We start from the raw sequence: 113,528 nt of genomic DNA, 5'->3' as shown, positions 1-113,528 counted from the left end.
GTGTACCTGCTCGGCTTCGTTCACCTGCTGGCGCGTCACATCGGTGATGCCCGTCGCGATGCGTGCCGACTGCCCGGCGAGCGTCTCGATTTCGCGCAGCAGCTCTCCGGCGCGCTGCGCGACCTGGTAACCGGCGTTCACACCCTGCGCGCCCGACTGCACGCGCGAAGCGAGGCTGGAGATGTCGCCCTGCAGCAGTTTCACGATGCTCTCCACTCGGTACGCGGCGTTCGCGGAATCCTCGGCGAGCTGACGCACACCCTCGGCCACCACCATGAAGCGTTTGCCCGACTCACCGGCACCGGCAGCCTCCAGCGAGGCACCGAGCGCGAGCAGGGTCGTCTGCGACGCGAAGTTCGTGATGGTTTCGGCGATTTCGCTGATTTCTCCCGAACGCGCGGCGAGGGCCGTCATGCTTGCAGAGATGTCCTGCATTTCGCCGCGCAGCTCTTCCAGACCGCGCCGGGTATCCTGCACGGCGGTCTGACCGGCTTGCGAGGCTTCCAGCGTGCGTTCGGCGGCCTGGGCGGTTTCTTCGACCTGCTCGGCCATGGAGCGGAACACGCGGGTAAATTCCTGGGTCTGGACCTGCATGCGCTCGGTGCGTGACGTCTGGTCCTGTGCGGAGCGCGTCAGCACGTTCGACGTGCTGGCCACCTCGTCGGCGCTGGCGTTGACCTGCTGTGCCACCTCGTGTACGTCGATCAGCACGCTCGCCACCTCGTCGAGCGCCAGGTTGATGGCGTCGACGACGTTTCCAAGCACGTCGTCGGTAACCCGTCCGCGGCGGCTGAGGTCACCCTCGGCCACGCTCATGGTCACGTCCAGGAATTCGTTGATGTTCTTTTGCAGCTGCAGCGCATTCTCGCGTTCTTCTGCGTTCTTGAGTTCTGCCTGACGCAGCTGAGCGGCAGCTTCGTTGAACGACGAGGCCACCACGCCAATTTCGTCCTTGCCGCGTGCCTCGACGTGGATGTCGAGTTCACCACGACCAAGCGCCTGTGCGGCATTGGCGAGCCTCGACAGGGGTTGGGTGATCGAACGGGCGATCAGTCCCAGCAGGGTCAGGGCCAGCGCGATGACGGCGCCTATTCCCAGCAGGGTGGTCACACGGCTGACGTTCAGCTGCGTGGCGCGCGCATTCAGGCTGTCGGTGAGGGCGGTGGTCGTGACCTTGGTCATGTCGTCCGACGCGCTGAGGGCTTCCAGGGCCAATCCGTCGAGGTAGCTGACCGTTTCTTTGCTAAATTCGCCGGTTTGCATCGCCGATTCCACGGCGCTCAGGTACGAGGTGACCTTGCCGGACAGGAAGTCGCTGGCCGAGCCCAGGGTTTCGCGAAGCTGAGGACTGGCTTCCAGCACGTAGCCGCTTGTCAGTTCCGTGCGCGCATTGTAGGTGTTCAGGAGCGACATGTTGCCCTTGAGGCGCTCCTGGTACTCGTCAAGCTTGTTCTTGCCTTGCGAGGCGCTCACCAGCATGCGCAGCTCACCCAGTTCCGTCTGCAGGCTGGGCAGGGCGTTGATCAGCAGATCCTGCATTCGGTTGGATGCCAGGTCGGCGTCGAGAATCAGGCCGGAGTTCTGTCCGATGAGGTTGTAAAGCTCGGCGAGGTTGGTGCTGATCAGGCTGGTATACGACTCGATACTGTCGTCGATATCTCCGGCGGTTTCACCACTGCTGCTGAGCGCCCAGAGCTCTTCGAAATCCGAGAGCGGCCCGTCGAGGGCCAACTCCGGATGCCGCTGGGAAGCAGCACGCAGTTCCACCAGGAGCGCTGCGACCTGTGAAGACAGCGCAGCGCCCGCTGCTTTGGCGCTTTTGTCACCCGACGCGAGACGCACACTGACGTTTCCGTGCTGCAGCACCAGCGGTGCCAGCGGGCTGAGCTTTTGCAGTGCGTCCATGCCATGCTGTTCTTCACTCAGCACGTTGATGCTCTTCTGCTGCTGCACGACCAGAAAGGACAGGGGGACGGCCACGGGCACCGCGAAAGCCAGGGCGATCAGGCCGAGTTTCTGGCCGACGCGCAGGTTCGCGAGGTCAATCTTCTGGGGCAGCTGCCGCAGACGACGAGCAAGCTTTTTGGAAGGAGGGGCGGAAGGTGTGATGAGCTGGTCGGCGTTTGATTCCATGGAAGTCGTCCTCCGGGTCGGACTGGTGCGTTGCGCCTGAGGGTCGCACTCTCGGGTGGTCGGTCTGCACCGTGAGACGGTGGCCGACCATCCGAAGGTGTTCAGTTGGACAGACGGAAGCGCGTGAGTTGCTCGGTCAGGCTGTCCGACATGAGGCGCAGCCGCTCGGCGGCTTCGCGTCCGGCCTGCACACTCTGCTGCGAACGCTCGGCGACGCTGGCAATCGAGTTGACGGCTTGACCCACCTGCTCCACGCCCTGCACCTGGGCGCGCGTGGCATCCGAGATCGAGACGGCCAGTTCGGCCGAGCGCTGTGCCAGCTGCGCGATTTCGACGAGGCGTTCACCGGCGGTGCTGGCCACGCGGTATCCCGCTTCCACTTCGCGCGTTCCGTCCTCGACCGAGACGACCACTTCGCCGATTTCGGCCTGCACGCTCTTGATGAGGGTGGCAATGCGGCCCGTCGCCTGGGCAGAGCTGTCGGCCAGCTTGCGTACTTCGTCGGCGACCACCGCGAAGCGGCTTCCGGCTTCACCGGCACCTGCCGCTTCAATCGCGGCGTTCAGTGCCAGAAGGTTGGTCTGGCGCGAAATGCGGGTGATGGTGTCGACGATTTCCTGAATTTCCAGCGAGCGGTCGCCCAGGCCTTTGATGCGCTTGGCGATGCCCTGCACTTCACGGCGGATGTTCTGCATGCCGCTGAGGGTGCCGTCCACGGCTTCCTGACCCTGCTGCGAAGCGCTCAGCGCCAGCTGTGCAGTCTGCGCGGACGCCTCGGCGTTTTCGGCCATGCCGCGAATCGAGGCGGTCACACCTTGCACTTCGCCCGCGACCTCCTGAGCGACGGCGGCGGTCGTGGCGGCACCCTGCACGATCTCGTCGGTGGTGGCGAGCATCGATTCGGCGCCGTGGTTCACGAGGGCCGAGGTATTCTGCACGCTTTTGAGTACCGACTCCAGCTCCTCGACCATCACGTTGATCGAATCGACCACGTTCCCCAGCACGTCTTCGGTGACGCGGCCACGTCGGGTGAAGTCACCTTCGGCGATGTCCATGGTGATGTCGAGGAAGTCGCTGATGTTCTGCTGCAGCAATTCGGCGTTTTCGCGCGCCTCGGCATTCTTGCGGTCGATTTCACGCAGCTGCAGTGCCGCGTCGTTGAAGGACTGTGCCACCACGCCGATTTCGTCGTTGTTTCGCACGTCGACGCGCACGTCCAGCTCACCGCGTCCCAGGGCCCGGGCGGCGCTCGCCAATTGGCTGAGGGGCTTGGTGATCGAGCGGATGGTCAGCAACAGCAGGCCGAGCGCGAGGCCGAGCACGATGGTCACGACCAGCAGCCCGGCGTTACGTTCGCGCTTCAGGCCAGCGACGCGCTGATCGAGCATCCGGTTGAGTTCGCCCAGGGCGATGGTGCTCAGGTTGACTACCGCGGTGTTGGCACTGATGGCCAGGTCATTGATGCCGGTCGCCGCGTCGACGCTCATGGTGCTCGTGCCGGTTCCGGAGTTGGCGATGGTGCGCAGGCCCTGCAGGTAAGGCTGGCTGGTGTTCTTGACTTCACTGGCCGCCGCCACGAGGGACTTCTCCAGGCGGGGAGAGACGCTGGCTGCGTATTGGGCGCCGCTCAGCAGATCCTGCACGGTGGCTTCCGCCGCTGCCGCCTGTACGGCGAAGCTGGTGCGCTCGGTCAGGGTGGCCGATCCGCGCGCGGCGGCCAGGGCCACCTGCAGGCGCATCTGCTCGAGGCTCCACATCAGGCTGGGCAGCTGGTTGACGACGGCCGTCATGGCGTAATAGGAGTCCAGGTTCGAATCGAGGATCAGGTTGGAGTTGTTGGCCACCGCCGTGATGAACGGTCGGATGTGCTGCGTGCTGAAATCGGTGTAGGCCTTCAGCGCTTCCTGCGGGGGCAGGACTTCAACGGTGTCCTTGAGGGCGCTCCAGTTGACCTTCAGTACTTCGAACTGGTCCTTGACGGGAATCGAGGGGTACTTGTTGACGACGGTTTCCAGCACCGCCAGGTCGGATACGACAGCGTTCGCGGCTTCTCCGAGCGCTTTGTCAAACGCGTCCAGGTCCGTCGAAGGCAGGGTGACGACGGCGGCGTGGCGTGCCACATTGACCTGCAGGCTGGAAAGTGGGACGAGGTACTCCGCGCCCCGACGTTCCAGTTCCGCGAAGTTCACCCCGCGTTGCACCTGCACGGTCAGCAGGGCCAGCAGGCTGACGATGGGCAGCGCGAAGAGCGCGGCGATCAACGCCAGCTTCTGCCCGACTCGCAAATTCTTCAGCGATTGCCCGAGCTTGAGCGGCGGTTGGCCCTTGCCGAATTTATTGAGCAGTTTGATGCGGTTAGGGGCGTGGTCGGCCTGTGTCTGCATGTGTCACGTCCTTTGGAAAGGTCAGGAATTGAGGTGCTGCGCGAGCGTGTGCATCACGCGAACCGGGTTGAGGGCTTCGACGTCGTGGCCAAGTTGCTGTACGGGTGGAGCGCTCATTTCGTGAGGCTGCGCCTCGGTGACGATCTCTCCGAAACCCAGTACGTCGTCAACCGGAAACGCAAAGGTGTTGCCTTCGACGTCGGCCACGACGGCCCGGGCATCGGGGCGGCGCACATCGTGGGTGCTGCCGGCTCCCAGCAGCGTGTGGAGATCGACGAGGGGGACGATGCCGCCGCGAACCGGAATCAGGCCGAGCAGCAGCTCGCTGGCGCGTGGTACGGTCGTGATCCGTTCAAGCGCCACAACACCGCGCGCCGAGCTGGCGCTCAGCGCGAAGGTCCGCTCACCCAGGCGCACGAGCAACGCGCGCGCGGTGTCGCCCACGGTCTCAGCCCACCACCTTTCGGACCGCGGCCAGAACCTGCTCGGCCGTGTAGGGCTTGGTGATGTACTCACTGGCGCCCTGACGCAGGCCCCAGCGCACGTCGGTGTCAGCCGCCTTCGAGCTGACCAGCACCACCGGCAGGTCCTTGGTGACCGGATTGCGCTTCAGTCCACGCAGCACTTCGTAGCCGTTCTTGGCGGGCATCACCACGTCGAGCATCACCAGATCGGGTTTCTCGCTGGCAATGCGCTCTTCGGCCAACGTGGGGTCGTTGAGTGCGGTGACCGTGTGGCTGCCGGAGGTCAGAATGCTCTCCATCAGCTTGAGGTCTGCGTTCGAGTCGTCGACAATTACGATTTTGGCCATGTGACTGCTCCTTGTGGAAAGAAATGATGTTTGGGCGAAATGGACGAAAGCGGCAGCCGCTCAGCCGCCGTGTTCCTGAAAGACTTCGCTGCCGTCACTGTTCATGACGATGCTCAGCACCGTCACACCCAGCATCAGCAGCGTGGCAAAAGCCACGACCGTCACCATGGTGGTGGCGTCGATGAGGCCCGAGACGCCGGATCCGAGGATGCCGAGCCAGCCATCTCCTGTCCCCGTAAAGCTTCCCGTGCTCAGGCTGGAGTAATGGGACACGGTCACGGCAACGCTCAGTCCGAGAGCGACCAGCGTGCGGGTACGCACGCTGGCCGTTGGCCGCCAGGCGTCACGCTGTCCATTGACGAGCGTGAACAGCCAGAGCGCAATGCTGCACGAAACCGCGCTTACACCCAGCCCCCAGCTTCCTGGCGCAGCCTCACCTGAGGGACCTGACACCACCGAGGCCATCCCGACCAGCGAGGTGGCATACGCTCCAAGGCCGAACAGCACGATTCCGCCGCAGCGGACTGGCCAGATTTCGGTCTGACCCATCCTGAGTGCAGCCATCGTGCAGCCGACTGCCACGACACCGCTCGCCAGGACCAGGTTGAGGTCATACGCCGCCCCAGTGCTGCGACCAACGATCAGGAGATCAACCGCCTGAATGGCCCACACGCCGTATCCAAGAATGAAACCCTGAACGGTCCACCACAAACCCCACCGGGCACCGTTGGCTTTGTGCGCCCGATCTCCCAGATCCAGTGCCAGCAGCGAGGCACTCCAGGCAAGCAGGCACGAAAGCGCCAGGAACATTCCGTTCCAGCTTGATGCAATGTGTGGTGTCTCCATTTTCAGTTCCTTGATAAAGCGCGGGGTGGGCGGCCGGAGTTCAAAGCAACAGGCGAGCACGAGTGGACGAAAGTAGGAGCCTCCTTTCCGGGTACTGCGGGACGTCGGATGTCCATTTACTAGAACCTCATGAACCTCAAGGCAAATTAACATCGGCCTTCTGACAAGAGCCTTACAGGCCAGTCAGAAAGCGGGAACTGCTCACACGGCAAAAAACGCGCCATCACGCTTTCTCCCTGCCACAGAAAGCGCCGACCTTTCAGGCGTCGGCGAAGGCTCAGAAGAAGTCTTTTCAGACCATACTCATGAGTCGAATCTGAATGCACGCGTGGGCGCGGACAGCGCCAAACACTCTCCAGGAAATCTGCGGTTTCACGGGATGGCTCGGGCGATGGGGTCAGGCTGACCGGGTGCTCAGCACTTGCCGGGCGTTATTCGGTGTGAGGGGCTTTCCTGGGTCAGCGGGTTTGGATCATCTCTTCACTGACCTGCCAGAGCCGGAGGGCGGCCGCGTCGTCGAGCGCGAACGGCGCGGGCTGGGCTACGCGCTCGCGGGCAAAGTAGCGCCCGGTCAGTCCATCAACTGCCGGGCTGGACGCGACATAGACGCTGGTGCGGGCGCCCTGTTCCTGAGTGCGTGCAAAAGGGGAGAGCACGGTCCACAGCAGTCCCGTCATGCCCCGGTTGTTTTTGCCGAAGCCAGAGGCCACCACACCCGGATGTACGGCGTTGGCGCTGACGCCGAAAGGACGCAGCCGACGCGCCAGTTCACGGGTGAACAGTATGTTGGCCAGCTTGCTCTGCGCGTACGCCCGAAAACCGTGGTAGCCACGGCGACCTTCCAGGTCACCCCAATTCATCGTGCCGGCACGGTGGGCTTCGGACGCGACATTGACGATGCGCGCACCTGGTGACCGTGTCAGCAGACTCAACAGCTCGGTCGTCAGGAGAAAATAGCCCAGATGGTTGACTGCCCAAGTCTGCTCGATGCCCTCGGGCGTCTCACCACGCTCGGCATGGAGCGCTCCGGCATTGTTCACCAGGATGTCGAGGTGTTCATGGCGTGCCTGGAAACGGGTGGCCAGCGCGCGCACCTGAGACTGCACTCCGAGGTCGGCCAGCAGCCCTTCGATCTGGTGATTGCCGGTGGCAAGACGCAGTTCGTCCACGGTAGCCCGAGTTCTGACGGGGTCGCGACCCACCACGGTGACCCGCGCACCCTGCCGCGCCAGCTCGCGCGCCGTGACCTTGCCGATGCCGCCGGTTGCTCCGGTGATCAGAGCGTTTTTGCCTGAAAGGGTCAAGTCCGCCATGGGGCCAGTGTAGGGCCAATGTAAGCGTGCGGCGCTGGGCAGACGAGACTGCAAAAAGGGAGAGGCCGGGGCGTCTGCCTGTCCGACCTCTCGCTGCGCGCGGATCTACTTGCCCGCTCAAAGCTGCGCTTATGACTCACAGTCTGTCAGTTCACTCGTGGCAAACATGTCACTGCGCGGGGAGCAGTTTTGGTCGGACGTTGAACGAGTGCTGAACCGACATTTACCTGCGGCTGAGCGGCAGGCTCGCGGTGTCAATTCAGGGCTCAGATCACCTCACGGTATGCCACCTGCGCTGCCCGTTCCTGCAACTCGCTTTTGAGTGCGTTCAGGCGGGGATGCGCGAGTTGCGGATCACTTTTCAGCATCGCTTTGGCAAGTTCGCGGGCGCGCTCGATGACTTCCACGTCGCTGATGATGTCACCGAGCTTGAGGTCGGGCAGGCCAGACTGGCGGGTGCCGCGAATCTCGCCGGGACCACGCAGTTTCAGGTCAGCCTCAGCGATCACGAAGCCGTCCGTATTGCCCTCGATGACCTTGAGACGCTGCCGCGTCTTCTTGCTGTGGTCTCCGGCAATCAGGATGCAGTAGCTCTTGAGGCTGCCCCGACCGACCCGACCGCGCAACTGGTGCAGCTGGGCGAGGCCGAAGCGTTCGGCGTTCTCGATCACCATCACGGTCGAGTTCGGCACGTCCACGCCCACCTCAATGACGGTGGTGGACACCAGCAGATCGAATTCGCGTGCGCGGAAACGTGCCATCACGTCCTCTTTCTCGGCGGCGCTCATCTTGCCATGCAGCAGCGCGATGCGCGCCTCCGGCAGCAGGCCACGCAGATTCTCCGCGAGCGCGGAAGCGGCCATCAGCTCGGTGAGCGTCTCGGATTCGTCGATCAAGGAGGCCACCACATACGCCTGACGGCCCTCGCGAATCTGGGTCATCACAAAACCGTACGCCTGCGCCCGGTGGGTATCGGCGAGCAGCTTCGTTTCGATGGGCGTGCGGCCCGGGGGCAATTCGTCGATGATGGACAGTTCCAGGTCGCCGTAAGCGGTCAGCGCCAACGAACGCGGAATGGGAGTGGCGCTCATCACCAGCACGTCGGGGCGGCTTTGCAGCAGCTTGCGCCGTTGCATCACCCCGAAGCGGTGTTCCTCGTCCACCACGGCCAAACCGAGGTTGTTGAAAGTCACGCTTTCCTGAATCAGGGCCTGCGTACCGATCACCACGTCGATTTCGCCGCTTGCGATGGCGCGCTGCATTTCGGCCTTCTGTTTGCCGGTCATCGCCCCGATCAGCAGGCCCAGCCGCACGCCAAGCGGATACAGGTAGCCCTGCAGATTGGCGAAGTGCTGCCGGGCCAGAATCTCGGTGGGCGCCATCAAGGCGCCCTGGTAGCCGTCGCGCGCGGCGAGGTACAGCGCGCAGGCGGCCACGGCGGTTTTTCCGCTGCCCACGTCCCCCTGCACCAGCCGGGCCATCTGCCGTTCCGAGCGCATATCATCGGCAATTTCCAGCAGCACGCGCTTCTGCGCGCCCGTAAAGCGAAATGGCAGTGACGCCTCGAACGTCGACATGTCCTGTTCGCTCGCCGAGAACCGCTTGCCGAGCAGCACCCCTTCCTCGCCTTGCAGCAGCACCCGCAGCTCCAGAAACAGGTACTCGTCGAAGCGCAGTCGCGCCATGGCGCGTGTCAGGTGATCCTCGTCAGTGGGAAAATGAATGCCGGACAGGGCGTCGGCGAGGTCGGTCAGCGCGTAGCGCGCACGCGACGGCGCGGTCAGGTAATCACCGAGGTCGGTGCGCGCGAGGCACTGCTGCACTGCCCGGCGCAAGAACGCCTGGCTGATGCCGTCCTTGCTGTCGTACACCCCCACGATGCGGTTGATCGAGAGGCTGTCCTTACCCTCGTCCTCAGTTTCGAAGTATTCCACGCCCAGTTGCAGGGTACGTCCGAAGCGCTTGGCGCGGCCGGAGACGATCAGACGTGCACCTTCCCTGAGCTGCTTTTCCACCCATGGCTGTGAAAACCAGGTGCAGCGAACCTTCTGCCCCCAGGCGTCCTGCAATACGGCCTCCAGAATCAACATGCCCGGTTTGGGTGTGCGGCGGGTCTTGGACACCACCACGCCTTGTACCGTCAGCTTCTCGCCGTCCTGAACGTCTTGCAAGTTGGGCAGGGCGCGGCGGTCCTCGTGCTTGCGGGGATAATGGTGCAGCACGTCGCGCACCGTCCGGAGCCCCAGGGCGTGGAGCTTCTTCACGCTGCCCGGTCCCAGGTCGAGTTTGGAGACTTCATCGCCGGGTTGCAGCCGCGCAGTGGGATCGAGCGTCACGGGCGGAGCGCTGCGTGCCCCAGTACTGCGCTCAGTGCTCGGGCGGGGCGCGTCACTGAGCAACGCCAGCGCTGCACGCAAGCGCTCGCCACGTTCGTCTTCGTCCATTGCCGCATAGCCGCGGAGGGCCTCGCGCACCTGCGGAAAGGGTTTGCCCAGATGCTCCAGCAGCTTTTCCACGCCGCCTGCCACCACACGGTTGCTGCAGCCGGTCAGCAGTTCACGCTCCAGCGGTTTGCGAAGTTTGTCGCGCAGCTCCTGCACGGTGGCCATCGCCCGGAAGTATACCCGCTCGGACCGAACGGCAACCGGGACGCCGCCCACGCGTGCCCAGTACGCGCACGAGAAGGGGTTCAGGCCGTGCGGCCTGAACCCCTTCTCCGAAGCGCCGAGCCTACTCTATTCACCCAGACGAAAGCCGTGAGGCAACAGCTCCTTGACCTGCAGGGAAAGGACTTCTCCCAGGTGATTGACGCAGGTGACCTGCGCTTCTGGGGCGAACTCGAACAGGACCTGCCGGCACGCGCCGCACGGGCTGGCCGGTGGGCTCGCCTCGCTGTACACCACGACCTCGGTAAAGGTGCGCTGCCCCGTGGTGGCCATGGCCTGCACAGCACTCTGCTCTGCGCAGCGCCCCAGACCGTAACTGGCGTTCTCGACGTTCGCACCCGCGAACACCTCACCGGTCGGGGTGCGCAGGGCCGCTCCCACGCCGAATTTCGAGTAAGGCGCGTAGGCGTTGTGGTAAGCCTGTTGTGCGGCGCTCAGGAGTTCGGCATCGGCGGTCTGTTGATCAACTGTCATATGCGGCGTCTCCACCGCTCTCGAGGAGCGGAACGGGTTGAATTTTGCTGGCCACCACCTGAATCACGCGGCGTTGATCGGCACCCTCCACCAGAAACTCCCAGCCTTCGGACTGAAACCGCTCGCCAACCGTGGGAATGTAGCCGAAGTGCTGGGTGACAAAGCCCGCGAGCGTATCGAACTCCCCGGCTTCTTCCTGCCCGTCGAGTTCCACGCCGAGCACTTCTTCCACCTCATCGATGTTGAGCGAGGCGTCCAGCCGGTAGACGCCCTCGCCCAGATGCTCGACCTGCACTTCCGCTTCCTCGTCGGTTTCGTCGTAGATTTCGCCGACGATCTCTTCGAGTACGTCTTCCAGCGTCACGAGTCCTGCCGTTCCACCGAACTCGTCCACCACGATGGCCATGTGCGATTTGCGTTCGCGCATGGTCCTCAGCAGGTCGCTCACCCGCATCGATTCGGGAGCGTAATAGGTGGGCCGCACGATATCGCCGATGGTGACGTGATCGAGCTCTTGCAGGTGCTTCAGCACATCCGAGGTGTGCACGATGCCGATGACGTTGTCAGGTGTGTCGCGGTAGGCGGGCACCCGTGAGTACCCGTGCTCCTCGTTGAGTTCCAGCACCCGCCGCAGGGTGGCGCTGGCGTCGGCCAGCACCATGTCGACCCGCGGCGTCATGATCGAACGCAGCATGGTGTCCGAGAGGTCGAAGACGTTGTAGACGAGTTCCTTCTCATCGTCCTCCAGCACACCTTCCTGACTGGAGGCGCTGACGATCATGCGGATTTCCTCTTCGGAGTGGGCGGTGTGGTGACCTGACACCGGCTTCAGTCCGATCAGACTCACTACCCCGTTCCCGAGGGCGTTGAGCAGATAGATCGCCGGACGAAACACGAACGCGAAGGCCATCAGGGGACGCACGACCCACAGCGAGGTCTCCTCGGAGCGCTGAAGCGCAATGGATTTGGGCGCCAGCTCTCCGAAGACGATGTGCAGAATCGTGGAGATCGAGAAGGCGATCGCGAAGGACGCGGTGTTGACGCTGCCTTCAGCCAGACCGGCGCGGCTGAGCGGGCCTTCCACGAGGTGGTGAATGGCAGGCTCGGCGATGAAGCCGATGCCCAGTGAGGCCATGGTGATGCCCAGCTGCGTGGCGGCGATGTACAGATCGAGATTGCGCACCGCGCGCTGTGCGATGCGCGCGGCACCGATGCCTTCCTCGGCAAGCTGGTCGATGCGGGTGCGCCGTACGCTGACAAGCGCGAACTCGGCCGCCACAAAAAATCCGTTCAGCAGGACCAGAAAAAACAGGGCCGCGAGGCCGAAAATATCACTCATCGAAAAGGCGCGCTCCTACGCGCCGCGAGGCCGCGGACTTCGGTGTGGTTATGCGCGGCCTGCAGAAGAAGCGCCTCCAAGGCGCTCTCCGGGTGGTTATCGCCCAAATATTTACAGCCGAGACACTTCCACTTACAGCAAAGGGCCGCCCCGTGTTGGCGCAAGTCGCGTGCGAGCGCAAGTCCGTGGGCGGCGTGGGCCTCGGAGCCAGAACTGGGAGGCTCGTCCATAAGATCAGCAGATTGTAGCACGGAGGCTCCGTGCCGTTCGTGATGAACGAACCCTGTCGAGTGGTCCGCGAGAGCCGGGGCGTCCGGCCAGGCCACATCAAGGGTGACCCGCGCTACATGCCAGCGGCGCTCCACAGACGCGGCAGGAATTCGGAAGCGCCCACCAGCAGCGCGAACACTGAAGCGAGCAGCACCGCGCCCGCCCCGGCGTCCTTGGCAATTTTTGCCAGTGGGTGAAACTCGGGTGATACGAGATCGACCACCGCCTCGATCGCCGTGTTCACCAGTTCGAGGCTCAGCACCAGGGCACACGAAAGCAGGATGGGCGTCAACGGTACGCGCAGGAGCACGGCGAGGATGATGGCCAGCGCGGCGCAACCCACTTCGGTACGAAAATTGGGCTGGGTGCGCCAGGCATGGGCCAGCCCGCTCAGCGCGAAACGCGCGGCAGTGCACCAGGTGTGAATGCCGGCGTGCGGACTTCGGGCGCCAAACGAAGCGGCAGGACCGGGCCTGGAAGAGCGAGGCGGCCTCATGGCCCTGTTTTAGCGCACCGGGTCGGCCAGCGAAGCCAGTTCAGCCTGGGCAGCCTGCCACGCTGCATGAAAGGGTTGCCATCCTTCACCCGTCGCACCTTCCTCGAAACCCAGCCCTTCGGCGTGGGGGTGATCGAAGCCCACGAGGTGCGTCAGGCCATGCGACGCGAGCAACGACATTTCACGCGACAGCGTATGACCGCGCGCCCCGGCCTGCCGCGCCGCCGTGTCGAGGCTGATCACGATATCACCCAGGTGCGGCGGCACGAACGGATCGCCCGGCACAAAGGTCGGAAACGACAGCACGTCGGTGACCGCGTCCTCGCCCCAGGTTTCGCGCTTGAGCTGCCGAATCGTCCGGTCGCCCACCAGCACCACGGTGACCGATTTATCCTCCACCCCGAAGTGCCGCATGACGCCCCTCAGGGCCACCCGGAGCGCACGCCGCACGCCGGGTGGGGGAGACTTGCGCACCACCAGATCGATCATGTCCGGCGGAGAGCCTTCACTCGGCGCCGTTGGTCGGAGTCGGGAGATCACGTTCGTCCTCGGGAATCGAGGGCAAATCGCCACGGCGGGCCGCACGGCGGTTTTCCTCGGCGTTTTCGGCCGTCTCGTAAGCTTTGATGATCCGGCCGACCAGCGGGTGGCGCACGACGTCCACTTCGGTGAACTCGTGGAAGTGAATGCCGTCGATGCCTCCCAGGATGCGCTTGGAGATCGCCAGGCCGCTCGTGACATGCCGTGGCAAATCGATCTGGGTGACGTCGCCAGTCACCACCACCTTGCTCGAGAAACCCATGCGCGTCAGAAACATCTTCATCTGCTCGCCCGTGGTGTTCTGCGCTTCGTCGAGAATCACAAAGGCGTCGTTCAGGGTCCGGCCACGCATAAAGGCCAGTGGAGCAACTTCGATGATGCCGCTCGTGAGATAGCTTTCGAAGCGTTCGGCTTCCAGCATGTCGTACAGCGCGTCGTAGAGCGGACGCAGGTACGGATCGATCTTGGCCTGCAGATCGCCGGGCAAAAAGCCCAGGCGCTCGCCCGCTTCGACGGCCGGGCGGGTCAGGATGATGCGTTTGACCTTGCGGGCTTTGAGGGCCGCGACTGCCATCGCGACTGCCAGGTAGGTTTTGCCGGTTCCGGCAGGGCCAATGCCGAACGTGATGTCACTTTTCTCGATGGCTTCGAGGTAGACCTTCTGACCAGGCGTCTTGGCCCGCAGGCCGCGCGGCAACTGAACGGTCGTGCTGGTCTCCGCACTGAGGCTGCGCCCTTCGGCGCCCAGCCGTGCCGAACGTTCCAGCGTTTCCGGGCTGACCTCACCACCTGAACGAACCGTGCCCAGAGCGTCATGTACCAGTTTCTCGGCGACCTCGACCTGCCGGGCATCGCCGCTGATCGTGACGGTGTCGCCACGGGCGATCAGTTTCGCGTCGCAAAGTTCTCGCATCTTGCGGAGGTTGACATCCCCCGTGCCCAGCAGGGCCAGGGCTTCCTCGGGCGTGTCGAGGAGGATGTTGACCGTCGTCATCGTGTCTTTCAAGCAGTCTCCTGGTTTGGAACGCGGTATGAGAGGGCGGGCAGAAAGCGGTATGGGTTTTCTGGCGGAGCAATGCCTGAGACCACACAAGCTACCCCTGCTTGGTGCGAGGGGAAAGGGTCGAAAACCAGGCTCATGTGGTGCCTCCATTCTCCGCGTGAGGTCAGGTGCAGGAGGTGCCCTGCCCCACACTTGGGCGCTGCCCGTGCGGGAGTCAAGAAGAGGTGGGCGATACCTCAAGCAAGTCTTAACGCAACGCGGCACTTGCCCGCTACACTGAGCGCCGATGGCTTCACAGCAGGCGTTTTCGACCGCGGGCGTGCGAGCGTACCTGTACGCGGATCCGGCAGGCCACTCGCTGTCTCCTTTCATGCATGCCGCCGCCTTCGCGCGGGCGGACATTCAGGGCACCTACGAAGCGATGCAGGTCGCGGCGACAGAATTGCCAGGAGCGCTCGCGCTGCTGCGCCAGGCAGGGGTGCTGGGTGCCAACCTCAGCCTGCCCCACAAGGAGGCGGCCGTGCCTTTGCTGGACGGCTTAAGCGACGGTGCTCGGCGCATTGGCGCCGTGAACACGGTGATTCACCGCGACGGCAAGCTTTATGGAGACAACACCGACGCGCCCGGCCTGCTCGCGGCGCTGGTAGACGCCAAGGTGCCCGACGGACCCGCAATGGTACTCGGTGCCGGGGGCGCGGCGCGGGCAGCCGTCTATGCCCTGTCGCGCAGTGGGCGAAGCGTGTTCATCTGGAACCGCTCTCCCGAAAAGGCAAGCCGGCTCGCGCTCGATTTTTGTGGTGAGGGCGCGTCCGTGACCGCTGGAGAGTTTGCCGCGCTGCCCTGGGGTGACATCAGCCTGCTCGTCAATGCCACTTCGGCAGGACTCAACGCGCCCGGACAGTCGCCGCTGCCTGACTTTCCTGCGCTGCCGGCTCACGCGCTCGTCTATGACATGGTGTACAAGCCACTGGAAACGCGCCTGTTGCGGGACGCCCGTCAGCGTGGATTGCGCGCTCAGCACGGCCTGGGCATGCTGGCGCATCAGGCGCGCCTCAGCTTTCGGGCCTGGACAGGCGCCGATGTGCCGGTGAAGGTCTTTCTCGACGCGGCGGCCGGCGCGCTACACTAAAGTCCGTCATGGCTGAGCCTTTGCCTTCCATGAGCACGGTGCCGGCGTCGAGACGACCGCTCAATCTGGCATTTTTCGTGCTTGCCCTGGTACTGCTGCTCACCACTGTCAGCACCTGGTCGGTCAATCAGCTGGCTGCCCAGCAGCAACGCACCCGCTTTCTCAGGGAAGCGGACACCGTCACGCAGTCTGTCGAGCAACGCCTCGACATCTACATCGAGGCCATGCGCTCCGCACGTGGGCTGTGGAGCGTGAACTCTGAGGTGAGCCGAGACGACTTTGCGCGCTACATCGATTCGCTGGAGCTGATCCGAAACTATCCCGGCATTCAGGGCATCGGGTACGCCGAGTATGTCCGCCCGGGGCAACTGGGTGCCTTCGAAGCCCGTCTGCGCCGGCAGGGCCTGCCGTCCTTCCGCGTCCGGCCCGTGCCGGCGCAAGACGCTTACGTGCCCGTCACCTATCTCGAACCCCGCAACGAGGCCAATGCCTACGCGATGGGCTTTGACATGCACTCCGAAGCGCTCCGGCGGGCGGCCATCGAGCGCGCCCTCACGAACGGTGAGGCAGCCGCGACCGCGCCCGTGACGCTGGTACAGGAAAAACGCAAGGAATCTTCGCAGAGCGGATTTCTGATTTACCTGCCGATCTACGAAAACGGCGTCGGCCTGCGTACTGTCGAGGAGCGCCGCGCCGCCCTGCGCGGCTTTCTGTACGCGGCTTTCCGCACCGGAGACTTCCTGTCGGGTGTGGACAGGCGCACCCGGTACGGTGAAATCGATTTGCGGGTATCCGACGACGCAGCCACCATGTACGGTGAAATCAAACAGGGAGCGCAGTTTTTCGACAGCCATGAACTCAACGTGGCAGGGCGAACCTGGAAGCTGGAGTTCAGCGCGCCTCCTGAGTTTGGCCAGAATGTTTTTTCCCTGACCCCCTGGGTGGTGCTGGTGGTCGGTCTGAGCATCGCTCTTGCCGCCTTCTGGACCACCAATTCGCAGGTGCGCGCGCGCGAGCGGGCCGAGGAGATGTCCTCGCGACTGGCCCGCTCGCGCGCTTCGCTGACCGAATCACGCGCAGAATTCGCGGCAATTTTTCAGGCGATGCAGGACACCGCGCTGTTTGCCGGTCCGACGGGCGAGGTGCGGCTGAGCAACGCGGCCCTGAACCGCACGTTCGGATATGCCACAGACGAACTGCAAGGACGAAACCTGTCCTCATTGCGGGTTTCCGCGGAAATGCCTTCTCAAAACGACTTCAATTCGTCTGTGGCGCGTTACCGCCGCAAGGACGGCAGTGAGTTCACGGGCGAGGTGCAGCGCTCGTTCGTGCGCAACGAGGCAGGCGAGGTGATTGGTCAGCTCGAGGTCGTGCGGGATATGACCGAACGTCTGGAAGCCGAGCGTGCGCTGCGTGAAAGCGAATTACGCTATCAGGGTGTGCTGGAGGCCATGCCGCAACTGGTGTGGGTGACCGATCCACAGGGAAGGCACCGTTACTTCAACAGCGGGTGGTACGCCTTTACCGGCCTGAGCCCTGACGAGTCAGTCGATTTCGGTTTTGCCAAGGCGCTCCATCCGGACGACGTCGAGCGCAGCCTGCTCACCTGGGAACGCTCCTGGCGCTACGGCGAACCATACGAGATCGAATACCGTTTCCGCCGCTTCGACGGTGAGTACCACTGGTTTGTGGGGCGCGCCAGCCCGATTCACAATGCCGAAGGTCAGGTCATCGAGTGGGTTGGTACCTGCACCGACATTCATGAACGGATCGAATTCGAAGGGCAGCTTCGCCGCTCTGAAGCGCGCTACCGTGGCCTGATCGAGGGAATGCCCCAGATCGTGTGGCTCTCGGATCCGCGGGGTGAAACGACCTACTTCAACCGCCGCTGGGCCGAATACGTAGGCGAGCAGCGCGCGGGCGGCGGACTGAGTGAAGAGGTGGTGCATCCTCATGAACGTGCCACCTTCACGGAGCAGTGGGGTCGTTCGCTGCACGGCAAGGTGCCATTCGAGGGAGAATACCGCCTGGTTCGCGCTGATGGCGAGTACCGGACGTTTATGGTGCGCAGCCTGCCCATTCTGGGTGAGGATGGCGCGGTCATCGAGTGGGTTGGCACCCTCACTGACGTGGAGGATCAGGTATATTCCGAGGCCTCTTCGCGTCTGCTGGCCGAAATCAGCCGGGTCTTGGCCGTTCCGCTGGGTGAAACGCGCGACATTCCCCGGGTGCTGCGACTGTTGACCGAGCGCTTTGCGGACAGTGCGGCCCTGTGGTTGCGCGACGGCGTGGAGCTGCACGAAACCATCGAATCGCGGCCGCACGTGAATTTTGATGTCCTCGAGGGGCGCCAGGAAGATATCGAACAGTACGTTCGTGGAATCATTGAGCGTGGAGAGAGCGACCTGGTGGCGTCGAACGACACCCTGTACGCGATGGGCCTTTCCAGTGTGCTGGCCATACCGCTCATCGCCCGTGGCGAGCAGCCTCTTGGCGCACTGTTTCTGGGCTACCGGCATGTCGCGGACGATCGGGACCAGGAACTCGCGCACGAGGTGGCAGCGCGCCTTGCCACGGCCATCGACAACCAGCGCCTGTTTCGTCAGGCGAGCGAAGCGGAACGTGAGGTCAAGGAGCTCAACCAGACGCTCGAACTCCGGGTCGAAATGCGGACCCAGGAGCTGCTGGAGGCCAACCGCGAACTGGAGGCATTCAGCTACTCGGTGTCACACGACCTGCGCACCCCGCTGCGCCACATCGTGGGCTTCGGCGACCTGCTGGGTAAGGAAGCCGGGGAAGTGCTGGGTGACAAGGGACAGCGCTACCTGAACATCATCACGGGTGCCGCGACACGCATGAGCGCCCTGATCGACGATTTGCTGAACTTCTCGCGTATGGGACGTCAGGAGATGCGTTTTGCCGAGGTCGACCTGAACACATTGCTTCACGAGGCGATCGAAGAACTCGACGTCGGGGGCGCTGCGGTGAAATGGGAGCTTGGCCCACTTCCGCACGTGCCCGGCGATCCGGGGCTGCTCAAACTGGTCTTCACGAACCTCCTTTCCAACGCCCTTAAATACAGCCGTACCCGTGCCGAGCGGACCGTTTCGGTGACCGCACGCCTCGGGGCGGATGAAACCATCGTCGCGGTACGCGACAATGGGGTGGGCTTCGACAGCCGTTTCGCCGACAAGCTTTTTGGAGTCTTTCAGCGTCTGCACCGCGCCGAGGAGTTCGAAGGAACGGGCATCGGGCTCGCGAATGTCCGGCGCATCGTGACCCGGCACGGCGGCCGCGTGTGGGCTGAAAGTACACTCGGTGAAGGCGCCACCTTCTACATTGCCCTGCCCCTTCAATCCCCTCACGCCGCTGAGCAGGGACTTCATGTTCACGTCAAGGACACCGCATGAACGATCATTACGACCTTTCCAATCTGCCCAGCACTCTGCGGGTGCTGCACCTCGAAGACAATCTGCTTGACCACGAGCTGGTCAAGGCCATGCTCGAAGAGGGCGAACTGCCCTGGGCCTGCGTAGTGAAGCAGGTGGACGTCGAAGAAGACTTTCGTCGCGAGCTGAGCGACTTCGCTCCGCACCTCGTGCTTTCCGATTATTCGCTGCCCAGCTATGACGGCCTGAGTGCCTACGATTATGTCCGTCGCTATTACCGCCACATGCCGTTCGTGATCGTCACGGGCGCGATGGGGGAGGAAGTTGCCGTGGAAACCCTGCGGCGCGGCGTGACCGACTACGTGCTCAAGCAGCGCCTGGAGCGCCTCGTACCGGCGGTGGTGCGCGCGCTTTCGGAGGCCGCCGAGCGCGCCCGCCGTGAACGCGCCGAGGCCGAGATTCGTGAACTCAACATGACGCTGCAGTCGCGCCTGGAGGAGGTGGAGCGACTGAACAAGATCGCCGAGGAGCAGCGCCTGAAGCTCGAAGAAACCGCGCAGCAGCTCGAAGAAGCTTTGAAGCTCCAGAAGACCTTTCTGGCCGAGAGCAGCCACGAATTGCGAACCCCGCTGACTGCCCTGCTGGGTTACCTGAGACGGGCCGAGCGCGAGCTGGGTCACTCGCAGACCGTGTCGGACTCGATTCGTGTGGCCGAGAACATGACGCGTCTCGTGAATGACCTCCTTCAGCTGTCGCGCGGAGAACTGGTACAGTCCATCGAACCCCACTTCATCAACCTCTCCGAACTGCTGCAGCAGGTCGGGCGCGACTACGGGGTGCGCGTCGAGGTTCCGCCGGTCCTGGACGCGGTGGGAGATCCCATCCGCCTGACGCAGGTGTTCGTGAACCTCGTGACGAACGCCACACGGGTATGTGGGGACGCCAACCTCGTTCATATTGCCGCCCGACAGGAAAACAACGAACTGATCGTGGACGTGATCGATCATGGGCCGGGCGTTCCCGACCGCGTCAAGAAACGCATTTTCGACAAGTTCTACCGGGGCAAGGAAGCCGGCAGCGCCGGTCTGGGGCTCACCATCTCACAGCAGGTCGTGCAGGCCCATAAAGGCGACCTGTACGTCGTGGATACCCCGGGCGGCGGCGCGACCTTTCGGGTGGTGCTCAGCGCGCTCGAAGAGGAAGACGACGATGTGGTCGACCTCGCGGAGCTGCCGCGGGACGTCGGGCAGGAAGCGCAGCAGGCCGAAACCTGACGTGAAGACCCTTTGCGCCGTGCCCGCTTCGTACAATGGGGCATGGGCACCAAGATGACGATGCATTACCTGGGTGAGCAACGGTATGTCGGCTTGAACGAGCGTGGACAGCAACTCCTGATCGACGCTTCTCCGGTCAGCGTGGGAGTGCGTCCGATGGAAGCGCTGCTGGGAGCACTCGCGACCTGCTCGGCGTACGATGTGGTGGGCATCCTGGCCAAACGCAAGACGCCCCTCAGCAGCTACCGGATCGAGGTGGAAGGGGAGCGTGCCGAAGAGCACCCCCGGCGCTACACCACCATCACGGTCCGGCACATCGCCGGCGGCGAAGGCGTTACCCTGGAAGCGTTGCAAAAGGCCGTGCAGCTGTCACACGACAAGTACTGCTCGGTGGTCGCGTCTCTCAACGCCGAGATCCACACGGACGTGCAGCTCGAACAGGCAGGCGTCCCCGTCTGAGGGCGGGCGGAGACACCCCTCCGCTTTCGGCCCTCAGATGCTCCAGCCGCCGTCGACCAGAATTTCCTGGCCGGTGATGTACGCCGCGCCCGCCGTCGAAAGGTACGCCACCGCCGAAGCGACCTCGTCGGCGCTGCCGAAACGCGCGGCGGGGATACGGCTCATGACCCGCTCGGCGTCCTCGGGTGACTTGAAGACTTCCTGCAGGCGTTCGGTGGCGGTATAGCCGGGCGCAACCGTGTTGACCGTCACCCCATCGCGCGCCACTTCCAGGGCGAGCGAGCGAGCGAAGTTGGTCACACCGGCGCGCAGCGCGTTCGACACCGGCAGGCCCAGGCTGGGCCTGCCGACCGTCAGGCTGGTAATGGTGATGACGCGTCCCCAGCCACGCGCGCGCATCCCACCCACCAGCGCGCGCGAAAGCCGCACCGTGGACATGAACGTCAGCTCGAAGCCGCGCTGCCAGCCTTCGTCGTCGACGAGGCTTGGCAGGCCGGTGGGCGGGCCTCCAGCGTTGCTGACCAGAATGTCGATTTCGCCTGCTTCCTGCACGAGGCGTTCGATCTCGGCGGCGTGACTGACATCGGCCACGATGGCGCGTGCGCCGATTTCGCTCGCGGCCCGCACCAGATCGGCTTCACCGCGCGCGGAAACAGTAACCTGAGCACCCAGCTGCGACAGCAGCCGGGCGCTGGCGAGACCGATGCCCTTGCTCGCGCCCGTCACGAGGGCCCGCTTGCCTGACAGATCGAAAAGTGAGGTCATGCCTTGTTATACCGATTTCCGGGCGCGACGCGCGTGACGTCCACCGGCAAGCCGGGGCGCCGGGGAGCAGCGGCGAGTTCGACGTGGGCTCAAGGCACCTTGCGGACCTTTGCGGACGTGCAGAATGAGGGCATGTACTGGCAACGCCTTTTCCTTTCGCTGGTTGCGGGCCTGGGAGCTGCCCTGGTCGCTTACGGCATGGTCTACACGCACGGCAATCCCCGGCCAGCTGAAGGCGACCCGCTGCTGGCTTTTCGCCTGATTCCGCTGGAGCTGCTTGCCGGCGTGCTGGTGGGATGGCTCGTGTACCGCTCGGTCGGCGCGCGTATCGGGATGAGCCCACGCGACGACATTGCCGAGCGCATGGTGCTGCGTCTGGCCATGCGACGCGGAGGCCGCTTCACGCTCGAAGATCTCGTGCAGGCCTCACCCTTGACCGAGTCTCAGGCCCGGGAAGTACTGGCGCGGCTTCAGTCGCACGGGCGCCTCAGCGAGGATGGCGGGCGCTACCAGCTGCATTCATGACCGCCGACGCGTTGTACCTGACCTTGCACGAGGCGAACTACGATTCCTGGGAGTCGGTACAGCAAGCCATGTCGCTGGCGCAGGGTCAGGTGCCGCCGCGCGTCGCCTGGCTGCTGGAGCACATCCACGACACCAAACGGGGGTACTGGGCGGTGATCTCCGGCGCGCTGGGCACTTCCCGGCCTCCGGATCACCTCGGCCTGAGCGCCCTGATGGCCTGGGAACTGACGCAGCTGGCCGCCCTGAGCGCCGAGCAGCGGCAGGTGACCCTGGCTTATGGCGGGCGCCTGCTCGACGTTGCGGCCCTCATTCGTCTCAACGCGCGGCACGCGGTGTGGCACGCCGGCCAGATCGCGGCGCTCGCCGCCCGCCGCACCGCGTGAGCGTACTGCGGGACGGAGCCTCGTGAGCGCGCCGGACGCCCTGTTCGATCTGGCGATGAATCGCGCGGCCGCGTTCCTGCGGAGCGCCCGACCCGTCGAGCCAGGCGCCGCTCTGGCCGAGTGGCACGCCCGCACGCGTTTCGCCCGGCGCGTTCCCCTCGAAGAAGTCATGCTCCGTCTTCAGCACAAGCCGCAGGGCGAGTGGTACTGGACCGGCGGCCCGGCGGGCAAGTGGCAACCGGGAAAGGCAAAGTTTCCCTAAAGCGGTTGTCAAAGACATGGATCGGTTTTTGATCAATGTCTTTGACCGAGCGGAGAGCGCGCAGTGCCCGAAACCGCTTTTGGGTACGCTGTCAGCGCGGGGAGCGAGTGACCTTGACCAGGAGCGTTTGGAAGCGGGCAGGCGTCCTTAAGGGCGCCCGTTCTGGCCAAGAAGACGCGGGCAGGCGTCCTTCAGGGCGTCTTGCGCAGGACAGCCCTTAAAGCGGTTTGAGGGCTTGCGCGCGTCCGTTCTGCCCAAGTCAATGGCATTGATGGCGTGTCTTCCTTCATCAATGAAATGGACAACCGCTTTAGGCCGGCGCGTCAGAGGCCCGTGACGCCTTCGGTTTCCGTGGCGGTGCGCGCTCGCAAGCGAGCTGCGACTGTTTCCACCACGACCTGTACCCCGCGGTTCAGTTCCTGTTGCGGTAAGTATGGCAGTTCACGCGGTGCGCCCAGGGCCACCTCCGGATTGGCAGGCAGGTGCAGAAATCCGCACGGCACCTCCGCGCCCAGGGCGTGACGGGCAACGTACATTACCTGATTGCACAGGTACAGTCCCGCCGTGTCGGAAACGTAGCCCGGAATTCCTGCTGCTTTCCAGGCCCGCAGAATGTCACCCAGCGGCAGGCTGCTGAGGTACGCGTCAGGGCCGGCGGGCTCGATGCGTTCGTCGTGCTTCTGTACGCCCGCGTTGTCGGGAATACGGAAATCCAGCACGTTCACCGCGACGCGCTCCAGCGTGAGCTGTGGGCGTCCGGCGGCCAGCCCTGTCAGTACCACGGCGTCGGGTTGGTGGCGTTCCAGGGCTGCACGCAGAACCTGGGGTGCCCGTCCCGTATCCACGGGCAGCAGCTCGCCTCGCACCTGCACACCGGATACGACCTGATTTCCCAGCGCTTCCACGACCTGCTCAGAGGGATTGACCGTGTCACCCCCGAAAGGCTCGAACCCAGTGAGCAACAACTTCATCATGGGGACAGCTTAAAGGATCGCCCACGCCATGAGCCCTCGTCACCTGGGCCACCGACGCCGGGCCGGGGGCGCACTAGACTGGGCAGGTGAATGCAGAATTGCCGTGCGCGGCTTTCGGCGGGCGTGTCTGCGTGTGTCACGGCGGCGTAAATTTCCCACCGTGTTTTCCGAATGTACGCTCTGCGGAGACCTCCCGTGCCTGAACTGCCCGAAGTCGAAACGACCCGACGTCAACTTGCTCCGCTGCTGGTGGGACGCACCATCGTGCGGATCGAGCATGACGGACGCCACCGCTACCGCGACACGCACCTTGCCGAAGGTCGCCGGGTCACTCGTCTCGACCGCCGGGGCAAGTACCTGATCGCGCAGTTCGAGGACGACCCACATGAATCCCTGGAATTGATCGTGCACCTGGGCATGACAGGCGGCTTTCGTTCGGCGACGGGCCGACACACCCGCGTGACCGTGCACCTCGATGACGGCAGCGCCCTCTACTTTCAGGATTCGCGACGCTTTGGCAAGTGGGCGGTCGTCCGCACGGGCGAGTACGGCAGCATGCCCACCCTGCAGAACATAGGCCCCGAACCGCTTTCAGAAGATTTCGACGAAGAAGCCTTCGTCACACAGGCCCTGAACGCGCCAGTCGTCAAGACCTGGCTGCTTTCGCAAGGTCCGGTGGCGGGACTGGGGAACATCTACGTCGACGAAGCACTGTGGCGCGCGGGCATTCACCCGGCCCGAACGCGGCTGGCGCCCGAGGAGGCGCGGCGGCTGTACACCGCGATTCGTGAAGTGCTGACCGAGGCCGTCGAAGCCGGAGGCTCGACCCTGGCCGATCACACGTACGCGCAGCCGAACGGTGAAAGCGGCTGGTTTCAGTTTCGCCACAACGTCTATGCACGCAAAGGCAAAGCTTGCGCCCGCTGTGGCGGCACCATCGAGAAAATAGTGTTGGGCCAGCGCGGCACGCATTTCTGTCCCGAATGTCAGCCGCACGCTCAGCCTGAGCCGGGCAGCGACGCCGGGGCGCGGGCGCGCAAAGGCCGGACGACATGAGCGACCTGGCAGAGCTGCGCAAGACCTACGCGCGCTCAGAATTGCGTCGAAGTGACCTGCACGCCGAACCCCTGGAACAGTTCCGGGCCTGGTTCGCACAGGCCCTGTCCGAAGCCGGACACGAACCTTACGCGGTGACCGTCGCCACCGCCGACGAACGAGGTCGCCCAAGCGCCCGAACGGTGCTGCTGCGCGCTTTCGATTCGCGTGGCTTCGTGTTCTACACCAATTTCTTCAGCCGCAAAGGACATGACCTGTCGGTCAATCCTCAGGCGAGCCTGCTGTTTTACTGGCCGAGCCTGGAGCGGCAGGTTCGCGTGGAAGGCGCCGTGGAGCGTGTTCGGAACGAGGAAGCCGATGCCTACTTCGCGCGGCGTCCCCGTGAGAGCCAGCTTGCCGCACACGCCAGCACACCGCAAAGTGCGCCGATTGCACATCGGGCCGCGCTGGAACTGCGCTACCAGGAGCTCGCCGGACGCTTTCCCGGCGAGGTGCCCCGACCCGAGGACTGGGGAGGCTTTCGTGTCATTCCTGACACCTACGAATTCTGGCAGGGCAGACCGGGTCGTTTGCACGACCGCTTCCTTTACACCCGCGAGGGCGCGATCTGGCACACCTCGCGACTGATGCCCTAACCTGGGCAGCTTCCGCGTCGTAGTCTGATGCGGGGGCGACATGCTGTACTGGATCTGCCTCGCGGTCGGCGGCACATTCCTGCTTGTTTCGCTCTTCGGCGGCCATGAGAACGATTTCGACCACCCCGCCTGGGGAGAGACGCTGGGCCTGCTGAATCTGCGCGCCCTGGTATCCGCGCTGGCCTTCTTCGGCCTGGGCGGGGTGGCGGGCCTGATCGGTCTGGGTGGTGGGGGACGCCTGCTCTTCGCTTCTGCGGCGGGAGTCAGCGTGGGGGCCTTCACAGGCTGGTTTTTCGCTTTTGCGCGGCGGTGTGAACTGGATACCCGTGAGGGAAACCTCGTCGGACGTACGGCCAAAGCCGAAGCGTTTCGCATGATGGTTCAGGTGTTTCAGCAGGTGGGCAGCGACGCCGAGCGGGCGTTCGTACTGAACATGCTGCCCGACATCGTGTCGCAGTTTGCCGAAAGCGTGAAGGGCGTGCAGATCGACAAGCTCAGCGTGATCGACTCGGGCAGCGGTAACGGGTACCGAAGTGCGCTCACCCACATACCCTGCGGCATCATCGGTCTGGTAGAGCAGGTCGAGAACGCGACGGGCGTCAATCTGCTGCAGGCCCTGTCACAGCGCAGCCCCTGTCACAGCGCAGCCCCGCGGTGGCTGCCAGTACTGCCGGGGTGTCTTCGAACGACTGCATGCGTCTTACGGGCAGAGGCGAGAACGGCGGCAAACTTCAAATCTGCTGAGCCTTGGCACATCCGTCGTTCAATGGTAGGCAGCCTGACCGTCTGGGATCAGGCTGCCCCGCTACCTTGGGCAGATGAGCAACGCGATCTTTCACACCCAGGCCACCGCGCACGGTGGACGCGCCGGCCACATCGAGACTCCCGACCACCACCTCGACGTGAAACTCAGCGTTCCGGGCCAGCTTGGTGGCAAAGGGGGCGGCGGCACCAATCCCGAGCAGCTGTTCGCAGCCGGATACGCGTCATGCTTTCAGAGCGCCATCGGGGTGATCGCCCGCCAGGAAAACATCGAATTCGGTGACTCGACCGTGACGGCGTTGGTCGGTCTGCTGCGCGACGAGCAGGGTTATGGTCTGGACGTCGAGCTGCAGATCACCCTGCCGGGCCTGTCGCGCGAGCAGGCCGAGGATCTGGTGCACAAGGCGCATCAGGTGTGTCCGTACAGCCGGATCACCCGGGGCAACCTGGATGTCCGTCTGACCGTTGTCGAAAGTTAAGAGGAGGAACGCGCCGACGTGCCCCTGCCCGCGTGGAAATCAGTCGATTTGTGGGCCCTGCGGCGTCTGTGCCACAGGGCCCGCCGGTTGTGGCGCCCCGGCCAGGCCGTGGCACTCATAGCTGAGGCGCAGCAGCGCCAGGGCACCCGGCAGCTCTTTTTCTCCGCTCACCTGGTAAGAGACCCAGCCCGAGGCAGGCATGACATGGTGCGGGCGGGCCTGGCCTTTTGAGACCAGACGGTCACGCAACTCGCGCGGAAAGGGCACGTCCAGCAGCCCGCCACGGTGCAGGTGCCCGACTTCTCCGTGGGGCGATCGGAACTGCGTGCAGCCGGTCCGGTGGTGTCTGACCTCGACTCCAGGCCAGGCGGACACTTCGCGCTCCAGGCGCCTGAGGGACTCTGCGACCGTCGATCTTGACGTCGTCATGGCAACCTCCACCGCGCGGCAGAAAGCGGCGCCACGCTGATTGATTTTCAGTGTGGCGGCCACGATCGCCTGCGCCCAGCACCTGGATCACGTTTTGGCAGGCCGGAGACGCGAACCGTATCAGGCGCCCAATTTCAGGATGCTGTGGTTGCCCCGCAGAACGTATACCAGCACGCCCGACTGCGCCAGAATGCCGGCGCGGCGCTCCAGTTCACGCACCTGGTCGGGCGGGGCCGACCGCATGGACCGACCTTTTTCACCGGGTTCGAGGTAAAAGCCCTCGGGCAGAACCACGATCACCACCCGGCTTGCACCTGCGCGGGCATGCAGTGCGGCGGTCACGAGGGCGTCTCCCGCTTCCTGGGTCAGCACGATCAGGTTGGCCCCAGGCCTAGGAACAGGAATCGGCGCGTTTTGTTCACGCCGTTCCAGCTGGGCGAGGCGACGCAGGGCCAGTCGCAGCGCTTCCGGGCTGGTTCCAGTTTCTGTCGCTCCCTCCGCACTGCTGACCGACACGGGCAGTGCCAATTCCAGTGCCTCCTGCACGAGACTCGCCGCCAGTCGTACGGCGCTCTCAAGATAATCCGCGCTGCCACGCTGGTCGACATGAACCTGCAGCGTGCTGTTGGCGGTACGTTCCAGCTCGCGGACCATCAGCTCGCCCGTGCGCGCGCTGAGCTTCCACGCGACCCGCTGCGGTGGGTCGCCCAGCACGTAGGGCCGGGCACCCCGCAGGCTCAGCGGATCTTCAAGCCCGATGGTGCGTGACAGTGCACCTTCGGAGAGCAGCGGGCGCAGCAGCGTGGGCAATTCAAGACCGTGGGTGCCCGGGTACACTTCCAGGCTGTCGACAAGCGGGAGCGTCGCGGTGTGCCAGAACACACCAAAGGGATCTGCCCAGCGCACGGTGATCCCGGACCACGTGTACACGCCTCGCCGGTTGGCGTTCAGCGTCGAACGCAGTTCGTGCCGGCTTTCACTCCACAGCAGGCCGCCCAGATCAATGGTCGAACTCGGCACCACCGTCCGTGGCGGCGGGTCTTCGAGCAAAATCCGCACGGGCAGGCGCGATCGCACTCGGATCTGCAGCGTCAGCGTCACGCTGCCTCCCGCGAAGACAGCCGCCGGCAGATCACGTCGGACGTCAACCTGCGGTGGCGTTCGGTAAAGCAGCCACGTCAGCAGAACCAGCACGGCGAGCAGCCCGAGCCAAGGCAGGAAGCTCAGCATGTCACGAGCGGGCCGGTTCGACCGGTACGCTCGCAGCGTGCAGCACATCACGGACCACCTCGCGTGCCTGCAGGCCCCGCAGGCGAGCTTCGGTCCGCAGGACCAGCCGGTGTGCGAGTACCCCGGGCGCAGCAGCTTTCACATCGTCGGGCAGCACGAAGGAGCGCCCATCGGCCCAGGCCAGCGCCTGCGCCACGCTCTGCAGCGCCAGGCTGGCGCGTGGGCCAGCACCCAGCACCAGATCGGGATGGTCCCGGGTGCTGGCGACCAGTCCGGCGATGTACCTTCGCAGCTCCGGGGAGACCAGTACGTTCCGGACAGCCTGTCGGGCCTGCAGCAGCTCGTCCGCCGCGGTCACGGAGCGCACGTCATCGATAGGATGACGCTGCTGCAAGAGACTCAGCATCTGCGCTTCTTGCTCGGGCGTCGGGTAGCCCACCGAGAGCTTGAGCAAGAAGCGATCGAGCTGCGCTTCGGGCAGCCGAAAAGTGCCCTCGTGTTCGATGGGATTTTGCGTGGCGATGACCACGAAGGGTTGCGTGAGCGGGTGGGTCACGCCGTTCTCGGTGACCTGACCTTCGCCCATGGCTTCGAGCAGCGCCGACTGGGTTTTCGGAGTGGCCCGGTTGATTTCGTCGGCCAGCAGAATTCCGGTGAAAATTGGGCCCCGCATGAACTCGAAGCGGCCTTCACGGTAGATACTCACGCCGGTGACGTCGCTGGGAAGCAGGTCGGGTGTGAACTGCACCCGTTTGAAATCCAGCCCAAGGCTGCGCGCCAGAGCCCGCGCCAGCATCGTCTTGCCAGTTCCAGGAGCGTCTTCGAGCAGCAGGTGCCCTCCTGCGAGCACGCCGGCAATCGCCATACGGGCGACTTCTTCCTTGCCAACCAGCACGAGGGCGACATTCTCCAGAATGCGCCGGGTGAATTCATTCATGAAAGCTCCTGTGAGTGAATAGAGGGCGCAGTGGTTGTCAGACCGGCCAGCAGGCGGCTCAGCGCTTCCTCCGCTTCATCCGCATGTTCGTCGGTCACCTCTCTGCCATAGCGTACCGGCTGATAGAGCCGGGTAAGGTCCTCGATGTTGCCGCGCTGCCCGGGAAACAGCGCGGCAACACGTTCGGCAAACTCGCGGGGAGTTTCGTGCGGACCGCGCAGCGCGCCCGCGTCCTCCAGCGCTGACAACATCGCCCGGTAAGCCAGCCGGACGCGGTGAAGGGCCGTCTCCGGGTCATTGACGCGTGACTCTTCTTCGGCAGGAGAAGGAGGCCGGTCTTGACCGCTTTCCACTCTCAAGCGCCACAGGGCGAAGATCACTCCCATCAGCAACAGGCACATGCCGATCAACCCGAACCAGCCGACCCAGCTGAGCGTGGTGAAGAGCCACGTTACCCCCTGGGCTCCCGCTGCACCTTCCTCTCCAGTTGCTGGCAGGCCTGCCGATCTGCCGGAAAGCGGCCCTCCCGTTCCCGCAGACGTACGCAGCAGGGCGTAGAGCATCAGCATGACAGCTCCTGACAACAGGGCGAGGATGGGCAGTACGTCGCTCCAGTGCCAATCACCCTGCTCGCGTGACCGGACCTGCCACATCCGGTAGCCGACCAGCGCGAAGGTCACGGCCAGCAAGCCCAGCAGCAGCGAAATCAGGCCTTCGGCCGAGCGGGCGATCAGGGGCGGGGTACTTTCGCCCTGGATGCTGCGGGACACGGCGGGCGGCGAGCGGAATGGCCGGGTCTCACGTGCGACGCCCGTATCCTCCTGCGCGGGGGAAGACGCCACCGTCGGCGCGCTGTTCCAGGCAAGCGGTGTGGGAAGGGGGAGCGTCAGGGACACGGCGCAGGCAGCAAGGATGAAACCTGCCACGAGTCCCAGTGCCGGGCGGCTCAGCACCGTCCGGGTGGCGCGCTGTGCAAGGTGGCCGAACAAGGTCGCGCCCAGCCCCAGACCGAGCAATCCGACAGCGCCGGGGGCCGCGCACCACACCAGCACCAGCCACAGCAGGCCACGTGCATGACGTTCTTCCAGCGCATCGAGCGCCACGTGAAGTGCCAGACCGACCAGCAGGAGGCGCAGGTACAGACCGGTCACGGCGAGCAGGTCCGGCCAGGCACTCAGTGCGCCCACCAGGGCCAGCACGATGGGCATGGTAACCGAACTCCGGCGCGCCGTTTCCGACGAGCGTGCTGCCCAGAGACCCAGGGTCCAGACCGCCACCATCCACCATGGCCCATGACCGGCCGCCACCAGCCCGGCGGCAAATGGAAGCAGCGACGTGACCCCCCTTGTCGGGGCCCTCATGCCCGCACCTTTGGGTCAAGGGGGGAAACGCACTCGCGAATGACAGCCGCCAGAGCGACCCTGGCGCCGGGGACCGATGTCTGGGGAGAGTGAACAAGGTGCGGTGCGGACATCAGCAAGCTCAGCCTAGCGCCCCCGCACGCTTCCATTCTCAGTTCACGTCACCGAGGTAGCGCCGCGCCCCGCCCGTCAGCAGCCACCGTCCGAGCGCAGCCGGATAGAACGCCAACCCCGGAAGGTCGTTCAGGTCAAGCCAGGCCAATCCTTCCTGCCCGTCGTCGGGAACGCTTCCCTGACCCAGTGCGGTGACGTCCGGCAGATCGCAGGCGAACATGAATTCCACCGCGTGAAAGTCGGGATTCTCGGCTGCGAACTCATGATGGGCAGCGACATAGTCACGCACGCACAGCAGGTCGCGCACGACGACGTCTGCCCCCAGTTCCTCACGGCACTCTCGGCGCACGGTGTCACCCAACGTTTCGCCACGTTCCTGCCCGCCGCCCGGCAGGATGTAGAACAGGTTTCCGCGGGCGTCCCGCTTGACGATCACCAAGAGTTGCCCGCCCTGAACGATGACTGCCTTGGCCGAATTTCGAATAGGGCGCATGCCGCACCCTAGAGTCCCAGGGCGTACCGGCGCATCCGGCATCTGGCTGAGGCGGGCGTCTGGTGAGGTTTCGGGTTTAGCGTTTGACGGCCCGCAAGATCTTGAAGCCCCCTTCGCGCGCCAGCGTCTCGACCTTGCCCCACCGTCCCAGTTGGGCTTCGTACGGCAGGAAGTCGTTGGCGACCAGACGCATCTCACCGCCCGTGGGCAGGCGTTCTCCCGCTTCACGTACGAATTCCAGCGCCACGTCGAGCACCACCCGGCGGCCCACGTGAAAAGGAGGATTGGACAGTACCAGGTCGAAGCGCTCATCTGTGGGCAGGGCCTGACCGACATCCGAGTGCAGGACCTCTCCGTTCAGACCGTTGTGCGAGAGCGTGCTGCGGGCACTCTTCACCGCCGCGAGATCGTCGTCGAGCAGCGTCACGTGCGCCGCCCCCCGCCGCGCGGCCACGGCACCCAGCACTCCGGCGCCGCATCCGAGGTCAAGCACCCGTCGGCCCTGCACTTCACCCAGAAAACGCAGCAGCAGCGCACTGGCCTTGTCGAGCCCGGCGGAACTGAACACGCCGGGCAATGCGGTCACGTTCAGGTCTTCCACGGTGTAGGTCTGCAGGTCGGGTTGCGGCAACACGTCGTCCTTGATCCTGTCGAGCCGGGCGACGCGCATGCCGCCGTCACGCGCGATGACCTCGCCGTGACCGAAGGCCACCCCCACCCGTTTCATGTAACGCTCGAAGCCCTTCTGCTTATCGCCGGCGAGGTAGAGCGTTCCGCCGGGCGCGGTGAGGGCGCTCGCCCAGGCCGTCATGGCTTCCACGTGAGCGTTGCCACGGTCGCCCGACAGCACCAGGGCCACCACCGGAGAGGGTTCCAGGGTCGCGCCGGGCAGGGCCGCCCGCACCTCGTCGAACTGCTCGTGCAGGACCTCAAGCGCGGCGGCCGAGCGCTCCACGAGCGTCACGTGGCTGTCTTCCAGCGCCAGGCCCAGCAGCCCGCTCATGGCCTGCAAGTCCAGCACCCGGCCTGAAACGCCTTCCTTGCGCATCGCCAGTGCCAGGAGCGCCTGAGCGTCGTCCACGCCCGGTGCACCGCGCACGCCTGCTTTGGTGAGCAGGGCGCCGCCCGCCTCGACGAAGCGCAGTTTGGGAGGCAGTTCGGCGGGGAACAGGTCGCTGTACATGCCGCACAGTGTAAAACGTGGAAGCAGTCCGGCGCTGGCTTCAGGGCGGGGTGCGGTCACTGGGGCCGCTTTCGGAAAGTTCACGGCGAGCCTCCCTCTTCGCCAGGTGGCGCGGGTTGCCGTAAGGTAGACAGTCGTGAACACTGAAGCAGGCAAAGGTCAGGCCCCCGACTTCGCGTACGAATCGGCGTTCTGGGCACGTGGCCTTCTGCACGTCGCCGGCGTGGACGAGGCCGGTCGGGGCGCCTGGGCAGGCCCCGTCGTGGTGGCCGCCGTGATCCTGCCGTCCGAGGTCCGTGACTGGCCTTTCCGGGATTCCAAATCGGTGTCGGGTGGACGCCGTGAAGTGCTCGCGCAGGAAGTGCGCGCCAGCGCGCTGGCGTGGTCAGTCGAGTTCGCGCCTGCCGCCGAAGTCGACCGTTACAACGTGCTGCAGGCAACCCGGCGAGCGGCCGTGCGTGCGCTGCAGCAGCTCGACCTGCCGGCAGGGGCACTGGTCACGGATTACCTGCACCTCGACGTTGATCTCCCTTACGTCGCGCCTGCCAAGGGCGATCGGGTGTCCCTGAGCGTGGCGGCGGCCAGCCTGCTCGCCAAGACGGCGCGCGACGCCTACATGCGCCAGTTGCATGAACGTTTCCCCCAGTACGGTTTCGCCGCGCACAAGGGGTACGGAGCCCGCACCCACCGCGAGGCGCTGGACCGGTACGGCCCCTGCCCCGAGCACCGCCGGACGTTCGCCCCGGTAGCGCAGGCACGCCTGATGCCGGGGTCTTGAAAGAAGTGCGTGAAATCGCACAACCTGCACTATTTCGCACTTGTCTTGTCCTGTATTGCATACCCTCGGGGAGTGCAACTCACCCCCAATGGAACCCTGTATGACCGCATTGGTCCAGAACATCTACACGCCTTGCTGACGCGTTTTTACAGGTGTGTCGGGCATGATCCGCTTCTTGCTCCGCTCTTTCCCGACGACCTTGGCCACACCCTGGAAAAGCAGTTCGCATTCATGAGCGGTTTCCTGGGAGGCCCGCCGCTGTACCATCAGCGCTTCGGTCATCCGCGTCTGCGGGCCCGCCACCTGCCGTTTCCGATTACCCCCGAGCACGCCCGGGCGTGGCTTTCGTGCATGAAAACCGCGCTCGACGAAACGCCGCAGATCGAGCGGGCCGATGCGGCCGAGTACTACGCAGCCCTCACGAAGGTGGCGCTGCACATGGTCAACAGTCCTTCGGCTGCCCAGGAACCAACTTCAGGCGAAGGTCAGGCGCGCTGAATTGAACCTCAAGTTTCGTGTGTCAGCTCGGGTGTGCCCGGCGTGGCGCGCTGATTCAGCGGGTAACGGGCCAGCTCCACGATCTCGCCCCGATTTTCCAGCGTTAGTGCGAACGCGTCGACCGTCCAGGACAGGACCGGCGGAACGAGAGAACGAATGGCCTCCCAGGCGCTCTCTTCGGCCCAGGGACACAAGCCCAGCGCCAGGGTCAGGTGCGGCAGGTAGCCGCTTGCGTCCCGCTCGCTGCCGGGAACGGGAAGCTCGCTCAGCACCCGCGCGTGCGCTTCCATCAGCAGGCGCGTGGAGTTCAGCTCCAGAAAGATGGTGTGGGGAAAACGCCGCCACGCCCGAAACTCGACCTCGAATGGCGTCAGTCCCGTCACGGCCAGCGCAACGGCGTCGATCAGGAGACCTTCGTCTCCTGAGTATTCGAACGGCGTGCGCAAGTTGAGGTGCGGCGCGCCGTAGGACGCGAAGGCATGCTCGCGCTGCACATCGGTCACCCAGCGCGCGAGGCGTTCGGGTGGCCAGGCCACCAGGCTGTAGAGTCCCACGTCAACCGATCCGGTAGCGGCAGGAAGGTGCGCCGCAGGCGATACGCGTCTCACGCCGGACCGGCACGGCCAGAAGCTCGCGGTAGAGTTCGAGTTCCGAGTGGCACAGCTGGTCGTACTTCTTGGCGACCTCGAGACCAGGGCAGTTGCCCTGTTCCAGATACCAGACTCCTCTTTCCTGATAGGCGCGGGCGTCATACCCGGCGCCGTTCAGAAAGGCCACCAGCTGCTCCACGCGTTCGGCTGTGTTCCCGTGCATCTGCTGCGCCAGCCGTTCTGCGAACTGGGCACGCCGGGCGTCCATGACTTTCAGCACGGCGCCAGAGCCGAACAGGCTTTCCACGTGGGCCAGCACGTCGACGCACAGGGTGGCGTAACTTTTCGGAAAGCGCGCTTCACCACTCTCCGTGAGGCGGTAGACCAACTGCGGACGTCCCCGACCACCCGGCTTGTGGGTGGTGGACTCGATCAGCCCGGCCTCCTCCAGGTCGAGCAGATGCTTGCGTGCCGCGGGCACACTGATCTGCAGGGCCTGCGCGACGTGCCCGGCGGTGCTGCACTCCTGCCCTTTGAGCAGGGTCAGCACCCGTGTCTTGGTGCGGTCACCCTGTTGGGGCAGCGGGGCTGCGCGGGTCATGGTGTCACTCCGGCGCGCGCCGCGCACGCACTGCTCCGGGCGTCACGGCCACGCCCGGACTCCCGGAGCATGCTCCGGTCACGTTGAGTGGTGCGCGCGCCTGATCGGTTCATTGGACCATCGGTAATTCGGTGAGCGCCTGTACGCTGAGACGCCCCGCGAGATTCTCGGCGATCTGCGTCAGTGCCCGCGAGGCGGCACTTTGCGGATGTGCCAGCACGCTGGGCATGCCCGCATCGGCATCCTGGCGGACTTCGACGTCCAGTGGCACTTCACCCAGCACCGACAGCCCGCCCAGCCTGCTCGCGCCGCCCCGCCCGAAAATATCGTAGGTGACGCCGGTGTCCGGCGCCACGAAGTAACTCATGTTCTCCACGACACCCAGAATGGGCACGCTGGCTTTGCGGAACATGTCCACCGCGCGCGCCGCGTCGATCAGGGCGACGTCCTGTGGGGTGGTGACAATCACCGCTCCCGTCAGGGTGACCGTCTGCGCGAGCGAGAGCTGAACGTCTCCTGTGCCCGGTGGCAGATCCACGATCAGGTAATCGAGTTCACCCCAGGCGGCGTCACGCAGAAACTGCTGGATGGCCGAGTGCAGCATCGGGCCACGCCACACCAGCGCCTGACCGGCGGGCATCAGGTTGCCCATCGACAGAAAGCGCAGGCCGTGCCGCTCGATAGGGTTCATCTTGCGCTGCTCGTTGGCCGAGACACGCTCGCTGCCCGCCCCCATCATGTGCGCGATCGAAGGGCCGTACACATCCGCGTCCAGCAGACCGACGCGCGCGCCGCTTTTCGCGAGGGCCGCGGCGATGTTGGCCGCCACTGACGACTTGCCGACGCCTCCCTTGCCCGAACCGATGGCGACGACGTGTTTGACGCCTGGCAGCGGGGGAGAGCTTGGCGCGCGCACCGTCGCACCGAATTCAATGTGGACCTCGTTCACGCCAGGCACCGCTAGCACGGCAGCGCGAACGTCCGCTTCGATGGTCGCTTTGAGCGGGCAGGCGGGCGTGGTGAGGTTCACCTTGACAAAAGCGGCGTTCTGCGTCCGGTCGGCCCGTTCCACCATGCCCAGCGACACGAGGTCGCGGTGCAGTTCTGGGTCGTTCACCGTGCGCAGCGCGGCGAGCACGTCAGCGTCGGGCATATGGGCGGAGGTTAGCTCACAGGGCTCATGCCCGGCAAGGAGAGCTGTTACAAAAGGCAGCGCTCATGACGGTACCGTCCACCCCCGCTCCCGAACGTGGGCCGTCTTGCCTCGCCTTATACTGGCCGAGTGAAGACTTTCGGCCCGTATGTGGCCGCCCGTGCACTCCAGCAGGGCGTGGTGAGCACGGTGCGCGGTGTGGACCGGGTGACCGGCATGCCGGTGCTGCTGTTTGTCTTTCCCCATTCGCTGCAGCCCGTCGAGCCGTTGCCTGCCCTGGACGATCATTTTTTTGTGCCTTACAGCGACTTCGGAACTCAGGGTGAAGACGCGTATGCGGTCGCGGCGCTGCCGCTGTCGGCGCACCCTGCCACTGACCGGCTGCTCACGATGCGAGGTGCCCTGAGCGCCCTGGCCTGGCTGCACGAGCGCGGTCTCACGCACGGCGCGCCGCTTCCCGCGAACTTGTGGTCGACCGACGCCGGGGTACGCCTCGCGGGAGCCGCCCTGCCCTGGGCAAAACTGGGGGGCGGCTTCGACCCGCCGGAAGGCGGACGCACACCCCAAACGGACCTATTCATTCTGGGCCGTACCCTCGAGCGTCTGGGTGGGCTTCCGGCTGAACTGTCGCACCTGCTCAGCGACGATCCCGTTCACCGTGGGACGGCCCGGTCGGCCCTGGAGCGACTGGACGCGAATGGCGGTGACGCACGCGTCAGCGTCGGCGTTCGCGTCGTTCCTGGAGGTGCAGACGGCCAGCCGGCCTTGCCGGATGAAACGAAGGGAGCGCACGCCCCGACGACGGGGCCGGAAATTCCCACCCAAGAAGCGGCAGCCTTGCCAGCGGCCACGGTCATCGTCGAAGCCCAGGACCTCGTGGTAGACCGGCGTGAAAGCGCGTTGATCAAAGGTCCCGCACTCTTGATCGACGACTCCTTTGATGACCCCGCCCGGCCAGAGGTGGTGGTCATCCATCCGCGACCGAGCGGTGTGGAATCGGGCGCTCCAGCAGTCGCGCGCGCGGCTCAGGCTGGGCCCGAAGAAACTGACGCTCCGCCCGGTCCTCTGGGAGCCTCGGTCATCATCGAAGGGCTGAGCTCCCCCGAGGAAGCGCTCCGACGACCGGCACCGAGCGAGCGGGGTCCCTCGCCCCAGGCTGTTTCACCACGCGGACAGCCGATCCGCATTGGCTGGGATGAAGACGATTCATGGCGTGTCGTGAAGAGCGGCCCCGGTACCGACAGAGCGCGTGAGGTCCCGTGGCTGGAATGGATCGCTTCCCACTGGCGCTACCTGGCCGTCGTGCTGCTGCCCCTTTTCGTCGTCTCGTATTTCATGACGGCTGGTCCTCGCGAAGTGCCCGCAGAGTGCTGCCGCGTGCAGTTCGAGGTGCGGGGCGCGCAGAACGTCCGGGGACGGCTCGAAGTGATCCAGGCACCAGCCGGGAGTGGACTCAAGGCAGGCGCGCTGCTCAGCACGGTTCCTGGCACCGTCCAGTTTCCCAACGCCCCCGGACGCTACACGCTGCGCCTGCTGGCCGAGGGGTACCGTGCTCAGACGCTGCAGTTGCAGCTTCCCACCCGCCAGCCGGTCATCATCGAAGTGGCCCGCTGACAATCGGCCTGCACGGGCCTCGGCTGGCGTGCAGGATCAGCCAGACAAAGCCCGGTGACCTTCCCGCATTGTGGTGATCGGTGCGCCGTGAAACTTTCCCGGTGATCGCCGTACTTCGGGTGATTTCACGTGAAAGGCCACCGAGAAAAACGTCCTGAACAGCCGGGCATGGAACGCGATGCGGTAAATCGGCAGCCTGAGAATCACGCGGCCCGAGTCCACCCCCTGACGGCCCGGCAGTGCTCAGGGTCGACGAAGCTGGCGTCCCGCACCGCTCGAATGCCCGCCAGGGAGGATGCTGAACGCAATCTTTGGCCGCTTTTTTGACTGAAGCGCAACGTTACAGGAGGCGTCACGCCGCGCGCCGTGTCAAAATGCCCCCGTGAGTCTTGTCATCCTCGATTTCGGCAGCCAGTACACCCGCCTGATTGCCCGTCGCTTTCGGGAGCTGGGCGCCTACAGCGTCATTCTGCCCGGTAACGCCCCACTCGAGCGCATTCAGCAGGAAAACCCGGTCGGACTGGTGCTCTCGGGCGGTCCCAGCAGTGTCTACGATCCGGGCGCACCCCGACCTGCCGACGGCGTGCTCGACCTCGACGTGCCGGTGCTGGGCATCTGCTACGGCATGCAGTACCTGGCCATGGCCGCCGGGGGCACCGTTGAGCGCGCCGGAAAGCGCGAGTACGGCAAGGCCGAGCTGGCCGAGTACCACGGCGACCTCTTTGATGGCGTGGCCGGTGAGTTCGTGGCCTGGATGAGCCACAGCGACTCGGTGACCCGCCTTCCGTCCGGTTACGAGGTCGTGGCGACGACGAGCGATACCCCGGTCACCGCCATCGAGAACCGTGCGGCGCGCCGTTATGGAGTGCAGTTTCACCCGGAAGTCGTGCACACCCCCAAGGGCGGCGCGCTGCTGAGCAACTTTCTCGATTCCTGCGCGGCCGCGCGTGACTGGACGGCCGCGCACATCGTCGATGAGCTCGTCGCGCAGGTGCAGGAGCAGGTCGGTGAGGGCCGTGTGCTGCTGGGCATTTCGGGCGGGGTAGACTCCAGCACGCTGGCACTGTTGCTGGCGCGCGCCGTCGGAGAGCGCCTGACCGCCGTGTTCATCGACCACGGCCTGCTGCGCCTGGGCGAGCGTGAACAGGTGGAACACGCCCTGCGGCCGCTGGGCGTCAACCTCGTCACGGTGGACGCCTCCGAGGTGTTTCTGTCGGCTCTGGCCGGCGTCGGCGATCCCGAGGAGAAACGCAAGATCATCGGCCGCGAGTTCATCCGGGCCTTCGAGCGCGAAGCGCGCATTCACGGTCCCTTCGACTTTCTGGCGCAGGGCACCCTGTACCCGGACGTGATTGAGTCGGCCGGCGGCGAGGGAGCGGCCAACATCAAGAGCCACCACAACGTGGGCGGTCTGCCTGCCGACCTGCAGTTCAAGCTGGTCGAGCCCTTCCGCACGCTCTTCAAGGACGAGGTGCGCGAGATTGCCCTGCTGCTCGGCCTGCCCGAGGAGATCCGCACCCGCCACCCCTTTCCGGGCCCCGGCCTGGCGATCCGCATCCTGGGCGACATCACCCGCGAGAAGATCGACATCCTGCAGCGCGTCGACGATATCTTCATCTCGGCGCTGCGTGAGTTTGGCCTCTACGACCAGGCCTGGCAGGCGCTGGCGGTGCTGACCCCCATTCAGAGCGTCGGCGTGATGGGTGACGAGCGCACCTACCGCCACCTGGTGGCCCTGCGCGCCGTGACCAGCGTGGACGGCATGACCGCCGAGTGGGCGCGCCTGCCCTATGAATTTTTGGACACCGTGAGCCTCAGGATCGTGAACCACGTGCACGAGGTGAGCCGGGTGGTATACGACATCACCGGCAAGCCGCCCGCGACCATCGAGTGGGAGTAAGTGCCAGGCACGGAAGGGGAGTCCCCTTTCCGTGCCTGGTCCGGTGTTCTCCTGATTCTCAGCTCTGTACGTCAGATTCGTTCTGAATCTCGGTCAGGTTGCTTTCGGCGTCATCGACGCTCTCTTCAAGCACGCCGAAGGCTTCCTCGCCCGTGATCACGCCCTTGTCCTGCAGGACTTTCAGAAGCTTCTTGACGGCGTCATAGGCGGCTACCGCTCGCAGACTGCTGGGATCATCCATGCTTCTCACGGTAAATCCTTTGCCTGAGCGTCGGGCGCCAAAAGGCGCAGCAAAGCATGAATTGGTCAGGGGGCCATCATGCCTGATATACATGAGGTACCGGAGACCCCTGATCAGCCGGCCTCCGGTGGGAGGTGTCGCCTTGCAAATCTACAAGCTCATCGGCCGCGACGTTGACGTCACAGACGCACTGAAGGACTACCTCGACGAGAAACTCTCACGGCTTGAACGCTTCAGCGATCAGATTACCGATGCCAAGGTGGTTCTGCAGGTGCGTGATGTCCGCGATACCATGCGCCGCAACCGTGTGGAAGTGCAGCTGAACGTCCCCAACGGCCTCGTGCGCGCCGAGGAACACCACAGCGACATGTACGCCGCGATCGACAAGGTGTCCGACGTGCTGGAGCGCCAGCTGCGCAAAGTCAAAACGAAGTACCTCAAGCGCCGCCATGACAACAACGTCGAGGACACGGGCGGCATGGTTGCCGCGCCGCTGACCGACATCATTGCTGCCAGCGATGAAGACGATGACGCCGCGCCGGAAATCGTGCGCCAGAAGCGGGTGGATTTGCGGCCCATGTCGCCCGAGGACGCGGTGATGGAAATGGAAGCCCTGCACCACGACTTCTACGTGTTCATGAACGCTTCCACCGAGAGCTGCGCCGTGGTGTACCGTCGCCGTGACGGCAACTACGGTCTCATCGAACCCAACGCGTAAACGAACCTGTCCTGGAGGTGCGGGGTGCGGCCCCCGCACCTCAAATCTTGCGTCCCTGTGTTTCACCCGTGACGCGGTGTGGTCTGCACGATGATCGTGAGATTCCGCCGGCCTGCACTTGACGGGCCTTGTGCCGGATGTCACACTACGCCTGTCACTCGGGGTGCCTGACAAAGCGTCGGGCTGAGAGGGCCTTGGCCTAACCCGTTGAACCTGATCTGGGTCACACCAGCGGAGGGAGCGTGACGGGAATGGCGACTGACGTTGTTTCCCCCTCCTGGTTTTGGGAGGGGGAATTTTTTTGAACCGCTGACCGATCAATCCATGGATCTACCCAAGCAGCACGCCCCACCGGGCGTGACGGCCTCCTATTTCCCAAATGAGGTGTCTATGACCGATTTTCGTGTGACGACGGGCGCCCTGCCCGGCAGCCGCAAGCTCTACCTCACCCATCCAGACTATGGCGAGCTTCGCGTGCCAGTTCGCGCGATCTCGCAAAGCCCGACGATTCTGCACGCCGGCGGCCTCGCGCGCTCGGTGCCCAATCCCGACGTGCTGGTCTACGACTCCAGCGGCCCCTACACCGACGAACACGCCGACGTCGAGGTGAATGTGTCCGCCGGTCTGCCCGCCTGCCGCACGTGGCTCGCGAGCCAGCCCGACCTGGAGGAGCTGCCCCGCCCGACCTCAACTTTCAGCCGGGCTCAGCTGGATGACCCAGCGCAGGCCAAGCTGCAGTTTCCTGTGACTACCCTGCCGCGCCGCGCCCGCTCGGGGCATAAGGTCACACAGCTGCACTACGCCCGCCGGGGAATCATCACGCCCGAGATGGAGTTCGTGGCACTGCGCGAGAACCTGCGCCAGGAAGCGGCCTTCGACTTATCCCACCAGCACTTCGGCGACAGTCGGGGCGCGAGCATTCCGCGTGAAATTACGCCGGAGTTCGTGCGCTCCGAAATTGCCCGGGGGCGTGCCATCATTCCGGCCAACGTCAATCACCCGGAACTCGAGCCGATGATCATCGGGCGCAACTTCCTGGTCAAGATCAACGCCAACATCGGCAACAGCGCCGTGACCTCCTCGATCCTGCAAGAGGTCGAGAAGATGGTCTGGGCCATCCGCTGGGGCGCGGACACCGTGATGGACCTCTCGACGGGCCGGCACATCCACCAGACCCGCGAGTGGATCGTGCGGGGCAGCCCGGTCCCCATCGGCACGGTGCCGATCTATCAGGCGCTCGAGAAGGTCGGCGGCAAGGCCGAGGAGCTGAGCTGGGACATTTACCGTGACACCCTGATCGAACAGGCCGAGCAGGGCGTGGACTACTTCACCATTCATGCGGGCGTGCGGCTGGCACACATTCCGCTCACGGCGAGGCGCCGGACCGGCATCGTGTCGCGCGGCGGCTCGATTCTGGCCAAGTGGTGCCTGGCGCATCACCGGGAGAACTTCCTCTACACGCACTTCGAGGAGATCTGCGAGATCATGGCGGCCTACGACGTCAGCTTCAGCCTGGGAGACGGCCTGCGCCCTGGCAGCATCGAGGACGCCAACGACGCCGCGCAGTTCGCCGAACTGGACACCCTGGGCGAGCTCACCAGGGTTGCCTGGCAGCACGACGTGCAGACCATGATCGAAGGGCCCGGCCACGTGCCGATGCACCTGATCCAGGAAAACATGACCCGGCAACTGGCGGTGTGCGAGGAGGCACCCTTTTACACCCTGGGGCCGCTCACGACCGACATCGCGCCAGGCTACGACCACATCACCAGTGCCATCGGCGCGGCATTGATCGGCTGGTACGGCACGGCCATGCTGTGCTACGTCACCCCAAAGGAGCATCTGGGGTTGCCGAACCGCGACGATGTGCGCGAGGGCGTCATCACCTACAAGATCGCCGCGCACGCCGCCGACCTCGCCAAGGGCCACCCGGGGGCGCAGGCGCGCGACAACGCACTCAGCAAGGCCCGCTTCGAGTTTCGCTGGCAGGACCAGTTCAATCTGGCCCTCGATCCCGAGCGGGCGCGGGCCTTTCACGATGAAACGCTTCCCGCCGACGCGGCCAAGACCGCGCACTTCTGCTCGATGTGCGGTCCGCATTTTTGCAGCATGAAGCTCACGCAGGATCTGCAAAAGGACATCCTGCAGGGCATGCAGGACAAGGCCGCCGAGTTTCGCGCGCAGGGCGGCGAGCTGTACCGTGCGCCGGGCGAGGTCCTGGCGTGAGCCTCGGTCACCTGTACCTGGTCGCCACGCCCACCCCGGGCCAGGGCGAAGCGGACTTTCTCACGCGGGTCGAGGCGGCCCTGCAGGGTGGGGTGGACGTGTTGCAGTTGCGCTGCAAGGATTGGGAGGCGCTGCCGTACCTGCAGCTGGCCGAACGGATGGGGGAGCTGGCACGGCGTTACCATGTGCCGCTGTTCGTCAACGACCGTCCTGACGTGGCCTTTGCTGCGGGCGCCGACGGGGTTCACCTCGGTCAGAATGATCTTCCGCCCGTCTGGTCGCGCGCCGTCGCGCCGGGGCTGCTGATCGGGCGCAGCACCCACGCGCCGGGTCAGGCCGAGGCCGCGCTCACCGACCGGCCTGCGTACCTGGCGGTGGGCCCGGTTCACGCCACGCCGACCAAACCAGGGCGCAGCGCGGTGGGCCTTTCCTACGTGCGCTGGGCGGCGAAGCACCTGCCCCAGCCCTGGTACGCCATCGGTGGCATCGATCTCTCGAACGTCGAAGCGGTGCTGGCCGCAGGCGCCCGGCGCATCGCGGTGGTGCGCGCGATTCTTGATGCCCCCGATCCCGCGCGCGCCGCGCATGAATTCCGGCAGTGCCTACGCGCCCGGCAACCGGAGGCCTGCTGATGTGGGTCAACGGTCAGGAGCGTCCACACCGAGCCGGCCTCACCCTTCACACCTTGTTGCAGGAACTGAACGTGGCGCTGGACAAGGTGGCCGTCGCGCACAATGACGACTTCTACGCCGGATCGCGTGTTCCCGACGTGCCCCTGCAAAAAGGTGACGTCATAGAAGTCGTGCGCGTCACGGCGGGAGGTTGATATGCACCCTGAGATTGACGATCCCCTGATGATCGCCGGACAGGCCTTTTCATCGCGCCTGATGGTCGGAACCGGCAAGTACCGCGATTTCACGGTCATGCGTGAAGCCCTGGAGGCCAGCGAAGCGCAGATCGTGACGGTGGCAATTCGCCGCGTCGAGCTCGGCGCGCCCGGACACGACGGTTTGCTTGAACAGCTCGACCTTGACCGCTTTCAGCTGCTGCCCAACACCGCCGGCTGCCGCACGGCCGCCGAGGCCGTGCGGGTGGCCAAGCTGGCGCGGCTGCTCACCGGGGTGAGCTGGCTGAAACTGGAGGTCATTCCGGACGCCCGCTACCTGCTGCCCGATGGGGCCGAGACGTTGCGCGCCGCAGAAGCGCTGATAGGGGAGGGCTTTACCGTGCTGCCGTACATTCAGGCCGATCCGGTGCTGGCAAGACAGCTCGAGACGCTCGGCTGCGCCACGGTGATGCCGCTCGCGAGTCCCATCGGCTCGGGGCGTGGGCTGCAGACGACCGCGCAGATTCGCATCATGCTGGAGCACGCCCGCGTGCCGGTGGTGGTCGACGCGGGCCTCGGGGTGCCCAGCGAGGCGGGCGCCTGCCTGGAGATGGGCGCGGGTGCGGTGCTCGTCAATACTGCCATTGCCGAGGCCAGAGACCCAGTGCTGATGGCGCGCGCCTTTCGCGCCGGCGTCCAGGCCGGACGGGAGGCTTACCTGGCGGGAAGGATGCCCGTCCGTGAGGAGGCGAGCCCCAGCACGTCCCCGCTCGGCGTGGTGCGCCTGCCCGATCCCGAAGTGCCGCTGTGAACGCTCTTGCAGCGGTCGGGATCAGAAAAGGCAGCCTTGGCACCTGCGCGGCCGTATGAAGACGCGCCCCGTGGCCCTCACGGTTGCTGGATCCGATTCGGGCGCCGGGGCCGGAATTCAGGCCGATCTCAAGACCTTCGCGGCGCACGGGGTGTACGGCACGAGCGCCATTACGCTTGTCACCGCGCAGAATACCCTTGGGGTGCAGGCCGTACACCACCTGCCACCCGAGCTGGTGCGCGCGCAGCTCCGCTCGGTTCTGCACGACTTCCCGGTCGCGGTCGTCAAGACCGGCGCCCTGGGCAGTGCCGCTACCGTTCGAGTGGTCGCCGAGACCCTGCGGGCAACTGGCCTGCCGCTCGTGGTCGATCCCGTGCTGGTATCCACAAGCGGCTCGCGGCTGCTCGCGCAGGACGCGCTCACGGTGCTGCGTGAGGAACTGCTTCCCCTGGCCACCCTGGTCACGCCGAACCGGGCCGAAGCCGAGGTGCTGCTCGGCCTGCCCGAGGGCGCGCTCATGGAGGCGGCGGCCCTCCAGGCCCTGGCTTGGCGCGCCCTGCCGTTTCCGCTGCTCGTCACCGGCACTCACGCCTGCGGTGAGGTGGTGTCCGACCACCTGTATGCGCCCGATCACCGGGTGATCACGGCCCGCCAGCAGCACACCCGCCACACGCACGGCACGGGCTGCACCCTCGCGAGCGCGGTGGCCGCGAACCTCGCGCGGGGAACAGCGCTGCCCGAGGCGGTCCTGCACGCGCACGCCTATGTCCAGCGGGCGATGCGGGCGTCTCCCGGGCTCGGAGGTGGCCACGGGCCGCTGGGGCACGTTCCTGCCTGAGGCCCGGCTCGGGTCCGCGGGTCAGCGCAGGCGAGGGGGCGGACGGAACCTGATGGAGCGGCGAAGATTGTGGAGCTCGGTGCGCAGTTCGTACCACAGGGCCGTCAGCTGTGGGCTGGCAGGAGCGTCCGCCTTGCTCAGCGCACGAGCAACTCGCGCGCGCGGGCCTGGTCACGTGCCAGCTGCGCCTTGAGCTCGTCGAGCGACGCGAACTTCTGTTCCCCGCGCAGGGAATACTCGAATTTGACCTGTACCTCTTCCCCGTACAAATCCCCGTCGAAATCAAAGGCATGCACTTCGAGCCGGGTGTCGGTCCCATCGACCGTTGGGCGCATCCCGACGTTGGCCATGCCCGCGAGGCGCTGCCCGGAGACCCAGAGGGTCACGGCGAAGACACCGGAAGGCAGCAGCTTGCCATTGGGCACCTTCACGTTGGCGGTCGGAAAACCGATGGTGCGCCCCAGCTTGTCGCCGCTGACGACCACGCCGACCGCATCATAGGTGCGCCCCAGAAACTGGCCCGCCCCCTCCACGTCCCCCCGCAGCAACAACTCGCGAATACGGCTGCTCTTGATGTCCTTACCGGTCAGCTGAAACATCGGCAGTGCATCGAGTTCGGGCGTGACGGTGCGCAGATCGTCCAGCTTACCGGCGCGTCCCTTACCGAACCCGAAGTCCTCCCCGACCACGATGGCCCTGGGACGCAGCACGGCGATGTCGCCCAGAAACTCCTCTTTGGTGCGCGAGGCGAATTCCCGGGTGAACGAAACAGCGATCACCTCGTCAACTCCAAAGCGTTCGAGCAGCGCCAGTTTCTCGGGCAAGGTCGAAAGGTACAGGGCGCCCTGCGTCAGCACGCGTGTCGGTGGGTCAAAGGTATAGACCACACTGGGGACACGGTAAAACCTGGCCCGCTCGCGCAGGGTCTTGATCAGGGCCTGATGCCCGAGGTGAACGCCGTCGAACGAGCCGATGGCCACGACCGTATCGGTGTCGGGGCGCTGCTGTGGGCTCTGATAAGTCTTCATGCCCGGCGCTGCTCCTGGGATTGCTGCAAGTGCTGCACGGCGAACAGCGTCGCGGCGATGGTGGACGCCGACCCGAGCTCGCGCCCGTCCCGCAGGGCACTCAATACATCGTGCGGATCGTGCCACTCGATGGTCAGGTCTTCGTCCTCATCGGGAGTTCCCGGGGCGTCGCGCAGGTTCTCGGCCAGAAAAACGTAAAGCAGTTCGTCGCAGAAGCCCGGCGAGGAATAAAAGCGCGTGAGCAGGGTCATGTCCCCCTGCAGATTGGTCTCCTCGGAAAGCTCGCGGTTGGCGGCGTCTTCAGGCGTCTCGCCGTCGTCGATCAGCCCGGCCGGGACTTCCAGGGTATGCGCGCCTACGGCTCGGCGCAGCTGGCGTACACACAGCATTTTTCCGTTTCGCAAAGCGAGGATGGCGACGGCGTGGGCGTGACGCACGACCTCCCACTTGCCTTCCTGCACTTCCAGGGAAACGATCTTGCCCTGGTAGATGGTCTGCGTCTGGTCTTGGCTCAAGGCGGCCTCCGGGGTTATTGTGACGTTTCGCGCGGCGTTTGCAAAGCGCTTCGCGGCGCGAAACGTCACGGAAAAGGAGCGGGGGTTACCCGCTCCTGGGTTGAACAGCGATGCAGCGCTTACTCGCGGTCGCTGTAGCGCAAGAACGCCGGAATCTCGTAGTCGTGCTGATCGACCTTACCGCGCACCGGGCGCACGATGGTTTCCAGGCCGCTGCGTGCGGCGCTCGACAGGGTGGCCGGCGTTTCGTTGAAGCCGGTGGCGATGACGGTGACACGCACTTCGTCGCCTGCCGCTTCGTCGGGCGTGATGCCGAAGAGGATGTCGGGGTCCTCGAAGCCGGTCGCGTCGCGGATTTTCTCGACAATTTCGTTGGCGTCGTTCATCGAGAGGTCGTAGCCGCCCGTGACGTTCACCAGAATGCGGCGCGCGCCTTCGATCGAGCGTTCCAGCAGGGGAGAGTGAATGGCGCTCATGGCGGCTTCCTCGGCCAGCTTTTCGCCACGGCCCGCGCCGATGCCCATCAGGACGCTGCCCGAGTTGCCCAGCAGGTTGCGCACGTCGGCGAAGTCAAGGTTGATCATGCCGTCGACGTTGATGACGTCGCTGATGCCCTTGACGCCGTAATATAGCACCCGGTCGGCAATCAGAAAGGCCTCGCGGAAACTGACCTTCTTGTCGACGGCCGTCAGCAGCTTCTCGTTGTTCACGATAATCATGCCATCGACACGTTCGGCGAGTTTGGCAATGCCGTCCTCGGCCACGCGCATGCGTTTGGGGCCCTCGAACTTGAAGGGCCGCGTCACGATGGCAATCGTCAGCACCCCAGTTTCGCGCGCCACCTCGGCAACCACCGGCGCACTCCCCGTGCCAGTGCCGCCGCCCATGCCGGCGGTAATAAACAGCATGTCGGTCCCGTCAAGGTACTCCTTGATGCGCTCACGGTCCTCCAGGGCTGCCTTCTCGCCGACCTCGGGATCGGCGCCAGCACCGAGGCCGCGCGTGAGGCGGTCGCCCAGCTGGATACGAACCTCCGCGTGGCTCTTGGCGAGCACCTGCGCGTCCGTATTGCCGGCGATAAACTCCACGCCTTCCAGGCCCGACTCAATCATGCGGTTCACGGCGTTGTTGCCTGCCCCGCCCAACCCAATCACGCGAATTCTCGCCGCTTGCATCATTTCTCCTTTGATGCGGCGAGGCCCGGTGTGCTTCGCCGCGTGCAACTTTGACAAGTTTAACGCACGAATGGTCGAAATGATTGCATTTGACTGAAACGCAATGGGTTCAGCGCCCTGTCATGTCCGAACCACAAAGAAAAGGAGGCCTTGGGCCTCCGCTCTTCTCATTTTGGTTACAACCAGTCGCGGAACAGCTCCTTGACCCGATCGAACCAGGATTTTCCACCCTCGGTGGGCGGTTTGCGCGACGCGCCTTCGGCGGGCTTGCCCGCACCGACAGAAGCGGCTTCGCTGAGCCGTGGCTCGTCCACATAGGCAGGGAGCACTTCGGGAGTCACTTCCATCACCCGCTGTACCGGGTGGGCGCTGCCCTCAGACAGGCCGTAGAGCGCCAGTCCCACTGCCGTGGCGTGTGTTGGGCTCGACACGATGTCAGTCAGGCCCCCGATACCGCGCGCGCGTGCCAGGCGGACGGGCAAACGAAAACGGTCGCGAGCCAGCTCGGCCGTACCGCGCAGCAGGCTGCCACCGCCCGTGAGGACCACACTGCCCGCCACCAGCTCGACTGGGCCAAGTGCGCTGTCGATTTCATCGCGCACGAAGTTGAAGATTTCGGCGAGTCGCGGTTTGATGACGCGGGAAAGCTCGTAGGCACTGATGGCATGCACGCTGCCGTTGCCAGAGGTGATCTCGAGGCTCAGGTCGGTTTCGGCCATTTCCGGCAGGGCGGCGCCGTACTTGCGCTTCACTCGCTCAGCTTCTTCAAAGGGAATCTTGAGGATCTGCGCGAGGTCGGTCGTGACGTGATCACTGCCAAGGGGAATGCTGGCCGAGTGCGCGAGGTTGCCGCGCTTGAATACCCCGACGTCGGTCGTGCTGCCGCCAATGTCGATCAGCACGACCGTGGCATCCTGCTCATGAGGATCAAGGGTCGAGAGACCGGACGCGAGGGCCTGCAGCACAAAGCCGCGCACCTGCAGTCCCGCTTCGTTTACACAGCGGCGCAGATTGGCCAGTGGCCCCGAGGCACCCGAGACGATGTGAACGTCGACTTCCAGGCGGACCCCGTGCATACCGACCGGGTTTTTGATGCCTTCCTGTCCGTCGATGACGTACTCCTGCGGAAGGGCGTGAATCACCTCGTAGTTCGGGTCGAGCGGTACAGCGCGCGCGTTCTCAATGGCGCGCTCGACATCGGCTCGGCTGATTTCCTGCTGGCGTCGGATGGCCGCCAGACCGTGGCTCGTGAGGGCCTTGATGTGGCTTCCCGACACGCCAACGTGCGCTTCAGTTACTTTGACGCCCGCGACGCGCTCGGCGCTCAGCACGGACTGCCTGATCGCGTGGGTGGTGCGTTCCAGGTTCACCACGGCACCGCGTTTCATGCCTTCGCTCGGCACGGTGCCCTCGCCGATGATATCCACAGCGCCGTTCGCGCCGATTTCGCCAATCACAGTGGTGATCTTGGTGGTCCCGATGTCCAGACCCACGATAATCAAGTTGTCCTTCATTCCTGGACGCTCACCCCCCAAGGGTAAATGTTCACACGCTTGCTCGGGTTCATTGTGACACCGGCTGCGTACTTCTGCAAGGAAACCAGAGAGCCACTCCAGGCCGTGCCGCTCGCAGTTTTGATGGTAAGTCCGCTGGGCGTGTAGTCAACCGACTTGACATTGTACCGCGCAAGCAGCCGCGCTGCGGCAATGGCGTCGCTTGTACGCGCTGGTCCCCAGCCCGAAATGAGGGGACCGCGCGGCCGGGCACCGGGGAGCTCTACGCCGTCCCAATCGATCACGATCTCCTTTGCTCCTTGCTTGATGCGCGCAGAGGGCGTACGTTCCTCGATTTCGATGCGCACGGTGCCTGGAAAGATACGGATGAGTTTTGCCCGACGAATCCAGGGGCTTTGCTCCAGGGCGGCGGCTCGCCATCCTCCGTAGAAGGCCCATCCGAAGCCTTTGTGCACCCCAGCCAACTCCGCGACGCGGGCCGGCGAGAGTGCCTTGTTCCCCACCACCTGAATCGAGCGGATCGGCAGGCCATACCACAGGGCCGCGATCAGTGCAGCGAGCAGCGCCACGGCAATCGCGCTGACCCACGCGTTGCGGTGCAGGTGCCAGGACTGCCCGAGCGCCTTCAGGGCCAAAGCTCGTACTCCAGTTCCAGTGGCGTGTTCAGGGTGCGCCGCACGTGGTCCAGGATCGCCTGCACGTCCTCCGCGCGCGCGCCACCCAGATTCACGATAAAGTTGGCATGCTCGTGCGAAATCATGGCGTTGCCGACCCGGTAGCCTTTCAGTCCCGCGTCGTCGATGAGCTTGCCGGCACCGATCCCACCGGGATTCTTGAATGCGCAGCCGGGCGTGCGCATTTTCGGCTGACCTTTGCGGGCCATGTCTGCCTGGTCCATGACGTCCTGCACTGCCTGAGGAGTCGACGGCGCGAGCTTCAGGCGGACGCGGGTCACGATATGTCCGCGTGGAATGCCACTCTGACGGTACCCCCACTGCAGTTCTGCCGGGCTGACCACCCGCACGCCCTGTGGTGTGACGATTTCCAGGGTGTGTAGGCCGTCAAACATCTCCCCAAAGCGGGTTCCGGCGTTCATCCACACTGCGCCGCCCACCTGGGCCGGAATGCCGACGGTACCCTCCAGGTTGGACAGTCCGAGTTTTTGCAGTTTGCGCAGCAGGCCGGGCAGGGGCACGCCGCCGCCGACCCAGCCGGTGACATACTCTTCGCCGCTCAGAGCATGATCACGGGTGAGGTCGGTTTGCGCAAACTCACCTGACAGACGAATGACCCGCTCGGGAACGCCTTCGTCGGCCACCACCAGGTTGGAGCCGCCGCCCAGGACACGGTAAGGTGCGCGCATCGCCTCGGCCAGCTGCGCGTGGTTGTGCACTGTCCACACTTCGCTCGTGCCGCCCACGCCCAGGGTCGTGAAGCGCGCGAGCCGCAAGCGCTCCACCTTCAGGGCCGGCACTTCGGTCGAAAGCGCGGTCACGGATTTGCCTCGGCCGGGGCTTGGGTAAGCTGACGCGAGAGCATCCAGACATCGCCCGCGCCCATGGTCACGATCAGGTCGCCCGGCCGGGCGGTCTCGCGTAAATGGCGCACCACGTCCTCACGATCGGGGCAGTATCGCACTCCCGTGTGGCCGTCCTGCTGCATCTTTTGCGAGATCTGGGTGGCGTGGACGCCGGCAATCGGGGTTTCGCTGGCAGCGGCGATGTCGAGCAAAAGCACCTCGTCGGCGTTCATCAGGCTCTGGGCCAGCCGCGCCCAGGTCTGCTGGGTGCGCAGGTATCGGTGCGGCTGAAAAACCACCCGCACGCGTCGCCCCGTTTGCTGCGCGCCTTCGAGTGCGGCGGCGACTTTGGTGGGATTGTGGGCGTAGTCGTCGATGACGAGCGCGCCGTTGAGCTCTCCTATCTGCTGCCACCGCCGCCCCGCTCCCCGGAAGGCTGCCAGCGCCGCCGCGACGCGCGCGAAGTCCGCGCCGTACAGGTCAGCCACGGCCACTGCCGCGAGGCTGTTGAGAATGTTGTGCTCGCCGGGCAGCGGAAGAGTCACCTGGCCGAGGCGCGTGTCTCCTCGCAGAACCGAGAAGCGGGAGTTGCTGGGGGAGCGCTCGATGTCTACGGCCCGGTAGTCGCTGCCTTCGCGTGTTCCGTAGCTGAGTGTCTCCTCGCGGCCGGTGACCAGCTCGGCCAGACCTGGCCAATCTGCACAGTAGAGCACGCGCCGGGCGCTGGCGGCAAAACGCGCAAACGCCGCGTGCTGCTCCTCGACGCTGGCCCAGTAGGTGGCCCGCACGTCATCCGGAGTGCCGACGTGATCGTCCTCGGCGTTCGTGACGACGGCCGTGTCGCACGTCAGAAACTGGAAGTCCGGATCGGACTCGTCGACTTCGGCCACGAAGGGTCCCGTTCCGACGCGCGCGTTGCCGGCGAACTCCGGTACGATCCCTCCGACAAAAGCGGCAGGGTCGAGTCCGGCCCCGGCCAGGGTTACCGCGATCATGCTGGTGGTGGTGGTTTTGCCGTGCGTACCGACCACCCCGACCGATCCGGCGCCGTTTGCGAGTGAAGTCCGCATCAAATCGCCCAGCAGTTCCATGCGGCGCTGTACCCGCACGCCCGCAGCGCGTGCCGCCCGCAATTCCGGATCGTCGGAAGCGACGGCGTTCGAGGCCACCAGTATGTCCATGCCCGCCACGTGTGCGGCGTCGTGCCCGATCGCCACGGGAATGCCTTCGGCGTGAAGCTGCTCGGTCAATTCGGACGGTTGCGTGTCGCAACCGGTAACGTCAAAGCCCTGGGCTTTCAGCAGGCGTGCAAGGGCGCTGACGCCGATGCCTCCTATGCCCATCAAGTGATAGCGCGTCGTATGCATGACCACCCCGTTCGAGGCGGCGACCAGGGCCGCCGCCCTTTCTAGCCTACTCGCTTTCACGACCCGGCGGGAGAAGAGCGGTGCTTGCGCGCGCGGCCCCTCAGGGCCTGCTCGACTGCGTCTGCCAGCAGCTGGGCCGCACCTTGCGGCGAGCGGGCTGCTGCCCGTGCCCGCATGGCGTTTCGGGTGTCGTGATCCAGGCACTCGTGCACGACCCGGCCCAAGTTCTGATGCAGGTCCTTTTGCTCGACCAGCCGTCCGGCGCCGCCCTCTTCGACGGACCGGGCGTTGTAGAACTGATGGTTTTCGGCGCTGGTCGGAAGCGGCACCATGATCAGCGGCACCCCGTGAAAAGCCGCTTCTGCGAGCGTGCCCGTGCCGGCGCGCGTGATGGCGAGGTCGGCGGCGGACCAGGCCGCGACGGCATTGACGAAGCCGCTCGTCTTGTACCACTCGATGCCGTGTACCCGTCCACTGACTTCACGAACCCAGCGCAGGCCGGTCGAGTGCATCACCTGGACACTGCCGCTGTGCCACAGGCCCTCGTCACCAAAGAGATGGCGCAGTACGCTCGGAACGGCGTCGTTGAGTGCCTGGCTGCCCTGAGAACCCCCGGTGACGTAAATGGTCAGAGGACCGTCCTGCAAGCCCAGTTCGCGCAGGGCGTCGGCGCGTTCCATGCGCTCTTCGCGCACCGGCATGCCGACCAGGGTGCCGCGTCCAGTGGGCAGCCCTTTGACCTCCGGGTAGGCGGTAGCGACCGTATGGGCGCGGCGCAGGGCCAGACGCTGCGTCAGCCCCAGCCGGGCGTTCTGCTCGTGCAGGACGGTCGGAATCCCCAGGCTTTGCCCGCTCATTACGCCGGGCAGGCTGGCAAAGCCACCATAGCCGACCACGCAAACCGGACGCGTCCCTGCGAGGTAACGCCTGGCTTCCCAAAAGCCGCGCGCCGCGCGCCACAGTTCGCGTGGGTCAGGTCGGGTCCGCGCGAACTTTCCAGCCGAGACGCCCACGAATTCCAGCCGGGAGTCGGCGGCGATGCGCTCTTCCATACCGCCGCGCTGCCCGAGCAGCACGGGGTGGTAGCCACGCTGGCGTAATTCCTGGGCAGTGGCGATCGCCGGGTAAATGTGACCGCCGGTGCCACCGGCCGCCAACACCACCGCACCACGAGAAGAAGAGGGAGCGGGTGCTCCGGAGAGAAAATGCTGGGCCTCGCTCACGCGCCACAGTCTAGTGTCTTTTTGAAGCCTGTCCGAGAAATATCAGGAGTGGCGCCCCACAGCGTATTCATACGAGCGGGCACCGTGACCAGGGCTCGTCACACCAGGGCACCCGGTCAGTCACCCGCCGCCGGAATGGTCTCGGGAGTCTTGCCGGGCAGGTGGCGGTGAACTTCACGCAGGGCCGAGTGCATTACGGCAAAGGCGACGCTCTTGGCCAGCAACGAGGAAAAACCATAGCTGACGAGCGGCAACGGCACGCCCGTGACCGGAAAGACTCCCACGGCGACCGCGAGATTTACGAAGGCCTGTCCGACGATCATGAACATCGCTCCGGTGGCCATGATGCTCGCGCCGTGCAGTTCCGGCGTCAGCGGACGGATGCGCGACGCCCACTCGGCGGCGGACAGACCGCTTTGCACAATCAGCCAGTACGCGAAGATGATGGTCGCCACCCCCAGCAGCCCCGTCGAGAAGCCCACCGAGGCAATCACCATGTCGGTGTGTCCGGCAGGCAGGTAGTATTTGGGCGCGTCCGGTCCCTGTCCATAGACGCCCCCGTCACGCATGTCCCGGTGTGCCAGGTCGATCTGGGTGGCGCCTTCGGGCCGGGCGTCTATTTTGGATTCCTGGTGTCCGCGGATACGCTCAAGAATGTACGGGTTCTTCTCGAGGTAAATCGACGCGAACGGCAGGGCGAAAAGGGTCAGGGCCGCCAGGATCAGGCCGATAGAAGTGAAGCGCACCCCGGCGGCGTACATCAGCACGATGCCGAGGGAGAACACCAGCACCGTCGTGCCGAGGTCGGGTTCGAGCAGCACCAGCAGCGTGGTCGTCACGATCATCATGGTGGCGCTCAGCAGTTTCTTGCCCGGCCCGCGCCGCGCGAAAAACGAGGCGAGCTGCAGCACCAGCGCCAGCTTGGCGAACTCGGAGGGCTGAAAGCGCACCGGCCCGCCAAAGTCAAGCCAGCGCCGCCCACCGCCCCACTCCCCGCCCACCCCGATAAACAGCACCAGCGCCAGCAGCGCCAGCGAAAATATCCAGAAGGGTGTGGCGAGCTTCAGGAAGGCTTTGGGACGCAGCCGCGATAAAACGAAGGTCAGGGCCAGGGCAATCAGAATCTTTGTGGCGTGGTCCGGCACCATGTTCGGTTCGGCGGTGGCGACGCCAATCAGGCCCAGCATCAGCAGCAGGCACTGCGCGATCACCAGGTTGAGGCTCATCGCTGCTCCTCCACGGTCTGACCGTTCTGCTGCGCATGGAGGCCTTGTGGCACGACATTCCTCGTCCAGTCACGGGCCGCCTCCGCGAACGCCTTGCCGCGCACCTTGTAGTCGGTGTAGAGGTCGAAGCTGGTGCCAATCGGGGCGAGCAGGACGCTGCCCTCGCCTCCCTCGATCACCTGCGTGGCAGCCTGAACGGCTTCCCGCATCACCTCGGTGCCGTTTTGGGCCCGGACGGTCGTGGTGGGCTTGCCAAAGTGCGCGGCGAATTTTGGTCCGTCTTCTCCAAAGGCGACGATGTGCTGTACCTTGCGCGCCACCACCTCTTCGAGCGCCCGCAGGTCCGCTCCCTTGTCCCGGCCACCAACTAACCACACCACGGGCGCCGGAGCGCGCTCCAGGGCTGCCTGTACCGCGAGGGTCCGCGTCGCGATCGAGTCGTCGATGAATCGCAGCCCTCCCAGGCGGGCCACCGTCTCGAAACGCCCGGCGACCGGCTGTGCGGCAAGGAGGGCCCCTTTCAGATCGGCCACAGGCACCGGCAGACCACGTCGCTTCAGGAACGCCTCGACTGCCAGCACCGCCGCGGCCGCGTTCGCGGGATGGTGTCCCTCGGGCAATTCCGCTGGGGCAAGGACCTGTTTGCCCCCACTGAGACTGACCGTGTGAGCTGAGAAATACCGAACCTGCGCCCTGGAGGTCAGGGTGAGCCCCTGCGGAACGATCAGCGTGTCGTGGACATCCTGTGCCCGGGTGATGTTCTTCTTGGCCTCATGGTAGGCCCCGACGCTGCCGTGACGATCGAGGTGGTCCACGCCGAGGTTGGTGATCACCGCAATTTCCGGGCGAAACCGGTCGACGCGCTCCAGCTGAAAGCTCGACAGTTCGGCCACGGCAACCTCGGCGCCGATGACGTCGAGCAGCGGTGGATCGAAATTTCCGCCGAGCTGTGCATCAAATCCCAGGGCGCACAGCAGTTGGGTGATCAGGCTGGAGGTTCCCCCCTTGCCGGCCGTGCCGGTCACGCCGATGATGGGCGTCCGGCGTGACCGAAAGGCCAGCTCGACTTCGCCGATGACTTCTGCGCCCCGCTGACGCAAGGCCTGCAGATCCGGATGGTCGATTGGTACCCCGGGCGCCGCAATGACGGTGCGGTACGGCGTGTGCAGGTTCCCACGCGCAAAGCCCAGCGAATCTACCAGGGTGAGGTCTTCCGCGGACGGAGAGGCGTCATGCCAGTTGGCGCTCAGGCCGTCACGTGCCAGAAACCGGGCCACGGCGCGTCCGCTGCGCCCAAGGCCGTAAATCAAAAGAGAAGGTGTGCTGCCGTGCGAGGAGTCTGAAGGCGGGGTCATGGCGTTGCAGACAGCGTACAGGGCGGTGAAGCCGGGTGATAGGGGGAGATTCGGACACCGGCCTGCGGTGTGACGAACACGGCGCGGGCAGTGGGACACTTGGTCCCACTGCCCGCGCCGTATAGCGAGCGACTAGGGTCGGGCGCCCAGCAGGTACCAGGCGAGCGTGGTGGTGACTGCCGTCACCAGCCAGAAGCGCAGGGTGACCTGCGTTTCCGGCCAGCCGGACAACTCGAAGTGATGCTGAATCGGCGTCATGCGGAAAAAGCGTTTGCCGCCGGTGCGGCGGAAATACACCACCTGAATGACCACGCTCAGCAGGGCCGTCACCGGAATGACGGCAACGAGTGGCAGCAGCCAGGTAAGGTTGCCGGCATCGTTGAGCACGTAGGCGCCCGCCGTGAGCGCACCGATGGCGTGCGAACCCATGTCGCCCATGAACACTTTGGCCGGGTGGGCATTGAACCACAGAAAGCCCAGCAGCGCGCCCACCATCAAGGCGGCCAGCGGCGACGCCTGCAGCGCGATCAATGGCAGCAGCACGATGATCGCCACTCCCGACAGCAACCCGTCGAGGCCATCGGTGAAATTGAAGGCGTTGACGGCGCCGGCCATCACGATGGTGTACAGGGGAATGTCGAACCAGGGCCCGAGACCCGGCGGAAGGGCCGGAGCCAGCCGCCAGGCAAAATACCCGAAGACGGCCCCGACCAGAATCTGCAATGGAAACTTCTCGCGCGCCATCAATTCGGACTTGCCGCCAAACATACGCGAGCGGATTTTGAGCACATCATCGATCAGGCCGATGACGCCCATGGCGAGCGCGGCGAGCACCACCACCACTTCTTTGGGATCGGGATCGCGCGCGTACAGCAGCACCCAGACCAGCAGCAGCGCCACCACGAAACCGACGCCGCCGGCAGTGGGCGTGCCTTCCTTGGACAGGTGCGTCTGCGGTCCGTCACGCCGCACCCGCTGCCCCCAGCCGCGCTGCTTGGAGATTCGAACGAAGAGACCGACGAGAAACCACGACAAGAAGATGGATATCAGCATGGGCCACGTCCACCTGCGGAGAGCGTAAGGGCGGGCTGATAAGGGCGAAGGGAGAAGGGAAGCGAACGAAACGGAATACACACTATGGCTTGACCTCTGTCAGATCGTACCTGAACACCCGCACCTGTCCTTCGCGGGTCACCGTGACCACCAGGTCACCCACCAGGCCCACCCGGCCGGGTAAATGGGGCACCGCGCCCCGAACCGTGCGCGAGGCGTCCTGTCGCAGCAGTTGTCCGTCGTGAAGCTGATACGTGAAATCGCGCGTCACCGCCGAGGGAACCGAGGAGACCAGCACGCCGCCCGGGGACGGGGTCAGGAACGGCCCACCCTGCGACGCTCCGACGAGACTGCGCTCACGCCCGATACGGTACAGCCGCTCACCTTGCAAAGCGTAGTCCAGGCCGTCACCGCCGGTGACGACGGCGTCGGGTGCGCCCGTCAGCCCGGCCGTACTTTCGCCGCTGTATGTGAGCGCCGTTCCGTCCTCGCGGTAGATCCGGGATTCACTCAGCTTGACGGCCACTCCCGCCTGCAGGCTGCCGCCGGTTCCGGTGAGCCGCACGACCAGGGCCACGCTGGGCAGGGCCGCCCAGGCGTCACCATCGTGCCAGGCCACGTCAGCCACCGGGACGGGCGTCGCGAGCTTCTCGACACGAAACTGAGGAGCGCGCGCCAGAAACGCGGTTCCGCCCGTAACCCAGAGCACGCCTCGCGGTGAGAAGGCGGCGCTGAAGGCGTCAGGACGGGCCACCGTGACGGTCCCGACGGTTCGGGGCGCGCAGGCGCTGAGCAGCAACAGCACCACGGCGCACAGCAGTTCAAGACGGGGCACGGTCGTCCTTGTGTGCGTCAAGCAGCGTGTGCACGACGCTTTCCAGCCCAACGCCCTGTCGGGCACGCTCCTGGGGCGAGAAGCTGATTCCGCGCGAAGCCTTCACCAGCACGACGTCACCGCTTCTGACCTCGCGGAGCAGGGCCTGCTCCAGCTCGTGCGACGTCCCATAAGCCCGGTCTCCCAGCTCGCCGGCGAAGGCGCCCACGCCAAAGGTGAGGTCGGCGCGCTGCCGGGCATAGTCTCCTACCTCCGCGTGCAGGCGCCGCTCGTCGGGTCCGAGTTCCAGCATTCGGCCCAGCACCGAGATTCGCCGGCCCGGAAACTGGTGAAGCGCGTCCAGAGCCGCTTTGACACTCAGTGGACTGGCATTGTAGGTGTCATCGATGACGGTAAGGATCCCGCGATGAATCCGGAAGCGGCCGGCTGGCACTTCGGCCTCCCTGAGCCGCCTGGCCGCTGCCCCAATGTCGATTCCGAAGCGCGACGCCAAAGCCAGGCCCAGAACTGCGGCTTCGGCCTGCGGGCGACTCGCGCCGGGCAGTTCGACCGGTGTACCCTGAAAGGTGAAATGCGCTCCTTCCGGCGAGAGGCGGAGCCGCTCACCCGCGTACGAGGCGCCTTCGAAGCCGTAGGTGGGAACGCCAGGGTACCAGGAGCTGGCCTGCAGTCCCACCAGGGCATGGGGCGCGCGCAGCACACCTCCCTTTTCACGGGCGATGACTTCACGGCTGCCGAAGGCTTCCAGGTGCGCTTCGCCCACCGACGTCACGACACCCACATCCGGTGACACCAACTGCATCAGTTCATCCATTTCACCCACGCGATCGATGCCCAGCTCGATGACCAGGGGCGTGCGCTCCACCGGGTTGCCCGCCTCTACGAGCAGAAAACAGGCGATGGCGTTCAAGGTGTTGAAGACCGGCATGAAACGGCCCTGCAGCGCGGCGCCTACATAGGCTTTGGCAGTCGTCTTGCCGACTGAGCCGGTGATGCCGATGACCGGTCTGTTCGCTTGCGTGCGCGCCGCCCTGCCCCAGGCGCGCAGGGCAGACGTGGCGTCGGCGACCCGTACGGCGCGCGGTACATCGAGGTCGGTCAGTACGAACGGAGCCCCCTGCTCGAGGGCCTGCATGACAAAAGCGTTTCCGTGTGTCTTCTCGCCGCTCAGGGCGGCGAAGGCAGTTTGCGGACCCACCTGCCTGGAATCCCAGGTGATGAATTGAGCGCTCCGGGCGTCCGGGGCGATCTGGGCTGCGACGGGTATGGTGCGGGGTTCGATCACGTTCATTTCACCTTGACCACAAAGGGTGAGAAGCCGATGCGTTTCACACGGCTTCTCACCCTGGTCGGCTGCGTTATTCGAGGGTGACAAGGTAGTCGTACAGATCGGGCCCACCTTGGTGCACTTCCAGTTCCAGATCCACGAACGTTTCCTCAAGACGGCTGGTCAGCGCCGAAAGTGCCTCGGGCGTGACAGCAGGCCCGGGGAAGACGGTCAGGATTTCCTGACCGTCGTAGGCCGCTTGCAGCATGGTCACCACCGCGTCCTCTGGCGAGCCACCCACGTGAACAAGTTCGTCGTCCCGCAAGCCGATGACGTCTCCTTGCGTGATGTCGAGTTCACCGATCCGGGTGGAGCGTGAGGCGCGTGTCACTTCGAACGTCGTGACATTCGAGGCGGCCTCCTGCATTCCCGTCAGCAGCTCTTCAGCGGGTACGCCGGCCTGAAAGGCCAGGGCGGCGCCCACACCCTGACCCAACGTGCGCGTGGGCACCACAAGGGCGTTCTCGCCCAGAATCTCCTGCGCTTTGCCGGCGGCCAGCAGGATGTTCTTGTTGTTCGGCAAGATGATCACGCGCCGGGCACTGACGCTGCGCACGGCGTCAACGATATCCTGTACGCTGGGATTCTGGGTCTGCCCGCCGGATACGATACGCGCCCCCAGGCTGCGGAAGAGCTTGGTCAGGCCGTACCCGCTGGCGACGGCCACCAGCCCGGATTCGGGCATTTCGTCCTCGGCGCGGGCTGCTGCACCTGCCATTGCCAGAATTTCGGTGTGCTGCTCGCTCATGTCCTCGACTTTGGTGCGCAGCATCTTACCGTGGCGGCCAACGGTGGCGAGCAGGTCGTCGGGCTCGTTGGTGTGAATGTGTCCCTTGACGTACCCTTCGGCGCCCACGACCAGCAGGCTGTCCCCGAAGGGAGTGACCAGTTCGCGAATCTGCTCGATGGGCAGTGTGGCGTCTGACATCAGGAATTCGGTGCAGTAGCCGAATTCCTCGGTTTCAAATTGCTCGCCCGCGTAACTTTCGACGGTGGGTGCAGCCGGAAGGGGCGTGCCGAGCAAGCTGCCAAGCATTCCCTCCAGTACGTACAGGTAGCCTTGCCCGCCGGAATCGACCACGCCGGCCTGCTTCAGGGCGGGCAGCTGGTCGGGAGTTTTCTGCAGCGCCTCGTGCCCGGCGCGCAGCGCGCTTTCGAGCACTTCCCGCGCGCTGCCACCCCGGGCACCTGCGGCCGCTTCGCGTGCCACGGTCAGGATGGTGCCCTCAACAGGCTTCATGACGGCGCTGTAGCCGCTTTTCTGCGCCGCGTTCAGGGCGTGCACGAGTTGCGCGGCGCTGACGTCTTTCAGGTCGCGGATGGCTTCGGCGAACCCCTTGAGCAGTTGCGAGAGAATCACCCCGCTGTTGCCACGGGCACCCAGCAGCGCGCCATAGCTGATGGCGCGGGCGACGCTGGGCATACTGTTTTCGTCACAGGTATCAAGCTCTCTGCGCACGCTCTGCATCGTGAGGTGCATGTTGGTGCCCGTGTCGCCGTCGGGAACGGGGTAGACGTTCAGGGCATTGACCTGCTCGCGGTACACACCCAGCCAGTCGGTGGCGTAGCGCAGGCTCGCGGCGATCTGTGCACTGGTGAGGTTAGACATGGCGCACCCCCACGGCGTGCACGCGTGTGCGGGCCAGTTCGATGCCAGCCTGGGTTTTGGCCGCGTGCTCGACGCGTTCGGTGATGTTGCGCGCGACGGTGGGAATGCTGACGCCGTAGGCCACCACGACGTACAGCTCGGCGCTGTACCGGCCGTCGTCGCGTGAAATGACCACACCCTCGCGCGCCTGGGCGCGCCCCAGAACCTTGAGAATGCCTTCGCGCACGTTGGCGGGAGACATGCCGACCACGCCGGGCACCTCGTGCGCCGTCAGGCCGATAAGCGAGGCGAGCGCCGCCTCGGTGATGGTGATGTGTCCGTTCAAGAGGTTGCCTCCAAAGCTGTACACCAGTATACGAAAAGGTGGGGGGTCCTTTCTTGTCGGTTTGCCGGGGTTGCGCCTGAGGCTGGGTTTTCCTTCGCCTTCACGAGGCGTCCTGCCTCTTTTGTGAATCTGACGCCACAATCAGCCGATTTGAGCCACTTTTGCGGATCTTCACGTAAGCTCCATGCATGCTTCATGCCTCACGTGCAGAACAGCTTCGGCAGCTTGAATACGAATGGCTGACCTTGCAGGCACTGCTGGAACGTCATCCCAAGTGGGGCCCGCTGTTGCGTGAACTGCGAGGGCTGCCCCCCGAAGAGGGGCAAGTGGAGGAGCCCGCCCTCAGCCTGCCTCCAGCAGTCAGTCGGTAATACGGCGAGCGAAGGCTTCGGGGGAAGCGGTCAATTCCCGGATCGCCCACTGGCAGACTCCAGCCACGGAAAGCCCCATGGATCGGATTGGCACAGCCTGTCCACGCGCCCGGCGTCGTGCATACGCACGGGAAGCAGGAAATCGGTCGGTGATACGTCCACCCGCATGAGCGGCGCCACTGCCGACGGGCTCGCCCAATGCGGCTCCATGACCTCGCCCAAAGCAGGCCACTCGTATGGCGGCATCCGTTCGAACCCCGCAGACGAGAGAACATACACGCTGCCGTGACGCAGCAGGTCTATGCCTTCCGTGACCGCGTGATCGTGCGGCGCCAGGGACAAAAAATAGCGCTGCTCGGACCATCTGTTCTCCTGGCGCACCCGCAGGGCCATATTCAGGATGCGCCTCACGCGGGCCCGGTCGGTCAGGGCGTACATCATCGCCCATACGCCATCTGACGCGGCAAAGACGGCGGTGCGCTTGCTGAACTCGTCCGGGCTCAGATCCACGGGCGTTCGTGGTTCGAAACGTGTTATGTCCGGATGGTTCGAGCCATGAAGCAGCCACCCCTGCCCCACGAGCCACTCCAGAAAGTGCCATCGGGGCACGTCGGCCGGCAGCAGCCGGGCATCACGGGAGCGCAGCGCCGCAGCAAAGGCGGTTTCCGTGGTGCGGTCGTGTTTGGGAACAGGCAGTTCGAGCATCCAGGCGTGCTCCGTCGTCATGGCCGCAGCGTAACATCGCCGCGTCACCTTTGATCGTGCCGCCCGTGGATCGGTGATTCTGCCTTGCGCAGGCCCGCACGACGTGCAAAATACCCGACAGGCCTGCTTTTTCAGCAGAAAGCCTGGTTTTTCAGCAGAAAGATGCCGCGACCCAAAGTCACGGCATCTTCTGCGTTCCTGGCTCGCGTTCAGGCCAACGCGGCTTCAGGAGCGACGCTGCTCAGCCCGAACGCTTCGCCCACACCGGCGTAGGTCAGTTGCCCACCCTTGGTGTTGAGGCCCTTGCGCAGGGCGACGTTGCGCGCCAGGGCGTCAATGCCCTGATCGGCCAGCTGCGAGACGAACGGAAAGGTGGCGTTCGTCAGTGCGAACGTGCTGGTACGCGGAACGGCCCCCGGCATGTTGGCGACACCGTAATGCACCACACCGTCGACCGTGTAGACCGGCTCGTCGTGGGTGGTGGCGTGAATGGTCTCGACGCAGCCACCCTGGTCCACTGCGACGTCCACGATGACGCTGCCTTCCTGCATGCTCGCGAGCATGTCGCGCGTGACGAGGTGCGGCGCCTTGGCCCCGGGGATCAGCACGCCGCCGATCACCAGGTCGGCGTCCGGAAGCAGCGCGCGGATGTTGGCCTCACTGCTCATCATGGTGGTGAGGCGGCCGAAGAACACATCGTCGAGGTATGCCAGGCGTTTCTGGCTCACGTCGAGGACGGTGACGCGCGCACCGAGCCCCATGGCCATCTTGGCAGCGTTGGTGCCCACGACACCCCCGCCGATGACGACCACGTGGCCCGGCTGCACGCCGGGCACGCCGCCCAGCAGCACGCCCCGTCCACCGTTGGGTTTCTGGAGGTAGTACGCGCCGGCCTGCACGGCCAGACGGCCCGCCACCTCGCTCATGGGGGTGAGCAGGGGCAGCGCGCCGTCGTCGCTTTGCACGGTTTCGTACGCGACGCCGGTGGTACCGCTTTGCAGCAACGCCTCGGTGAGTGGCCGGTCGGCGGCCAGGTGCAGGTAGGTGAAGAGCAGCAGGTCGGGGCGCAGGTACGGGTATTCGCTGGCGATGGGCTCTTTGACCTTCACGACCATCTGGGCGGCCCAGGCGTCGGCGGCACTGCCCAGCCGCGCGCCCGCAGCTTCGTACTCACCGTCGGCAAAGCCCGAGCCGACGCCTGCGGAGCGTTCCACGGTGACGCTGTGGCCTCGCCGAACGAGGGTGGCGACGCCTCCCGGTGTGAGCGCAACGCGGTTTTCCTTGACCTTGATTTCTTTCGGTAGTCCGATATGCATGAGCGTTCCTCCTGAAGAACCCGCCTTCGCCTGTGCGGTGCGGTTTGCTGTGGTGTACGTATGGTAACAAAACATGCGTTTGTTAGGATTGCGTTTCACTCTGATTTTTTGTCGATGTTGGCAATCGTGTTGCGCGAAAGGCGCATAATTCATAGAGATATGGCCCAATATCAGCTCGACGAGACTGACCGTCAAATTCTGCAGGTATTGCAGGAGAGAGGCCGGATTGCCAACACTGAACTTGCCGATGAAGTCGGACTGACACCGGCGCCGTGTCTGCGCCGGGTCAAGCGGCTCGAAGACGAGGGCTTCATTACCGGATACGTGGCATTGCTGGATGCCCAGAAAGTCGGACGCGATCTCACGGTGTTCGTGCACGTCACCCTCGACAAGCAGACCAAATCTGCCTTCACGACCTTCGCCGAGAAAATGCGTGCCCAGCAGGAAGTGCTGGAGTGTTACTTCTGTCTTGGCGAGTACGACTTTCTGCTCAAGGTCGTGGTGCCTGATTTGACCACGTACCAGCGCTTTTTGATCGACGTGCTGGCCGCCATGCCAGAGGTCAGCAACACCAACAGCACCATTGCCGCCAAACAGGAGAAACACACCACGAGGCTTCCCCTCGGCAGTGCGTGACCGGCATGCGTGGCCGCACTGCACTTTTTGCCCTTCATCTGAACTGAAGTAAAGAGCAGGAGGCTCACCCAAGCGCGTTCCTTTCCTCATGATGCGCTAGACTGTCCGTGCATCACGAGTGTTCTGACCCGTCTGATACGGAGGACGTTTGAATCACGCGACCAATCCACCCTGGCTTGACGCCTCCGAACGTGGCGGGCACGGCTTGTGGATGCTGGGTACACACGACAGCCTGAGTACCAACCAGGCATTTCGCGAACAGCTCCGGGCCAGCCCGGCCAGCCTGCCCGAGTGGCTGCTGCAGGTTCACCCAGAGGACCGCGCGGAAGTTCACGCGGCACTTCGCACAGTGTCCAATGGAGCGCGCCTCGACGTTACCTACCGCACGATGAGCGGTCCTCAGCAGCGTTGGTTGCGGCTCACCGGCGCCGCTCAGGGCACGGGCAACCAGCCGAGCCTGGGCGGCGCACAAATCGACCTCACGGAGCAGCACGAGCGTGAAGCCCGTCTGCGGCGAGGCGCGTATCAAGATCCACTCACCGGTCTGCCCAACCGCGTTCTGCTGATCGAGCAACTCGAGGAGGTGTTGGCGGAGGTTCGCTCCGGCCACCGGCAGGCCGGTCTGTTGTTTCTCGATCTGAACCGCTTTCGGCAGACCAACGATATGTACGGACACGCGGTAGGTGACGTTCTGGTGGCCTGCGTCGCTGCCAGGCTGCGTGAAACACTAGGCCGTGATGTGCTGCTTGGCCGGTACGGCGGCGACGAATTCGCTGCGCTTATTCCCGGTCATGGCGAGCAGACGCTGTTGGACGCCGCGCGCCGGGTACATGCCGCGTTTGTACCTCCCATCGACCTGGGAGCACACCGGCTGCAGGCCAGCTTCACCATCGGCGGCGTGCAGCTCGGCGCACGTCACCGCAGTGCCGGTGACGCGCTGGCGCAGGCCGACGCCGCCATGTACCGCGCCAAGAGAGATGGACAGGTCGCTACGCGTCTTTATGATGACGTGCTGGAACGTGAACGCCGCAACGAGCAGGCACTGGGGCAGGCGCTGACAAGCGTGCTGCGCGAAGGAGCGCTGCAGACCCATTACCTGCCCCTGCGACTCGATGGCCGCCTGGTCGGTGCCGAGGTACGCGCCGGACTTCCTGGTCAGGCTGCTTCATTGGCGCCCCAGGCGGGACTGACCACCGCGCACGCCCTGGAGGTCGATCTGTGGCTGCTGTCTCACGTCGCCGCGCAAACCCACGCTCCCGGTCTCACGCGCCTGCGTCCCGCCTCTGCGTTGTCCGAACTTCAGCACGCCCTGGCAGCAATCCTGGCAGCGGAAGCTGCCGTGCGAATGGGCGGGGGAACCTTACAGCTCGTTTTTTCGGCGGCGCCCTGGGGCGGACACGCCCGAAGTGCGCTGCACGCCCTGCGCGCACGAGGCGTCGAGATCGTGCTGTCCGAAGTGGAGCGGTTGTCGCTGGCCGCCCTGATGGAAACGCCCGCCGATGCGGTGATATTGCCGCACGACTCGCCTGCCCTGCTGCATGCGATTGTCGCCGAGCTGGGCTGGTCGGTCGAGCGGGCCGTGGCCGACGACGCGTCCCTGTCACGCGACGCGTTTCTGCGGCTTGCGATGATGCGCTGACGCCGCGTCGACTCCGTCGGCGCCCCGCCGGTGACCGCCCCAGGTGGGTGGCCCGGTACACTGTCATCATGCGCGACATCAGCCGAAGCCTCACCCCAGGCCACCCCAACTGGCCAGGAGACGAACCTTACCTGCTCGAACCTCGACTGCGCATTGCGCGGGGTGACAGCGTCAATACGGCCCTGCTTTCGACCAGCACCCATACTGCGACCCACGTGGACGCACCCTTTCACTACGATGACAAAGGCCGGAAGCTGCATCAGATTCCGCTGGAGGTATATATAGGGCGCTGCCGGGTGGTGCACGCGCCGGGCTTCGAGCTGGTACCGGAAAGCGTGCTGGAACAGCAGACCCATCTGCCTGAACGCGTACTGTTCTATACCGGGCAACGCGCCCACTGGGCCGAGTTTCCCACCGACTTCAGTGCCCTTTCCCCCCAGCTGGTCCGCGCCCTGCACGCACGCGGTGTGCGCCTGGTGGGAACTGACGCGCCCAGCGTGGATCCCCTGACCAGCAAAACCCTGGACGCGCACATGGCTTTTCGGGAGACCGGAATGTATATTCTGGAGGGATTGAACCTCGAAGGTGTTTCAGAAGGAGACTACGAACTCATCTGTCTGCCGTTGGCCCTGGCAGAGGCAGACGGCGCGCCCGCCCGCGCGATTCTGCGGGAGCTGCCATGAAGCGCGGCGCCTTCGCTTATCCCAGCGGTCAAATCTACCTTGACGGCAATTCTCTTGGCTTGATGCCCAAAGCGGCGCGGGCGCGTGTTCTGACGCGCCTGGAGGAATGGGAACACGAGGCAGTGAGTGGCTGGGAACACTGGTTCGCACTTTCCGAATCGCTCTCACCGTCCATCGCGCGCCTGGTGGGCGCCCGGCCCGCCGAGGTGATCGCCACCGGTTCCATCACGGTCAACCTGCACGCCTTGCTGGCCACGTTCTACCGGCCAGACGGCGCGAAGCGTCACCTGGTCGCCACCGAGCTGGATTTCCCCAGCGACCTGTACGCCCTGCGTTCCTGGGCGGACCGTGCCGGAGCAGAACTGCGGCTGATTCCCTCGCGTGATGGTCGCACGCTTCTTGAAGAGGATGTACTGAGCGCCTTGAAGGACGACGTGGCGCTGGCACTGTTGCCGACCGTGCTGTACCGCAGTGGCCAGTTGTTGCCGGTGCGCAGCATTACCCGGGCAGCGCGCGAGCGTGGAGTCGTCATTGGCTGGGACGCGGCACATTCGGTGGGGTGCCTGCCACACGCCTTTCACGAAGACAACGTGGACTTTGCAGTGTGGTGCCATTACAAGTACGTCAACGCCGGCCCCGGCGCGCCAGGCGGGTTGTTCGTACACGAGCGGCACGCCGGTCTGGTGCCCGGTCTGGCCGGCTGGTGGGGCCATGACAAGCGGACCCAGTTCGAAATGCGCCCTCATTTCCACCCCGCCGAGGGCGCAGGAGCATACCAGATCGCCACGCCCAGCATCCTGGCGCTCAGCGCCCTCGAAGGCGCGCTGGAAACGTTCGACGAACTGGGCATCGACGCGATCCGGGCTCGATCACTTGAATTGACCGCTTACCTTATCGAGCGCTGTGCGCGGGAATTGCCCGAATTTATCCTGGTGACCCCTCGCGAGCCGGCCCAGCGGGGAGGGCACGTGGCGCTGGTCCATCCCGAAGCAAGAATGCTCAGCCTGGCCTTGCGTGAACGCGGCATTGTGCCCGATTTTCGCGAACCGGACATCCTGCGTCTCGCGCCCGTCGCGCTTTACAACAGCGAAGACGAACTCGACCAGACGGTGCGTGTGCTGCGCGAGCTGCTCGACTCCGGCCAGTACCGCCACTTCGCCGGTCAGGCGAGCGCCGTAACCTGAGGTGTTGGGAGCGGATGGCTCAGGGAGACAACGGACCTGTGCGGCGCATTTCGCTCTCGGCCAGCCGGAAACCCAACTGCTCGTACAAGGCGCGGCCCAGCAGGGTGGCGCCCAGGCTGACCTCACGAATCCCGCGGTCATCTGCTTCGGTCAGGCAGAGCTTGAGCAACTGTCTGCCCAGACCAAGCCGACGCCAGTCGGGCTCGGTAAAGACGTTTACGACCCGCGCCCGCCAGGGGTTGGCGCTCAGGCGTGTCGGGCCCCATTCGAGCAAGGTCAGCCCGGCGCCTCCTATCACGTTTCCTTTTCCTTCGGTTTCGGCCAGCCAGCCCAGGTAGAGGCCGCGCTCCAGCGCGGAGTGCACCCACGCCTCGTACGGTGACGCCTGCGGGCCATCCGCTTCATAGCGGTGCCGGGCGATGATCGGGGCGTCATCCGGTTCGGCCCGGCGCACCGACCAGCCACTCAAGATCCGCGCTCCTGACCTTCTGACCAGCCGAACGCCGCGTTGATAGGGGCGGTCACGGCTTTTGGTCGACCGCGCTCAGCGTCCACCCACACCCATTCGGTCTCCATCTCGACCAGCAGTTCGCCACTTTCCGCCCGGCGAACTTCGTTGTGACGCCGCGCCCGCACTCCCGCCGACTTGACGATGCGCGTCTGCACCAGCAGCCGCTCACCGCCAAAGGCAGGGCGGTGGTAGGTGATGACATGCTTGCGCGCCACTGGCACGACACCTTGCGCACGCATGAATTCGAGGGTCGCCCCGACGGTGTCCGCATGGGCGCGGGCGCAGCTCTCGAAATACTGTAAGTAAACGGCGTTGTTGACGTGCCCCAGTTCATCGACGTCCTGAGGTTGCACGGTGATGGTCTGTTCAAAAGCGTAGCGGGGTATCCCTGACATGCCAGAAGATTTTAACGCCCAGACGAAACGCCGGTTGAGTGCGTCATGACCGTCAAGGAATGACCGTGTTCACTTTCCGGGCGGCCGCAATGTCTCGCCCGGTGACCCCACCCTCAGAGTGGGTCGTGTACGTCACCCGTACGGTCTTCCACCCGATCGTCAGCGTGTCCGGGTGATGATTGGCCCGCTGCGCCATGAGTGCCAGGTGCACGGCAAACGCGACCCCCGCTTCGTACGATTCGAAAGTAAAGTCGCGGGAAATACCCGAGACGCTCCCTGTCCAGCCTGAGGGCAGCTGATCTTGAATTTCCTGATGGGTCAAGGTCATGCGTTCATGCACTCCTTGTGCGCTTGGCTTTGAGGCACGCGCGGACTGAAAGAGCGGCGGTTCCGGCGCGAACAAGAACCCGGGTGGAACGCTCTCCCCGGGCCTTGTTCGCTTGCGTGCGTCGAGGCCGTCGTCAGACGGCGCGAACGACGACGGCGATTCCCATGCCCCCGCCGATGCAAAGGCTCGCCACGCCGTGCTCCTTGCCTTGCCGTTTCAGGGCGTGGAGAAGGGTAACGAGCACACGAGCGCCACTCGCGCCGATCGGGTGTCCCAGCGCGATTGCGCCGCCAGTGACGTTCACCCTGGCCGGGTCCACCTCCAGGTCACGCACCACCGCAAGCGACTGGACTGCGAAAGCCTCGTTCAGCTCGAAGAGGTCCACGTCGCCGATTCCCAGCCCGGCTTTCTTGAGGGCCACCGGCACCACCTTGGCGGGACCGATGCCCATGATTGACGGATCGACACCGATGGCCGCGTACGAGGCGATTTCGGCCAGGATCGGCAGACCGTTCGCCTGGGCGTACTCCTCGGTGGTGACCGCCAGCATCGCCGCGCCGTCGTTCAGGCCGCTGGCGTTGCCGGCTGTGACGGTGCCGGTTTTCTCGAAGGCGGGCCGCAGCTTGGCCAGCGCTTCGGCGCTTGTCTCCGGACGTACGTGTTCATCGCGTTCAAAGAGCGTGTTGCCCTTTTTGCCGGAGACTTCCACCGGGACCACTTCGTCCGTGAACGCGCCCGATTCGATGGCCCCCTGTGCGCGGCGCTGGCTTTCGAGCGCGAAGGCGTCCTGGTCTTCACGGGTAATGTTCCACTGTCGGGCGATGTTCTCGGCCGTGACGCCCATGTGGTAGCGGTGAAACACGTCGGTGAGGCCGTCGCTGAGAATCGAGTCGAGCAATTCTCCGTGTCCCAGCCGGTAGCCTTCCCGCGCCCGTGGCAACAGGTAGGGTGCGCGGCTCATGCTTTCCACCCCACCGGCCAGGTAAAGGTGACCGTCGCCGCTCTTGAGTCCCTGAGCAGCGCTGATGACGGCCTGCAGGCCACTGCCACACACCCGGTTGACGGTCTGCCCGGGAACGTGCTGAGGCAGGCCCGCGTGGATGGCAATCTGGCGCGCAGGGTTCATACCCTGCCCGGCCTGCAGCACATTCCCGACGATCACGTCGGCGATGTCATCGCTTTGCGTGCCGCCCAGCACGGCTTTGGCGACCGTGACTCCCAGGTCGACGGCCGACACGTCCTTCAAGCCGCCCATGAAGGTGCCGATTGGCGTCCGTTTGGCGGCGGTAATGACGATTTTGGTCATGGCGAGATTATACCGAACGCTCGTTCGGCTTCCGTAACACCACCCGCCATACCCACCACAGCAACGCTGGCTGCAGTACGGCGCGCAGCCACAGGGCCCACGGCGGAATCGTGTCGAACTCGGCAGCCCGGCGCGCCATCTCGATGTTCGCGGGCCACACGGCCACGAGCAGCGCGATAAGACCCCACCCGGCAGCCCGGCGCGTGCCGGAGAACAGCAGACCCAGCGCACCGAGAATTTCGACGGCCCCGCTCAGGACCACTGCCGGGCGCGCGGGGACAAGCGCAGGCACAATGCGCTCGAAGGTTTCGGGGTGCACGAAATGCAGCAGGCCCGCACCGCCAAAGGCGAGCGCAAGGGCGATGTGCCCGAGCGACGGGCGATCTTGCGGCCCTGGATACGGTCGGCGCGAGTCCATGACAGAACGTTACCAGAGGCCAGGGAAGCCTGAACCATCCAAAAGAAAGTGCGGGAGCAAAAGCTCCCGCACTTTCCCGGACTTGTAGGACGCGAGGCTTATTCGCCTTACTTCTCGCCCTCGGTGCCTTCGGCTTCCTTGTTTTCCTCGGTCTTGCCGCCCAGACCAAACTGGGCAAACAGGTCCGCGTACACGTCACCGAGCTTGGTGCTGATCTTGCCGCTCGAAGCGTCCTTGGCAGCGTAGCTGTAGTCGTAGTCGAAGCCTTCACGGCGACGGCGTCCGCCACCTTGCTGACCGCCACGCTGAGGGCCGCCACCGCCGGGCTGACCACGGTCGCCACGTTGACCGCCGCCCTGGGACACGTAGTCACCACGACCGGAGGGCGCACCACCCAGGGCACGGCGGCGCGACAGGCTTGCGCGCTGCTCGACGGGATCGATGTTGAGGATCATCGCCTCGATCTCGTCACCCTTCTTGAAGAGGTCGGCGGGGTTGTTGACGCGCTCGAGTGCCAACTCGGAAATGTGAATCAGGCCTTCGATGCCTTCCTCAATTTCCATGAACACGCCGAACTCGGTGATTCCGGTGACCTTGCCCTTGACCGGCGTACCGGGTGGGTACTTGTCCGGGAGGTGCGCCCAGGGATCTTCCGTGGTCTGACGCAGACCGAGCGAGATGCGACGGTCCTTGGGATCGATGCGCAAGATGACGGCTTCGACCTCGTCGCCTTCCTTGAGCATCTCGTTGGGGTGACGCACGCGCTTGGTCCAGCTCATTTCGCTGACGTGCACCAGACCTTCGAGGCCCGCTTCGATTTCCACGAAGGCGCCGAAGTTGGTCAGGTTGGTGACCTTGCCCTTGACGCGCTGTCCGATGGCGTACTTGTCGACGGCGCTCTGCCAGGGATCGCTGGAGAGGGCCTTCATCGAGAGGTTGATGCGTTCGCGCGAGGGATCGACGTCGATGACCTGCACGTTGACCTTGTCGCCCACTTTCACCACATCGCGGGGGTGGTTGAATCGCCCGAAGGTCAGCTCGCTGCGGTGCACGAGACCGTCGATACCGCCGAGGTTGACGAACACACCGAAATCGGTGATCTCGACGACTTCGCCTTCAAACTCTGCGCCCGGCACAAGGTGCTGCATGGTCTCTTCGCGCGCCTGGGCCTTTTTGGCTTCCATGATGGCGCGGTGCGAGATGATCACGCGGTTGCGCTTGCGGTTCAGCTCGATGAGCTTGACGTCGAGCGGGTGGCCGACGAGGGGATCGAGGTCGTTCACGCGGCGCGTGTCCACCTGTGAGGCAGGCAGGAAGGCGCGAATGCCTTCGATCTGGGCGACCAGACCACCGCGCACTTTTTCCACGATATCCACCGTGAAGGGTGAATCCTTCGCCTGCAGATCGGCGAGGATTCGCCAGCCCTTGTCCTGGTCGGCGCGCTTCTTGCTCAGCACGATCACGCCGTTCGGGATGTCGCTGCGCACGACGTACGCCTCGATCTTGTCCCCCGGCTTGAACATCGCCTGGGCCTGCTCCATGGTGAGCGGCTCGTCGGAAATCTGCGAGAACGGGATCACGCCCTCGATCTTCGCGCCGACATCCACGGCGATGCCCTCAGACCCAATGAACACGACCGTGCCGTCGAGCACGTCACCACGGTTGACTTCCCGGCCGCCAGGAACATTCTCGGCAGCGAGAACGTCTTCCATGGTCATGGCGGGATATTCCGTTTCAGTGCTGCTGGTCTGGTTGGTCACCGCTTTGGTGTCGGTGCCATTGGTCGTGCCCTGAGTTTCGGGCTGAGTAGCCCCGCTGCTTTGCTCGGCGGGGGTCGGGGTAGCCTGGTCTTCCATCAAACGAATTCCTCCTGAAGCCCGCGTCATGCGCGGCAACAATTAATTGTATCACCGGAGCGCAGCTGTGCCAAGCGAAAAACAGGATGCGCGCGGGTCCTTGCTTGACGCTCGGAGAGCAAGCAGCTATAATTCACGCTCTGCGCGGGCGTCACGGCAGTGCCCGGCAGGCGCGGTAAGCTGAATGGCGCAGACCGTTGGCAACGGGCGTGGGCAGCGGTGAAGACGCTTCTTAACCGCTTCGTAAAGAGATCGATTTGATGGGGCATCGTCTAATGGCAGGACTACGGTCTCTGGATCCGTCAATCAAGGTTCGAATCCTTGTGCCCCAGCCAGAAAGTGTCGGGTTCACTGAACCCGACACTTTATTTTTCATAGCTTGTGAGCCCTTCCACGGTCTACTGGCAGGATGGGTGTTACGCTGAACCCATGACGGCGACGCGCGAATACGACGTGGTGATCATCGGCGGAGGGCCAGCAGGACTGACGGCGGCGATCTACACTGGGCGGGCCAGCCTGAGGACCCTGATCCTCGAAAAAGGCCAGCCCGGCGGGCAGATCGCCCAGACCGAAGAAGTCGAGAACTACCCCGGCTTCCCCGACCCGATCAGCGGTTTCGAACTCTCCCAGCGCATGGTGCAGCAAGCCGAGAAATTCGGCGCAGTGCTCGAAATGGACGAAGTCGAAGCCATCGAACGCTCGGGGCAGGGCTTCGTGATCAAAGGCTACGAAGCGAACTACAGTGCCCGCGCGGTGATCATCGCCACGGGGGCCAATCCCAAACGGCTGGGCATACCCGGTGAGGAACTCTACTGGGGCCGGGGAGTCAGCACCTGCGCCACCTGCGACGGTTTTTTCTACCGCGGCAAGCACGTGGTGGTGGTGGGTGGGGGAGACGCCGCCATCGAAGAAGGCCTGTTTCTGACCAAATTCGCCGACACCGTGACCGTGATTCACCGCCGCGACAGCCTGCGGGCCAACAAGGTGGCGCAGGCCCGCGCTTTCTCCAACCCCAAGATGAAATTCATCTGGGACACCGCCGTGGAGGAAGTGCTGGGCGATGAAGCGGTCAGTGGCGTCAGGGTGCGCAATCTCAAGACCGGAGAAGTGCAGGACCTGGCCACTGATGGGGTGTTCGTGTTCATCGGCCACGTGCCCAACACCGGCTTTCTGGGTGACCTGGTGAAACTGCGCGACGACGGCTACGTCGAGGTGAACGATGAGATCTTCACCTCTGTCACGGGGGTGTTCGCCGCCGGTGATGTCAGTGACTACTCTTACCGCCAGCTGGCCACCAGTGTCGGTGCCGGTACGCGCGCCGCCATGAGCGCCGAACGCATGCTCGCCCACCTGGAAGCCGAGATCGCCTGAGCAGGTGCGTATTTCAGGGAAGATAGCTCGCCTCGCACGGAGCCTCAGCTCATCACAAGCGTCGCCCGACGATGTCTGGGCGGCGTCTTTGCTGACACCAGAAGAGCGAGCCGTCTACCTGGCCATGGATCCGCGTGATCGCGAGCATGCCGTGAGGGTCACGCAACGGGTGTGGCGACATTGTCCCGACGCCCCCGCAGAATTGCTGGCCGGGGCGCTGCTTCACGATTGCGGCAAGAGTGCCCGGCGCTATCGCGTATGGGAACGGGTACTGGCAGGGCTGGTTCCGCAGCGTTACTCTGCCTGCCTTCCATGGGAGCCCCTGCAGATTCGGGCCTGGCACCCGCAACTGGGTGCACGGATGTTGCGTGCAGCCGGCGGACGTGAGCGGGTCGCCCAGCTTGTCGAACGCCACCACACCCCAGGAGGTGACGCGCACGCGGCGGTACTGCACCGCTACGACGACCTGGAGTAGAGGCAGTGTGAGTGCCAGGGGGCTCTTGACACGGGCCCCCTGGTGTCACGTGGGTTGTTGTTGGGACAGGCCCGGAATGCGCAGTCCGCCTTTGCCGTCCCACCCTTTGAAGGCATAAAAGCGGCCTGGCACGCCCGTTGCCAGATAATCGGTGAGGGGTTCGCGTTGAGGCGGTGAATCGAGTTTCTGCTGAACCTCCGCTGGGGTGCAGAAGCGGGCCTCGACAATGAAGCCGTCCGGGTCTGCCGGGTTGAGCAGGCCGTCCCAGCGGGCCTCGAACACGATGGCAATCGCTCGCTCACCTCGCCGCTCATCCTCGATGTGCACGCAGTAAGCCATGTGCTGAATGGCCGTGATGCGCAGCCCGGTTTCCTCGTGTATTTCACGGTAGAGCGCTTCCGGAGCGGTCTCGCCGGCTTCGACCATGCCGCCGGGCAGCGTGAAGCGCACCCTTCCGGCTCCCTGCCAGTCGTTTCCTACCAGCAAAATTCGCCCCTGTTTGTCACGCAGGATGCCGGCAGCCACCAGCAGGTCACGCCGCGGCATGGTCCCCCCAGATCAGCGGGACGGACACGCCGGACCAAGTGCGCGCTTGCCCGTGCCTTGTGCTGTCTGCCCGGCGCGCCCGACGGCGGCTACACTCCGGCATCGGCCATCTCCGCGATCTGCCGATCACGCAGAACGCGCTGCAAGGCTTCGACCAGAGGAGAGAGGTCTCCGGCAATCACCTTCCCAAGAGGAAAGTTCTTGTCGTCACCCTGAAGGCGGTGGTCGGTCACGCGGTCCTGGGCGTAGTTGTAGGTGCGCACCTTTTCGCTGCGGTCCCCGGAGCCGATCTGCGCCTGACGCGAGGCCCGCACATCCGCATCGGCGGCTTCACGCTGTCGTTCGGCCAGACGCGCCCGCAGGATGTTCAGGGCTTTTTCACGGTTCTTGATCTGCGAGCGGGTTTCCTGACAGACCACGATGATCTCGTCCGGAGTGCCGGGTCGGTAGGCGGCGCGCACCGCCGAATCAGTGGTGTTGACACTCTGCCCCCCCGCACCCTGTGAGCGGAAGACGTCAATGCGGACTTCATTGGGGTTGAGCTCGACTTCCGTCTCCTCGGCTTCGGGCAGTACGGCGACCGTGACGGTGGAAGTGTGAATCCGTCCCTGAGTCTCGGTGGCCGGTACCCGCTGGACACGGTGCACGCCCCGCTCGAACTTGAAGGCCTTGAACGCTCCTTCCCCCATCACTTCGGCCGTCACTTTGGAAAAGCCACCCAGGTCGCTCTCGTTGGCATCGAGCACGGTGATGCGCAGACCGGCCTGTTCGGCGTAGCGCTCGTACATGCGCAGCAGATCAGCCGCGAACAGGCCCGCCTCGTCTCCGCCGGCCCCGGCGCGCAGTTCCAGGATGGCGTTTTTGTGATCGCTGGGGTCAGAGGGGATCAGCAGCAGGTCGAGTTCGGTTTCAATGGCGCCCAGACGGGTCGTGCTGTTCAGCAGGTCGGCTTCGGCCAGTTCGTGCATTTCCGGATCGGCGAGCAGGTCGCGCGCTTCTCTCGCAGCTGTGCTGAGCTGCTGGTGTTCGCGCCACAAGTCCATGATCCGGCTGAGTTCGCTATGACGGCGTGTGAGCGTACGCAGACGGTTGGGATCTCCCAGTACGGCTGGATCGGCGAGGTCGCGTTCAACAAAATGGTATTCCCGCTCCAGTTCGGTCAGTTTGTCGGTCAGCACCTTGCGCGACCTCCCGACAGAAAGCAGAGAAAGCGGAACACTGTGCTAGACATGGGCCCAGTGTAGCCCACCCCTCCTGTGTCGGCCGTTGCAAGGGCACGATGTCCTGGGGAGAACGTGGTGCTCTGCAACGCGCCTCGAGACGGGTATACTCTCACCTCATGCGAACCCTTCGGCTGGGCCTGCTGGGCTGTGGCACCGTGGGCAGCGGTGTGGTGCAGCTCATTCACCAACGCGCGGAACGCTTTCGGGCACTCGGTATCCAGATTGAACTGATGGGCGTGCTGGTTCGCGACCTGCAGCGTCCACGCGCTGTGCAGCCCGACCTGCCCCTGACCACCGACGCCTCATTTGTCCCGGACTGTGAGGTGCTGGTCGAGGTGATGGGCGGGGTGGAGCGCCCTCTGGCGCTGTGCCGAGATCACCTGTTGGCCGGAAAGCCGCTTGTGAGTGCCAACAAAGCCATGCTGGCCGAGCGTTGGAGTGAGCTCAGGCCGTACGCTGAACGCGGGCAACTGCACTATGAAGCCAGCGTCATGGCCGGTACACCCGTACTCGGGCCCTTGTCGACCACCCTGCGCGCCTCGCGAGTCACGCACCTGGAAGCCCTCCTGAACGCGACCTGCACCTTCATTCTGGGTCGTATGGAGGCCGGCGAGGACTACCTGATCGCGCTGCGTGAGGCGCAGCATCTCGGTTACGCCGAGGAGGACCCAACCCTCGACGTGAGCGGCGTGGACGCGGCCCAGAAGCTGGTCATTCTGGCCCGGCTCGTCGCGGATCCTGCCTTCGGACTCGGTCAGGTGCAGTGCGAGGGCATCGACGCCCTGCCTGCCGGTTTTTTTGCCGAAGCCCACAAGGCCGGTGAACGCGTCCGGCTGGTGGCGGAACTGACACAAGACGTGTGTGGCTGGCAGGCGCGCGTGTCTCCCCGGCGCCTGCCGGCCACACACCCCTTTTGCGCGCCTGGTGCCGGCCGAAACGCGCTGCGCCTGCAAGGGGAGGGCTGCGGCGAGCTGTATTTCGCCGGGGCAAGTGCGGGCGGACTGGTGACGGCAAGTGCCGTCGTGGGTGACCTGCTCTCCGCCGTGTCCGGCGTGCCGGGCCACCGCCCCTTGCCGACGGGTGCTTGAGTCGTCCGCGGCTTGCGGCCGGGGATATTTGTCCTGAACACCCTTCTGGACTACCAAAAGCGCCCTTACAATGGCGGGGAGCGTCAGAATTGCGCAAGCCGGGCTTCTCTATACTGAGCTTGTGAAGAACCTGCTCATGGCTCCACTTCAGGAATTCGAATCTCGCCTGCGACAGGTGCTGCATTCCCGTGTGGAGTTCATCGAGCTGATCGGCGACAATCTGGTGGCTGCTGGTGGAAAGCGTTCCCGGCCTGCGCTGGTCTACCTGGCGCTGCGTGCGCTGGGCGTGGAGCATCCTCAGGAACACGATCTGGCCGTGGCCGTCGAACTGTTGCATTCGGCCAGTTTGCTGCACGACGACCTGATCGACGACGCCGATACCCGACGTGGCCATGAAACGGCCTACCGCAAATACGGCAACGTGGTGAGCGTGATGTCAGGTGATTTCATGCTCAGCCGCTTGCTGGTGCTGCTTTCCGACATGCCACAGGGCCTGACCCGCGAATTTGGTGAAACTGCCGCGCGCATCTGCGAAGGTGAGGTGTTGCAGTTTCAGGTGGCCGCCTACGGTGATTACAGCCATCAGAATTACCTCGACATCATCGCCGGAAAGACGGCCGTCCTGCTGCGCACGGCGGCGCGAGCTCCGGCGCTGCTGGTAGGCGCGCCGGAAGCGCAGTTTCAAGCCCTCTCCGAATTCGGTATGGAGTTCGGGCTGGCCTTTCAGATGCAAGACGATCTGCTGGATCTGGCCGCCGACCCCAACACGCTCGGTAAACCCATCGGAGGGGACCTCGCCGAAGGCAAGGTAACGCTGCCGGTGCTCTACCTGCTGCAGGGACCGCACGGTGACGAGGTGCGCACCATTGTCGAGCGCCGGGCCGCCCGGCCATGCGATATCGAGCGGGTGCGCGAGCTCGCCTTGCAGGAAGAAGCGTTCGAACGCACCCGCCAGGAGATCCGACGCCGGACCCTGCTGGCCATTCAGGCGTTGCGGGCACTGCCACCGTCACCGGCCCGCCACGCGCTCGAGGAAATGGCAGTGGGCGCAGCTGACCGTGTGAAATAAAGCGGGGGTCAAAGACATGCCCTCTTTTGTTCATTGACTTTGAGCAAACGGCGTGCGTCACCTCGACCAGCAGTGTCACGGAGCGCGCAAGGTCATCAAGCGCTTTCTTGCCTGTGTAGGAGCGTGAAAATGGTGGTATGGTGTATACCATCCATCGAACAAACCTCGCAGCGCACGTCGACATCGGAGGAGCCGGCACAATGGGCATTGCCCTGGCTGCCCGATCAAGGGCGCGGTCCTGCCGTGGCCCCGCTGCGGATGGAAACGCCGTTCCCGGTGAAACATGTTCCACCCCTTGCGCAGGAGTCTGACAACCGAGATACTCGGGCGGCCCGGTCAAGCACTTTGAAGTTCCTGCGCACTCCCTGATTCGTCTAGACCTTTGCTAATGCACGTTTGTTAGGTACAGTTGTGTTACGCTGTGCGCGCGAAATGACGGAGGTTATGGCATGCGACCTGCAGGACTGAGCTGGCAAGGCCTGATGGATCAGATGGAACTGGCGTTGCCTTTCACCCAGGTCAGCGATCAATCGCTGGCCTATTTCAAGTATCCCAAACGAACCATCAGCCTCTCCCTACCCGTGCAGATGGATGACGGTGGCGTATCGGTCTTCAAGGCCTACCGGACCGTGCACTCCATCGCCCGAGGACCTTCGACCGGGGGAATGCGGTACAAGGAAGGCCTTGACGCTCACGAGTGCGAGGTGCTCGCCGCCATTATGACACTCAAATGTGCGGTGATGGATCTGCCTCTGGGAGGCGCCAAGGGCGGGGTGGACGTCGATCCCACCTCGCTCAGCTTTGGTGAGCTCGAGCGTCTGACCCGCCGTCTGACAAGCGAGCTGGTGGACTTCGTCGGACCAGGCGAGGACATCATGGCCCCTGACATCGGCACCGACGAGCAGATCATGGCCTGGATGCTCGACACCTACAGCGAGAACCGTGGTACCACCTCCAGCGGTGTGGTCACCGGTAAACCGCTGGCGTTGGGCGGCAGTTTCGGCAGCAAGGAGGCGCGTGGTCATGCGGCGGTACTGGTGACCGAGCGCGTTTTGCGTGAACGCAAGGTCGACGGCGAAGTCAAAGTGGCCGTGGACGGATTTGGCAACGTCGGACGTGAAATCGCGCGGCGTCTGGCACGCATGGGCGCGATCATTGTCGCCGTGTCCGACCAGCAGGGCGCCATCTACGACCCTGCCGGTCTCGACATCGAGGCACTGGTCGAATACCGCGATCTGCACGGCTCGGTGGTCGGTTTCGCGGGCAGCCTCAGCCGCGGGCATCTGCTAACTCTCGATGTCACCGTGCTTGCCCTGTCCGCCGACTGGGGTACCATCGGCGGGGGAATTGCGCCCGGCATTCGTGCCAAATTCATTCTGGAAGCCTCCAACCGTGCTGTGCTTCCCGAGGCCGAAGCAGAACTCTCCGGGCTGGTGATTCCTGACCTGGTGGCTGCGGGCGGCGGCGTGACCCTCAGCTACCTGGAATGGGTACAGGACGCCAACAGTTTTTTCTGGTCCGAAGACGAAATCCGCTCGGCCCTGGAACGGCGCACGGTCAGCATGCTCGATCACGTCCTGAGCGCGCAGCAGGAACAGCGGACCGATCTGCGCACCGCTGCGTACGCCATGGCCCTGAGCCGTCTCGATCACGCCACCACTTTGAGAGGAGTTTATCCGTGACCGTTCCCAAGACCGACCCCCAACCGACTCAACCCGCAGGCGTGCCCGGCCGCACCAAACAGCACGCGTTGCCCAGCTATCTCGACCAGGACAACCTGGGTCCGTGGGCCATCTACCTGGAGCAGGTCGAGCGGGTAACGCCTTACCTCGGCAAGCTGGCGTACTGGGTGGAGACGCTCAAGCGGCCCAAGCGCATTCTGGTGGTGGACGTACCCATTCACCTCGACGACGGCTCAGTGGCCCACTTTGAAGGCTACCGGGTGCAGCACAACACATCCCGTGGTCCGGCCAAGGGTGGTGTGCGCTATCACCAGGACGTCACGCTCAGCGAGGTCATGGCGCTCAGCGCCTGGATGACCGTCAAGAACGCCGCCGTGAACTTGCCGTACGGTGGGGGCAAGGGTGGCATCCGCGTCGATCCGCGTACGCTCTCGACTTCCGAACTCGAACGACTCACCCGGCGCTACACCACCGAGATCGGCATCATCATCGGCCCCGACAAGGATATTCCTGCGCCGGACGTCAACACCAATCCTCAGGTGATGGCCTGGATGATGGACACGTACAGCATGAACGTCGGTCGTACCGCCACCGGTGTGGTGACCGGCAAACCGATCAGCCTGGGTGGTTCGCTGGGCCGTGGCGACGCCACCGGACGCGGCGTCTTTGTCACGGGTGCCGAGGCCATGAACCGGCTGGGGATCGCCGTGGAAGGAGCCCGCGTCGCCATTCAGGGTTTTGGCAACGTCGGTAACGCGGCGGGGCGCATTTTTTACGATCACGGTGCCAGCATCGTGGCCATCCAGGATGTTTCCGGTACGTTTTACTGTGAGAGCGGAATCGATCCTTACCAGGCGCAGACGTATCTGCGCGAGCACGGCACTCTGCAAGGCCTGCCGAACGTGGAGACCATCGAGCGCGAGGCGTTCTGGAGCGTTCCATGCGACGTGCTGGTGCCTGCCGCCCTCGAAAACCAGATCACCGAACTCAACGCTCCCGTGATCAATGCCAAGGTGATCGTGGAAGGAGCCAACGGTCCTACCACGCCCGCAGCTGACGATTTGCTGCGTGAGCGCGGCGTGCTGGTGGTACCTGACGTGCTCGCCAATGCGGGCGGTGTGACGGTCAGCTATTTCGAGTGGGTGCAGGACTTCAGCTCTTTTTTCTGGACCGAAGAGGAAATCAACGCGCGCCTCGACCGAATCATGCGTGAGGCCTTCAGCAGCCTTTGGGACGTCGCCCAGCGTCACAAAGTCACCCTGCGCACGGCGGCTTTTATCGTCGCGTGTACCCGCGTCCTCGAATCGCGCGCCCTGCGCGGTCTGTATCCCTGACATACCCCGGGAGAGCAAGGCGAGGAGATATGCGCCTTGCTCTTCTGCTGGGCTCTCATCTGATATGATTTCGAGCGCGCCATGACCAGACCCCTGCTTTCTCAGTGGACTCCCGCTCCGAGTGGATACAAGCATGTCGTCAGCGTTTCGATCGGCTCCAGCAAACGTGATTCGCGCCAGGAAACCGAGGTGCTGGGGCAGAAATTCGTGCTTGAGCGTCTTGGAACCGATGGCGATCTGCGCCGTGCAGGAGAATTGCTCGCTGCGCTCGACGGGCGCGTGGACGCGTTCGGCCTGGGGGGCACGGACCTGTATATCGTGGCCGGGGACCGGCGCTACAGCTTCCGTGACATTGCCCGACTGGCGGCCAATGCCAAGGTGACCCCGCTGCTCGACGGCTCTGGGCTCAAGCACACGCTGGAACGCGAGGCGGTACGGCAACTGGAAAGTACGGTGCACTGGCGCGGTCGCAAGACCCTGATGGTCGCGGCCGTCGACCGGTTCGGCATGGCCGAGGCACTCTCGGACGCGCTTGCAGACGTGCTCTACGGTGACATCGTCTTCACGATGGGGCTCGATTTTCCGATCCGCTCGATTGGGACGCTCAGACGGGCGGCACACCTGCTCTTGCCCGTCACCACGCAGCTTCCCTTTCAGTGGTTTTATCCGACCGGCGACAAGCAGGAGAAGAGCGTACAAGGCAAAAGTACGCGCTACTACGACTGGGCCGAGGTTATCGCGGGTGACTTCCTGCTCATCCGCCGTTTTGCCCCCGATCGTCTGGACGGCAAGACCATCCTGACCAATACCACCACGCATGAGGACGTCGAGTGGGCCAGGAACGCGGGCGTGAAGCGGCTGATCACCACCACACCGCGCCTGGGCGGCCGGAGTTTTGGAACCAATGTCATGGAGGCATTTTTCGTGGCACTGTCGGGCGAGCGGCGGGCGCTGACGGGCAGTGAATACCTGGGGTACATTCATTCCGTGGGTTTGCGGCCTGAAATCACAGAGTTGCAGGAGCCTGAGCCGCACGGTAAAACCACGACGGCTTGAGGCACCGGACCTTTCAACTGGAGGAGTTTTTCAAATGATCAGTGTGACAGACCTGCGAAACGGTACGAAAGTCGAAATGGACGGCGGATTGTGGGAGTGCCTGGAGTACTCGCACCTCAAGATGGGGCGCGGAGGCGCCAAGGTGGTCACGAAGTTCCGCAACATGGAAAGCGGCTCAATCGTTGACCGGACCTTCAACAGCGGTGAGAAGCTGCAGGACATCTATGTGGAGACCAAGCCGATGCAGTACCTCTACAAGGACGGTGAGGACTACATCTTCATGGACATGGAGACCTACGATCAGATCAGCCTGCCGCCTGTGCTGGCCGGTGACGCGGCGCGGTTCATGAAGGAAAACATGGAAGTCGAGGTGCAGATGTTCCGCGAAAAGCCCCTCAAGATTTCCCTGCCCAACCAGGTCATCCTGAAAATTACCCAGACGGACCCTGGTGTGCGTGGTGATACCGTCTCAGGCGGCACCAAACCCGCCACCCTGGAATCTGGAGCTGTCGTGCAGGTGCCGTTGTTCGTCGACCAGGACGCCAGTATCAAGGTCGATACCCGCACCGGCGAGTACCTCGGGCGGGCCTGAATGGATCCCCGTGACCTCAAGCGCATCCTCGACGCGCTTATTGCAGCCGACGTGCGTGAATTTGGACTCAAGACCGGTGAGTACGAGCTGAACGTCAAACGTGGCCCGGATGGCGCTCCGGTGGTGTATGGGGTGCCTGCGCCCGTTCAAGCACCCGTGAGTGCTCCGGTGAGCGCTCCGGTTGCGGCGCCCGTGCCCACACCCGTCAGCGTTCCCACGGCCAATGCGGAAGCGAGCGCTGTTCCCGCTGCTGCTGCGAGCGGTACGCCCGTCAAGGCCCCGATCGTGGGCACGTTCTACGCCGCGTCGTCACCGGAGATGCCACCTTTTGTCAAGGTGGGCGACCGCGTGGAAGTCGGGCAGGTGTTGTGCATCATCGAAGCGATGAAGCTGATGAATGAGATTGAGTCCGAGACCGCAGGAACCGTCAAACAAATTCTGGTGAAGAACGCCGAGCCCGTCGAGTACGGTCAGACGCTCTTTGTCATCGAGTAAGGGCGGTCAGCTTTCAACTGTCGGCCGTGAATGCCCCAGCCCATGCTGGGGCTGACGGTTTAGGGTGGCTGGCCCACTGAACGCGCGCACCTGAAAGCTGAGGGCTTACTGCTATGTTCAAGAAAATTCTGATTGCCAACCGGGGAGAAATTGCGCTGCGCGTGATCCGCACGGCGCGTGAAATGGGCGTCAAGACGGTCGTGGTCTACAGCCAGCCGGACGAGGGCAGCCTGCCCGTTCTGCTGGCCGACGAGTCGGTGTGTGTCGGTCCAGCGGCGAGCAACGCCAGCTACCTCAACATTCCCAACATCCTCTCTGCGGCCCTGATGACTGGCGCCGAGGCCATCCATCCTGGCTATGGATTCATGGCCGAAAACCCTGACTTTGCCGAGATGTGCGGTGAGCACGGCATCGTCTTTATCGGACCCACCCCAGAAAGCATGCGCGCTCTTGGCAGCAAGGCAGGCGGACGCGAAATCGCCGCCAATTCTGGCGTACCGACCGTTCCGGGCACCGGCGTGCTGGAAAGTGTCGACGAGGCGCTTTTGTCGGCCAAGCAGATCGGATATCCGGTCTTGCTGAAAGCCAGCGCCGGGGGGGGCGGACGCGGCCAGAAAGTGGTGCGTACCCAGGAGGAATTGCGCTCCGCGTTCGGGCAGGCGCAAGAAGAAGCCCGACTGTACTTTGGTGACCCGGCCATCATCATGGAGAAGTTTCTGGAGGAATTCCGGCACGTCGAGGTACAGGTCATGGGTGACGGTCAGGGGCACGTCATTCACATTGGCGAGCGCGACTGCTCGATTCAGCGGCGCAACCAGAAGCTGATCGAGGAAGCGCCCAGCACCCTGCCCGACACCCTGCGCCAGGAGATCCTCGCGGCAGGTGTGCGCCTCGCCAAGTTCGTCAACTATGCCGGGGCAGGTACGCTGGAATTCATCGTGGACCGCGACGGCAACTACTACTTCATGGAGATGAACACCCGCATTCAGGTCGAACACTGTGTCTCCGAGGAAATCTCCGGCCTGGACTTCGTGAAGCTGCAACTGGAAATCGCGGCGGGTGAAGGCCTGCGGCTGCTGCAGGAAGATATCGTGCTGCGCGGTCACGCCATCGAGTGCCGCATCAATGCCGAAGACCCCAACAAGGATTTTCGCCCGGCGGCAGGCAAGATCGACAACGTACACTTCGCGGGTGGGCCCGGTGTGCGGGTCGACAGCCACGCGTACACGGGCTACGTCATCCCGCCACACTATGACAGCCTGATCGGCAAGCTGATCGTGCACGGCGACGACCGTGACCACGCGATCCGCCGCATGAAACGTGCGCTCGACGAGACGGTGGTGCAGGGCCCCAAGACCACCATTCCGCTCTATATCAAGATCATGGAAAACCCCTTTTACAGACGGGGTGCGGTCATGACCAACTTTCTCAAAACCCGGATGGAGATGTAGCACCAGGTTGCGTTGACTTTTTCGCCAGTGAACGACAGTTCGTATAAGACGTGCATACAGAAACGCCGGGAGTTCGTTCCCGGCGTTTCTGTATGCCCTGTCAGGTGAAGGTCCCGCTTACTCGCCGCTGCCTTTGCCGTTGCCGCGTCCCCGGCGGCGGCGGCGGCGACGGTTGCGGTCGCCGTCACCCGCAGGCGCGGCAGCGGCCTGGGCGTCGCCTGGTCCTGGACCGCTCTGCGGCGCAGCGTTGCGGGGACCTTGCGACGGGCCACGGGACTGCGGTCCCTGCTGTGGTCTGGGGCCACTCGGGCGACGGTAGCCGTTGGGATTGGTGCCGCCCTGCCCTTCGTCTTCACGCAGGTTTTCGCTGCTCCAGTCACCGAAGTACATGCGTTGAACCGTCACGGCCACCGGGCGGTTGTGTTCGTTGCGAGGACGGTCCAGGGTTACGACGCGCCGCTTGCCACCGCGCTCGCCTCGTTCCGGTGTGCGGGCAGGCGGGGCGAGACGCTCACTCGGCTGGCCCCGACCGACGCGACCACGTCGGTCATCGCTACGCCCCCGAGGTTCGGCCGCAGCGACGCGTGGGGTGGATGGCCCGTTGTTCTGACGCTGCTCGTCGAGGGCAGCCAGTCGGGGGGGACGTTCGGTAATGCGCACTGCACGGTCGGCGGCGCGTTCCTGCTCGCGTTCGCCGCGCTTGCGGGCGCGTGGCTTGACGCCATCATCGGTCATGTCGGTCTCCTGCGAAAAATCGATCTGACGTCCCAGGGGATTGACCTGTGCAATGGTGATGCGCACCTGGTCACCCATTCGGTAAGTCCGGCCGGAAGAGCGCCCCTTGAGCATCAAGGCGTCTTCCAGGAAGAAGTAGTAGTCGTCGTCGAGATTGCTGATGTGCAGCAGGCCCTCGACCCCGTTTTCCAGGGCGACGAACAGTCCGAAGCTCGTGACGCCGCTGACGGTGCCGTCAAAGCTTTCACCGAGATGTGCCTGTGCCCACTTGGCCTGGTAGTACTTGGTGAGGTCGCGTTCGGCCTCAGCCGCGCTGCGTTCGCGCTCGCTGGTATGATCGCCCATCTGGGGAAGCTGCCCTCGCAACTCGTTCATCGTCGTGCCGTGCGTTTTGCCCTGCAGGGCGGCGCGCAGGGCGCGGTGAACGATCAGGTCGGGGTAGCGGCGGATCGGGGACGTGAAGTGCAGGTACTCCTCGAAGGCGAGTCCGAAGTGCCCGAGGTTCTCACCGGTGTAGCGCGCCTGCTTGAGGCTACGCAGCAGCAAGGTGTTCACGACGGTTTCCTGCGGCGTGCCGCGAACCTTCTTGAGCGCCGCTTGATACGCCTGCGGGGTAGGCTCTTCACCCAGCACGACGCCCATGCGCGCCAGCGCGGCACTGACCTCGCCGAAGCGTCCCAGGGTGGGCTCTTCGTGCACACGGTACAGCGCAGGTGCGTTCTGTTCCAGCATGAAGCGCGCCACAACCTTGTTGGCGAGCAGCATGAGGTCCTCGATCATGCCGCGCGCAGTTTCCTCGCGGATGGGAATGAGCTGGAGGTTGCCTTCCTTGTCCACGTCGACCTTGACTTCACGCAGCTTGAAGTCGAGACTGCCTTCACGCAGACGCTTTTGCCGCATGCGCGAAGTGAGTTTGAGCAGCAGGTGCAGGTCGCCTTCGACCTTGCGGGCGTGTTCGGGCAGGGTAGCGACTCCCTCGCTGTAAGCCTGCACTTCGTCGTAGGTCAGCCGGGCCTGCGAGCGAATCACCGAAGGTGTCAGCTGCACGTTCAACACGTCGCCGTCGGCGCTCACCTCGATCATGGCGGACAGGGTCAGGCGGTCCTCGTTCGGCACGAGGCTGCACACACCGTTGCTGAGGTGCTCGGGCAGCATCGGCAGCACATGTCCGGGCAGGTAGACGCTCGTGGCGCGCAGGTACGCTTCGCGGTCCAGGGGCCCACCCGCCTTCACGTAGTGCGAAACGTCGGCAATATGCACGCCGACCACGAAGTTTCCGCCCGGCGACGGCTCGATGTGGATGGCGTCGTCAAAGTCCTTGGCGTCTTTGCCGTCCACCGTGAAGATGTTGTAGGAGCGAAGATCCAGCCGTCCCGTGAGCGCCTCTTCGGGAATGCGCGCTGGAATGGCCTGGGCTTCCTGCAGCACTTCCGGCGGAAATTCGTCGCGCAGATCGAATTTGATGATCACGGCCTGCGTTTCGGTTTCCGGATCGTCAGTTTCGCCCAGCACTTTGGTGATGCGTCCGAACACCTCATCTTCACCGGTGGTTTCGGGCCAGAACAGTTCTGCCAGCACGCGGGCACCTGTCGGGACACCCTCGGTGCCTTCGGGCATCAGCAGCACCCGGTGTTTGACGCGGCTGTCGTCGGACTTCAGCAGGGCGTAACCCTTGCTGTGCTCCAACGAGCCAACCAGACGGGAATGTGCGCGCTGCAATACCCGCACGACCGTGGCGCGAGGAGACTCGCCACGGCGCACCCGGCCTTCGGGGCGGACCAGCACGATGTCTCCATTCCAGGCTTCCAGGGTGGATTCGGGCGCGACGTAATAGTCGTCTCCGCCCGCTTCGGGAATCAGAAAGCCAAAGCCACTCGCCGAGGACTGAAAGCGCCCCTTGACCAGGTTCATGGCGTCGGGCAGACCGTAGGTGCGTTTGCGCGTCCGCACAAGGTCCCCGGAGGCCACGAAGCGCTCCAGCAGGCCCTCGATCTCGGCTCGTGAGCCGATACTTTCACGCTCGCGACGTGAAAGCAGGCGCTCGAGGTCACGCACGTGCAACGGACGGTCCTGTTTGCGCATGACCTGCAGCAGCAGTTCGCGCGCTTCACGCTCGTTGAGCATCGGGCCCACTTCGAGCGGCAGATCCGACTCGTCGGGAGTGAACGGCGTATCGAGGTCGGCTTCGGTGTGGCTAAGCTCGGCGGCCGGTAATGGGCTCGCGGCACCTGCAGTATCGGACAGGCTAGCTTCGTCGCGTCCGGCTGCCTTGGTTTTGCGGCCGCGTCGTGTGGGGGACGCCTCGACTTGTGGTTTGGTGGTGCGTTTGCCCCGTTTGGCTTTGGAGGTCGGAGTCGCAGCGGGCGCGTCGGCGTCCTGTGCCGAATCCGTGGCGGAGGGTGCCAGTGTTACCGGTTCGGAGAGCGCCGCAGGGAGCTCTTCGTCGCTTGCTTTTGCACCGCGTCCCCGGCGTGGTTTTGGACGTACGGTCACGCCCGTCTCCACGGACACCTGCGCGGCTTCGGCCACCCTTGCGGGCAGCGACGTGTCCTCAGACGGGGCCGCTGCTGGGGTGGGGTCTGCAGCCTCAGGGACCACCCGAACGGCTTCCTGACGTGGTTTGCGTCCACGGCGCGCGGGTTTGCTGGGCGCCTCCTCGATCTGAACGGCCACCTCTGGGGCGGTTTCGTTCTGTAAGGCGGCGCCAGCTTGTGCTTCGGCCACGCTGTCCACGGAAGGATCGGGACTTTCGGGCAACGCTGTCGGCACGGCGCTGCGGCGAGTCTTGCGTGCGGGTTTGACGGGCGCCTCGGTGCCGGTGGGTAAGGCGCTGATTTCGCCCGTAGGCGTAGGGGTCGGGGTGTCGATTGGGCTGTTTGCGACAGGCGCAATTTTCCGTCCACGCTTCGGACGGGGAGAGGTTCCCGACGCCGTTTCGGGCGTCTCAGGGAGAGTTTGGGGTACCGCGTCTGCGACCTTCACCTGGCGCTGGCGTTTCGCGGTACTTTGAGCGGCTGCTCCGGGCGATGCGGGCTTCTTGGCCTGCGCTTTTCGCTTCGGGGCCGCGACATCCTTCTTGTTTTGCGGCATTCAACACCTATGGGTTCCAGCATCTTGAACATCACCCGGCAAAGGCAGCCCTTCTCGAACATTCACTACGAACTTGCCCAGAGAGAAAGAGCACCTTGCGCACCGTCATGACGGGCGAACTCGGGTGAGTGCAGGCGGCTGTGCCGGGGCGCAAGGCTTCGCGCCGCGCCCGTCTCGGCCAACGGCAGTATAGCATTCGGTGCGTCCGGACGCGCTTTGGGCAGCCTACACGTTTGTCATGGAACTCCAGGCGTGTCCGGCGGCCCAGGCCGCAGGAGCAGCGACAGGTCCGGTGCACCGAGCAACTCTCCAGTTAAAGGTGCGTGATCGCTGAGCCGCGCTTCCCGGTCTGCCCGCACATTACCGAGTGTGAGCCCGCCCGACAGCAGGTAATCCAGGCGCCAGCCCACGTCGTTGCTGTACGCGTTGCCCCGGTTTGACCACCAGGTGTACTCGGCGCGTTCGCCGAGCGAGTCGCGGTGGGTGTCACGCAGTCCCAGCGCCAGATACTCGGTCAGCCACCGACGCTCCTGCGGCAAAAAGCCCGAATTCTTCTGGTTGCTGCGCCAGTTCTTAAGATCGATGTTCTGGTGGGCGATATTGAGATCGCCGCCCAGCAGCATTGGGCCACGCGCGAGCCGCTCGCGGGTCCAGGCGTGGAAGTGTTTCAGAAATTCTTCTTTGAATTGCTGGCGCGCTTCACCGGAACTGCCGCTCGGAACGTACACGCTCACCACCTGAAGTGGTCCGAATCGGGTCAACAGCACCCGCCCTTCGGCGTCGTAAGCGTCGTGCAGCACGCCGACCTCAACTGCGTCCGGCGCACGTCGTGACAGCACGGCGACGCCACTGTAGCCGGCCTTCTGCGCGGGTGACCAGCTGCTGAAATAGCCCAGGGGCGCGAACACCTCCGGGTGAGGATCGGCGCGGACCTCCTGCAGCAGCACCACGTCGCTTTGTTCGCGCTCAAGCCAGTCGAGCAGGCCTTTGCGCAGGGCGGAGCGCAACCCGTTGACATTCAACGTGGTAACCCTGAGCGGCCGGCCTGTGAGATCGGGTTCGTGGTGAGCGGAGGGGCCAGGAATCACCCGTCCAGCATACGGGCCTGACGTGCGTGCTGGCTCCAGGGCTACCGTTGTCCGGCCCTGCAGCCGACGACTTAAGAAAGCCTTCATGGAATGGTCGGCCAGAACGCGTGCGCTACGCTATGAACCGTGGGGGAGAGCATGGTGAACGTCGAAATCCGTAATGAGCAGGACGGTCAGCCCTTTCAGGCCGGGAGTGCCGCGTCCGTGCGTTTTCTCGCCGAAGTCCGGGCCTGGGCAGAGCGCAACGAATTCAATCAGATCGTGTTCTGGCGTGACGGTGAAAAGCTCTGGGTCCAGCTTGACGACGAGCGCCTGAATTACTGGATGCCCGAGCATCTGCTGGAGCGTGGCCAGAAGGAAGATGTCGAGATGCAGCTGGATTACGCGCGTGGAGCACATCACCGCAGCGCCGCCGGCTACCAGAAGTTCGACAAGTAAAGTCAAAGGCGCAGGAGGACCGAAAGCAATGTGCGCGGTCGTCCTGCGCCTGCCTTTCTGCGTTCAGGTCGCTTCGCCCACCTCACGAACGCCTCGGGCCTGAATCAGGCCGAGCGCGTGGGCGTGGTGGGCAGCGGCCAGACTGTCGCTGGCCAGGACCAGATCGATGTTGTGCACTCGCAGTTCCGCGCGCAGGCGCAGTACGTCGAGGTCGCGCCGGGCGTCGGCCACGTCACGGATATATACCGCCAGCACCCGCTGGGGATGGCGGTGCACCACTTCGCGGTAGATTTCGGGATCCTGCTCGCCGCTGTCGCCGATCAAGACAAACGGCAGGTTCGGGTAGGTCCTGAACAGCTCCTCGATCGCGTCGAGCTTGTGGCTGTGGTGGCCCGAACGGAAGATGTGCAGCCCCCAGTCTCGCAGAAAAATCGGTCCGAGCGGTATGCGGCGGTACTCCAGGAAAGTCCACAGCATGTCAAAGAGGTTCCAGGGACTGCTGGAGACGTAAAACAACGGGTTGTTGGACGTGCCGCCCGCGCCGCAGGTCAAAGCCCGGTACAGCGCGCCGACCCCGGGAAAGGGCAAACGCGTGTGGGCATTGCCGAAGAGGACGGTGCCGATCATCTGCCACAGCCGCGTCACGCCCGTTTGCACCACCGTGTCATCGAGATCGGAAATCACGCCGAAATCGGCGCCCGCCACGATACGGACGGGCGCTTCGGACCTGACGTTCAGGTGCGGCAGGGTGAGGGTGGCGGTATGCCACCCGTCGGCGAGCGGCTCGCCGAAACGGAACCTGAGCTTGAAATAGCCTTCGTCGTCGGTCTGTGCTTCGGCGCTGGCACCGTAAAGCGAACCGCGAACCAGAATGTTGGTGGCTTCACGACTGGCAAAACGCCGGGCAACATTCCGGGCGTTCTGCCAGCGCGAAGCCTGCTCGTTGGACAGCAGCAGATTCTGAGGCCGCAGTACGCGGCCATCGAGCACCGCAGCATCCGGGGTGCCGTGCCCTGTGAACCCGACGATGCCCAGAATTCCCAGCGAACGGCGCCGCTGGACAAAACGGTGGAGCCGGCCGCCGAGCAGGCTGCTGAGATTACCGAGAAGTTTCAAAGTCAGCGCGCGCACCCAGACAGTCTAGAACGATTGTCCGCCGCCTGAGCAGGTCGTCTGCGGGGACTGGTGCAAACGTGTACAAGCCGTGAAGGCCACCTGGTTTCCGGCGAACCGCCCGCTCAAAGGCGACGCCGTTCGGTCCTCCATGCCTTAACCTCAGATGATGAATTCACCGCTGGTCTACCTGCTTGGCTGGCCTGGCGTCGGCAAGCTGAGCGTCGCACGTACGATGGCCCGCCGGACGGGATGGCGTGTCGTGGACAACCACCTGATCAACGACCCAATTTTTCACGTGGTCGGCGCGGATGGGGTCACCCCTCTGCCCGACGGAACCCGCCCACTCGTCCGGCGGGTCCGGGCGGCCGTTTTCGAAGCCATGACGAGCGTTGCGCCCGCGCACCTTGGTTACATCATGACCAACATGCTCGTCGAAAGCGAAAACGATCGCCTGATCTTCAGCCAGGTCGAAGAAATCGCACGCCACAGGAACGCGGTGTTTCTGCCCGTGCTCCTGACTTGCGAGGAACACGAGCTTCGGCGGCGCATTATCACTCCCGAACGGGCAGAGCGGCTCAAAGCCCGCTCGGTGGAGGTCCTCGATCATTACTTGACCCAGCACACCCTGCTCGTACCCGATCACCCGGACCTCCTGACGCTCGACACGACGCACCTGTCAGCCGAACAGGCGGCCCACGGGGTTCTCGCGCACCTCACGGCAAGCGCGGCTGACAGCGCGCCTACCAGGCCAGTCGAGCCGTCTGCGCCCGCAGGATGACCAACAACGGGAACCCCGTCGCCGAGGTCGCGATGTGCCCGTCGGGTGACCGACCGGGCAGAAGTGGCGGCCAGCCTCGCGGCGTGGCGAATCAGCGGGGCGCGCGGCGCTGGGCCATGATCTGGCGAACCAGCAGGTCTCCGAGGCGGGGCCAGGCCCGCTCGAGTGCCACCAGGGCCCGGTAGGCGCCTGGAACCACCACCTCGCGGCGTGGGCGCTGCAACAGGCCCGCGACAGCGTGGGCCACCGTTTCCGGGCCAGGCAGGGGAAAACGCACGTCGGCTGTCATCTCGCTGCGTACGAATCCAGGCGAGACGAGGCTGACGTGGACTCCGGTGCCGAGCAACTGACGCCGCACTGCGAGCGAGAAACCCCGCACTCCGAATTTGCTGGCCGAGTAGAGCGGTTCGGTGGCAATCAGACCCGCCACCGAGGCCACGTTGATGATATGCCCCCGCCCGCGCTCCACCATGCCCGGCAGGGTCTGATGGGTCAGGTCGATCAGGGCGAGAAGGTTGATGTCCACAGTCGCTTCCTGCAGGGGAAGCTCCCAGAACGTCTGGCCACGTGAACCGCCGACTCCGGCGTTGTTGACCAGCACGTCGAGGGGACCGAATACCGCCTGCGCGCGCTGAATCAGGGCGGCGCGGCTTTCTGGATCACCGACGTCCGTCGGCACCGCCAGTACCCGGTGTCCGGCAGGGGAGAGTTCGGCAGCCAGCGCCTCAAGCTGTTCGGCCCGGCGGGCGGCCAGCACCAGGCGGTGCCCACGTCCGTGAAGATCACGGGCAATGGCGCGTCCCAGCCCGCTGGACGCACCCGTCACGATGACGTGCAGTGAGGCGGATGGGGGACCTGACAGTCGAGGCGAAGTCATGCGTCAGCGTAGCGTGACGGGAAGATTCAGGCGCTCATCAGAGAGCTGCGCGACACTGAGCGGGTGCGCCGCTTTCTGCTTTCATTGCTGCTGCTGTGCCCGGGACCTGCAGCAGCCATCCGGATTCAACCTCTGTCGCCGCCAGCTGCGCCAACTGCCGCCGGCGTGGCGTACCGTCCACGCGATCCGCTTTATGCACAGCAGTGGAATCTGAGCGCGATCCGCATGCAAGACGCCTGGCAGCTTTCGCGTGGTGCGCTTGTCACGGTGGCCGTGCTGGACACCGGATTCGCCTCCCTTCCTGACCTGGCCGGGCGGGTGGTGAACGGTTACGATTTCGTTTCGGACGTGAGCGTCTCGGGTGACGGCGATGGCCGTGATGCGGACGCCCGTGATGGCGGTGAGACTGCGTACCACGCGTCGATGGTGGCGTCATTGATCGCCTCGGCCCACGACGCCTCAGGGCTCGCCGGGGTCAATCCCCGCGCACGGATCGTGCACTTGCGTGTGGCCGACATTCACGGTCACGTTCGGGTTGAGGACCTGGTAGACGCCATGCGCTGGGCGGTGGGTCTGCCAGTCGCCGGCACGCCGCGAAATCCATCTCCGGCAAGGGTACTCAACCTGAGCCTATTCGCGGACTTTATTCCACTTGACCGCTGCGATCCTCGGGTACAACAGGTGCTTGATGAGGTGGCTGCACGCGGTGTCATCGTGGTGGCCGGGGCTGGCAACGATGACGCCGACGCCGCTGGGTACACACCTGCAGGTTGCCGAAACGTCATTACGGTGACCGGAACGGGGCGCGAGGGTCGGCGCGCCCCGTACGCCAACTGGGGCCGCAGCGTCACGTTGGCTGCCCCGGGTGGGGGCGCCGCGGAGCCCATCACCGTCTTTACCGCCAATGGCGCGGCCCGTCATACCGGCACCAGCCTGGCGGCGCCGCTGGTGAGCGGTGTGGTCAGCCTCATGTTGGGCCTCAACACCAGGCTGACCCCGAACGACGTGTCCGCGTTGCTTCAGCGCAGTGCCGGAGCCTTTCCCGGCCGGAGTTGCGACCGGGCGGCTGCCAAAACGTGCGGAGCGGGCATGCTCAACGCGGCGGCGGCGCTGGAGGCCGCACGAAGTTTCAGACGTTCACCGTGATCTTTGTCCCGAGCAGTCACCCGGCGGCGCGGAACGGCAAGAGGGCCCTGAGCGTCAGGGCCCTCTTGCCGAACTCATTGTTGAGCGGGTTGTACGCCCAGAATGCGGGTTTCGCCGTTGCTCTTGTCGTGCGCACAGGCGAACTGTGCCGGAACTGCGTTGCCGTCGGGCGTGCGGATCAGCACGAGGCTTTGCCATCCCCATCCGCCTTCCGGCGCCTGAACGACGTTCTGAACGCGTTGCACGGGTGGCGGGTACTGCAGCGTCCAGCCAGCAGGAATCTGACCTTGCAGCTGGGTGCGAAGCTGGGTGCGAAGCTGCCCCTTGCACTCTTCCATGAACTGCCACTTCGAGATGCCGTTGCGCGCCTCGTTTGACACGTAGGGATTGGCTTTGAAGCTGAGGTAGGACGCGTAGGCGCCACCTGCCGTGAACAAGGCGAGCACGATCCACAAAACGATGCGTCCGGCGGCGCCGCTGCGGCGCGGAGATTTACCCTGAGTCATGCGTGAACTCCTTCTGGCCGGGCGAGGCGCTGGCCCTGTGCCACTCGGACTGACGGCCACTTTTTTGCCATACCGAGCGACGGACCTGGCCCAGGGGCCGTCGTGCCGAGCTGGTCGGGCACCAGGGGCATTCTAAAGGTCCCCCATGTCCAGGGCAAGAAGCGCTCCGGTGCACCGTGCGCCAGACCACCCTGAGCTGCAGCGTGCCATGCCGGCGCCCTTCACTCATGCCAGCTGGCGGTAGCCGGGCAACGTCAGGAAGTCCACCAGCGGTTCACGTGTGGCGAGGTCATAGAGCAGGGTGGCCGCATCGGCGTAGCGTTCACGTCCCAGCGTGGCGAGCTCTTCTTCGAACAGCCGGCGCACCAGCTCCGGGTCGATTTCGCGCCCATCGTCGAGCCGTGCCCGGTGACGCTGCCACTGCCAGATCTGCGCGCGTGAAATCTCGGCGGTGGCGGCGTCTTCCATCAGGTTGTTGATGGGCACGGCACCACTGCCGCGCAGCCAGGCGTCGAGGTACTGCAATGCCACGCTGATGTTCAGGCGTACTCCTGCCTCGGTAATGGGTCCCTCGGGCACCTGCAGGAGGTCCGCAGCCGTGATCCGGACCTCCGGAATCACGTGCAGCTGGTTGGGAGTGGGCATCAGCCGGTCAAAGACCTCACGCGCCACGGGCACCAGGGCGGGGTGGGCAACCCAGGTGCCGTCGTGCCCGTCGCTCGCTTCGCGTTCCTTGTCGGCGCGCACCTGCGCGAAGGCGCGGTCGTTGGCGGCCTCGTCGTTCTTGACCGGAATGAAGGCGCTCATGCCGCCCATCGCGTGGGCCCCTCGCCTGTGGCAGGTCTGGATGGCCAGACGTGAGTACGAGCGCATCAGGTGCGTTTCCATCGTGATGCGCGCCCGGTCGGGCAGCACGAAGCGGGGGTCGGCGCGCAGCTTCTTGATGACGCTGAAGATGTAGTCCCAGCGACCGCAGTTGAGTCCGGCGGAATGCTCGCGCAGCTCGTAGAGAATTTCGTCCATCTCGAAGGCGGCCAGGATCGTTTCGATCAGCACGGTGGCGCGGATGGTGCCACGGGGAAGCTGCAGGGCGTCTTCGGCAAAATTGAAGATGTCATTCCACAAGCGCGCTTCCAGGTGGCTTTCGAGCTTGGGCAGGTAAAAGTAGGTTCCTTTCCCCTGCGAAAGGCGCTCGGCGGCGTTGTGAAAGAAGTACAGCCCGAAGTCGAAGATCGCCCCGGAGACTTCCTCGCCATCGATCAGCACGTGCTTTTCTGGCAGGTGCCAGCCACGCGGGCGAACGATCAGCGTAGCCACCTCATCTTGCAGGCGGTACTGTTTACCGCCCTGATCGAGGCTGATGGTCCGGCGCACCGCGTCATAGAGATTCTGCTGACCGGCTACCACGTTTTCCCAAGTGGGAGTACTGGCATCCTCGAAGTCGGCCATGAACACCTTCGCGCCGCTGTTAAGTGCGTTGATGATCATCTTGCGGTCCACTGGACCGGTGATCTCGACCCGCCGGTCGGTCAGATCAGGCATGGGCGGCGACACCTGCCAGTCGCCCGCGCGCACATCGGCCGTTTCGGGCAGGAAATCGGGACGCTCGCCCGCGTCGAGTCGCTGCTGACGGGCTTCGCGCGCGGCAAGCAGCTCCTGGCGACGCGCGTCGAACCGGCGGTGCAGATCGGCGACGAATTGCATCGCCTCGGTTGTCAGCAGGCTGGTCGCCTCCGAGGACGGCGGACGGGTCAGGGTCAGGCCGGGAACATCAAGGGGAAGGCGGTCGGTCATGAAGTCTCCTTGCGCGGCGTGGGCACCGCGAAACAGTGCGTCACTTGGGCGATAAGCGTCAGGCGTGGGCCTCGTGATTCACGAAGTGTTTGCCTTGTCAGTGTAGTCCCGAACTGTTCTCGTGGCATACGAGGCAGAAGGATGCGGGCTTTCGCTAGAGTCGGACGGCACGTTGTTCCCGCGCAGATTGAAGGAGGGCGTCGATGACGCGTCCTTGCGCCACCGCTGCTGCCGCGCTGGTTCGCTGATCCTCGAGGGATCGGGTGACCAGTTCCTGTACGTGACTGACCATTCGGGCATAGGCGTTCTCATAAGGAAAGAGCTGCTCTTGTTCGTTGAGGCGCAGACGAACCTCGCCGACGTTGCTGAAGAGATGCCCATCGAGCGTCAGGCGCCCTGCCGTGCCGACGACTTCGAACGCTTCGTGGTGCACCTCGTCGAAAGAACATTGAAATGACGCCAGCGCCTGCGCATAGCGCAGTGTGCCGTGCAGCGCGATGTCGACGTTGCTGGACGTCCAGCGGCCCTGCGCACTGACGGCGAGCGGCTCGCCCAGCATCAGGCGCGTCAGGTGAACGGGGTAACAGCCGATGTCGAAGAGTGCACCTCCACCATGAGCAGGTTGCCAGCGAAAATCCTCCCCCTCGGGCAGCACGAAGCTGAACGTTCCTCGGCACGAGCGCACCTCGCCGATGGCGCCTGACCGCACCAACCGCACCGCTTCGGCCATGACCGGCGCGAACTGGTAGGCGAACGCCTCGAAGACCACTCGATTCGCGTGCGCGGCTACCCGGGCGAGCTCTGCAGCCTGCTCGGCGCTGAGGGTCATCGGCTTTTCGCACAGAACATGTTTTCCAGCTTGCAAGGCCGAAATCGACCACGGCAAGTGCAAATCGTTCGGCAGCGGATTATAAACGGCGTCGATTTCCGGGTCTGCCAACAACTCCTCGTAGGACACTACCCGCCCGATTCCATAGGTCGTGGCGAACGCCTGACCGCGCGGTCTGTCCCGCGAGGCCACTGCCGTGACCTGACCGCCGGCCTGCGCGATGGCGGGAATGAGCTTCTGTGCAATCCGCGCGGCTCCCAACACACCCCAGCGCAAACCCATCTCGTGACCTCCTGGTCAAAATTCGTTCTGGGGCAGTCTACCTGGGCACGACGGACGAGGGGCCCTGCCTCATTTGAGCCACCTCGGCGACGGGGTATTTGTCATGACACCCTGCAGAGAGTCCTCCTGGCGTTTCTGATGGCTGCTGGAGTCGTGTCGGCCCAGGGAAGCAACGCTACTGTCTATATCAATGGTCAGCCCATTCAGGGCCAGACGGTCACCGAGGGTGGCAAAGCCAACGTGGAACTGCTGCTGGCCTGATTTGACAAGACGCGTGCCCTGTGGTGTTCTACGAGACATCAAAGCCGCTTTTTTTTACATTCAACATCGTCGGGTGACAAGAATATGACGCCTGGCCTTCTCGAAGACCAGCTGGATTCGAAGTCGCTCGGGTTGTACGCGGCCCTGCACCGCGAGTTTTATGGTATCTGGCGTGCACTCTCCACGGTGGAGGACTCCGAAGCCCGCTCCCTGAACCTGCCCGAGGACTGGCAGCTGCCCCCCGTCCCCGATGAACTGCGAGGCCGCACGGTCGAGCTGGTGGTGACCGCCGGAGATGACGCGACGCTGCGTGAAGGGCTGGTCCTGAACGTGGACGCCGTCATGCTGGATTTTGACGATACCTTCTCGCCCACACGCGCAGGTGTTCTCCGCGCCTACGCGCATCTGCGCGACCTGAGTCATCTGGAAGGAACGCCGTTGATGTTGCGTCCCCGGCCGCATTATCTGCCGGAGTTCTCGTTTCGCTTCACGGGTGAAACAGTGATCGCCTCGTTGCTGGATCTGTCGGTATTCCTGGCACACCACCGTCACCGTTCGCCCCTTTACCTGTACCTGCCCAAGCTGGAACGCCCGGCAGAGGCGCGCTTTTGGAACCAGGTGCTCAGGCGCGCCGAGGAGCTGCTGTCACTTCCTTCGGGTACCGTCCGGCCCTGTCTGCAAATCGAGACCTGGTCGGGGGCGCAGCTTGCCGAAGAGATGCTCTTCGAATTGCGCGAACGTGCGTATGGCCTGAACGCCGGACGCTGGGATTATGTGTTCAGCCTCGTGAAGCATCTCGGGCAGGAGGCGGGTCCGGTGCTGCCCGAGCGGGCGCGTCTGGGCATGGATCAGCCCTGTATGCAGGCCTACGCGCGTCTGCTGCCCAGCGTGTGCGTGCGGCGTGGCGGTCGGGCGGTGGGCGGAAGCGCCGCCCTTGCTCCCGATCCGCAAGATCCTCAGGCCGCCCTGAGTGCCGTGACACAGGACAAGCGGCGTGAAGTGGCGTACGGCTACCAGGCGGCCTGGGCTGGCCTGCCCAGCCTGATTCCCGCAGTCCGTGAAGCCTTCTCACGGGAACCGCCGCAGGCTCGCGGCGCTCAGGGCGCCGGACCTGAGGAGTTGAGCGCCTTCCCACCGGTCACATCGGTGCCGCTGGCCGCCGTGCGTGAAGCCCTGGGCATCGCGCTCGATTACTTTGCCGCGTGGCACGCCGGGCTGGGCGTGATCGTGCGTGAAGGGCGCATCGAGGATACGGCTACCGCGGAACTCGCTCGTGCCCAGCTGTGGCAGTGGGTGCACCATCGGGTGCGCCTCACAGAGGGCGGAACCCTGTCTCCCCAGCGCTACCGCGAGCTGCGTGAAGAGCACGCGCAGGAGAAGTCGTTTGCCGGGGAGCTGCTTGACACCCTGGTCCTGGCGGACACGTGCGCGGATTATTTCCCGCTGGTCGCCGCCAGGCTGCGAGGATGGGAAATATGAACGACCGACTGGGAGGGCTGGCCCGCAAGGTCATGACATGGTGCGACGACCTCGCCCAGGAAAGCGAAGAACCAAACTGCCTGACGCGGACCTTCTGCTCGGCACCCATGACGCGTGTTCATTCGAAGCTCGCGCGTTGGGCCGAGCAGCTGGGTATGGTCAGCTCGGTGGACGCTGCGGGCAATTTCCGCGCGGTGTTTCCGGCAAGTGCCCCCACCGCGCACCCGGGGCCTGCAGCGACATTCCTGATTGCTTCTCACCTCGACAGCGTCCCGAACGCGGGACGCTTCGACGGTGTGTTGGGCGTCGTCATGGGATTGGCGCTCGTCGAGGCGCTTGCCTCGACGCCTCTGTCCTACGCGCTCGAAGTCATCGGCTTTTCGGAGGAGGAAGGCGTGCGTTTCGGCGTGCCCTTCTTCGGCAGTCGTGCGCTGGTGGGCCGCGCACACGACCTGCTCGGCGTGACCGACGCACGGGGAATCAGTTTTGCCGAAGCGTTGCGCGATTTTGGCCTGCGGCCCGAGGAGATCTCGCGTGCAGAACTGCAAGGAAAGGTGCTGGGCTACCTGGAGTTCCATAACGAACAGGGGCCCGGCCTGGCCACGCAGGACCTTCCGCTGGGCCTCGTTTCGGCCATTGCCGGTCAGAGTCGGCTGACGGTGACCTTCAGGGGAGAAGCCAACCACGCCGGGACCACGCCGATGCACTTGCGACGCGACGCCCTGAGCGGCGCGAGTGCCTTCGTGCTGGCAGTCGAGGAGCGTGCCCGCGAAACACCCGGTTTGGTCGCGACCGTCGGACAGCTGCGGGTCTCTCCGGGTGCGACCAATGTCATCCCAGGCGAGGTCGAACTGTCACTTGATCTGCGGCACACCCATGACGAGGTGCGTCTCGGACAGCTTGAGGTGTTGCGCGCCCAGGCCGAGCAACTGGCCGCCTCACGTCGGCTGGATCTGGAGTGGACCCTGCGCAGCCAACAGAAGGCAGTGCCCATGGACACAGGCTTACGACAGCTGCTGCGGGAAGCCGCCGCCGCGGGGAACGTGCCGTTGCCGGACGTACCGAGCGGCGCGGGTCACGACGCCATGATCATTGCCGAGCGGGCGCCGGTGGCGATGGTCTTTGTCCGCAGTCCTGACGGGTTGAGCCACCACCCGCATGAATCGGTCCGGGAGGATGATGTGAAACTCGCGCTGCAGGTTGGCCTGGAATTTCTGCGTCGTCTGGACGCCGAGCGGGCACGCACGGAGCGGCCCTGATGTACGACCAATTGATCCGCGGCGGTGCATTCATCTTCGAAGACACCGTGGAGGTGGCCGACCTGGCCGTACAGGACGGTGTCATCGTGGCGCTGGGGCATGGGCTTGCCGGAAGCGCCCGGCACGAGACCGACGCCCGCGGTCTGCACGTTTTTCCGGGCATGGTGGACACACACGTGCATTTCAACGAGCCCGGGCGCGAACAGTGGGAGGGCCTGGCAAGCGGGAGCCGCGCGCTCGCGGCAGGCGGCGGCACCATGTTCTGCGACATGCCCCTCAACTCCGATCCGCCGGTGGTGAGCGTGGCAGCCCTGCAGGCCAAACGGGCCGCTGGAGAAGCGAGATCGCTGGTCGATTTTGCCCTGTGGGGGGGACTGATTCCCGGCAACGTGCGAGCGCTGCCCGCCCTGGCGCACGCGGGCGTGATGGGATTCAAGGCGTTCATGAGCAACTCGGGCATCCCGGAGTTTCCGGCCGCTGACGACCGGACGCTGCTCGAAGGTCTGAGTCTGGCCCGCGAATTGGGATTGGTCGTCGCAGTGCACGCCGAGTCCGAGGCACTGACAGGCTGGCGGACGGAGTTTATTCGGTCGCGTGGGGGTCGGGGCGTGCGCGACTACCTGAAAAGTCGCCCGGTCACTGCCGAAGTCGAGGCTGTCCAGCGTGTCTTGATGTTCGCCGAAGATACGGGCGCGCGCCTGCACCTCGTGCATCTGTCGAGCGGACGGGCGGTCGTGCAGGCGGCCCAGGCGCGTGCCCGCGGGGTGGACGTCAGCATCGAGACTTGCCCGCATTACCTGTTTTTCACCGAAGAAGACCTGGAGCGGCTGGGCGCCCTGGCCAAGTGTGCGCCGCCCCTGAGGCCCCACCCCGACCGTGAGGAACTGTGGCACTGCGTCCTGAACGGTCAAGTCGATCTGGTCGGCTCGGATCACTCGCCTTCCGACCCGGCCCTCAAGCAACCCGAAGATTTTTTCGAGGTTTGGGGTGGTGTCGCGGGCGTGCAGTCCACCCTGACAGTCCTGCTCACCGAAGGACACGCACGTCGGGGCCTCGGACTGGAGCGGGTGGCGGCGCTCAGCGCGACCACTCCCGCTCGCCGTTTTGGTTTTGCGGGCAAGGGCACTCTGAGTGTCGGCGCCGACGCCGATCTGGTACTGGTCGACCTCAACGCCTCATCGACCCTGGAGCGCAGTGACCTGCACGATCGCTGGCGCCTCAGTCCGTATCTTGGGTACACCTTTCAGGGGTGCGTGCGTCAGACCTTCTCTCGAGGGGTCACCGTTTACTCTGAAGGAAAATTTGACGCGGCGCATCGTGGCCGCTTTGTGCGGCCTGATCCGGACGCGTGACGAGCCGCTTCAACCACCCCGTTTCAACTCCCCACTGAGGTTTCATGCATCGACTAGGACTGACCCGTTCCAGTATTCAGGCCGAACACGCGCTTATTACCCCGGATACCTTCGTTCGTACCAGCCTCGAGGGGTGGCCGCGAGACGCCTGCACCGTGCACATCGCTCCCGTGATCGGCCTTGGCGCGCGCTTCGTGCAGTTCGGCGCCGAGATGCCGACGGGCAGTGCGGCCACCTCGGCACCCCGGCACATCGGACGTTTTGTGTTTGTGCAGCACGGCAGAGTGCGGCTCGAAGTGGCGGGTGAGACCCACATCCTGACCGAGTATGGTTACGCGTTTTTGCCCGCAGGCAGCGAACATCAGCTCACTGCCGAGCAGGATTCGCGGCTGACGGTTTTCGAGAAGCCGTTCGAAGCGCCGTCGCTGCCTCTCACACTGCCGAAGGTCGTCATCGGAAACGAGCGCGACCTCGACGGTGCTCACTTCGAGGGGGATCCCGGACTGGTCGCGCGAAAGCTGCTGCCCGACGAGGCCTCGTTCGACTTCATGGTGACCACCATGAGTTACGCTCCCGGCGCGACCCTGCCGTATGTCGAGGTGCACTACATGGAACACGGACTGCTGATGCTGGAAGGGGAGGGCATCTACCGATTGGGCGAGCGTTACTATCAGGTACAGGAGGGCGACGTGATCTGGATGGGCGCGCATTGCCCGCAATGGTATGGCGCACTCGGAAAACGCTGGAGCAAATACCTGCTGTACAAGGACATGAACCGCCATCCGCTGGGGATGCACTCGCCCTGAGGTGCTGCTCTGCTGCTCGTGATCGTCCTCAGGAGCGCGCGCGCGCCGGTCGGAGTCGCACACCACTGCGAGGGTAGATCGCCGGAATGTGGCTACTTACATTACCCGGTCCGCTACCCTTGATACGGAGTCGGGAGGCCCTTTGATCGAGTCGCTGATGAACTGGTTGGACACGCTGGACCCGGGAGCGGTTCAGGCGGTCAACTTCTTGCTGCTCGTGGCAGAGGGAATCGGTGTGCCGGGTGTTCCCTTCGAGGCGAGCATGCTTGCCCTGGGCCTGATGAGTCACAACGGCCAGGTGGAACTCTGGCAGGCGGTCGTGTGGGGCGCTGTTGCCAACACCCTGGGAAACCTCATCGGTTACTACCTTGGACCGCGAGGCCTGCGCCTGATTCCGCTGCACGTACAGCAGCGCTTTGGTCTCACGACGGTGCAGCTCCTCATGCAGCGCCGTGGCCCCTGGATGTGCGTGATCAGCCGCTGGTTTGGCCCGGTCCGCACGCTGTTCATTTTCAACGCCCGGTCCGCCGGGATGGGCTGGCTGCCCTACACTGCCTATTCGTTTATCGGGGCACTCACCTGGACGGCAGCGTGGCAGGTGGGGTTGTGGGCCGGAGGGGTGGCCTTCGTGGAACTCTGGCGGCAGTATCAACTGTATGCGCTCTTGATCGTCGCACTGATTGCCATTCCGGCGTACCTGTTCTACCGGGCACGCAAAGCACGGAAAAAAGCGTCAGCGGCGGTTCTCGAGGAAGCCGTCAAGGCGGTGGAACACAAACGACCACGCAGCGACACCTGATTGTGTACGTCAGCATTGCGTCGATCCTTTTGCCGTCATCACCCGGAGAACGATGACCCAAGGCATTTTGACGGGCCCGTCGCCACGAGATGATGAACGCCTGGCCCAACAATCGACGATGCCGCCCATCACGGCAGATCTTCCCGGCGTTCAGAGCTGGCGGCGACCCAAGTTGGGGAAGTTCTCGGAAACGGAAGGTTTGGCATTCCCCGCGCGGCCCAGTTCTCGTCACCCGATTTGGACCCGATTTGGAAGGGACACTCTTTCGGCAGGGCTCTAGGAAACCGGGTGACGCCATGACGCTGACGTTCAGCGGTCGGCTGTGGTACTGGGCGGGCCCGGCCCCCTGGTACTTCATCTCGGTTCCGCCTGAGCAGTGCCATGACCTGCATGCTGCATCGAGGCTCGTGTCATACGGCTGGGGCATGATGCCCGTCCGGGCGCGGATCGGTGACACCACGTGGAAAACGTCGTTGTTTCCACAAGAGGACCGCTACATCGTTCCCATCAAAGCCAGTATCCGGAAAGCAGAACGCCTTCAGCAGGACGACGAGGTGACCGTGCAACTCGCGATGCGTTCCTGACGGGCCGACCGGCAAGTTCGATCTACCGCGGGAGTGGGCTCGCCGTCAGAAGAAGTCGTTTCGCACCTGTTCGGTCACTTCCTTGAGAAAATCGGGTGCTGCGAACAGCAGAAGTGCGGTATCCACCAGCCGGGGATCGAACTGCAGTCCGCGCTGAGCGTTGATTTCGTGCAGGGCCTCTTCGACGGTCCATGCCCGCTTGTACGGGCGGACGTGGGTCAGGGCGTCGAAGACATCTGCCAGCGCGACAATCCGGCCGACGAGTGGAATCTGTTCTCCTGCGAGGCAGTGCGGATAGCCCCGGCCGTCCCAGCGCTCGTGATGCGTCAGTGCGATCACCTCCGCTTCGCGCAGCAGGCGTGAGTGGCTGTCGGCCAGCAGGGCGGCGCCAATCAGGGTATGGGCCTGCATCTGCAGCCGCTCTTCGCTGGTGAAGTGGCCGGGTTTGAGCAGCAGCGCGTCCGAAATGCCGATTTTGCCCACGTCGTGCAGCCGGGCGGCCATGCGGATCATGTTCACCTGCTCGTCGGGGAGACCCAGTGCGAACGCCAGACGGCTCGCGTAGAGCCCGACCCGCCGGGTATGCTCACCGGTATCGTCGTCACGGAATTCGGCGGCGAGCGCCAGCCGATTGACAATTTCCAGCTGGGAGATTTCCAGGTCACGCGTACGTTCGGCTACAAGCGTTTCAGCGGACGCGCGGGCTGCCTGAAGTGCCTCAACCTCTACCCGGTAAACCTGAGCGTCGTGATGGGCCCGTTCCATATCGATCTGCTCGGTCAACCGGGCGCCTTCACGCCCGGCAGCCGCACTGCGCAACGTTTGGTACAGCCGCTGGTACTCCTGAAAATGCCCGTACGCCGCGCGGAAGTCTCCAATGCGCTCGTATGTCTCGGTCAGCAGGTGGTGTACATCTCTCAGAACCTTTGGTCGCCGCGCGCCTTTCGCTGCTTCGTGCGCTTCGAGAAGGACCTCGCGTGCCGTGTTGGGTGCGCCGCTTTGCAGCAGCGCCCGAGCCTTGTGGACCAGTGTGGTGAGATAGGTACCTTGCTCGTCGATGTCGAGCGCGACCTGAATGGCCTGATCGAACAGGCTGAGGGCGGCCTGTACCTGGCCGCGAGTCAGGCTGACGCTGCCCAGCCCTCCCAACGCCACAGCTTCGAATTTGCGGTAATTGATCTGTCGCGAAGTCTGAAGCGCCCAGGACAGGTGGTGCTCGGCTTCGTGAGTCTCGCCGAGTGCCACGAGCGTGACTCCCAAATTCGCGGCGGCGCCTACCTCGATTCGTGTCACGTGGCCCTCGCGGCTGACGGCCAGGCTGCGCTCGAGGGCTTCTCGCGCGCGGGAGAGCTCATCCATCTCCTCGTAGAGAAAGCCGATGTTGACCAGCAGCAGACTTTGTGCTGCCGCGTCGAGCGGGCGATTCTGACGCACCAGCCGGTAAGCTTCGAGGAGCATGTCGAGCGCCTGTTCGTATTCCCCCAGGCCTGACAGGGTCATGCCGATGTTGGTCAGGGTGTTGGTCTCGCCTGGGGCGTCACCCAGGGCGCGGTGCAGCACGAGCGCTTCGTTGAGAAGCTCGAGTGCACGGGTCATTTCTCCGTGGGCGTGTGCCTGGCGCGCCATCGAGTTGAGGGCGCGGGCCTGCGCCCCCTGGTTTCCGGTCTCACGGGCGAAGCCCAGCGCTTGGGCAAAGGTCCGAATGGCGTCGGTTACATGCCCACGGTCGTTGAGCAGGCGCCCGGTGTGCAGCATCGCGTCGACGGCGTGGTCAAGTTCCCCGCTCAGAACATACAGCTGACCGGCTTGTTCGAACGCTTCAAGGGCAGTACTGGAATCGTCGAGGCGCAGCGCGGCCAGCGCCACCACAAGATGCGCTTCAGCCTGACCAGCCTGACTTCCCTCCTCATACGCGAGTTGCAACGAGGCGCGCCCGTCAGCAAGAGCGCGGGCCGGATTGGTATCCAGTGCGGACCGAGCGGCCGCCAGCAGAATGCTGGAGCGGCCGCTCTTCGAGGATTCAGGAGGTTGAGACATTCACCTTAGCGTTGCACATTCGGTCGTGCCGAGGACTGTAGTGCTCTGTGTTGCGGTCAGCGCGTGACGGTGTCGAGGAAGCTTTTCACGTTCAGGCGGCCCTGACCGGCGCCTTCGGGCGTGGGGTCCGTGCTGGTGAGCAGCGTCTGCATGAGCTGCTCGGGTGTCTGGTCGACCGAGCCCGAACCAAGGGCAATGGCCAGCGCGCCGGCGACCTGAGGTGCCGCCTGCGAGGTGCCGGACCAGGTGGCGATCAGGTTCGCCGGGGCGGGACCGCCGACACGCTCGCCCAGAGCACTGAGCTCGACGCCCTCGCCGTAATTCGCAAAGCTGGATTTTACCCCGGTGAGCGAGGTGCTGCTGACCGTCACGAGACGACGTCCCAGCATGCTGTCGTCGGTGCCGAGCACACCGGGAAAGTTGGCATGAGCAGCGTTGTTGTTGCCTGCGGAGGTGACGATCAGCGCGCCTTTGGTGCCGGTGGCGTATTTCAGGGCGGCTTCGACGGCCGGTGACGGCTCATCGGAACCGGCACTCAGGTTGATGATGCGCGCTCCCTGATCGGCGGCGTGGACGATGGCGGCAGCCAGATCTGCGGCGTTGCCTTCACCTTGTTGGTTCAAGAAGCGCACGGGCAGAATCTGGGCGTTGGGTGCCACTTGCAAAATGACGCCCGCGACGCTGGTGCCGTGCCCGCTGGCTCCCTGCCCGGCGAGGCCCTCGTCCTGCGGAAGCTGATCGCCGTCAACAAAGTCGCGCATTTCGGCTTGCGGTGCCAGAACGCCACCAAAGGCGTCGTGGTTGAGATCGACACCCGTGTCGATGACCGCCACCTTGACACGTGAAACGTTGAGCGCCTCCCACTCCTGGTGCACCTGGTCGAGGCCCAGGGTCTGCCACAGGGTGGTATTGCCCGGCAGGACCGAGTATTCGCCTTCAGCCCAGACGTTGCCCTCGGCCCAGACGTTGCCTTCAGCCCAGACGTTGCCCTCGGCCCAGACGTTGCCTTCGGCCCAGACGTTGCCTTCGGCCCAGACATTTCCCTCCGCCCAGACGTTGCCTTCTGCGGAAAAACTCAGGTTGAAGCGCTTGGCATTTTTCTCGAGTTTCTCGGCTTTTTGCGGTTTTTCCTTAAGCCTTTTTGCGGTCGTTTCGTTGACGGTCAGCACGGCGAAGTTCGCAGCGGGCGCAAACACGGCAATACGGCCTCCGTATTTTGCAAGAAGCGCAGTCTGGCTGGTTTTGGCGTCGATGTTGACGGTCAGCGCATAGTCACTGCCCGAGCTGTTGGCCTGCGCAAACGCCTGGGGCTCGCTCGGATAGGTGGGTGTCTGCCCACAGGCCGCGAGAAGCAGGGTCAGAAGAAGGAAGGGGAGTGTAGTTGGTTTCACGGCTACTCCTTTGTATTGGCCGAAAGATGAGTCTCGGCTAATCTAAGGTTAACCTTACATAATCGTATTTCTCATTGCCGTGAAGTTTCGTGCACCGTGTTTGTTTCTCATGAGCGGCCCGCTGCGTACCGTTGTGTAACCTGTCGATCAAACACAAGAGCACGGCTGGATTGCCCCGACCGGTCGATTCAGCGCTTTTCGGCAGGCACAAGAGCGAACGGGCAACCGCCGCCCTGCGGCCAGGCGGCGGTACTCGGCGTTTATGACGTTTATGTGAGGAAATTATCGCACGACAATGTTCACGGTCCTGCATTAGAGCATTTGTCAGTAGGATAGAAGGATGAGGGCGTATTCGTTGGATTTGCGAGAGCGAGTGGTGGCGGCATACCAGGACACGCCAGTGATCGCGCAAGTGGCCCGCACCTTCCGGCTGAGTGAATCAGCGGTACGCAGCTATGTGCGGGCTCACGCTGCAGGCCAGCCCCTGGCGCCAGTCCGGCACAAAGGCCGGGTACGAATCCTGGGAGAAGCCAGCCATGCTGTCCTACGAGCCCAGGTGGAGCAGTACCCCGATGCGACCCTTGCTGAGCACGTGGAGTACTACTTCGAGCAGCATGGCGTGCGGGTCAGCATCAAAACCATGGACCGCATGTTCGAACGGCTCTCAATCACGAGAAAAAAAGACCGTCCGCGCCACTGAACAGTCCCCTGAAGCTCGAGCCGCCTTTGTGAATGAGATAACTGGACTGAAGCTGCACGACCTGGTGTGCTTCGACGAAAGTGGCTTCCACACCGGGATGAGTCGCGTCTATGCCAGGGCCCCACGAAATCAGCGAGCCTTTGCCCGCGTTCCGAGAAACACCGGCAAGAACCTCACCTTGCTGTGTGCCATGAGCTCGCGGGGCTCGCAGGCGGAACTGGTGATCGAAGGAGCGGTGAATGCTGCGGTGTTCGAGTCGTACGTGGATCAGGTGCTGTGCCCGACCTTGCAAAGCGGGCAGACGGTGCTGATGGACAATCTGTCGTCGCATCAGGGAGCGAAGGTCCGAGCGTTGATCGAGGCGCGAGGCTGCCAGCTGGTGTATTTCCCGCCGTACAGCCCGGATTTCAATCCCATCGAGATGTTGTTCTCCAAACTCAAAGCCTTGTTGCGGAAAGCTGCGGCCAGGACCACGGAGACAGTGATCGAGGCTTTGGGTTTTGCTTTGCGTGCTGTGACTCCGAACGACATCCTTGGCTGGTTCCACCATGCTCTGCCCCTCTCGTCCCTATGACAAATGCTCTAGAGGCTTGCAAAAGCGATTGACCTGCGGTCAGCTTGGCGAGTTCACGTAGTTCGGCAATGACGTTTTCGCCTTCAACAACAAGCTGGCGCATTTTGACTTCGAAGCTCGGGCCTTTTAGCGACTTGATGCGGTCCATGTAAAGCAAAGCAATGGTGACCGCGCCCATCGCCAGCATGATTCCAGCCTCGGCGGGTTTGGATCGCAGCAACAGAAAAATCGTGAAGCCCCAGGTGGCAGCGATGCTGAACATGACCAGCACGATGCGAACCGTGTTGTTCATCGCGCAGCGCCTCTTGTCACAGGAACACTCCCGGGTTTACCTGGAAGTACGCGCCGAGCTTGCGGGCGTGCTCAGCGGTGAAGTTGCGCTGGCCGCGCAGCAGCTTGGACAGGTTGCCTTGCGGGATGCCGGTCGCCGCTTCGACGTCTTTCTGCTTCACGCCGTTCTTGTCCATCAGGAAGGCCAGCGTTTCATGTGGCTGTGCGTCACGCATCGGATGGGCGCGTTCCTCGTATGACTGCACGTTGTCAATAGCTAGGCGAACGAAGTTGGCGAGAGGGTGTTCGTCATTCTCGCCAACGTAGCTCAGCAGGGTGTCGAGGGCCTGCAGCGCGCGATCATGCTGCTCGTCGTTCTGAATCGGGGTGATGAGGTCATGTGCGAGGGCGTCCACGTCCTGCCATGCTGCGGTCAACCGGGAGAGGTCGGCTACCTGGGTCATGTGGTCTCACTCTGCCGCTGGGGCTGGGTTTGGCCTTGCTGGGCCTCCCGAGCGGGAAGGACAACTGAGAGCTTCTCAGGGTTCCCAGTTGTCGTACTGCCGGTGTGTGAGGATGTGCTTCACGAAGAAAGTTTTGTAGGTGAAGTTGGGAGAGACGATGAGGCGGTACTTGTTGCCGCCGATGTTGAAGACGATAAAGCCCTCGACCCAGTCCGCACTGCCGAAGTCGGCCTTCACGTCCGCGAAGCTGCGGTACTCAGCGGCCCGGACGTGCTTGTACCAGGCAGCGAGGGACGCTTCAGCATCGGGGCACTCTGCCGCGAACGCTTGGAGGGTTTTGAAGGCGATCACGTTCATCGGAATGACTTACTATGTCACGGTGATATAAATATGTCAAGCCGATATAACAAGCCGATTCACCCCAACTGATGCGCGAAGAGCAGGTGGTTAATGTCCTAAGGGTCCACCGTCGCTCTGCATGTCGAAATATGTCGGGTCAAGCACGTTATCACATCTGACAACATAGAAAGCCCATGGACCATACTCGGTCCTGAGTTCGACACGCCCTTATTCACCGTTCGCCATTACCGCATCCGAAAGTGCACGAATGTCGCGCTCCGAGAGAGAACTTGCTAACAACGTGAAGTGGTGACTAGGCGGAGTGTGGGCTTGCCCCGTTTTCGCGTAGTTGAAGTTAAGCTGCTGTAGCTTGCCGTTCGAACTCCAGCGGTGTCAAGTATCCCAGGGTCGAGTGACGCCGCTGCCGGTTGTAAAACACTTCGATGTACTCGAAGACCGCCTGACGCGCCGCCAGCCGGTTCTCAAACACCGTTGCCTCCAGCAGCTCCCTCTTCAAGGAGCTGAAAAAGCTCTCCACATCAGCATTATCCCAGCAGTCTCCCTTACGGCTCATGCTGCCCTGTGCTTGAAGGCGGGCCAACTCCGCTTGGAACACCCCACTGGCATCTGGGTGGATTCAAGAGGTCGTCGCAACACCCGCACCAGGGAGGTTGTGATGAGCACAGGGAAGCGAAAGTCAGAGCGGGCCGGACGGAGTAAGTTATATTCACCAGGACGGCCAAGAGTCGCACAACGCGACGCTCAGCGGCAGTTCTGGGCAGCAATCGCAGCAGGAATGACGAGCGAAAGTGCGGCGAAGTGCGCGGGCAGCTCGCCCGCCGTTGGCGTACGATGGTTTCGAGAGGCAGGTGGCATGCCCCCAGCAAACCTGGCACCCTGGTCGAAAGCACCCTCAAGTCGGTTTCTCTCCTTCGCACAGCGCGAAGAGATCGCGCTGTGCCGAGCCCAAGGTCGGGGCATTCGGGACATCGCGAGACACCTGGGGAGGTCACCGTCAACGATCTCGCGGGAATTGCGGCGCAATGCGGCGACGCGTGGCGGAGGCCTGGAGTACCGCGCAACCACCGCCCAGTGGCATGCCGAGCGGTCAGCGCGCCGTCCGAAACCCGCCAAACTCGCAGTGAACGCGGCGTTGCGGACCTACGTGCAAGACCGCCTCTCTGGTCAGGTCATGGCTGCGAACGGGGAAGCCATCCCTGGGCCGGCTGTACACTTCAAGGGCCGTCGGCATGGACGGCGACAAAACCGACGTTGGGCCAGTGCGTGGAGTCCACAGCAGATCGCTCAGCGACTCAGCGTTGACTTTCCAGACGACGACACCATGCGCATCAGCCACGAGGCCATCTATCAGGCGCTGTATATCGAAGGACGGGGTGGGCTGCGCCGTGAGCTGGCCGCCTGCCTGCGGACAGGCCGGACGTTGCGTGTTCCACGGGCGCGGCGTGCCCGGCAGGGTAAACCGTTCGTCGCTCCTGAGATTATGATCAGAGAGCGCCCTGTGGAAGCGCTGGACCGGAAATGCCGGGCCACTGGGAAGGCGACCTCATTCTCGGCCTGGGCAGCTCCGCCATCGGAACCCTGGTAGAGCGCTCGACCCGATTTACGCTGTTGCTGCATCTGCCTCGCTTACCCGGTCATGGCACCGAGCTGCGCGCCAAGAACGGTCCGGCGCTGGCAGGGCATGGGGATGAAGCGGTGCGTGACGCCATCACGCGGGCGATCAACGCGCTCCCACTGCAACTCCGCCGGTCGCTGACCTGGGATCAGGGCGCGGAGATGAGTCAGCACGTACAGTTGAGAGTCGAAACTGGGGTGGGCGTGTATTTTTGTGAGCCGCAAAGCCCTTGGCAGCGGGGCACGAACGAGAACACCAATGGGCTGCTGCGCCAGTACTTTCCGAAAGGCACAGACTTGAGCGCGCATCGCCCGGAGGATCTTGCTGCGGTAGCGGCGACGCTGAACGCCAGGCCTCGCCGGGTGCTTGGCTGGCGGACACCACAAGAGGCATTTGAACAAGCACTGCACGCTATTCAGGCGGGTGTTGCGACGACCACTTGAATCCACCTTGACTTCCCCTGTCGCTGTGATGCAGCAACCCAGGTGGCGGAAGACGCCGCCGTACCGCCATGCGCAACGCCAAGAGGGGCAAGCTGGCGGGCATCTGCGCATCCATCGCGTACCCCACCACTGCCCGCGAGTGCACATCCAACGTCACCGCCAAATACAACCAGCCCTCCTTGGTCGGCAGGTACGTGATGTCCGACACCCACACCTGGTTTGGTTGTGGGATGTCAAATTTCCGGTCCAGGACGTTCGGCGCCACCATAGGGTCATGCCGGCTATCCGTAGTCCGCACAAACCGGCGTTTTCCCTTGGCCACCAAACCGCTTGAGCGCATCAAGCGTGCCACCCGCTTCCGAGATACCCGCCAGCCATGGGCCTTCAAGTCAGCATGCACCCTCGGTGCCTCGTAACGGCCGCGGCTGCACTGGTACGCCTTCTGGATGTGGTGTTGCAGTTGTCGATCCTGCTGTGCGCGCTGTGATTCTGGCCTTCTTCGCCAACTGTGGCACCCACTCTCCGAGGCCTCCAGGACTCGGCACATGATGCTGAGCCGGTAGGAGCCACGGTGGTCATGAATGAATTGGTACTTCAGCGTGTGGTCTCTTTGGCGAAGAAGCGGGCAGGCGTCCTCAAGGGCGTCCGTTCTGCCCAAGACAGGCAGCGGCTTTTTTCAGCACGTCACGCTCCTGGCGCAGAACCTCGTTCTCTTTGCGGAGTCGCTGTATCTCCTGCTGCTCCGGGGTCAGGCTCTGCTTTCCTTGACCTGGGAAGGCCCCTCGCCCTTCTCCTGCTCAGCGTTTACCCATTTCCGGAGCAGTGAGACGTTGATGCCCAAGTCGCGAGCGGTTCCGCTCAGGTTGCCGCTGGTGCGGGCAAGACGCACGGCGTCTTGTTTGAATTCGGCGGTGTGCGTTCTGCGATTCGTCATGGTGGTGCCTCCTATCTTCAAGGCTTATCTCCACCTACGCAAAACCGGGTCACCCTCAAATCCAACTCCAACAGCTCCAACGGAAGGACCGCCCAAAATACTCGACTCCAACCACTTTGATGCCCGCCACCTGTTTGGGGTCCGGCTTGAGCTTCTCCTGCAGCTCCTCCAGCGACCTGATGCGATATGTGAAGTCATGACCATGCTGGGAAACATGCAAACGGGTGGGAAACGACAGATCGGTGAGTTTCATGACTTTCTCCACAACGAAAAGGACGCGCTTCGCTTGAGCGAAGCGCGTCCTGCACAACGTTTTAAGTTACGTGTGCCTAACGTACAACGATGTTCACGATTTTTCCAGGAACGTAGATCTCCTTGACGATTTCCTTGCCTTCCACGAACTTGCGCACGCTTTCTTCCGCGTGCGCGGCGGCCATGATCAGGTCCTTGTCAGCGCCGGTCACGACTTCGATCTGGCCGCGCAGCTTGCCGCTCACCTGAACGGCGATGGTCATGGTGCCTTTGACCAGCGCCGCCTCGTCCACCGAGGGCCAGGATTGCAGGTGAACGCTTGCGTCACCGCCACGCTCGGTCCAGATTTCCTCGGCCAGGTGCGGGGTTACCGGGGCCAGCATCAGGTTGAACAGGCGCAGCGACTCGTCCCAGGCAGGCGAGCCGAACACCGCTGAACGCTTGGCCTTGACCAGCGTGTTGGTCAGTTCCATCAGGGCGGCGATGATGGTGTTGAAACTCAGACGATCGAAGTCGTGCCCAACCTTTTTCAGGGTGGCGTGGACCTTGTTGCGCAGCTC

General features: G+C 64.3%; 109 protein-coding genes, 1 tRNA gene, 3 pseudogenes and 1 riboswitch (2 of these 114 running past the window's edge). Of the genes and pseudogenes, 48 read left to right on the top strand and 65 right to left on the bottom strand.

The genetic code is table 11. The features are described 5' to 3' along the window. The 12 genes from DEIPE_RS21860 to DEIPE_RS01170 all read right to left on the bottom strand — a co-directional run. On the bottom strand, positions 1-2,133 hold the 5' portion of the coding sequence (locus DEIPE_RS21860; RefSeq protein WP_015234163.1) for a methyl-accepting chemotaxis protein. Its footprint begins 138 nt before the window's first position; the window shows 2,133 of its 2,271 coding nt (coding positions 1-2,133); the start codon lies at positions 2,131-2,133; its stop codon lies beyond the left edge, outside the window. Positions 2,134-2,234: 101 nt separating this feature from the next. Beyond that, entirely contained in the window at positions 2,235-4,517 is a 2,283-nt protein-coding gene (locus DEIPE_RS21855; RefSeq protein WP_015234162.1) for a methyl-accepting chemotaxis protein, read from the bottom strand. 21 nt (positions 4,518-4,538) lie between these two features. Further along, a complete protein-coding gene (locus DEIPE_RS01220) occupies positions 4,539-4,961 on the bottom strand; it encodes a chemotaxis protein CheW (RefSeq protein WP_015234161.1) in 423 nt (140 codons plus the stop codon). Positions 4,962-4,965: 4 nt separating this feature from the next. Further along, positions 4,966-5,328, bottom strand: a complete 363-nt coding sequence (locus tag DEIPE_RS01215) for a response regulator (RefSeq protein ID WP_015234160.1) — start codon at positions 5,326-5,328, stop codon at positions 4,966-4,968. Between the two features lie 60 nt (positions 5,329-5,388). Next, positions 5,389-6,174 (bottom strand): MHYT domain-containing protein, encoded by a 786-nt coding sequence (locus DEIPE_RS01210; protein WP_015234159.1) that lies wholly within the window; start codon positions 6,172-6,174, stop codon positions 5,389-5,391. 458 nt (positions 6,175-6,632) lie between these two features. Continuing rightward, the gene (locus tag DEIPE_RS01205) at positions 6,633-7,487 is read right to left on the bottom strand and encodes an SDR family oxidoreductase (RefSeq protein ID WP_015234158.1); all 855 of its coding nucleotides are present in this window, start codon (positions 7,485-7,487) and stop codon (positions 6,633-6,635) included. Positions 7,488-7,753: 266 nt separating this feature from the next. Further along, entirely contained in the window at positions 7,754-10,096 is a 2,343-nt protein-coding gene (recG, locus tag DEIPE_RS01200) for an ATP-dependent DNA helicase RecG (protein WP_015234157.1), read from the bottom strand. 126 nt (positions 10,097-10,222) lie between these two features. Further along, positions 10,223-10,627: a cytidine deaminase gene (cdd, locus tag DEIPE_RS01195; RefSeq protein WP_015234156.1), complete on the bottom strand. Its 405-nt coding sequence runs from the start codon at positions 10,625-10,627 to the stop codon at positions 10,223-10,225. Next, positions 10,617-11,966, bottom strand: a complete 1,350-nt coding sequence (locus DEIPE_RS01190) for a hemolysin family protein (RefSeq protein ID WP_015234155.1) — start codon at positions 11,964-11,966, stop codon at positions 10,617-10,619. The genes cdd and DEIPE_RS01190 overlap by 11 nt, the downstream gene beginning before the upstream one ends. 343 nt (positions 11,967-12,309) lie before the next feature. Beyond that, positions 12,310-12,732: a diacylglycerol kinase gene (locus DEIPE_RS01180; protein ID WP_015234154.1), complete on the bottom strand. Its 423-nt coding sequence runs from the start codon at positions 12,730-12,732 to the stop codon at positions 12,310-12,312. Positions 12,733-12,741: 9 nt separating this feature from the next. Then, on the bottom strand, positions 12,742-13,221 hold the full coding sequence (gene ybeY / locus DEIPE_RS01175) for an rRNA maturation RNase YbeY (protein WP_015234153.1): 480 nt from the start codon (positions 13,219-13,221) through the stop codon (positions 12,742-12,744). 16 nt (positions 13,222-13,237) lie between these two features. Beyond that, the gene (locus DEIPE_RS01170) at positions 13,238-14,266 is read right to left on the bottom strand and encodes a PhoH family protein (protein ID WP_052326753.1); all 1,029 of its coding nucleotides are present in this window, start codon (positions 14,264-14,266) and stop codon (positions 13,238-13,240) included. Between the two features lie 295 nt (positions 14,267-14,561). Here DEIPE_RS01170 and aroE point away from each other — a divergent pair, with 295 nt between their 5' ends. The 4 genes from aroE to DEIPE_RS01150 are packed head-to-tail and all read left to right on the top strand — an operon-like array spanning position 14,562 to position 20,526. Then, complete coding sequence (aroE, locus tag DEIPE_RS01165) at positions 14,562-15,404, top strand: shikimate dehydrogenase (protein ID WP_015234150.1); 843 nt, start codon at positions 14,562-14,564, stop codon at positions 15,402-15,404. A gap of 8 nt (positions 15,405-15,412) precedes the next feature. Then, on the top strand, positions 15,413-18,814 hold the full coding sequence (locus tag DEIPE_RS01160; RefSeq protein WP_015234149.1) for a CHASE domain-containing protein: 3,402 nt from the start codon (positions 15,413-15,415) through the stop codon (positions 18,812-18,814). Then, a complete protein-coding gene (locus tag DEIPE_RS01155) occupies positions 18,811-20,067 on the top strand; it encodes an ATP-binding response regulator (protein ID WP_015234148.1) in 1,257 nt (418 codons plus the stop codon). The genes DEIPE_RS01160 and DEIPE_RS01155 overlap by 4 nt, the downstream gene beginning before the upstream one ends. Before the next feature lie 42 nt (positions 20,068-20,109). Continuing rightward, positions 20,110-20,526: an OsmC family protein gene (locus tag DEIPE_RS01150; protein WP_015234147.1), complete on the top strand. Its 417-nt coding sequence runs from the start codon at positions 20,110-20,112 to the stop codon at positions 20,524-20,526. Positions 20,527-20,559: 33 nt separating this feature from the next. Here DEIPE_RS01150 and DEIPE_RS01145 read toward each other — a convergent pair whose 3' ends face one another. Further along, positions 20,560-21,291: an SDR family oxidoreductase gene (locus DEIPE_RS01145; protein ID WP_015234146.1), complete on the bottom strand. Its 732-nt coding sequence runs from the start codon at positions 21,289-21,291 to the stop codon at positions 20,560-20,562. 3 nt (positions 21,292-21,294) lie between these two features. Here DEIPE_RS01145 and DEIPE_RS01140 point away from each other — a divergent pair, with 3 nt between their 5' ends. From DEIPE_RS01140 to DEIPE_RS01130, 3 genes are read left to right on the top strand one after another with little or no spacing between them, the layout of a single operon-like run. Then, positions 21,295-21,816, top strand: coding sequence for a hypothetical protein (locus DEIPE_RS01140; protein WP_015234145.1), 522 nt, complete (start codon positions 21,295-21,297; stop codon positions 21,814-21,816). Continuing rightward, positions 21,813-22,199, top strand: a complete 387-nt coding sequence (locus tag DEIPE_RS01135; RefSeq protein WP_015234144.1) for a hypothetical protein — start codon at positions 21,813-21,815, stop codon at positions 22,197-22,199. Before DEIPE_RS01140 ends, DEIPE_RS01135 begins: the two co-directional genes overlap by 4 nt. 22 nt (positions 22,200-22,221) lie before the next feature. Continuing rightward, entirely contained in the window at positions 22,222-22,461 is a 240-nt protein-coding gene (locus tag DEIPE_RS01130) for a hypothetical protein (RefSeq protein ID WP_015234143.1), read from the top strand. A 323-nt stretch (positions 22,462-22,784) separates the two neighbouring features. On the opposite strand, the gene DEIPE_RS01125 is transcribed toward DEIPE_RS01130, so the two are convergent. Beyond that, positions 22,785-23,435: a pyroglutamyl-peptidase I gene (locus tag DEIPE_RS01125; protein ID WP_015234142.1), complete on the bottom strand. Its 651-nt coding sequence runs from the start codon at positions 23,433-23,435 to the stop codon at positions 22,785-22,787. 195 nt (positions 23,436-23,630) lie between these two features. Here DEIPE_RS01125 and DEIPE_RS01120 point away from each other — a divergent pair, with 195 nt between their 5' ends. After that, the gene (locus DEIPE_RS01120) at positions 23,631-24,491 is read left to right on the top strand and encodes a DNA-formamidopyrimidine glycosylase (RefSeq protein WP_015234141.1); all 861 of its coding nucleotides are present in this window, start codon (positions 23,631-23,633) and stop codon (positions 24,489-24,491) included. Next, complete coding sequence (pdxH, locus tag DEIPE_RS01115) at positions 24,488-25,126, top strand: pyridoxamine 5'-phosphate oxidase (RefSeq protein WP_015234140.1); 639 nt, start codon at positions 24,488-24,490, stop codon at positions 25,124-25,126. Before DEIPE_RS01120 ends, pdxH begins: the two co-directional genes overlap by 4 nt. Positions 25,127-25,516: 390 nt before the next feature. On the opposite strand, the gene DEIPE_RS23680 is transcribed toward pdxH, so the two are convergent. Further along, positions 25,517-25,669, bottom strand: a complete 153-nt coding sequence (locus tag DEIPE_RS23680) for a hypothetical protein (RefSeq protein WP_157448724.1) — start codon at positions 25,667-25,669, stop codon at positions 25,517-25,519. Positions 25,670-25,944: 275 nt separating this feature from the next. Between DEIPE_RS23680 and DEIPE_RS01110 the strand changes: the two genes are divergently transcribed. Beyond that, the gene (locus DEIPE_RS01110; RefSeq protein ID WP_015234139.1) at positions 25,945-26,367 is read left to right on the top strand and encodes an organic hydroperoxide resistance protein; all 423 of its coding nucleotides are present in this window, start codon (positions 25,945-25,947) and stop codon (positions 26,365-26,367) included. Positions 26,368-26,406: 39 nt separating this feature from the next. Here the strand turns inward: DEIPE_RS01110 and DEIPE_RS01105 are convergent, their stop codons facing one another. The 6 genes from DEIPE_RS01105 to DEIPE_RS01080 form a co-directional block, all read right to left on the bottom strand. Further along, positions 26,407-26,796: a luciferase domain-containing protein gene (locus tag DEIPE_RS01105; protein WP_015234138.1), complete on the bottom strand. Its 390-nt coding sequence runs from the start codon at positions 26,794-26,796 to the stop codon at positions 26,407-26,409. Positions 26,797-26,916: 120 nt separating this feature from the next. Then, positions 26,917-28,026 carry a DUF58 domain-containing protein gene (locus DEIPE_RS01100; RefSeq protein ID WP_041230620.1) on the bottom strand — a complete coding sequence of 370 codons (1,110 nt, stop codon included), beginning with the start codon at positions 28,024-28,026 and terminating at the stop codon, positions 26,917-26,919. 1 nt (position 28,027) lies between these two features. Next, positions 28,028-28,963 carry an AAA family ATPase gene (locus tag DEIPE_RS01095; protein WP_015234136.1) on the bottom strand — a complete coding sequence of 312 codons (936 nt, stop codon included), beginning with the start codon at positions 28,961-28,963 and terminating at the stop codon, positions 28,028-28,030. Then, a complete protein-coding gene (locus DEIPE_RS01090) occupies positions 28,960-30,324 on the bottom strand; it encodes a DUF4129 domain-containing protein (RefSeq protein ID WP_083865690.1) in 1,365 nt (454 codons plus the stop codon). Before DEIPE_RS01090 ends, DEIPE_RS01095 begins: the two co-directional genes overlap by 4 nt. A 151-nt stretch (positions 30,325-30,475) precedes the next feature. Beyond that, positions 30,476-30,931: an NUDIX domain-containing protein gene (locus tag DEIPE_RS01085; protein WP_015234134.1), complete on the bottom strand. Its 456-nt coding sequence runs from the start codon at positions 30,929-30,931 to the stop codon at positions 30,476-30,478. 76 nt (positions 30,932-31,007) lie between these two features. Then, positions 31,008-32,114 carry a methyltransferase gene (locus tag DEIPE_RS01080; RefSeq protein WP_157448723.1) on the bottom strand — a complete coding sequence of 369 codons (1,107 nt, stop codon included), beginning with the start codon at positions 32,112-32,114 and terminating at the stop codon, positions 31,008-31,010. A gap of 136 nt (positions 32,115-32,250) precedes the next feature. On the opposite strand from DEIPE_RS01080, the gene DEIPE_RS01075 reads away from it, so the two are divergent. Both DEIPE_RS01075 and DEIPE_RS01070 read left to right on the top strand, forming a co-directional pair. Next, a complete protein-coding gene (locus DEIPE_RS01075; protein WP_015234132.1) occupies positions 32,251-32,892 on the top strand; it encodes a ribonuclease HII in 642 nt (213 codons plus the stop codon). Between the two features lie 72 nt (positions 32,893-32,964). Then, positions 32,965-33,390, top strand: a complete 426-nt coding sequence (locus DEIPE_RS01070; RefSeq protein ID WP_041230619.1) for a globin domain-containing protein — start codon at positions 32,965-32,967, stop codon at positions 33,388-33,390. Positions 33,391-33,398: 8 nt separating this feature from the next. On the opposite strand, the gene DEIPE_RS01065 is transcribed toward DEIPE_RS01070, so the two are convergent. The 3 genes from DEIPE_RS01065 to DEIPE_RS01055 form a co-directional block, all read right to left on the bottom strand. Continuing rightward, on the bottom strand, positions 33,399-33,944 hold the full coding sequence (locus tag DEIPE_RS01065; protein WP_015234130.1) for a 2'-5' RNA ligase family protein: 546 nt from the start codon (positions 33,942-33,944) through the stop codon (positions 33,399-33,401). A gap of 1 nt (position 33,945) precedes the next feature. Beyond that, positions 33,946-34,581 carry a helix-turn-helix transcriptional regulator gene (locus DEIPE_RS01060; protein WP_015234129.1) on the bottom strand — a complete coding sequence of 212 codons (636 nt, stop codon included), beginning with the start codon at positions 34,579-34,581 and terminating at the stop codon, positions 33,946-33,948. 109 nt (positions 34,582-34,690) lie between these two features. Then, positions 34,691-35,734 carry an Mrp/NBP35 family ATP-binding protein gene (locus DEIPE_RS01055; RefSeq protein WP_015234128.1) on the bottom strand — a complete coding sequence of 348 codons (1,044 nt, stop codon included), beginning with the start codon at positions 35,732-35,734 and terminating at the stop codon, positions 34,691-34,693. 129 nt (positions 35,735-35,863) lie between these two features. Between DEIPE_RS01055 and DEIPE_RS01050 the strand changes: the two genes are divergently transcribed. After that, entirely contained in the window at positions 35,864-37,348 is a 1,485-nt protein-coding gene (locus tag DEIPE_RS01050) for a hypothetical protein (protein WP_157448722.1), read from the top strand. Positions 37,349-37,730: 382 nt separating this feature from the next. Further along, positions 37,731-39,248: a glutamine-hydrolyzing GMP synthase gene (gene guaA, locus DEIPE_RS01040; RefSeq protein WP_015234126.1), complete on the top strand. Its 1,518-nt coding sequence runs from the start codon at positions 37,731-37,733 to the stop codon at positions 39,246-39,248. 58 nt (positions 39,249-39,306) lie between these two features. On the opposite strand, the gene DEIPE_RS01035 is transcribed toward guaA, so the two are convergent. Continuing rightward, positions 39,307-39,489 carry a hypothetical protein gene (locus DEIPE_RS01035; RefSeq protein ID WP_015234125.1) on the bottom strand — a complete coding sequence of 61 codons (183 nt, stop codon included), beginning with the start codon at positions 39,487-39,489 and terminating at the stop codon, positions 39,307-39,309. A 142-nt stretch (positions 39,490-39,631) separates the two neighbouring features. On the opposite strand from DEIPE_RS01035, the gene hpf reads away from it, so the two are divergent. From hpf to thiD, 6 genes are all read left to right on the top strand, one after another. Continuing rightward, positions 39,632-40,207, top strand: coding sequence for a ribosome hibernation-promoting factor, HPF/YfiA family (gene hpf / locus DEIPE_RS01030; RefSeq protein ID WP_015234124.1), 576 nt, complete (start codon positions 39,632-39,634; stop codon positions 40,205-40,207). Positions 40,208-40,356: 149 nt separating this feature from the next. Next, positions 40,357-40,465, top strand: a riboswitch (TPP riboswitch). 132 nt (positions 40,466-40,597) lie between these two features. Continuing rightward, positions 40,598-42,433: a phosphomethylpyrimidine synthase ThiC gene (gene thiC, locus DEIPE_RS01025; protein ID WP_015234123.1), complete on the top strand. Its 1,836-nt coding sequence runs from the start codon at positions 40,598-40,600 to the stop codon at positions 42,431-42,433. Continuing rightward, the gene (gene thiE / locus DEIPE_RS01020) at positions 42,430-43,065 is read left to right on the top strand and encodes a thiamine phosphate synthase (protein WP_015234122.1); all 636 of its coding nucleotides are present in this window, start codon (positions 42,430-42,432) and stop codon (positions 43,063-43,065) included. The genes thiC and thiE overlap by 4 nt, the downstream gene beginning before the upstream one ends. Further along, a complete protein-coding gene (thiS, locus tag DEIPE_RS01015; protein WP_015234121.1) occupies positions 43,065-43,259 on the top strand; it encodes a sulfur carrier protein ThiS in 195 nt (64 codons plus the stop codon). Before thiE ends, thiS begins: the two co-directional genes overlap by 1 nt. A gap of 1 nt (position 43,260) precedes the next feature. Beyond that, complete coding sequence (locus DEIPE_RS01010) at positions 43,261-44,070, top strand: thiazole synthase (RefSeq protein WP_015234120.1); 810 nt, start codon at positions 43,261-43,263, stop codon at positions 44,068-44,070. Between the two features lie 55 nt (positions 44,071-44,125). Beyond that, positions 44,126-44,908 (top strand): bifunctional hydroxymethylpyrimidine kinase/phosphomethylpyrimidine kinase, encoded by a 783-nt coding sequence (gene thiD, locus DEIPE_RS01005; protein WP_015234119.1) that lies wholly within the window; start codon positions 44,126-44,128, stop codon positions 44,906-44,908. A gap of 137 nt (positions 44,909-45,045) precedes the next feature. On the opposite strand, the gene ribF is transcribed toward thiD, so the two are convergent. The 15 genes from ribF to DEIPE_RS00930 form a co-directional block, all read right to left on the bottom strand. Beyond that, on the bottom strand, positions 45,046-45,936 hold the full coding sequence (gene ribF, locus DEIPE_RS01000; protein ID WP_015234118.1) for a riboflavin biosynthesis protein RibF: 891 nt from the start codon (positions 45,934-45,936) through the stop codon (positions 45,046-45,048). Continuing rightward, complete coding sequence (locus tag DEIPE_RS00995; protein ID WP_015234117.1) at positions 45,933-46,451, bottom strand: NUDIX hydrolase; 519 nt, start codon at positions 46,449-46,451, stop codon at positions 45,933-45,935. The genes ribF and DEIPE_RS00995 overlap by 4 nt, the downstream gene beginning before the upstream one ends. 119 nt (positions 46,452-46,570) lie before the next feature. Then, positions 46,571-47,626 (bottom strand): cell division protein FtsZ, encoded by a 1,056-nt coding sequence (gene ftsZ, locus DEIPE_RS00990; RefSeq protein WP_015234116.1) that lies wholly within the window; start codon positions 47,624-47,626, stop codon positions 46,571-46,573. A gap of 176 nt (positions 47,627-47,802) precedes the next feature. Next, the gene (ftsA, locus tag DEIPE_RS00985; protein WP_015234115.1) at positions 47,803-49,140 is read right to left on the bottom strand and encodes a cell division protein FtsA; all 1,338 of its coding nucleotides are present in this window, start codon (positions 49,138-49,140) and stop codon (positions 47,803-47,805) included. Beyond that, the gene (locus tag DEIPE_RS00980; RefSeq protein WP_015234114.1) at positions 49,137-49,775 is read right to left on the bottom strand and encodes a cell division protein FtsQ/DivIB; all 639 of its coding nucleotides are present in this window, start codon (positions 49,773-49,775) and stop codon (positions 49,137-49,139) included. Before DEIPE_RS00980 ends, ftsA begins: the two co-directional genes overlap by 4 nt. After that, entirely contained in the window at positions 49,766-50,635 is an 870-nt protein-coding gene (locus tag DEIPE_RS00975) for a UDP-N-acetylmuramate dehydrogenase (RefSeq protein ID WP_015234113.1), read from the bottom strand. The genes DEIPE_RS00980 and DEIPE_RS00975 overlap by 10 nt, the downstream gene beginning before the upstream one ends. Continuing rightward, a complete protein-coding gene (gene murC, locus DEIPE_RS00970) occupies positions 50,632-52,026 on the bottom strand; it encodes a UDP-N-acetylmuramate--L-alanine ligase (RefSeq protein ID WP_052326752.1) in 1,395 nt (464 codons plus the stop codon). The genes DEIPE_RS00975 and murC overlap by 4 nt, the downstream gene beginning before the upstream one ends. Positions 52,027-52,082: 56 nt before the next feature. Then, on the bottom strand, positions 52,083-53,249 hold the full coding sequence (gene murG / locus DEIPE_RS00965; RefSeq protein ID WP_281167998.1) for an undecaprenyldiphospho-muramoylpentapeptide beta-N-acetylglucosaminyltransferase: 1,167 nt from the start codon (positions 53,247-53,249) through the stop codon (positions 52,083-52,085). A 116-nt stretch (positions 53,250-53,365) separates the two neighbouring features. Next, the gene (locus DEIPE_RS00960) at positions 53,366-54,475 is read right to left on the bottom strand and encodes an FtsW/RodA/SpoVE family cell cycle protein (RefSeq protein WP_015234110.1); all 1,110 of its coding nucleotides are present in this window, start codon (positions 54,473-54,475) and stop codon (positions 53,366-53,368) included. Further along, positions 54,472-55,830: a UDP-N-acetylmuramoyl-L-alanine--D-glutamate ligase gene (murD, locus tag DEIPE_RS00955; RefSeq protein ID WP_015234109.1), complete on the bottom strand. Its 1,359-nt coding sequence runs from the start codon at positions 55,828-55,830 to the stop codon at positions 54,472-54,474. Before murD ends, DEIPE_RS00960 begins: the two co-directional genes overlap by 4 nt. Before the next feature lie 132 nt (positions 55,831-55,962). Beyond that, on the bottom strand, positions 55,963-56,883 hold the full coding sequence (locus DEIPE_RS00950; protein WP_015234108.1) for a phospho-N-acetylmuramoyl-pentapeptide-transferase: 921 nt from the start codon (positions 56,881-56,883) through the stop codon (positions 55,963-55,965). 82 nt (positions 56,884-56,965) lie between these two features. Beyond that, on the bottom strand, positions 56,966-57,718 hold the full coding sequence (locus DEIPE_RS00945; RefSeq protein ID WP_015234107.1) for a hypothetical protein: 753 nt from the start codon (positions 57,716-57,718) through the stop codon (positions 56,966-56,968). After that, entirely contained in the window at positions 57,705-59,003 is a 1,299-nt protein-coding gene (murF, locus tag DEIPE_RS00940; RefSeq protein ID WP_041231038.1) for a UDP-N-acetylmuramoyl-tripeptide--D-alanyl-D-alanine ligase, read from the bottom strand. Before murF ends, DEIPE_RS00945 begins: the two co-directional genes overlap by 14 nt. Before the next feature lie 73 nt (positions 59,004-59,076). After that, the gene (locus DEIPE_RS00935) at positions 59,077-60,654 is read right to left on the bottom strand and encodes a DAK2 domain-containing protein (protein WP_015234105.1); all 1,578 of its coding nucleotides are present in this window, start codon (positions 60,652-60,654) and stop codon (positions 59,077-59,079) included. Beyond that, the gene (locus DEIPE_RS00930) at positions 60,647-60,979 is read right to left on the bottom strand and encodes an Asp23/Gls24 family envelope stress response protein (RefSeq protein WP_015234104.1); all 333 of its coding nucleotides are present in this window, start codon (positions 60,977-60,979) and stop codon (positions 60,647-60,649) included. The genes DEIPE_RS00935 and DEIPE_RS00930 overlap by 8 nt, the downstream gene beginning before the upstream one ends. Before the next feature lie 188 nt (positions 60,980-61,167). Here DEIPE_RS00930 and DEIPE_RS00925 point away from each other — a divergent pair, with 188 nt between their 5' ends. Next, positions 61,168-61,350 (top strand): hypothetical protein, encoded by a 183-nt coding sequence (locus tag DEIPE_RS00925; RefSeq protein WP_015234103.1) that lies wholly within the window; start codon positions 61,168-61,170, stop codon positions 61,348-61,350. A gap of 30 nt (positions 61,351-61,380) precedes the next feature. On the opposite strand, the gene DEIPE_RS00920 is transcribed toward DEIPE_RS00925, so the two are convergent. Together DEIPE_RS00920 and ald are read right to left on the bottom strand one after the other, a co-directional pair. After that, entirely contained in the window at positions 61,381-62,076 is a 696-nt protein-coding gene (locus DEIPE_RS00920; protein ID WP_157448721.1) for a hypothetical protein, read from the bottom strand. A gap of 188 nt (positions 62,077-62,264) precedes the next feature. Next, entirely contained in the window at positions 62,265-63,371 is a 1,107-nt protein-coding gene (gene ald, locus DEIPE_RS00915) for an alanine dehydrogenase (protein ID WP_015234101.1), read from the bottom strand. Between the two features lie 159 nt (positions 63,372-63,530). Between ald and DEIPE_RS00910 the strand changes: the two genes are divergently transcribed. The 4 genes from DEIPE_RS00910 to kynU all read left to right on the top strand — a co-directional run bounded on the left by DEIPE_RS00910 (position 63,531) and on the right by kynU (position 67,513). Beyond that, complete coding sequence (locus DEIPE_RS00910) at positions 63,531-64,007, top strand: Lrp/AsnC family transcriptional regulator (RefSeq protein ID WP_041230614.1); 477 nt, start codon at positions 63,531-63,533, stop codon at positions 64,005-64,007. Between the two features lie 148 nt (positions 64,008-64,155). Further along, the gene (locus DEIPE_RS00905) at positions 64,156-65,646 is read left to right on the top strand and encodes a diguanylate cyclase domain-containing protein (protein ID WP_015234099.1); all 1,491 of its coding nucleotides are present in this window, start codon (positions 64,156-64,158) and stop codon (positions 65,644-65,646) included. 68 nt (positions 65,647-65,714) lie between these two features. Then, complete coding sequence (gene kynB / locus DEIPE_RS00900; RefSeq protein WP_015234098.1) at positions 65,715-66,329, top strand: arylformamidase; 615 nt, start codon at positions 65,715-65,717, stop codon at positions 66,327-66,329. Next, complete coding sequence (gene kynU, locus DEIPE_RS00895) at positions 66,326-67,513, top strand: kynureninase (protein WP_015234097.1); 1,188 nt, start codon at positions 66,326-66,328, stop codon at positions 67,511-67,513. Before kynB ends, kynU begins: the two co-directional genes overlap by 4 nt. 19 nt (positions 67,514-67,532) lie before the next feature. Here kynU and DEIPE_RS00890 read toward each other — a convergent pair whose 3' ends face one another. The 6 genes from DEIPE_RS00890 to DEIPE_RS00865 all read right to left on the bottom strand — a co-directional run bounded on the left by DEIPE_RS00890 (position 67,533) and on the right by DEIPE_RS00865 (position 72,327). After that, positions 67,533-67,982 carry a GNAT family N-acetyltransferase gene (locus DEIPE_RS00890; RefSeq protein WP_015234096.1) on the bottom strand — a complete coding sequence of 150 codons (450 nt, stop codon included), beginning with the start codon at positions 67,980-67,982 and terminating at the stop codon, positions 67,533-67,535. Continuing rightward, positions 67,979-68,419 (bottom strand): acyl-CoA thioesterase, encoded by a 441-nt coding sequence (locus DEIPE_RS00885; protein WP_015234095.1) that lies wholly within the window; start codon positions 68,417-68,419, stop codon positions 67,979-67,981. The genes DEIPE_RS00890 and DEIPE_RS00885 overlap by 4 nt, the downstream gene beginning before the upstream one ends. 52 nt (positions 68,420-68,471) lie before the next feature. Beyond that, complete coding sequence (locus DEIPE_RS00880) at positions 68,472-68,747, bottom strand: 4a-hydroxytetrahydrobiopterin dehydratase (RefSeq protein WP_015234094.1); 276 nt, start codon at positions 68,745-68,747, stop codon at positions 68,472-68,474. Positions 68,748-68,880: 133 nt separating this feature from the next. After that, positions 68,881-70,053 carry an acetyl-CoA C-acetyltransferase gene (locus DEIPE_RS00875; protein WP_015234093.1) on the bottom strand — a complete coding sequence of 391 codons (1,173 nt, stop codon included), beginning with the start codon at positions 70,051-70,053 and terminating at the stop codon, positions 68,881-68,883. A 7-nt stretch (positions 70,054-70,060) separates the two neighbouring features. Further along, a complete protein-coding gene (locus DEIPE_RS00870) occupies positions 70,061-70,471 on the bottom strand; it encodes a DoxX family protein (protein ID WP_015234092.1) in 411 nt (136 codons plus the stop codon). A gap of 107 nt (positions 70,472-70,578) precedes the next feature. Next, positions 70,579-72,327, bottom strand: a complete 1,749-nt coding sequence (locus DEIPE_RS00865) for a 30S ribosomal protein S1 (protein ID WP_015234091.1) — start codon at positions 72,325-72,327, stop codon at positions 70,579-70,581. A 261-nt stretch (positions 72,328-72,588) separates the two neighbouring features. Between DEIPE_RS00865 and DEIPE_RS00860 the strand changes: the two genes are divergently transcribed. The 3 genes from DEIPE_RS00860 (at position 72,589) to DEIPE_RS00850 (ending at position 74,173) form a co-directional block, all read left to right on the top strand. Next, positions 72,589-72,662, top strand: a tRNA-Gln gene (locus DEIPE_RS00860). 94 nt (positions 72,663-72,756) lie between these two features. Beyond that, positions 72,757-73,698, top strand: a complete 942-nt coding sequence (gene trxB / locus DEIPE_RS00855; RefSeq protein ID WP_015234090.1) for a thioredoxin-disulfide reductase — start codon at positions 72,757-72,759, stop codon at positions 73,696-73,698. Positions 73,699-73,786: 88 nt separating this feature from the next. Continuing rightward, on the top strand, positions 73,787-74,173 hold the full coding sequence (locus tag DEIPE_RS00850) for an HD domain-containing protein (protein WP_342663277.1): 387 nt from the start codon (positions 73,787-73,789) through the stop codon (positions 74,171-74,173). 45 nt (positions 74,174-74,218) lie between these two features. On the opposite strand, the gene DEIPE_RS00845 is transcribed toward DEIPE_RS00850, so the two are convergent. Next, on the bottom strand, positions 74,219-74,719 hold the full coding sequence (locus tag DEIPE_RS00845; RefSeq protein ID WP_015234088.1) for an NUDIX hydrolase: 501 nt from the start codon (positions 74,717-74,719) through the stop codon (positions 74,219-74,221). An 89-nt stretch (positions 74,720-74,808) separates the two neighbouring features. After that, positions 74,809-75,897, bottom strand: a complete 1,089-nt coding sequence (gene prfA, locus DEIPE_RS00840) for a peptide chain release factor 1 (protein WP_015234087.1) — start codon at positions 75,895-75,897, stop codon at positions 74,809-74,811. A 161-nt stretch (positions 75,898-76,058) separates the two neighbouring features. Here prfA and DEIPE_RS00835 point away from each other — a divergent pair, with 161 nt between their 5' ends. From DEIPE_RS00835 to accC, 8 genes are all read left to right on the top strand, one after another. Beyond that, positions 76,059-77,030, top strand: a complete 972-nt coding sequence (locus DEIPE_RS00835) for a homoserine dehydrogenase (protein ID WP_015234086.1) — start codon at positions 76,059-76,061, stop codon at positions 77,028-77,030. A gap of 136 nt (positions 77,031-77,166) precedes the next feature. Further along, complete coding sequence (locus tag DEIPE_RS00830; RefSeq protein ID WP_041231036.1) at positions 77,167-78,099, top strand: polyprenyl synthetase family protein; 933 nt, start codon at positions 77,167-77,169, stop codon at positions 78,097-78,099. 449 nt (positions 78,100-78,548) lie between these two features. Continuing rightward, the gene (locus DEIPE_RS00825) at positions 78,549-79,781 is read left to right on the top strand and encodes a Glu/Leu/Phe/Val family dehydrogenase (protein ID WP_015234083.1); all 1,233 of its coding nucleotides are present in this window, start codon (positions 78,549-78,551) and stop codon (positions 79,779-79,781) included. Next, on the top strand, positions 79,778-81,115 hold the full coding sequence (locus DEIPE_RS00820; protein ID WP_015234082.1) for a Glu/Leu/Phe/Val family dehydrogenase: 1,338 nt from the start codon (positions 79,778-79,780) through the stop codon (positions 81,113-81,115). The genes DEIPE_RS00825 and DEIPE_RS00820 overlap by 4 nt, the downstream gene beginning before the upstream one ends. A gap of 81 nt (positions 81,116-81,196) precedes the next feature. Continuing rightward, the gene (locus DEIPE_RS00815) at positions 81,197-82,171 is read left to right on the top strand and encodes a hypothetical protein (RefSeq protein WP_015234081.1); all 975 of its coding nucleotides are present in this window, start codon (positions 81,197-81,199) and stop codon (positions 82,169-82,171) included. Positions 82,172-82,205: 34 nt separating this feature from the next. Further along, the gene (gene efp / locus DEIPE_RS00810) at positions 82,206-82,763 is read left to right on the top strand and encodes an elongation factor P (protein WP_015234080.1); all 558 of its coding nucleotides are present in this window, start codon (positions 82,206-82,208) and stop codon (positions 82,761-82,763) included. Next, entirely contained in the window at positions 82,764-83,258 is a 495-nt protein-coding gene (gene accB / locus DEIPE_RS00805; protein WP_015234079.1) for an acetyl-CoA carboxylase biotin carboxyl carrier protein, read from the top strand. A 113-nt stretch (positions 83,259-83,371) separates the two neighbouring features. Next, on the top strand, positions 83,372-84,709 hold the full coding sequence (gene accC, locus DEIPE_RS00800) for an acetyl-CoA carboxylase biotin carboxylase subunit (RefSeq protein WP_015234078.1): 1,338 nt from the start codon (positions 83,372-83,374) through the stop codon (positions 84,707-84,709). Positions 84,710-84,826: 117 nt separating this feature from the next. Here the strand turns inward: accC and rnr are convergent, their stop codons facing one another. After that, on the bottom strand, positions 84,827-88,534 hold the full coding sequence (rnr, locus tag DEIPE_RS00795) for a ribonuclease R (protein WP_015234077.1): 3,708 nt from the start codon (positions 88,532-88,534) through the stop codon (positions 84,827-84,829). A gap of 236 nt (positions 88,535-88,770) precedes the next feature. Then, positions 88,771-89,709, bottom strand: coding sequence for an exodeoxyribonuclease III (locus DEIPE_RS00790; RefSeq protein ID WP_015234076.1), 939 nt, complete (start codon positions 89,707-89,709; stop codon positions 88,771-88,773). A gap of 39 nt (positions 89,710-89,748) precedes the next feature. Between DEIPE_RS00790 and DEIPE_RS00785 the strand changes: the two genes are divergently transcribed. Then, positions 89,749-90,060, top strand: coding sequence for a hypothetical protein (locus DEIPE_RS00785; protein WP_342663276.1), 312 nt, complete (start codon positions 89,749-89,751; stop codon positions 90,058-90,060). 63 nt (positions 90,061-90,123) lie between these two features. On the opposite strand, the gene DEIPE_RS00780 is transcribed toward DEIPE_RS00785, so the two are convergent. Further along, positions 90,124-91,191: an App1 family protein phosphatidate phosphatase gene (locus DEIPE_RS00780; protein ID WP_015234074.1), complete on the bottom strand. Its 1,068-nt coding sequence runs from the start codon at positions 91,189-91,191 to the stop codon at positions 90,124-90,126. A gap of 151 nt (positions 91,192-91,342) precedes the next feature. Here DEIPE_RS00780 and DEIPE_RS00775 point away from each other — a divergent pair, with 151 nt between their 5' ends. Next, complete coding sequence (locus tag DEIPE_RS00775) at positions 91,343-91,954, top strand: P-loop nucleotide/nucleoside kinase family protein (RefSeq protein ID WP_157448720.1); 612 nt, start codon at positions 91,343-91,345, stop codon at positions 91,952-91,954. 91 nt (positions 91,955-92,045) lie between these two features. Here DEIPE_RS00775 and DEIPE_RS00770 read toward each other — a convergent pair whose 3' ends face one another. Continuing rightward, a complete protein-coding gene (locus DEIPE_RS00770; protein WP_015234072.1) occupies positions 92,046-92,831 on the bottom strand; it encodes an SDR family NAD(P)-dependent oxidoreductase in 786 nt (261 codons plus the stop codon). Positions 92,832-92,894: 63 nt separating this feature from the next. On the opposite strand from DEIPE_RS00770, the gene DEIPE_RS00765 reads away from it, so the two are divergent. After that, positions 92,895-93,977: a S8 family serine peptidase gene (locus tag DEIPE_RS00765; protein ID WP_015234071.1), complete on the top strand. Its 1,083-nt coding sequence runs from the start codon at positions 92,895-92,897 to the stop codon at positions 93,975-93,977. A 74-nt stretch (positions 93,978-94,051) separates the two neighbouring features. Here the strand turns inward: DEIPE_RS00765 and DEIPE_RS21850 are convergent, their stop codons facing one another. The 3 genes from DEIPE_RS21850 to DEIPE_RS00750 all read right to left on the bottom strand — a co-directional run bounded on the left by DEIPE_RS21850 (position 94,052) and on the right by DEIPE_RS00750 (position 97,388). Further along, the gene (locus DEIPE_RS21850; protein WP_015234070.1) at positions 94,052-94,483 is read right to left on the bottom strand and encodes a hypothetical protein; all 432 of its coding nucleotides are present in this window, start codon (positions 94,481-94,483) and stop codon (positions 94,052-94,054) included. 225 nt (positions 94,484-94,708) lie between these two features. After that, positions 94,709-96,277, bottom strand: a complete 1,569-nt coding sequence (gene aceB, locus DEIPE_RS00755) for a malate synthase A (protein ID WP_015234069.1) — start codon at positions 96,275-96,277, stop codon at positions 94,709-94,711. 154 nt (positions 96,278-96,431) lie between these two features. Next, a complete protein-coding gene (locus DEIPE_RS00750; protein ID WP_015234068.1) occupies positions 96,432-97,388 on the bottom strand; it encodes a Gfo/Idh/MocA family protein in 957 nt (318 codons plus the stop codon). 345 nt (positions 97,389-97,733) lie between these two features. Here DEIPE_RS00750 and DEIPE_RS00745 point away from each other — a divergent pair, with 345 nt between their 5' ends. From DEIPE_RS00745 to DEIPE_RS00720, 6 genes are all read left to right on the top strand, one after another. Next, positions 97,734-99,128 carry an aldolase/citrate lyase/malate synthase family protein gene (locus tag DEIPE_RS00745; protein ID WP_015234066.1) on the top strand — a complete coding sequence of 465 codons (1,395 nt, stop codon included), beginning with the start codon at positions 97,734-97,736 and terminating at the stop codon, positions 99,126-99,128. After that, positions 99,125-100,387: an allantoate amidohydrolase gene (locus DEIPE_RS00740; protein WP_015234065.1), complete on the top strand. Its 1,263-nt coding sequence runs from the start codon at positions 99,125-99,127 to the stop codon at positions 100,385-100,387. The genes DEIPE_RS00745 and DEIPE_RS00740 overlap by 4 nt, the downstream gene beginning before the upstream one ends. After that, positions 100,387-101,739: an allantoinase gene (locus tag DEIPE_RS00735; RefSeq protein ID WP_015234064.1), complete on the top strand. Its 1,353-nt coding sequence runs from the start codon at positions 100,387-100,389 to the stop codon at positions 101,737-101,739. The genes DEIPE_RS00740 and DEIPE_RS00735 overlap by 1 nt, the downstream gene beginning before the upstream one ends. A gap of 44 nt (positions 101,740-101,783) precedes the next feature. After that, positions 101,784-102,545 carry a (S)-ureidoglycine aminohydrolase gene (gene allE, locus DEIPE_RS00730; RefSeq protein WP_015234063.1) on the top strand — a complete coding sequence of 254 codons (762 nt, stop codon included), beginning with the start codon at positions 101,784-101,786 and terminating at the stop codon, positions 102,543-102,545. 142 nt (positions 102,546-102,687) lie between these two features. Next, positions 102,688-103,344 (top strand): DedA family protein, encoded by a 657-nt coding sequence (locus tag DEIPE_RS21845; RefSeq protein ID WP_015234062.1) that lies wholly within the window; start codon positions 102,688-102,690, stop codon positions 103,342-103,344. Between the two features lie 296 nt (positions 103,345-103,640). Further along, positions 103,641-103,928 carry a DUF1905 domain-containing protein gene (locus DEIPE_RS00720; RefSeq protein ID WP_015234061.1) on the top strand — a complete coding sequence of 96 codons (288 nt, stop codon included), beginning with the start codon at positions 103,641-103,643 and terminating at the stop codon, positions 103,926-103,928. Positions 103,929-103,973: 45 nt separating this feature from the next. On the opposite strand, the gene DEIPE_RS21840 is transcribed toward DEIPE_RS00720, so the two are convergent. Then, positions 103,974-105,965 (bottom strand): HD domain-containing phosphohydrolase, encoded by a 1,992-nt coding sequence (locus tag DEIPE_RS21840; protein WP_015234060.1) that lies wholly within the window; start codon positions 105,963-105,965, stop codon positions 103,974-103,976. Positions 105,966-106,021: 56 nt separating this feature from the next. Beyond that, positions 106,022-107,356 (bottom strand): S8 family serine peptidase, encoded by a 1,335-nt coding sequence (locus DEIPE_RS00710; RefSeq protein ID WP_015234059.1) that lies wholly within the window; start codon positions 107,354-107,356, stop codon positions 106,022-106,024. 340 nt (positions 107,357-107,696) lie between these two features. On the opposite strand from DEIPE_RS00710, the gene DEIPE_RS24420 reads away from it, so the two are divergent. Both DEIPE_RS24420 and DEIPE_RS00700 read left to right on the top strand, forming a co-directional pair. Beyond that, a complete protein-coding gene (locus DEIPE_RS24420; RefSeq protein WP_041230612.1) occupies positions 107,697-108,056 on the top strand; it encodes an IS630 transposase-related protein in 360 nt (119 codons plus the stop codon). A gap of 28 nt (positions 108,057-108,084) precedes the next feature. After that, entirely contained in the window at positions 108,085-108,630 is a 546-nt protein-coding gene (locus DEIPE_RS00700; RefSeq protein WP_041230611.1) for an IS630 family transposase, read from the top strand. A 308-nt stretch (positions 108,631-108,938) separates the two neighbouring features. Here the strand turns inward: DEIPE_RS00700 and DEIPE_RS00695 are convergent, their stop codons facing one another. The 3 genes and pseudogenes from DEIPE_RS00695 to DEIPE_RS00685 form a co-directional block, all read right to left on the bottom strand. Further along, positions 108,939-109,364 carry a helix-turn-helix domain-containing protein gene (locus DEIPE_RS00695; RefSeq protein ID WP_015234058.1) on the bottom strand — a complete coding sequence of 142 codons (426 nt, stop codon included), beginning with the start codon at positions 109,362-109,364 and terminating at the stop codon, positions 108,939-108,941. Positions 109,365-109,439: 75 nt separating this feature from the next. Then, a complete protein-coding gene (locus DEIPE_RS00690; RefSeq protein ID WP_015234057.1) occupies positions 109,440-109,721 on the bottom strand; it encodes a type II toxin-antitoxin system HigB family toxin in 282 nt (93 codons plus the stop codon). Between the two features lie 337 nt (positions 109,722-110,058). Continuing rightward, positions 110,059-110,328, bottom strand: a pseudogene (locus DEIPE_RS00685) (transposase); the annotation flags it as partial. Positions 110,329-110,379: 51 nt separating this feature from the next. Here DEIPE_RS00685 and DEIPE_RS00680 point away from each other — a divergent pair. Continuing rightward, positions 110,380-111,782 (top strand): annotated as a pseudogene (locus DEIPE_RS00680) (IS30 family transposase). A gap of 7 nt (positions 111,783-111,789) precedes the next feature. Here the strand turns inward: DEIPE_RS00680 and DEIPE_RS23675 are convergent. The 3 genes and pseudogenes from DEIPE_RS23675 to leuS all read right to left on the bottom strand — a co-directional run. After that, positions 111,790-112,716, bottom strand: a pseudogene (locus DEIPE_RS23675) (IS3 family transposase); the annotation flags it as partial. A 55-nt stretch (positions 112,717-112,771) separates the two neighbouring features. Continuing rightward, positions 112,772-112,969 (bottom strand): hypothetical protein, encoded by a 198-nt coding sequence (locus DEIPE_RS00665; RefSeq protein WP_015234056.1) that lies wholly within the window; start codon positions 112,967-112,969, stop codon positions 112,772-112,774. A gap of 76 nt (positions 112,970-113,045) precedes the next feature. Beyond that, on the bottom strand, positions 113,046-113,528 hold the final stretch of the coding sequence (leuS, locus tag DEIPE_RS00660; protein ID WP_015234055.1) for a leucine--tRNA ligase. Its footprint extends 2,010 nt past the window's final position; the window shows 483 of its 2,493 coding nt (coding positions 2,011-2,493); the start codon falls outside the window, past its right edge; it ends in the stop codon at positions 113,046-113,048.

Source organism: Deinococcus peraridilitoris DSM 19664 (assembly GCF_000317835.1).
GTDB lineage: Bacteria > Deinococcota > Deinococci > Deinococcales > Deinococcaceae > Deinococcus_A > Deinococcus_A peraridilitoris.
The sequence above is the reverse complement of the archived record's forward strand: the minus strand, read 5'-3'. Positions and strand labels throughout refer to the sequence as shown.

Bases quoted from the DNA above. Each gene is read 5' to 3' on its own strand.
- ribF (WP_015234118.1), bottom strand. From the start codon at position 45,936: ATGAAGACTTATCAGAGCCCACAGCAGCGCCCCGACACCGATACGGTC.
- ftsA (WP_015234115.1), bottom strand. From the start codon at position 49,140: ATGAAGGACAACTTGATTATCGTGGGTCTGGACATCGGGACCACCAAG.
- DEIPE_RS01110 (WP_015234139.1), top strand. From the start codon at position 25,945: ATGAGCAACGCGATCTTTCACACCCAGGCCACCGCGCACGGTGGACGC.
- DEIPE_RS01205 (WP_015234158.1), bottom strand. From the start codon at position 7,487: ATGGCGGACTTGACCCTTTCAGGCAAAAACGCTCTGATCACCGGAGCA.
- DEIPE_RS01055 (WP_015234128.1), bottom strand. From the start codon at position 35,734: ATGCCCGACGCTGACGTGCTCGCCGCGCTGCGCACGGTGAACGACCCA.
- DEIPE_RS01215 (WP_015234160.1), bottom strand. From the start codon at position 5,328: ATGGCCAAAATCGTAATTGTCGACGACTCGAACGCAGACCTCAAGCTG.
- efp (WP_015234080.1), top strand. From the start codon at position 82,206: ATGATCAGTGTGACAGACCTGCGAAACGGTACGAAAGTCGAAATGGAC.
- DEIPE_RS01105 (WP_015234138.1), bottom strand. From the start codon at position 26,796: ATGACGACGTCAAGATCGACGGTCGCAGAGTCCCTCAGGCGCCTGGAG.
- DEIPE_RS01210 (WP_015234159.1), bottom strand. From the start codon at position 6,174: ATGGAGACACCACACATTGCATCAAGCTGGAACGGAATGTTCCTGGCG.
- kynB (WP_015234098.1), top strand. From the start codon at position 65,715: ATGCGCGACATCAGCCGAAGCCTCACCCCAGGCCACCCCAACTGGCCA.
- DEIPE_RS00830 (WP_041231036.1), top strand. From the start codon at position 77,167: ATGGCTCCACTTCAGGAATTCGAATCTCGCCTGCGACAGGTGCTGCAT.
- DEIPE_RS00925 (WP_015234103.1), top strand. From the start codon at position 61,168: ATGCTTCATGCCTCACGTGCAGAACAGCTTCGGCAGCTTGAATACGAA.
- DEIPE_RS00885 (WP_015234095.1), bottom strand. From the start codon at position 68,419: ATGTCAGGGATACCCCGCTACGCTTTTGAACAGACCATCACCGTGCAA.
- aceB (WP_015234069.1), bottom strand. From the start codon at position 96,277: ATGACCGACCGCCTTCCCCTTGATGTTCCCGGCCTGACCCTGACCCGT.
- DEIPE_RS00720 (WP_015234061.1), top strand. From the start codon at position 103,641: ATGACGCTGACGTTCAGCGGTCGGCTGTGGTACTGGGCGGGCCCGGCC.
- DEIPE_RS00825 (WP_015234083.1), top strand. From the start codon at position 78,549: ATGCGACCTGCAGGACTGAGCTGGCAAGGCCTGATGGATCAGATGGAA.
- DEIPE_RS01100 (WP_041230620.1), bottom strand. From the start codon at position 28,026: ATGCTGAGCTTCCTGCCTTGGCTCGGGCTGCTCGCCGTGCTGGTTCTG.
- DEIPE_RS01080 (WP_157448723.1), bottom strand. From the start codon at position 32,114: ATGTACAGCGACCTGTTCCCCGCCGAACTGCCTCCCAAACTGCGCTTC.
- DEIPE_RS01060 (WP_015234129.1), bottom strand. From the start codon at position 34,581: ATGACCCGCGCAGCCCCGCTGCCCCAACAGGGTGACCGCACCAAGACA.
- DEIPE_RS01160 (WP_015234149.1), top strand. From the start codon at position 15,413: ATGGCTGAGCCTTTGCCTTCCATGAGCACGGTGCCGGCGTCGAGACGA.
- accC (WP_015234078.1), top strand. From the start codon at position 83,372: ATGTTCAAGAAAATTCTGATTGCCAACCGGGGAGAAATTGCGCTGCGC.
- DEIPE_RS01095 (WP_015234136.1), bottom strand. From the start codon at position 28,963: ATGAATGAATTCACCCGGCGCATTCTGGAGAATGTCGCCCTCGTGCTG.
- murC (WP_052326752.1), bottom strand. From the start codon at position 52,026: ATGCATACGACGCGCTATCACTTGATGGGCATAGGAGGCATCGGCGTC.
- DEIPE_RS00750 (WP_015234068.1), bottom strand. From the start codon at position 97,388: ATGGGTTTGCGCTGGGGTGTGTTGGGAGCCGCGCGGATTGCACAGAAG.
- DEIPE_RS00740 (WP_015234065.1), top strand. From the start codon at position 99,125: ATGAACGACCGACTGGGAGGGCTGGCCCGCAAGGTCATGACATGGTGC.
- DEIPE_RS00745 (WP_015234066.1), top strand. From the start codon at position 97,734: ATGACGCCTGGCCTTCTCGAAGACCAGCTGGATTCGAAGTCGCTCGGG.
- murD (WP_015234109.1), bottom strand. From the start codon at position 55,830: ATGACCCCGCCTTCAGACTCCTCGCACGGCAGCACACCTTCTCTTTTG.
- ftsZ (WP_015234116.1), bottom strand. From the start codon at position 47,626: ATGCAAGCGGCGAGAATTCGCGTGATTGGGTTGGGCGGGGCAGGCAAC.
- DEIPE_RS01085 (WP_015234134.1), bottom strand. From the start codon at position 30,931: ATGCGCCCTATTCGAAATTCGGCCAAGGCAGTCATCGTTCAGGGCGGG.
- DEIPE_RS00865 (WP_015234091.1), bottom strand. From the start codon at position 72,327: ATGGAAGACCAGGCTACCCCGACCCCCGCCGAGCAAAGCAGCGGGGCT.
- DEIPE_RS21850 (WP_015234070.1), bottom strand. From the start codon at position 94,483: ATGACTCAGGGTAAATCTCCGCGCCGCAGCGGCGCCGCCGGACGCATC.
- DEIPE_RS01155 (WP_015234148.1), top strand. From the start codon at position 18,811: ATGAACGATCATTACGACCTTTCCAATCTGCCCAGCACTCTGCGGGTG.
- DEIPE_RS01180 (WP_015234154.1), bottom strand. From the start codon at position 12,732: ATGAGGCCGCCTCGCTCTTCCAGGCCCGGTCCTGCCGCTTCGTTTGGC.
- thiS (WP_015234121.1), top strand. From the start codon at position 43,065: ATGTGGGTCAACGGTCAGGAGCGTCCACACCGAGCCGGCCTCACCCTT.
- DEIPE_RS21855 (WP_015234162.1), bottom strand. From the start codon at position 4,517: ATGCAGACACAGGCCGACCACGCCCCTAACCGCATCAAACTGCTCAAT.
- DEIPE_RS01150 (WP_015234147.1), top strand. From the start codon at position 20,110: ATGGGCACCAAGATGACGATGCATTACCTGGGTGAGCAACGGTATGTC.
- trxB (WP_015234090.1), top strand. From the start codon at position 72,757: ATGACGGCGACGCGCGAATACGACGTGGTGATCATCGGCGGAGGGCCA.
- DEIPE_RS01010 (WP_015234120.1), top strand. From the start codon at position 43,261: ATGCACCCTGAGATTGACGATCCCCTGATGATCGCCGGACAGGCCTTT.
- DEIPE_RS00950 (WP_015234108.1), bottom strand. From the start codon at position 56,883: ATGCTGATATCCATCTTCTTGTCGTGGTTTCTCGTCGGTCTCTTCGTT.
- DEIPE_RS01135 (WP_015234144.1), top strand. From the start codon at position 21,813: ATGACCGCCGACGCGTTGTACCTGACCTTGCACGAGGCGAACTACGAT.
- ald (WP_015234101.1), bottom strand. From the start codon at position 63,371: ATGCATATCGGACTACCGAAAGAAATCAAGGTCAAGGAAAACCGCGTT.
- DEIPE_RS00920 (WP_157448721.1), bottom strand. From the start codon at position 62,076: ATGACGACGGAGCACGCCTGGATGCTCGAACTGCCTGTTCCCAAACAC.
- DEIPE_RS01190 (WP_015234155.1), bottom strand. From the start codon at position 11,966: ATGAGTGATATTTTCGGCCTCGCGGCCCTGTTTTTTCTGGTCCTGCTG.
- thiC (WP_015234123.1), top strand. From the start codon at position 40,598: ATGACCGATTTTCGTGTGACGACGGGCGCCCTGCCCGGCAGCCGCAAG.
- accB (WP_015234079.1), top strand. From the start codon at position 82,764: ATGGATCCCCGTGACCTCAAGCGCATCCTCGACGCGCTTATTGCAGCC.
- DEIPE_RS00870 (WP_015234092.1), bottom strand. From the start codon at position 70,471: ATGGACTCGCGCCGACCGTATCCAGGGCCGCAAGATCGCCCGTCGCTC.
- DEIPE_RS00695 (WP_015234058.1), bottom strand. From the start codon at position 109,364: ATGACCCAGGTAGCCGACCTCTCCCGGTTGACCGCAGCATGGCAGGAC.
- DEIPE_RS21840 (WP_015234060.1), bottom strand. From the start codon at position 105,965: ATGTCTCAACCTCCTGAATCCTCGAAGAGCGGCCGCTCCAGCATTCTG.
- ybeY (WP_015234153.1), bottom strand. From the start codon at position 13,221: ATGATCGATCTGGTGGTGCGCAAGTCTCCCCCACCCGGCGTGCGGCGT.
- DEIPE_RS00770 (WP_015234072.1), bottom strand. From the start codon at position 92,831: ATGACTTCGCCTCGACTGTCAGGTCCCCCATCCGCCTCACTGCACGTC.
- thiD (WP_015234119.1), top strand. From the start codon at position 44,126: ATGAAGACGCGCCCCGTGGCCCTCACGGTTGCTGGATCCGATTCGGGC.
- DEIPE_RS00880 (WP_015234094.1), bottom strand. From the start codon at position 68,747: ATGACCTTGACCCATCAGGAAATTCAAGATCAGCTGCCCTCAGGCTGG.
- DEIPE_RS00790 (WP_015234076.1), bottom strand. From the start codon at position 89,709: ATGAAGGCTTTCTTAAGTCGTCGGCTGCAGGGCCGGACAACGGTAGCC.
- DEIPE_RS01035 (WP_015234125.1), bottom strand. From the start codon at position 39,489: ATGGATGATCCCAGCAGTCTGCGAGCGGTAGCCGCCTATGACGCCGTC.
- allE (WP_015234063.1), top strand. From the start codon at position 101,784: ATGCATCGACTAGGACTGACCCGTTCCAGTATTCAGGCCGAACACGCG.
- DEIPE_RS01145 (WP_015234146.1), bottom strand. From the start codon at position 21,291: ATGACCTCACTTTTCGATCTGTCAGGCAAGCGGGCCCTCGTGACGGGC.
- DEIPE_RS24420 (WP_041230612.1), top strand. From the start codon at position 107,697: ATGAGGGCGTATTCGTTGGATTTGCGAGAGCGAGTGGTGGCGGCATAC.
- aroE (WP_015234150.1), top strand. From the start codon at position 14,562: ATGGCTTCACAGCAGGCGTTTTCGACCGCGGGCGTGCGAGCGTACCTG.
- DEIPE_RS01170 (WP_052326753.1), bottom strand. From the start codon at position 14,266: ATGACGACGGTCAACATCCTCCTCGACACGCCCGAGGAAGCCCTGGCC.
- DEIPE_RS01125 (WP_015234142.1), bottom strand. From the start codon at position 23,435: ATGATGAAGTTGTTGCTCACTGGGTTCGAGCCTTTCGGGGGTGACACG.
- DEIPE_RS00665 (WP_015234056.1), bottom strand. From the start codon at position 112,969: ATGAAACTCACCGATCTGTCGTTTCCCACCCGTTTGCATGTTTCCCAG.
- DEIPE_RS00845 (WP_015234088.1), bottom strand. From the start codon at position 74,719: ATGCCGCGGCGTGACCTGCTGGTGGCTGCCGGCATCCTGCGTGACAAA.
- recG (WP_015234157.1), bottom strand. From the start codon at position 10,096: ATGGCCACCGTGCAGGAGCTGCGCGACAAACTTCGCAAACCGCTGGAG.
- DEIPE_RS00910 (WP_041230614.1), top strand. From the start codon at position 63,531: ATGGCCCAATATCAGCTCGACGAGACTGACCGTCAAATTCTGCAGGTA.
- DEIPE_RS00735 (WP_015234064.1), top strand. From the start codon at position 100,387: ATGTACGACCAATTGATCCGCGGCGGTGCATTCATCTTCGAAGACACC.
- pdxH (WP_015234140.1), top strand. From the start codon at position 24,488: ATGAGCGACCTGGCAGAGCTGCGCAAGACCTACGCGCGCTCAGAATTG.
- DEIPE_RS00835 (WP_015234086.1), top strand. From the start codon at position 76,059: ATGCGAACCCTTCGGCTGGGCCTGCTGGGCTGTGGCACCGTGGGCAGC.
- DEIPE_RS00935 (WP_015234105.1), bottom strand. From the start codon at position 60,654: ATGTCTAACCTCACCAGTGCACAGATCGCCGCGAGCCTGCGCTACGCC.
- rnr (WP_015234077.1), bottom strand. From the start codon at position 88,534: ATGCCGCAAAACAAGAAGGATGTCGCGGCCCCGAAGCGAAAAGCGCAG.
- DEIPE_RS00960 (WP_015234110.1), bottom strand. From the start codon at position 54,475: ATGAGCCTCAACCTGGTGATCGCGCAGTGCCTGCTGCTGATGCTGGGC.
- DEIPE_RS00690 (WP_015234057.1), bottom strand. From the start codon at position 109,721: ATGAACGTGATCGCCTTCAAAACCCTCCAAGCGTTCGCGGCAGAGTGC.
- kynU (WP_015234097.1), top strand. From the start codon at position 66,326: ATGAAGCGCGGCGCCTTCGCTTATCCCAGCGGTCAAATCTACCTTGAC.
- DEIPE_RS00875 (WP_015234093.1), bottom strand. From the start codon at position 70,053: ATGACCAAAATCGTCATTACCGCCGCCAAACGGACGCCAATCGGCACC.
- DEIPE_RS01090 (WP_083865690.1), bottom strand. From the start codon at position 30,324: ATGAGGGCCCCGACAAGGGGGGTCACGTCGCTGCTTCCATTTGCCGCC.
- DEIPE_RS00775 (WP_157448720.1), top strand. From the start codon at position 91,343: ATGAATTCACCGCTGGTCTACCTGCTTGGCTGGCCTGGCGTCGGCAAG.
- cdd (WP_015234156.1), bottom strand. From the start codon at position 10,627: ATGACAGTTGATCAACAGACCGCCGATGCCGAACTCCTGAGCGCCGCA.
- DEIPE_RS00815 (WP_015234081.1), top strand. From the start codon at position 81,197: ATGACCAGACCCCTGCTTTCTCAGTGGACTCCCGCTCCGAGTGGATAC.